The organism is Pseudomonas sp. MD330_10, from assembly GCF_042610415.1.
GTDB lineage: Bacteria > Pseudomonadota > Gammaproteobacteria > Pseudomonadales > Pseudomonadaceae > Aquipseudomonas > Aquipseudomonas rhodesiae.
In genome coordinates, this window is record NZ_JBHGZU010000005.1 from 1 (window position 1) to 114,148 (window position 114,148).

Here is a 114,148-nt window from a genome sequence, read left to right on the forward strand (position 1 = left end):
CGCTGCTGTCAACACCTCTTTTTCTCCGCTTTCGATCGAGAAGATCGAAACGTTAATAGAGCCAAACAACACTGCTCCACCAACTCCTTCTGGGCTTCGATGAACTGAAGCGATCCGCTGTCGAATCTTGCGTAACTCTTTGTTTACCAAGGAGTTTTCCGTTTCGACTGCGCCGGAAGTGGGGCGAATTATAGACTTCTGGAATCTGCCGTCAACCACTATTTTCATATTTCTGTCGTACTGGTCAAAAAACGCCCCAAAGCACGAAAGCCGGCCCTAATGGGCCGGCTTCCCGCCTAGCCAACGAGGGCTAAAGGCTGGGAAAAGCAAACTGTGACGCTTCATGACTGGCCCGCTGCGGCCAACGCTGGGTAATCGCCTTGCGCCGAGTGTAAAAGCGCACACCATCCGGCCCATACGCATGCAAGTCGCCAAACAGCGATCGCTTCCAGCCACCAGAGCTGTGATAAGCCACCGGCACCGGCAGCGGAACGTTCACACCCACCATGCCCACTTCGATTTCGTCACAGAACAGACGTGCCGCTTCACCATCACGGGTGAAGATACAAGTGCCGTTGCCATACTCGTGATCATTGATCAGTTGCATCGCAGCTTCCAGGCTGTCTACCCGAACCACGCACAACACCGGCCCAAAGATCTCTTCTTTATAGATACGCATCTCAGGGGTTACGCGATCAAACAGGCTACCGCCGAGGAAGAAGCCCTGCTCATGACCGGCAACACTCAACCCGCGACCATCGACCACCAGCTCAGCGCCGGCACCCACGCCGTCTTCTATATAGCCGCTGACCTTGTCCCGCGCCTGCCCAGTGACCAACGGCCCCATATCCAGGCCGCAAGAGGTGCCTGCGCCAATCTTCAATGCCTTGACCTGCGGCACCAACTTGGCAATCAAAGCATCGGCGACCTGGTCCCCCACGCACACCGCCACCGAGATCGCCATGCAACGCTCGCCGCATGATCCGTAGGCAGCCCCCATCAAGGCACTGACCGCGTTATCCAGATCGGCGTCCGGCATCAACACCGCATGGTTCTTCGCTCCGCCCAGCGCCTGTACACGCTTGCCGCGTTTGGTCGCTTCGGAATAGATGTACTCAGCAATCGGCGTCGATCCTACAAAGCTCAATGCTTTTACTTCAGGCGCTTCGATCAACGCATCCACCGCCCCTTTGTCTCCGTGCACCACACTGAGGACGCCTTTGGGCAGACCGGCTTCTTGCAACAGTTGTGCGATCAGCAGCGTCGAGCTTGGATCGCGCTCCGAAGGTTTGAGAATGAAGCAGTTGCCGCAGACGATCGCCAACGGGTACATCCACAAAGGCACCATCGCCGGGAAATTGAACGGCGTAATACCGGCCACTACACCCAGGGGCTGGAAGTCTGACCACGCATCAATGTTCGGCCCAACGTTACGGCTGTATTCGCCCTTGAGAATCTCCGGCGCCGAGCACGCATACTCGACGTTTTCGATCCCGCGCTTGAGCTCGCCGGCGGCATCTTCCAACGTTTTGCCATGCTCCTCGCTGATCAACTGCGAGATGCGGGCTTCGTTCTGCTCCAGCAATTGCTTGAAACGAAACATCACCTGAGCGCGCTTAGCCGCCGGCGTATTGCGCCAGGCCGGAAAGGCCGCCTTCGCTGAGTCGATTGCACGCTGGATAGTTTCACGGCTGGCCAACGGCACTTGGTGAATCACCTGGCCGGTGGACGGGTTATACACATCAGCGCTGCGACCGCTGTCATTGACCAACTCGCCATTGATCAAATGCTGGATAAGGCTCATGCAGGGCTCCTGAAAAGTTGTTCTATATAGAAGGAGAAATCAGTCGATTTTGTTCAGCACGTCGCCGACCGCGTCGAACAAGCGATCCAGGTCCTGCGGCTTGCTGTTGAAGGTTGGCCCGAACTGCAGCGTGTCGCCACCGAAGCGCACGTAGAACCCCGCCTTCCACAAAGCCATGCCGGCCTCGAATGGACGCACAATGGCGTCTCCGTCACGCGGGGCGATCTGGATCGCGCCGGCCAGGCCATAGTTGCGAATGTCGATTACGTTCTTGCTGCCCTTCAAACCGTGCAGCGCATTCTCAAAGTGCGGAGCGACTTCGGCTACGCTCTGCACCAGGTTTTCCTTCTGCAATAGGTCCAACGCCGCCAGGCCCGCCGCGCAAGCGACCGGGTGCGCCGAGTAGGTGTAGCCGTGGGGGAACTCCACTGCGTACTCCGGCGTCGCCTGGTTCATGAAGGTTTGATAGATCTCGCTGCTGGCAATCACTGCGCCCATGGGGATCGCGCCGTTGGTGACTTGTTTGGCGATGCACATCAAGTCCGGGGTCACACCAAAGCTGTCCGCACCGAACATCGAGCCGGTGCGGCCGAAACCGGTGATCACTTCATCGAATACCAGCAGGATATTGTGCTGATCGCAGATCTCGCGCAGGCGCTTGAGGTAACCCTGTGGCGGCACCAGCACGCCCGCCGAACCGGCCATCGGCTCGACGAACACCGCGGCGATGTTCGACGCGTCATGCAGCTCGATCAACTTGAGCAACTCATCTGCCAAGGCGATGCCGCCCTGCTCAGGCATGCCGCGGGAAAACGCATTGCTTGCCAGCAAGGTGTGCGGGAGATGGTCAACATCCATCAGCGCCTGGCCAAACATCTTACGGTTACCGTTCACACCGCCAAGGCTGGTGCCGGCGATGTTCACCCCGTGATAACCCCGTGCGCGGCCTATCATCTTGGTCTTGGTGGCCTGGCCTTTTAAGCGCCAGTAAGCCCGCACCATCTTCACCGCGGTGTCGGCGCACTCGGAGCCAGAATCGGTGAAAAACACATGATTGAGGTTTCCGGGGGTCAGATCGGTAATCTTTTCCGCCAGTTGAAAGGACAGCGGATGACCATATTGGAAGCCCGGCGAGTAGTCCAACGTGCCCAATTGCTTGGCCACCGCTTCCTGAATTTCTTTGCGGGTGTGCCCGGCGCCGCAGGTCCACAGGCCTGATAACGAATCGTAGACCTTGCGCCCCTTGTCATCCGTCAGCCAGCTACCCTCTGCGGCCACGATCAGGCGTGGATCGCGCTGGAAATTACGGTTAGCGGTATACGGCATCCAATGCGCATCCAACTTGAGTTGGCTGGCCAGGGACGAAGGGGCGTTTTCAGGCATATTCATCAGCAAAACCTCGCAGGGCAAAAGGCAGCGTCGGGATTGAAAGCGTTCTTGCAGCTAAATTGCCATGGCGATAAAGTCGGTGAAATCCAACTTTTCTAACCTTCAGTCAGGGCTTCACTAAACTATGAGCATCCGTCGTCCCGATCCCCTGGCTCAAGTCAGCGACTTTGATATCCGCTTATTGCGCATCTTTCGCAGCGTGGTGGAATGCGGCGGGTTCTCGGCGGCAGAAACCGTGCTCGGCATCGGGCGCTCGGCCATCAGCCAGCAAATGAGCGACCTTGAACAGCGGCTGGGATTGAGGCTCTGCCAGCGTGGCCGCGCGGGGTTTTCGCTCACGGAGGAAGGGCGCGAGGTGTACCAGTCGGCCCTGCAGTTGTTGAGCGCGCTGGAAAGTTTTCGCACCGAGGTCAACGGCCTGCACCAGCACTTACGCGGCGAATTAATCATCGGTCTCACCGACAACCTTGTCACCCTGCCTCACATGCGCATCACACACGCCTTGGCACAATTGAAGGAACGGGGCCCGGACGTGCAGATTCAGATCCGCATGATCGCACCCAACGAAGTGGAGCAAGGCGTACTCGACGGCCGCCTGCATGTGGGAGTTGTGCCCCAAGCCAGCGCGCTGTCCGGCCTGGAATACCAGCCGCTCTACAGCGAACGTTCGCTGCTTTACTGCGCAGTCGGTCATCCGCTGTTCTATGCCGACGACAAAGCGCTGGACGACACCCGCATCGATAGCCAGGACGCAATCGCCCCGACCTTTCGCCTGCCCGCAGACATCCAGGCTCACTACCAGGCGCTCAACTGCACCGCCAGCGCGTCGGACCGCGAAGGCATGGCGTTTCTGATCCTCACTGGTCGCTATATCGGCTATTTACCTGATCACTACGCCAACCTATGGGTACAACAAGGCCGACTGCGTGCGCTGAAACCGGCTACACGTTTTTACGATTTGAGCCTGGCATCGGTCACGCGCAAGGGCCGTCGCCCTCATTTGGTGCTGGAAAGCTTTCTCGACAGCTTGGCTGCAACACGCTAAATCGGGCCTCGGCGCAAAAGCTGAGCAACTGGACAGCTTTTTGCAAGGGCATCAGGACCTAGAACCGTCCGCCTTGAGTTTGCCCGCCATGCCACCAGAATCCTCCAGCCCCAGCGACCTGATCTACGGTCTCAACGACCGCCCAAAACCCGCCCCCGCCCTATTGGCCGCCTTGCAGCATGTGTTGGCCGCCTTCGTCGGTATCATCACTCCGCCGCTGATCATCGGCTCCACCCTCGGCCTTACCGCGCATTTGCCCTACCTGATCAGCATGGCGTTGATGGTTTCCGGTGTGGGCACCTTCATCCAAGCGCGTAGGCCGTTTGGTATCGGCGCCGGAATGATCTGCCTGCAAGGCACCAGCTTTGCGTTTCTCGGCGCGGTGCTGTCAGCCGGTTTTCTGGTCAAGCAACGCGGCGGCAGCCCGGAAGACATCATGGCGATGATCTTCGGCGTGTGCTTTTTCGGCGCGGCCGTGCAGATCGTCCTCAGCCGCTTTATCGGGCAGTTGCGCCGGGTAATTACGCCGCTGGTCACCGGCATCGTGATAACGCTGATCGGCATCAGCCTGATCAAGGTCGGCATTACCGACCTGGGCGGCGGTTTCAACGCCGCCGATTTCGGCGCTCCGACCAACCTGGCATTGGGGCTGTTCGTGGTGCTAACGATCATTCTGCTCAATCGCTCGAACACACCGTGGGTGCGGCTTTCGGCGATTATCATCGGCCTGGCCCTGGGCAGTCTGGCGGCCTGGTTCAGCGGCAAACTGGTGCCTCAGGCCTTGCCGGACTTGCCTCTGGTCAGCTTGCCGATACCGTTTCGGTTTGGTTTCAACTTCGACTGGAGCGCTTTCCTGCCGATTGCGCTGATCTATCTGATCAGCAGCATCGAAACTGTCGGCGACCTGACTGCCAATTGCATGATCGCCCGCCAACCCATCAGTGGCCCTTCCTATATAAGCCGGCTCAAAGGCGGCGTGCTGGGTGACGGGGTGAGCTGCATGATCGCCGCCACCTTCAGTGCGTTCCCCAACACTACCTTCGCGCAGAACAACGGGGTGATCCAACTCACCGGCGTCGCCAGCCGTTACGTCGGCTTATATATCGGCGTGGTGCTGTTCTGCCTCGGTTTGTTTCCGCTGATTGGGGCCGTGCTGCAGCAAATCCCCAAGCCGGTATTGGGCGGCGCGACCCTGGTGATGTTCGGCAGTGTCGCCGCCGCCGGGGTGCGCATCCTCGCGCAGGCGCCACTGGACCGGCGCAGCATGCTGATCATCGCAACTTCGTTCGGCGTCGGCCTGGGGATCGCTGCCCAGCCAAACCTGCTACACCTGATGCCCGCGCTGATACAGAATCTGTTCGATTCCGCCATCACCAGCGGCGGCCTGACCGCGATTGTGTTGTGCGTGCTATTGCCGGAGGCCAAAACCCCCGGCGCCGCCGTAAACCACGCAACCGAAAGCGACACGCTGGAGCCGCTTTGACGGTTTTATTGCATCGGGACTTGTCTGGGGCTTGAGGGTGGGTTATCTGTGCACACGTCGTCTCTATCGATCAGCACGGTAATCTCCATGAGCCTCGAAGTTCCTGCCCACAGCCACCACGCCGGTAAGCCCGCCAGCCGCATCCGGCAAAAGAACGAACAAGCGATTCTCCAGGCTGCTGAGGATGAGTTCGCGCGCCATGGCTACAAGGGCACCAGCATGAACACCATTGCTGCCAGCGCCGGGCTGCCCAAGGCCAACTTGCACTACTACTTCACCAATAAACTGGGCCTGTATATCGCGGTGCTCAGCAATATCCTTGAGCTATGGGACAGCACCTTCAACACGCTGACCGCCGAGGACGATCCCGCCGAGGCCCTGACCCGCTACATCCGCACCAAGATGGAGTTCTCACGGCGCCAGCCCCAGGCCTCGCGGATCTTCGCCATGGAAATCATCAGCGGCGGCGAATGCCTCACAGAATATTTCAGCCAGGACTACCGCGCCTGGTTCAGCGGGCGTGCGGCGGTGTTCCAGGCCTGGATCGACGCCGGCAAAATGGACCCCGTGGACCCCGTGCACCTGATCTTCCTGCTGTGGGGCAGCACCCAGCACTACGCCGATTTCGCTACCCAGATCTGCCGCGTCACCGGGCGTACGCGCCTGACCAAACAAGACATGGAAGACGCCGGCACCAACCTGATCCATATCATTCTCAAAGGCTGCGGCATCAAGCCGGCCCTCTAGACGAAGCAACTTATGCCTTTCACGCTCACCGGCCTTTGCGAGTTTCGTGAAGAGATACGCAAAAGCCGCTTTATCACCCTCGCTGTGCCGATCACCAGCCCACAGGACGCCCAGGCGTTTTTTCAGGAGCACAGCGTTCTCGATGCCACGCACAACTGCTGGGCCTGGAAATTGGGCGATCAATACCGCAGCAACGACGACGGCGAACCCGGCGGCACGGCCGGGCGACCGATCCTGGCCGCCATCGAGGCCCAAGGTTTTGACCAGGTCGCCGTGCTGGTCATCCGCTGGTACGGCGGTATCCAACTGGGCACCGGTGGGCTTGCCCGTGCCTATGGCGGTGGCGCGAATAAATGCTTACAAAACGCCGAGCGCATCGAGCTGATCAGCCGCGTGCCGTTGCGTTGTGCGTGCGGCTTCTCCGAATTGAACCTGGTCAAACTGCGCGTGGCCGAATTGGGCGGGCTGGTGGTGGAAGAAACCTTCACCGCCAATGGTGTCGAATTGCATCTGGCCCTGGGGGAAGCGCAGATCGAAACCCTGCAAACCCAGCTCGCAGACTTGAGCCGTGGCCGCATCCTCCTGCAACGCTGAAACTGCTACTGTTGTGCGCTGAATCTCCCTGAACCGCGATTTCAAAGGAAGCCTTTCATGTCTACGCCAAAAACCGCACTGATCATCGGCGCCTCCCGCGGGCTGGGTCTTGGCCTGGTCAAGCAACTGCTCCAGGACGGCTGGGACGTGACCGCCACCGTGCGCGATCCGAGCAAAGCCGATGCGCTGAAAGCCGTTGGCCCGGTGCAGATCGAGAAACTCGACATGGACGATCAACAAGCCGTGATCGCCCTGAACCAGCGCCTCAAAGAGCGCACCTTCGATCTGCTGTTCATCAATGCCGGCGTCAAAGGCCCGGACAATCAGGAACCCGGCCACGCCACCCTGGCCGAAGTCGGCCAGCTGTTCTTCACCAACGCCGTAGCGCCGATCAACCTGGCCCAGCGTTTTGTCGGGCAAATCCGCAAAGACAGCGGTGTGTTGGCGTTCATGAGTTCGGTGCTGGGCAGCGTCACCATTCCCGACGGCTCGGAGATGGCGCTGTACAAAGCCAGTAAGGCTGCGCTCAATTCCATGACCAACAGCTTTATCACCCAATTGGGCGACCACCGGCTAACGGTGCTGTCGATGCACCCGGGCTGGGTCAAAACCGACATGGGCGGCGAAAACGCCCATATTGATGTCGATACCAGCGTGCGTGGTCTGGTGGATCAAGTGAATGCCTTCGCCGGCAAAGGTGGCCATCATTTCGTGGACTACAAAGGCGACACAATCGCCTGGTAAGTACACACGAAAAAAATGTGGGAGGGGCTTATCCCTCCCACACAAATCAATCCGCTTTCCTACAAACCGAACTCCACGTACTCTAGCCCCTCGCCCCCACCGGCGACCCTGGATCAGCAGACAGGGCAACACTGAGCTGGCAAACCTGAACCCATCATTCAGAGGAGCCGGCCAATGCCTGCGACCCGTATCTGGTTAAAAAACCCCCTCGCGATTTTCACTGCCAATGGCCTCGATGCCCGTGGCGGCCTGGTGCTGCAAAACGGTGTGATCGCCGAAGTGCTATCGGCTGGCCAAGTCCCTGCGCAACCTTGCGAACAGGTCTTCGATGCCCGTGAACATGTGGTCCTGCCGGGCCTGATCAACACACACCATCACTTCTACCAGACCCTCACCCGTGCCTGGGCGCCGGTAGTCAATCAGCCGTTGTTTCCGTGGCTGAAAACCCTTTACCCGGTATGGGCGCGGCTGACCCCGGAAAAACTCGCCCTGGCCAGTAAAGTAGCATTGGCCGAGCTGTTGCTGTCCGGCTGCACCACTGCGGCCGACCATCACTACTTGTTCCCCGACGGCCTGGAACACGCCATCGATGTGCAAGTGGACAGCGTGCGCGAACTGGGCATGCGCGCCACGCTCACCCGCGGCTCCATGAGCTTGGGCGAAGCCGATGGCGGCCTGCCACCGCAGCAAACCGTGCAACAAGGCCAAGTGATCCTGGACGACAGCCAACGCCTGATCCGCGCCTACCACCAGCGCGGCGACGGCGCGCAGATCCAGATCGCCCTGGCACCCTGCTCGCCGTTTTCAGTCACGCCGGAAATCATGCGCGCCAGTGCCGAATTGGCCACTCAACTCGATGTGCGCCTGCACACCCATCTGGCCGAAACCCTCGACGAAGAAAACTTCTGCCTGCAGCGCTTCGGCCTGCGCACGGTGGACTACCTCGACAGCGTCGGCTGGCTCGGCCAGCGCACCTGGCTGGCCCACGGCATTCACTTCAACCCGGATGAAATCGCGCGCCTGGGCGAGGCCGGTACCGGTATCTGTCACTGCCCAAGCTCCAATATGCGCTTGGCTTCGGGCATCTGCCCGACCCTGGACCTGATCGCCGCCGGCGCGCCAATCGGCCTGGGTGTGGACGGCTCGGCCTCCAACGACGCGTCGAACATGATCCTCGAAGCGCGCCAGGCCCTGTATATCCAGCGCTTGCGTTATGGCGCGCAGCACATCACCCCCGAAGGCGTGCTCGGCTGGGCCACTAAAGGCTCGGCGCAGTTGTTGGGGCGTACGGATATAGGCGAGTTGGCCGTTGGCAAACAAGCCGACCTGGCGCTGTTCAAGCTGGATGAGCTGCGCTTTTCCGGCAGCCATGATCCGATCTCGGCGCTGCTGCTGTGCGGCGCGGACCGAGCGGATCGGGTGATGGTCGGCGGGCAGTGGCGAGTCATCGACGGGCAGGTGGAAGGCCTGGATCTGAAAGGCTTGATTGCCGATCACAGCCAGGCGGCGCGGGCGTTGATCGCCGGGAGCTGATCCCGGCGTCCTCACCCACCTTACGCTGCTGCGCTTACAGGCCCAGCAGCGACAACATGATAAACGTCGCAAACAGCACAAAGTGGGTCATCCCTTCGATGGCGTTTGTTTCGCCATCGTTGAGGTTGATCGCGCTGACGATCAGCGTGATAAACACCATCACGGTTTGCACGGGGGTCATTGCCATCTGGAACGGCTGGCCGGTGTAGAGCGCCATGGCCTCCATTACCGGCACGGTCAGGATCACTGTTGACAACGAAGCACCCAACGCGATGTTGACCACCGACTGCATACGGTTGGCCAACGCGGCGCGCAATGCCGTCAGAATTTCCGGCGCCGCCGAAATCGCCGCCACCACAATCGCCGTCACTACCGGCGGCGCGCCCGTGCCTTCCAGGCCAAGGTCGAGAGTCTTGGACATGACCTCTGCCAACGCACCAATCACCACCACACCGAACACCAAAGTGCCAATGGAAAACGCCAGGCTGACCGGCGGCGCTTCCGCGTCTGCCGGCAACTGCTTACGGCGTTTTTCCGGGTAGCTGTAACTGAAGAAGTAACTGTGCGGCCCCACCTGCATCCTCAGGAACAAGGTGTACAGCACCACCATCGCGCCGATGGTGAAGGCCGAGTAAATTTTCCAATCGCCTCTGGGGATAAATTCCGGCACCACCATCGACACGCCCATGGCGGTGAGGATCATCACGCTGTAGGTCCGCGCAGAATCGTCGTTGTAGGACTGTTCACCATGCTTGATCCCGCCCATCAGCGCAGCGAGGCCAAGGATGCCGTTGATGTCGAGCATCACCGCCGAGTAAATGGTGTCGCGCACCAGGGTCGGTGAAGGTTCGTTACTCATCATGATCGCCAGGATCACCACCTCCACCAGCACGGCCGCGAGGGTCAGGATCATAGTGCCGTAGGGGTCGCCGACTTTTTCCGCCAGTTGCTCGGCGTGGTGGGCTACACGCATCGAAGCCATCACGATAAACGCGATCAGCGCCAGCCCCGCGAGCAGCGCCACCATTTGCCCGCTGTGCAGCATCCAATGCTCCAACGGATAGGCGGCGATGGCGGCAATCAGCGCCAGCAGCATGAATTTTTCTTGCTTGAGGGATGTGAGCATTCCGGGCCTTTTAATGCGGCAAATCAGTCATTGATGGGGTACAGACTGCGCCACGCCGCTAACGTTTCGTTACACCTTAGTTCACGTCGCCCTTGCGCGAATAAAACGAATACTCTCCTGCTGGTCAGGTTTTGCCGATTATTTCAGCCATGGCCTGTAGAATGCGGCGATTGCACCTGATGAGAATTTAGACATGTACGATTGGCTCAACGCCCTGCCCAAGGCCGAACTGCACCTGCACCTGGAGGGTTCGCTGGAGCCTGAGCTGCTGTTTGCCCTGGCCGAGCGCAATAAAATCGCGCTGCCGTGGAACGACGTCGACACCCTGCGCAAGGCCTACGCCTTCAATAACCTGCAAGAATTTCTCGACCTGTACTACCAGGGCGCCGATGTGCTGCGCACCTCCCAGGATTTTTACGACCTTACCTGGGCCTACCTGCTGCGCTGCAAAGCCCAGAACGTGATCCACACCGAGCCGTTCTTCGATCCGCAAACCCACACCGATCGTGGCATCCCGTTCGAGGTGGTGCTGAACGGCATCGCCGCCGCGCTCAAAGATGGCGAGCAGCAATTGGGCATCACCAGCGGTTTGATCCTCAGTTTCCTGCGCCACCTGAGTGAAGCAGATGCCGAGAAAACCCTGGACCAGGCCCTGCCGTTCCGCGATGCGTTCGTGGCCGTTGGCCTGGACAGCTCGGAAATGGGCCACCCGCCAAGCAAGTTCCAGCGCGTGTTCGATCGCGCACGCCATGAAGGCTTCCTCACCGTGGCACACGCCGGCGAAGAAGGCCCACCGGAATACATCTGGGAAGCCCTCGACCTGCTGAAAATCCAGCGTATCGACCACGGCGTGCGCGCCATCGAAGACGAGCGCCTGATGCAGCGCATCATCGACGAGCAAATTCCGCTCACCGTGTGCCCGTTGTCCAACACCAAGCTCTGCGTGTTCGACGACATGGCCCAGCACAACATCCTCGACATGCTTGAGCGGGGCGTGAAGGTGACGGTGAATTCGGATGACCCGGCGTACTTCGGCGGTTATGTCACCGAAAACTTCTATGCACTGTATGAATCACTGGGCATGACCCAGGATCAGGCCAAACGCCTGGCCCAGAACAGCCTGGATGCGCGCTTGATCAAGCCGTAACGAAAGAAGGGAGGGTGCTTGCACCCTCCCTTCTTTTGCGCAGCGGTTTTCAGGCTTCGGCCAACTCTTCCAACGTTTTGCCCTTGGTTTCCATCCCAAATACCCACACCACCAGCGCCGCCACCGCAAAACATAGCGCGCCCAAGGCAAATACTCCGCCCTGCCCGGTCACCGGAAACACCAGCCCGGTCACCAACGGCCCCAGCAACGAACCGACCCGGCCAATCGCCGAGGCAAACCCGGACCCGGTCGCCCGCGCCGACGTGGGGTACAACTCCGGCGTGTAGGTGTAGAGCACCGCCCACATGCCAAACAAAAAGAACTGCATCAACAGCCCCGTGGTGATCAGCAAGCCGACATTGCCGCCAAACACTGCACTCTGCCCATACAGAAACGCCATCAAGCCGCCACCGAGCAATGTCACCACACACACCGGTTTACGCCCCCAGCGCTCGACCAACCAGGCCGCCATCAAAAAGCCGGGGATCCCGCCCAGGGAAATGATCACCGTGTAGTACACCGATTGGGTCACCGCGAAACCGGACTGCTGCAACAGCGCGCTCAGCCACGAGGTCAGCCCGTAGAAACCGAGCAGGGCAAAGAACCAGACGCTCCAGATCATCAGCGTGCGCTGGCGATACTGCGCGGACCACAATTGCTGGAATGCCGAAAAGAAATTCCCCGGCACGCTCTGCACCCGTGGCAGGCGAATCGGTTCCGGCAAGTCGGTGCGGCCCAGGGAGGTACGCACTTTGTTCTCGATCCCAATCAGCACCTTGTCCGCTGCGTCATGGCGGCCGGCCTGTTCCAACCAGCGCGGCGATTCGGGGATGAAAAAACGGATTGCCAACACAAACACCGCCGGCACCGCCAACACCAGGAAGATGTCACGCCAGCCGATCACCGGCAGCAGGAAATACGACAGCACCCCCGCCGCCACAAAGCCCAGCGGCCAGAAACCATCCATCAACGCGATATAGCGCCCGCGCGCCTTGGCCGGGATCAGCTCGGACAGCATCGATTGCGCAATCGGAAACTCCATGCCCATGCCGATCCCCAGCAGGATACGAAACAGCGTCAATGTCTCCACGGTCTGCGCCGTGGAACACAGATAGCTGGCCAAGCCCCACAGCACGATGCTCCACTGAAACACCGGCTTACGCCCGAAGCGATCGGCGAGCATCCCGGACAACGACGCCCCCACCACCATGCCGAAAAAACTCGAACTGGCGAGCAACCCCGCCTGGGCGGTGCTCAGCCCGAACTCGGTTTTGATCGAGCCCAACAGGAAGGTCATCATCGCAAGATCCATGGAGTCAAAAAAAAACGCCAAGGCAATGATGATAAAAATCACTCGGTGGTAACCGCTGATGGGTAACCGTTCGAGGCGTTCCGCTGCGCTAAAACCTTGCATACCCATGCCACCCCCCCAGTAAGAAAAGCCCGAGGACGAGTGTGCGGCATGCTTTTTCCAGATTTTTGCTGGATGCGACCTGATTAAAACTCTCAACGACGCCACGACTATTCAGGCGCAGCCAGGCGGTCGATTTCCTGCTGCCCGATCTCACTGACCTGTAGCGCCTGGGAATCATTGATCAGGCTGACCCAGTTCGATTGCAGAAACAATTGCAGCAACCCCGCCCCCAGCGCACCGCCCAAGTGCGGATGCTGCTGACTCCAGTCGAAACAATCGCAGGTCAGCGGCGAGCTTAGTGCCTGGGTGAAAATGCCCAAGTTCGCCAGTTGCTGGGCCCCCTTGACGGTGACATCGGTGCGTTGTTCATAACGCTCGATCCACCTCGCCTCCATCATGCGCTCGTACAACCCCGCCGCCAGCTCGCCGCCGAGATGGCCGTGACACAGTCGCGCCCGACGCAGTGACGGCGGCGCCAACAGCGTCGGTTCCGGCGAACAGGGCGCGGCACGGGCGGCACTGGCCAGGGTGGTACTGGCCAACGCATCGATGGCGAGGCTGACATCGGCGGCGGCCACCCGAAACAGACGCTTGCCACGCCGCGCCTCGGCCCGTAGCAAGCCACTGCCGGTGAGCCGCGCCAAATGCGCATTGGCCGACGCTGGCGAGAGCCCGGTCAACCTGGCGAGTTCTTCTGAAGTCTTAGCGGAGCCGTCCATCAAAACCCAGAGCATGGCGGCGCGTTTCGGCTCGGCGAGCAAGCCGGCGATCTGACTGATACAAGGTGCTGCTTCCATCGGTTCACTCCCTGTTAAATCACTTTTCTGCTGCGGTTGGCGCCAAAGTATAGGTGCGCCATGGGCCGGTTCCGCGGCGTCTGACAGCGCGAATAGGGACAGAACATGAGTGAAATTTCTGGCTGTGGTGGAGGCTATTGCCCAGCCCCTGCTGGCTCCGGCATTTGCGCGGTCAAGTTCGCACAACGGGTGACCAGCATGTCCCGCAGCAAGTTGACGGGTTTGCTCAATTGCGCCCGATGGGCACACAGCAGATTGAGCGGTGTGGGCTCGCCGCGCAGCTCTGGGAGGATCAAGCGCAGGCGCCCGGCGAGCACGTCGGTGCTCACATCCAGCCAGGATTTGTAGGCAATGCCCACCCCGGCCACCGCCCAGCGCCGCACCACATCGGCGTCGTCGCTGAAACGGTCGCCGCTGACCGTCAGACTGATGTCGCGCTTACCGTCGCGAAACGCCCAATGGTCATGCACGCGGCTACCGAGCATGTACAGCAGGCAATTGTGCTGAGCCAGTTGTTCCAGGTGACGGGGTTCGCCGTGACGCGCCAAATAACTGGGGGCGGCGCATAGCACACGCACGTTGCTCGGCGCCACGGGCAGCGCCACCAGGCTGGAGTCCTCGGGTTCGCCGTAGCGCAGGGCGATATCCACCGGTTGGCGAAACAGGTCGGCGATTCGATCACCCAACAACAGGCGCACGTTGAGCTGCGGATGTTCACGCTGGAACTCATCCAGCCAGGGCAGTAATTGGTTACGGCCAAAGTCCGACGGTGCCGAGAGTTGCAGCACGCCGCTGACATGGTCCTGACCGCTGGCCAGCAAGCGCCGGCCCTCATCCAAGGAACCCAACGCAGCTCGGGCATACTCCAGAAACCCTTCGCCCTCGGCGGTCAAGCGCAGGCTGCGGGTGGAGCGCGCCAGCAAACGCGCGCCCAACTGCTGCTCAATGCGCTTGAGCGCCGCACTGGCCACCGCCGGCGACAGGTCCATCACCCGCGCCGCTGCCGACAGGCTGCCCAAGTCCGCTGCTCGTACAAACAATTGCAAATCATCGAAGCGCAGCATTATCAAAATTCCGTTGAAACAGCCCTCTGTTTTAGCCGCTTTTATGATGGCGGGAAATAGCCAATCATCAGCCCACCCCGTGTTTAACGTGCCAGGAGTCGCTTATGTCCGCTGCCTTTAACGTGATCGCCACGCTGATCGCCAAACCTGGCCAACAGGCCGCCCTGGAAACCCTGCTGCGCAGTCTGCTTGAACCCACACGCCGTGAAGACGGCTGCGAGCAGTACGACCTGCATCAGGACCAGCAACACCCCGGGACCTTCTACATGCTCGAACGTTGGCGCGACGACGCAGCCCTGGCCGCCCACGACCAGAGTGCGCATATCCAGCACTTCCGCGCCGAGGCGGCGCAGGTACTCGAACATTTCGAACTCAAACGCCTGAATTTTCTCGCCTGATCACCGCTATTTTCCGGAGCCTCCATGAAAGCCATTGCCTACTACGCGTCACTGCCCATCAACGATCCCCTGTCCCTGCAAGACATCGAATTGCCGGCCCCCGTCGCCGGCCCCCGCGACCTGCTGGTAGAAGTCAAAGCCATCTCGGTCAACCCGGTGGACACCAAAGTGCGCCAGAACGTCGCCCCCGAACACGGCGCTGCCAAGGTGCTGGGCTGGGACGTCGCCGGGGTGGTCAAGGCGGTCGGCAGCGACGTGACCCTCTTCAAAGCTGGCGACAAGGTGTTCTACGCCGGCTCCCTGACCCGCCCGGGCGGCAACAGCGAACTGCACACGGTGGACGAACGCATCGTCGGGCATATGCCCAAGAGCCTGAACTTTGCCGAAGCCGCCGCGCTGCCGCTGACCGCTATCACGGCCTGGGAACTGCTGTTCGAGCGCCTGCAGATTCGCGAGGGCAAGGAAGATGAAGGCCAGAGCCTGCTGATCGTCGGCGCCGCCGGCGGTGTGGGTTCGATCCTCACCCAACTGGCCCGGCAACTGACGGCATTGAAGGTGATCGGCACCGCGTCGCGCCCGGAAACCCAGGCATGGGCCAAAGCACTGGGCGCCCATCGGGTGATCGACCACAGCCAGCCGCTGAGCCAAGCCTTGCAACAGGCCGGCGAAGCGCAAGTGACCCATGTCGCCAGCCTGACCCAGACCGAGCACCACCTGGATCAGTTGGTCGAAGCGCTGCAACCTCAGGGCAAGCTCGCGCTGATCGACGACCCCAAGGCACTGGACGTCAGCAAGCTCAAGCGCAAGAGCCTGTCGCTGCATTGGGAGTTTATGTACACCCGCTCGATGTTCGAGACGCCGGACATGATCGAACAACACCACCTGCTCAATCGCGTGGCTGAACTGATCGACGCCGGCACGCTGGAAACCACCGTGGGCGAGCACTTCGGTGCGATCAACGCGGCCAATCTGCGTCGGGCTCACGCGTTGCTGGAGAGCGGCAAGGCCAAAGGCAAGATCGTGTTGGAAGGTTTCTGAAACAGGTCTGTAGGCGTCGTCTGTTACTCGTGTGAGTGATGGACGACGCCGCTAGTCAGACAGTTGACCTTTGTCATATTTGCGAGCGCATTCGGGTTTATATTGGCCGCCTTTGCCACGATTCTTTTACGTGAGGAAGTCAGCAATGAAGATCCTGATAAAAGCGTTAGCAAAATCTCAATGGGAGGTCCGTCTGGACCAGAGAACCATTACCTTCCGCAGTGAAGCCGAGGCCCGCGCCTTTGCCGAGACCCTGCAAGCGCGCATTCAGGCGCCGCACAATTTCCGGGTCAACCAGCAGCGCGCCGCCGCTGGCTGACCCCCTCGGTCAGCCCTGCGCCTGCACGGCCCTGGCCCGTTGCAGGCGCAAGGTCGACATGGCCACTGTCACCGCCAATAGCCCGCACAAGCTGATGACCATCGCCATCGGCATCGCTGTGCCATCGTGCAACGCCCCCACCAACGACGCCGCCCCCGCCGCCACGCCGAACTGAATACAACCGAGCAATGCCGAAGCACTACCGGCCCGCGCACCCTGGCCTGCCATAGCACAGGCCGAGGTGTTAGGCAGTATGCAACCCAGGCTGGCGATACAGATAAACAGCGGTATCAGCAGAGGCCACAACGCTTGGGTGCGCAGCGCGGCCACTCCCAGCAGCGTCAGCGCCGCCGCCACGTACACCCACACTGTGCGCGACAGCAAAAATGCCGGGCCACGTTTGGCTAACAGTCGGGCATTGAGCTGAGCCACCAGGATAAAACCGGCGGCGTTGGAGCCGAACACCCAGCCGTAATGCTCGGCTGGCACGCCGTAGAGTTTGATAAATACGAAAGGTGAACCGGCTATGTAGGCAAACATTCCGGCAATCGACAGCGCACCGGTGAGGGCATAGCCGAGGTAGACCCGGTCCGACAGCAACCCGAGATAACGACGCAGCGAGCCGGACAATGGCTGGCGCGGTTGGTGGGCCGGGAAAGTTTCCGGCAACCCTACCGCCACGGCGACTGCCGCCATCACGCTAAAGATCGACAACGCCAGGAAGATCGACTGCCAGCCCCACAACCCCACCATCAAGCCACCGGCCAGCGGCGCGAGGATCGGCGCCAGGCCGGTCACCAGCATCAGTTGGGAGAACACTTTGGCCGAGCCCACGGCATCGCATTTGTCGCTGACCACCGCGCGGGAAATCACCATGCCCGCGCAGCCACCCAGGGCTTGCACAAAGCGCGCGCCGATCAGCCATTCCAGGGACGGCGCAAAGGCACAGGCGAAGGAGGCCAACGTAAACAGGGTCACGCCGCTGAGCAGCGGCCCGCGCCGACCGAAACGGTCTGCCAGGGGGCCGTAGATCAATTGGCCGATAGCCAGGCCGGCGAAATACACCGCCAAAGTCAGTTGGATATGTTTTTCATCGGTGGCAAACGCGGTGGCCATCGCCGGAAAACCCGGCAAGTAAAAATCGATCGCCAGTGGAGCGAAGGCGCTCAGGGCACCCAGGATCAGAATTATGCGAAGGTTCATCAGGCACCCAAGTGAGTCGGCAGCCCGACAGTCTAGCCGTGCTTGGGTGCCTTGAACATTACGATAGCTCGCTAACTATTAAATTTCAGACGACGCTGTAGCCTTCCTCCTTGATCAGCCCGGCAATCGCTTCACGGCTCAGCTGGCTCTGCACGCTGACCTGCTTCGCCGCCAGGTCCACCTTCACTTCGGCTGTCGGGTCCTGGCTCTGTACCGCTTGGGTCACCGCTTTGACGCAATGGCCGCAGGTCATTCCTTCCACAGTGAATACTTGCATGACATGACTCCTTTGATGAGGTTGGACCCAGTCTCGACCTTGCCACGATGGCAAGGTCAAGTTCCTGAGAAATCGGCCGGGCTGGTATTCGGCGGCCACGTCGGCCAAGCTTCAACTTTCTCAAGCTGTGAACCACGGAGTACTCGCCATGCGCTGGTCGTTTTTTGGCCTTGTGGGCCTGATGAGCTTGTCTGCCGCCGCGCCCCAGGCCCTGGCCGCAGAAGACTATGCGGTGCTGATCATTTCCCGGGAACGCCTGGAAGTGCCGACCAATTGCGAGATTGGCCTGTACCTCAACGACCAGTTGGCCGGCCGGCTGTTCCAAGAGCAGTCCACCTCGTTCAACTTGCCGGCGGGTAACCTGTCGTTGCGCCTCAAGTTGCTGCCGGGCCAGGCGCCGGGCTGCTTGCCGGGTCTGCTGGCACCGCCGGCGCAGAACATCACGTTGAAGGCCGGAGACGTACGCAAACTGCGGATCGCCCAAGGCCCGGACGGCATGTACCTCAAGCCTGCGGCATTGGAATACTGAAGGCGCTTGACCTTACCCACAGGACAAGGTTGATCCTAGGGGCCACTTCTCTTGGAGGATTGCCCCATGAATGGAACCACCACCTTTGACCTGCCCATCGGCGGTATGACCTGCGCCAGTTGCGCCGGGCGTGTCGAGCGCGCGCTGGGCAAGGTGCCGGGGGTGCAGAGCGTCAGCGTCAACCTGGCCAATGAACGTGCCCACGTCGAAGTCCTCGGCCAGATGGACCCCAGCGTGCTGATCGCCGCCGTCGACAAGGCCGGTTACAGCGCCAGCCTGCCGCAGACCGAAACCCGCACCGCCGCCGATCAAGCCCAGCGCCTGCACCGCGAGCGCTGGGCCTTGCTGTTGGCCATCGTGCTGGCGCTGCCCCTGGTGCTGCCGATGCTGGTGCAGCCGTTCGGCCTGCATTGGATGCTACCGGCCTGGGTGCAATTCGCCCTGGCCACCCCGGTGCAATTTATCCTCGGCGCACGCTTTTACGTGGCCGCCTGGAAAGCCGTGCGCGCCGGAGCGGGCAATATGGATTTGCTGGTGGCCATCGGCACCAGTGCCGGTTACGGCCTGAGCCTGTACGAATGGCTCAACGCCCCCGCTGGCAGCATGCCGCACCTGTATTTCGAAGCCTCCGCAGTGGTGATTGCCCTGATCCTGCTGGGCAAATACCTGGAAAGCCGCGCCAAGCGCCAGACCGCCAGCGCCATCCGCGCCCTGGAAGCCCTGCGCCCCGAGCGCGCCACCCGCGTGCGCGATGGCCATGAACAAGAGGTGGCGATCAACGCCCTGTCCCTCAACGACGTGGTCAGCGTCAAACCCGGCGAACGCTTCCCGGTGGACGGTGAAGTGATCGAAGGCCAGAGCCATGCCGACGAAGCCCTGATCAGCGGCGAGAGCTTGCCCGTGCCGAAACAACCGGGCGATAAGGTCACCGGCGGCGCCATCAACGGTGAAGGCCGCCTGTTGGTGCGCACCACCGCGCTGGGCGCCGAGAGCGTCCTGGCGCGGATCATCCGTTTGGTAGAAGACGCCCAGGCCGCCAAGGCGCCGATCCAGAAACTGGTGGATAAAGTCAGCCAGGTGTTTGTGCCGACCGTGCTGGTGCTGGCGCTGATCACGCTGGTGGGCTGGTGGCTGTACGGCGCGCCGCTGGAAACCGCCATCATCAATGCGGTCGCGGTGCTGGTGATCGCCTGCCCATGCGCCCTCGGCCTGGCCACGCCGACCGCGATCATGGCCGGCACCGGCGTCGCCGCGCGACACGGCATTCTGATCAAGGACGCCGAGGCCTTGGAACGTGCCCATGAAGTCAGCGCCGTAGTGTTCGACAAGACCGGCACCCTCACCTCCGGCACGCCAAAAATCGCGCATATGATCGCGGTGGATGGCGATCAAGCCCAACTGTTGCAACAAGCCGGCGCGCTGCAACGCGGCAGCGAGCACCCATTGGCCAACGCAGTGCTGGAAGCCTGCGCCGAACAGGGGCTGAACGTTGCCGATGTCAGCGCCAGCCAATCCCTGACCGGGCGCGGTATCGCCGGCACCCTCGATGGCCGGCCACTGGCCTTGGGCAATCGCCGCCTGCTGGAAGACAGCGGCCTGAACCCTGGCGATCTGACGCAAACCGCTCAGACCTGGGAGGCCGAAGGTCGCACGTTGTCCTGGTTGATCGAGCAAGGCGGGCAACCGCGGGTGCTGGGGCTGTTCGCATTTGGCGACACCCTCAAGCCCGGTGCGTTGCAGGCCGTGGGGCAGCTCACGGCTCAAGGCATCAGCAGCCATCTGCTCACCGGCGACAATCGCGGCAGTGCGCAGGTGGTGGCGCAGGCGCTGGGCATCGACGATGTGCATGCCGAAGTGCTGCCCGCCGACAAAGCCGCCACCGTCGCCGCGCTGAAAAAAACCGGCGTGGTGGCGATGGTCGGCGACGGCATCAATGACGCCCCGGCCCTGGCGGCCGCCGATATCGGCATCGCCATGGGCGGCGGCACCGATGTGGCCATGCATGCCGCCGGCATTACCCTAATGCGCGGCGATCCGCGCTTGGTGCCGGCCGCGCTGGAGATCAGCCGCAAGACCTACGCCAAGATCCGCCAGAACCTGTTCTGGGCCTTTGTGTATAACTTGATTGGCATTCCCCTGGCGGCCTTCGGCCTGCTCAACCCAGTGTTGGCGGGCGCGGCGATGGCGTTGTCCAGCGTCAGCGTAGTGAGCAATGCCTTGCTGTTGAAAACCTGGAAACCCAAGGATTTGGAGGATCGACACCCATGAACATCGGCCAAGCCGCCCGTCAGAGTGGGCTCAGCGCCAAGATGATTCGCTATTACGAATCCATAGGCCTGCTGAAAGCGGCTCACCGCACCGACAGCGGCTACCGCGTGTACGGCGCGGAGGACCTGCATACGTTGGCGTTTATCAAACGCTCGCGGGATCTGGGGTTTTCACTGGAAGAGGTCGGCAAACTGCTGGCCCTGTGGCAAGACCGCCACCGCGCCAGCGCCGACGTAAAAGCCTTGGCGCGCCAGCATATCGACGAGTTGAATCAGAAGATCCTGGAACTGGGCCAACTGCGCGACACCTTGCAGGACCTGGTGGAACACTGCCAAGGCGATGATCGGCCCGATTGCCCGATCCTCAAGGAGCTGGCGTCCGGCTCTTGCTGCTCCTAAGGCCATACGCAAAACCAATGTGGGAGAGAGCTTGCCCGACAGCGGTGGATCAGCCAGCCGTTGCGGTGAAACGCTGCCATTGGGGCATAGGTATCCTCAAGTCTTAAAGGCGGACACATAACGCTGTGGTGAGCAGGCTTGCCCTGCGCTGGGGCGCGGAGCGGCCCCCTCTCCGTACACTGTGGCGTATCAGGCAAAACCGGTTGTCAGGTTTCAGGGCCGCTTCGCAGCCCAGCGCAGGGCAAGCCTGCTCACCACAAAAAATCTCACTTTCTCAGGTTATGTTTTCTACCGAAGATGTGTAGATACCTGTGACGCCGGGGCAAGTCGAATCGTTGCACCGCCCCTCCCACCTGTTGATCTGCATGCAGCCGCAGAATATTGCATCCCAATGTGGGAGAGAGCTTGCCCCACAGCGGTGGGTCAGCCAGCCGTTGCGGTGACTGAAACGCTGCCATCGGGGCATAGATATCTTAAAGTTTTAAAGGCGAACACATAACGCTGTGGTGAGCAGGCTTGCCCTGCGCTGGGGCGCGGAGCGGCCCCCTCTCCGTACACTGTGGCGTATCAGGCAAAACCGGTTGTCAGGTTTCAGGGCCGCTTCGCAGCCCAGCGCAGGGCAAGCCTGCTCACCACAAAAAATCTCACTTTCTCAGGTTATGTTTTCTACCGAAGGTGTGTAGATACCTGTGCCGCCGGGGGCAAGTCGAATCGTCGCACCGCCCCTCCCACCTGTTGATCTGCATGCAGCCGCAGACTATTGCATCCAAGGCGGCGGTGGCGGTTCGTCGGGGACTTTGCTCGACGGCGCGTCATCCGCCGCCCGAATCGCCTGGCGACGCTCTTCATCGAGCCGCGCCGCTTCGATCTCGCGGATCACACCACCCACGTCCGCCAGTTCTTCCGGCTCGTCGAATTCACCGGTCAAGACGCTGCCAGGGTGCAAGGTGCCGGCTTCATACAACGCCCACATTTCCTTGGCGTACTTGGTTTTTTTCAACTCCGGGGCGAAGCGTCCGAAGTAGGAAGCCATGTTGCCCACATCCCGCTCCAGCATGCTGAATGCGTGGTTGTTGCCCGCCGCATCCACCGCCTGGGGCAGGTCGATGATTACCGGGCCGGTCGGCGTGAGCAGCACGTTGAACTCGGACAGGTCACCGTGCACCAGGCCGGTACACAGCATCAGCACGATCTGGGAAATCAGGAAAGCGTGATACTCGCGGGCTTGATCCGGCTCCAGCACCACGTCGTTCAGACGCGGGGCGGCATCGCCATACTCATCGGCCACCAGCTCCATCAGCAGCACGCCTTCGAGGAAGTCATACGGCTGCGGCACGCGCACACCGGCACCGGCCAAGCGGAACAACGCCGCGACTTCGGCGTTCTGCCAGGCGTCTTCGGTTTCCTTCTTGCCGAACTTTGAGCCCTTGGCCATAGCGCGGGCCTGGCGGCTGTTACGGACTTTACGGCCTTCCTGGTATTCGGATGCCTGACGAAAACTTCGTTTGTTCGCCTCCTTGTAAACCTTGGCGCAACGCAATTCGTTGCCGCAGCGCACCACATAAACAGCTGCTTCTTTCCCACTCATGAGTGGGCGCAGCACTTCGTCGACCAGACCGTCTTCGATCAGGGGTTCAATGCGTTTAGGAGTCTTCATCAGCTTTTATTGTGGGTCCTTTGTTACCAAATACGCGTATGGCACTCGTTATACGGCAATCGGCTCGCGGGTGGGAGAGGCGACTGATCTTTGCCCGTTTAAGAATGCAACCAATAGGCCAATTCCGGGGCGCCGTTAACGCTCAATGATCGCGCTCACCCCTTGCCCGCCGGCGGCGCAGATCGAGATCAGCCCACGGCCCTTGCCCGCCGTCTCCAACAACTTGGCCAAGTTGGCAACAATGCGCCCGCCGGTGGCGGCAAACGGATGCCCCGCCGCCAGGGAGCTGCCTTTGACATTGAGTCGGCTGCGGTCGATGGCGCCCAACGGCGCGTCGAGGCCCAGGCGGGTCTTGCAGTAATCGGCATCTTCCCAGGCCCTGAGTGTGCACAACACTTGGGCGGCGAAGGCTTCGTGGATCTCGTAGTAATCGAAGTCCTGCAGCGTCAGACCGTTCCTGGCCAGCAGGCGCGGAACCGCATACACCGGCGCCATCAGCAAGCCTTCGGCGCCGTTGACGAAATCCACCGCAGCCGCTTCGCCATCGCGCAGGTAAGCCAGGATCGGCAGGCCACGTTCCTGAGCCCACGCCTCACTACCCAGCAGCACCAGGGAGGCGCCATCGGTCAGTGGCGTGGAATTGCCGGCGGTGAGGGTGCCCTTCTCGCTGCGTTCAAAGGCCGGTTTGAGGGCGGCGAGTTTCTCCAGCGTCAGGTCGGGGCGTAGGTTGTTGTCGCGAGTCAGGCCCAAAAACGGCGTGATCAGATCGTCGTGCCAGCCTTCGGCGTAGGCGGCGGCCATTTTCTGATGGCTCTCAAGGGCAAGTTGGTCCTGTTCGGCCCTGGGGATCTGCCAGGTCTGGGCCATCAATTCGCAGTGCTGGCCCATGGACAGGCCAGTACGCGGTTCGCCATTGCGCGGCAGCTCAGGCTTGAGGTGATGGGGACGAAGTTGTAACAGGACTTTTAATTTATCCGCCATCGACTTACTGCGATTGGCCTGCAGCAGGATCTTGCGCAACCCCTCATTCACACCGATCGGCGCGTCGGAAGTGGTGTCCACGCCGCCGGCAATGCCGCATTCGATCTGGCCCAGAGCGATTTTGTTGGCCACCAGCAGCGCCGCCTCCAGCCCGGTGCCGCAGGCTTGTTGGATGTCGTAGGCTGGGGTTTGCGGCGACAGGCGCGAGCCCAGCACGCATTCGCGGGTCAGGTTGAAATCCCGCGAATGCTTGAGTACCGCACCGGCGGCCACTTCGCCCAGGCGCAAGCCGTGCAGGTTGTAGCGTTCGATCAGACCTTCCAGGGCGGCCGTCAGCATCGCCTGGTTGCTCGCAGTAGCGTAGGGGCCATTGGAGCGGGCGAAAGGAATGCGATTTGCGCCAATGATCGCTACACGCCGCAATTGAGTCATGGAAAGCTCCCTGTGTGTGATGGGCCGGCCGCCGTGGCCTGGAAGGATAAGCCTAGTCGAACGACTGCTACCCTGGGATGGTCAACCCTTTGAACCCCAGCCTTCGGAGAGCGTTCCATGTCTGACCGTTATATCGACTTCGCCAACTCCAGCCTCGGCCAGCGCCTGGTCGCCGCCATTGGCCTGCCGTCGCCGGGACGCCTGGAACGCTGGCAGGCCGGGCGCCTGCGGCCGGTCGAGGGCGCCTTGCTGCTCGGCGGCGGCGCACTGGCGGCCCAGGTGCTGCCGTTCGCCAACAAACTCACCGATGCCATTTACAGCTATGGCGCCGAACCGCTGGACGCCCCCACATGGATCCCCGGCCATGGCCCCAAGCTCAAAGCGGTGGTGTTCGACGCCAGCGGCCTGCAGCACACCGATTCGCTCAAGCAACTGCGCGAATTCTTTCAGCCGCTGCTGAAAAATCTCGACCATAGCGCCCACCTAGTGATTCTCGGCCGCGCCCCGGAAAGCCTCAGCGATCCGTTTGCCGCCAGTGCCCAGCGCGCCCTGGAAGGCTTCAGCCGCTCCCTGGCCAAAGAACTGCGCAATGGCGGCGTGTTGCAGTTGCTGTATGTCGGCGACGGCGCCGAGACGCAACTGGAAGGCGCGCTGCGCTTCTTCCTATCGCCGAAGAGTGCCTACATTTCAGGCCAGGTGATTCGCCTGCAAGCCTGCGCTACCCCAGTGGAGGACTGGACCCGCCCCCTGGCGCGGCGCAAGGCCCTGGTCACCGGCGCCGCCCGTGGCATCGGCGCGGCCATCGCCGAAACCCTGGCCCGCGACGGTGCCGAGGTGATCCTGCTCGACGTGCCCCAGGCCAAGGCCGATCTGGAAGCCCTGGCCGCACGCCTGGGGGCGCGCACCGTCATCCTGGATATCTGCGCCGAAGACGCTGCCACGCAGTTGATCGAACACCTGCCCGAGGGTCTCGACATTCTGGTGCATAACGCCGGCATCACCCGCGACAAGACCCTGGCCAATATGACCCCGGAATATTGGGATGCCGTGCTGGCGGTCAATCTGAATGCGCCGCAAGTACTGACCAAAGCCCTGCTAGACAGCGGCACACTGCGCGACAACGCCCGCGTGGTGCTGCTGGCCTCCATCAGCGGCATCGCCGGCAACCGCGGGCAAACCAATTACGCGGCGAGCAAGGCCGGTTTGATCGGCCTGGCCGAAGCCTGGGCGCCGTTGCTCAAGGCGCGAGGCATCAGTATCAATGCCGTCGCGCCCGGGTTCATCGAAACCCAGATGACCGCGCATATTCCCTTCGCCCTGCGCGAAGCCGGGCGGCGCATGAGTTCGTTGGGCCAGGGCGGGTTGCCTCAGGACGTCGCCGAGGCCGTGGCGTGGCTAGGCCAGCCGGGCTCCGGCGCGGTCAGCGGGCAAGCCCTGCGGGTGTGTGGGCAAAGTCTATTGGGAGCGTGAGCATGCAGTGGCAGACCTTAAGCAACCGACCTTTCCTGCCGCCGCTGTATTGGCGTGCAGCGCTCAAGCGCAAGATCAGCGGCACCAGCCTGCCCGACCAGGGGTTGCGCTGCCGGGTCAGCGTCGATCCCAAGGCGGTGGCGGCCTATCGCAAGGTGTGCGGCTTTGCCGACAGCCCGATGCTGCCGGCCACTTACCCGCATATCCTCGCCTTCGGCGTGCAGATGCAATTGCTCACCGACAAAGCGTTCCCGTTTCCCCTGCTCGGGCTGATCCACTTGAGTAACCGCATTCGCGTGCACCGCCCCTTGGGCGGCGTGGGCGAACTGTGGATTGGCGTGCACGCACAGAACCTCAAGCCACACGCCAAAGGCGCGACGTTCGACCTGATCACCACCGTCGAGGACGCCCTCGGCCTGCTGTGGGAAGGCGAGAGCCGCATGCTGTGCCGAGGCGTGAAGCTGTCAGGCCCGGCAGAGGATGAGCCTCTGCCCACGCCCGCCCAGGTCAGCGAACTGACGCGCTGGAACGCCCCCAGCGACATCGGCCGCCGCTACGCACGGGTGTCCGGCGACTACAACCCGATCCACCTCAGCGCCCTCACCGCCAGACTGTTCGGGTTTCCCCAGGCCATCGCCCATGGTTTATGGAACAAGGCGCGCAGCCTGGCGGCCCTGGGTGAGCATCTGCCTGCGGCCAATATCGAACTGTTTGTGGAGTTCAGAAAACCGGTGCGGCTGCCCAGCGAAGTGCACCTATCGGCCAGCGCCGCCGGTTCTAGTGGCGAGTGGGTGTTGAACGGTGCGGGCGGGATTGAGCATATGGTCGGCAGGTGGCAGCCCATCGGCTGAGCACCGTTGGCCGCTCAAGGCTTGAACCCTGTGACGTGTTTGGGAAGCAGGCTGTTCAACGTATCGACCAGCCGCGCCAGATAGATCGGTTTGCGAAACAGGTCCAGCACTTGCAAGCGCAGCAAGTCGCTGAGTTCATCCATCTCGGCATGACCGGACATAACGATCACCGGCAAGTGCGAGCGGTCCGCGTGTACTGTCCGTAGGTTCGGTGGAATGAAGACAAAGATACGGGGGCTGCCGCGCAGCCCCCGGTGATCGATCAGTGGGGCGGATAGCTGGAGAGGATGCGCGTGACTGTGGTGCGGATCGCGTTATTGCGGTCCTGTGGGTTCGGGGTGCTGCTCATCAGTTGTTCATCGCTGCCGCGCCACACCAGTTTGCCGTCCTTGCCGTCCAGCAGGTCGATCTGGATGGTCGCCACTTTATAGGTGACGCTGCGGGTTTCGTTGTACATCGGCGCGCCCCAATAGCCGTTCCATGGACCGCCCCAGGCGCCGCCGTAGTTGGTGGTGACTTGCTGCTGGCGGTCTTCGACGATCAGGTAAGCCTGTACGTTCACGTCTGCCTTGGCGCCGGCAGCCGCCGGGCGCAAACCGCGTTGGTCGAGTTGTTCGCCGACGGCTTGGCGGATGCGCTGCTCGGTGAGGTCGCTTTTGATGCGCGGATCATCGGGGCGGTATTGCAGGGCGGGGTCTTTCCAAGCCCAACTGCGGTAGGCACCGAAGTCCCGGCTGGCATCGAAGTCGTGGTTGACTTGGCTGGTCTGGCAACCGCTCAGCAGCACAGCGAACGCAAGCGTAGCGATACGACGAAACATGGTGGTTCTCCAAAAAGCGGCAGACACGTTAAATGAGAATAGCGGTTAACGCGGCGGATACGCGGCCATGGCCTTTTGTACCGCCTGGCGCAGCGCATCGGCCCGCTCGCTGAGGCTGCCCTGGCTGCTGGTTTCCGCGCTGGCGCTCCACACCGGCTGGCCGCTGCGGGCATCGAACAGGTTGATGCGAACCACCACCACTTGCACTTCATAGGTGCGCACCACCGGCACGCTGTTATAAATGCCGTAGCCTGGACCATAGCGGTTATAGCCGCCGTAACCATAGCCGTAATCATCCTGGACTTGGCGCAGGCGCTTCTCCTGGCGTACATCGGCGCTCACCAGCAGGTCCGCCGGGCGGTTGTCATGCAGCGGGCGCAGGCCGCGCTGGTCGAGGGCCCCGCTGACCGCTTCGGCGATCTGCGCCGAATCGGCCCACGCGGTGCCCGCCGGCAGTTGGCCATTGCGCCAAGCCCAATTGCGGTAAGCACCGTAGTCACGCACCGGCGCCGGGTAGGCGCTGGCATCGAACGTGGTGGCGGCCTGGGGCGGCGCCGGAGGGATCGGGGCCGAAGCGGCCACGTAAGGGTTGGGGCTGGAGCATGCTCCGAGCCCGAGGGACAGCAGGATCAAACACAGACGACGCATTTCGACCTCCGCAGACTGAACCGCTTAAACCGGACGGCAGATCCAGTGCAAATAACGCCCAAGTCCGGCAAAGCTTGGGTGACGACGATGAGCGAGCTCCATCTCGACAAGATCCTGCAAGGCGGCGCGGGCCTGGAACTCCACTGGCATATAGTCGTGGAACACCCGCACGCCACTTTGGCTTTCGACCTGCCACAACCCTTCGAGTTGCGCCGCCAGTTCTCGCGGGTCGAGTGGCTGTTGCGGAGTAAGGCTTTGCTTTTCGCCGGCCATGTCGTTCTTGCGCATTTTGCGGAAATGGCCTTTGAGCAGGTTGCGGTAGATCAGCGCATCGCGGTTGTAGAACGCCAGGGACAACCAGCCCCCCGGCGCGGTCAGCTGATGCAACACCGGCAGAATGGCGTGGGGCTCGGCCAGCCACTCCAGCACGGCGTGGCACAGCACCAGGTCATAGGGTTCGGTGAGCTGGCCGAGCAGTTCCTGCCACGGCGCGTGGATGAAGGTAGCGTGCTGCCCGGCTTCGGCGAAGCGTTGGCGAGCGCCTTCGAGCATCGGCGCGGCGGGTTCGGCCAGCGTCACCTGATGCCCACGCTCGGCCAGCCACAGGGACATATGCCCGAGCCCGGCGCCGATATCCAGCACGCGCAACGTGCGTTGCGGCAAGGCTTCAGCCAGGTCGGCCTGCAACACCGCCAGGCGGATCGCGCCTTTGGCGCCGCCATAGATTTTTTCGGCGAAGCGCGTGGCCAGTTGGTCGAAGTGACGGTCACTCATGGATAAACCGCCGTTCGCTATCGGCCAGTTTGGCGCGCACCACCTCGTTCATGTCCAGGCCCAGCTCACTGCACAGCAACAACAGATACAACACAATATCGCCGACTTCCTGGCCAGCATGGGCGAGCTTGTCGGCGGGCAATTGGCGGGATTGGTCTTCGGTGAGCCATTGGAAGATTTCCACCAACTCGGCCATTTCCACACTGGCGGCCATGGCCAGGTTTTTCGGGCTGTGAAACTGTTTCCAGTCGTTGGTATCGCGGATGCGATGCAGGCGTTCGGTGAGGTGTTCGAGGTTCATGGGGCGGGCTCCTGAAGGTGTATAGCTTCCGGGGGATGAGCGTTGAAGGCAAGTGAATCACCTGGGATGGCCTTCAGGCCGCCATCGGGGGCAAGCCCCCTCCCACATTTGAATGCATTCACCTATCAAAAAGTGGGAGGGGGCTTGCCCCCGATGAGGTCCTAATCCACCACGCTGAATTCAAGCCTGGCGGTTTGACCGGCTTCATCCAGCACACTGAGCTGATAGCGGCCCAAGCGCTCGAAACTGGCATTGATGCTGTTCTGGTTGGCACTGTCGCCCAGGGCCGATAGCTTCAACTGCAAGCCTGCTGGCTGCCGGCCGGCAGGCGCAGTGGGTCGCCTTCAGGCCGCCATCGGGGGCAAGCCCCCTCCCACATTTGAATGCATTCACCTATCAAAAAGTGGGAGGGGGCTTGCCCCCGATGAGGTCCTAATCCACCACGCTGAATTCAAGCCGGGCGGTTTGACCGGCCTCATCCAGCACACTGAGCTGGTAGCGGCCCAAGCGCTCGAAACTGGCATTGATGCTGCCCTGGTTGGCACTGTCGCCCAGGGCCGATAGCTTCAACTGCAAGCCTGCTGGCTGCCGGCAGGCGCAGTGGGTCGCCTTCAGGCCGCCATCGGGGGCAAGCTCCCTCCCACATTTGAATGCATTCACATATTAAAAAGTGGGAGGGGGCTTGCCCCCGATGAGGTACTAATCCACCACGCTGAATTCAAGCCGGGCGGTTTGACCGGCTTCATCCAGCACACTGAGCTGATAGCGGCCCAAGCGCTCGAAACTGGCATTGATGCTGTCCTGGTTGGCACTGTCGCCCAGTGGCGCGCCGTTGAGGAACCACCAGCGCCGGCCGCTGCCGCCCAGGGCGGATAGCTTCAGCTGCAAAGCCTGCTGGCTGCCGGCCGGCAGGCGCAGTTGGTCGCCTTCGCGCACGCCGACAATCGACAGCGGTGAAGAGGCCGCCAAGGCCGGTGGCGGGCAGTCCGGGTCGGCCGCAGGAATGCGCGCTTCACGGCGTTCGGCCCTGGGCAACCAGGGCTCCAGAGGTGCGGGCCATAGGGCGATATTCCTGGCCTGCGCGCCGGGGCAGTGGGCATCCACTCGCAAGCCTTTGGTGTTGACCCACACGTTTTCCATCAGCCCTACGCTGAGCGGTTGATCCAATGCCTGTAAGGTCGGCGGCGTGGTGTTGTCCAGAGTCCAAGCAAAGCGCTGGCGTCGGCAATTGGGGTCGGTGCGGCTCATGGGCTGGCCCAGTGGCCAACAGATCGCCGCCACGCCGACATTGGCCGGCACCGCTTTGACCGGCGCGCTGATACCGCGCTGGCTGTCGCGGTTGGTCAGCACATCGTGCACTTGCAGCATCAATGGCGCCGCCGACGCCAGACCGAACTGACCGGGCACGGGCGTGCCGTCCGGGCGGCCGATCCAGATGCCGATCAAGTAGCGCGGCCCCACACCAATCGCCCAGGCATCGCGAAAGCCGTAGCTGGTGCCGGTTTTCCAGGCCAGCACCGGGCGCTGGACCAACTCGGCGCGCGGGTCGCGGTCCGGCCGGGCCTGGCCGCTGAGGATGCGCCGCACAATCCAGGCGGCGCCTGGCGACAGTAACGGCCGTTCTCTGAGCGTATCGTCCGGTTGAAAGCGCAAAGTGGCGCTCTTGCCGTCGCGGGCGAAAGCGCTGTAGCCGCTCACCAGATCCTCCAGGCGGCTGCCGGCGCCGCCCAGGATCAGCGCCAGATTCGGCTCGGCCAGCGCCGGCAGCGCCAGGGGCACGCCACCGATGCGCATCTGCGCGGCAAAACGCTTGGGCCCGTAGGCTTCCAGCAACTGCACCGCCGGCAGGTTGAGGGAACTGGACAGCGCCGTGCTCGCCGGCACCGCACCGGTAAAGCCCATGGAAAAGTTGCCCGGGCGGTAATCGCCGTAGCGCCGAGGCACGTCCTGCAGCAGCGACTCGGAATGAATCAAGCCGTCGTCCAGCGCCATGCCGTACAGGAAGGGTTTCAAGGTAGAGCCTGGCGAGCGCAAGGCGCTGACCATGTCCACATGCCCGAAGCGCCTGGCATCGTTGATGTCCACCGAACCCAAGTAGGCGCGCACCGCCATGGTTTCTTCTTCTACCACCAGGATCGCAGCCGAGGTGTGCTCCGGCAGACGCGCGCGCCAACCCAGCAGCAGGTCTTCCAGACGGCGCTGCAAGGAGGCGTCCAGGGTGGTGCGGATCAACGGCGGGCTGTCGGGACGGTTCAGGCGTCGCGCAAGCAACGGCGCCAGGCTGGGCTCCTGGCGTGGAGCGAGCAGCAGCGGTTCTTCCAGGGCTTCATCGACCGCCGTTTGCGGCCATACCTGGAATTCGGCGAGGCGCCGCAGCACCTTATCGCGGGCCTGCTGCGCACGTTGCGGATGGCGGTCCGGGCGCAGGCGGCTGGGCGCCTGTGGTAATACCGCCAGCAACGCGGCCTCGGCGTGGGTCAACTGCGCCGGGGATTTGCCCAGGTACGCCCAACTGGCCGCCGCCACGCCCTGCAAGGTGCCACCGAAGGGCGCGCGGTTGAGGTACAGGTTGAGGATCTCGGCCTTGGACAGGTGCCACTCCAACTGGGCTGTGCGCCACAACTGACGCAACTTGCCGTGCAAGGTGCGCGAGTGCGGGTCCAGCAGGCGCGCCACCTGCATCGACAGGGTGCTGCCACCCGACACCACCCGTTCCCCGGCCAGGTTCTGCCAGGTCGCCCGCACCAACGCCAGCGGGTTCACCCCCGGATGCTGATAAAACCAGCGGTCTTCATAGGTGAGCAGCGCATCGAGGTAATACGGCGACACCTCACTGGTCTGCACCGGATAGCGCCACACGCCGTCGGCATCGGCAAACCGCCATAACGGCGTGCCATCCTCGGCCAGCACCACCCGCGCCAAATCATCCTGAGGCAGCGGCAAGGGCCAGATGCGGTCAGCCAGCCACAGCAGCGCAACCACTGACAGCACAGCACCCAAAAACCAGCGCAGCAACCGTGGGAGCCGAGTGAATCCAGCCATGAATAAACGAAACCTCAAACCGGCAAACCTCTATGCTTGTGGGGAACTAGCCCGCTGCAATAACAACCAAAGGCACACATCCGCCCACCTTCTGATCAGGACACATATATGCAGGTAGAAAGCTTCTTCGAATGGCTGGGCCAGGCGCTCGGTTCCGTCATCCGCTTTATCGTCGACGGCCTCAGCGGACTGTTCGGCGCCCTGACCCACGCCGGCAGCAACTTCGTCGAAGGCCTGTCCCGCACCTTGGGCATGGACACTTCGATCATCAGCATCATCACCCTGATCATCGGCCTGATGCTGCTCTACTCGGCCGTACGCGCCTTTATGCGGGCGTCGATCATCATGGGCATCATCTGGCTGATGCTCGGCCTGTGGCTGCTCAGTTGGGTCGTGCATTAACGTTAAGCACGCCACAGCCCCCTGTGGGAGGGGGCTTGCCCCGATAGCAGCGTTCCAGTCAACGCACCTGGCAACTGACCCACCGCCATCGGGAGCAAGCTCCCTCTCACATTAGCGCCGATTCCGAGTTGAGAAATCAGCGCCCCTTGATCACCAGATCCGCCGGGGTCTCACCCACCGCCTGCCAGTTCGGCCGATACATCGACTCCACCTGCGGCGGCGGCACGCGATAGGTGCCCGGCGTTACGGCACGCGCCAGGTACAGCAGGTGCGTGGTGACATCGCTGTCCAGATTCAAGGCCGCCACGTAGCGGTCATCGCGGAACTCCTGGTGCTTGAGCGATGCGTTCTGCATCGACTCACGCCACTCCTTCACTTGGCTGCTGGCGTTTTCCAGGCTGGCGGCGCTTTGTGCCAGGTTCTGGTTTTCCAGCTCCAGGCCTGCGGGGAGCAAATCCACCACCAGAGCGTCCGGCACCCGTTGCTTGGCTTTAACTGCCACATGCACCAGCACCAGGTCGCCGCTGTTGAGGTTGCGCAGGTTCAACGGCTGACCGTTCATGCCAAGGTACTCGCGGCGGATGCTCAGGTTGTCGCCCCCCGGTGCCGGTGGGACTTGTGGGTAACCGGAGATCGTCAGTTGCTGGTACACCGGCGTCTCCCCCTGATTGCTCAGGGCCAGGTCGGCGGACAGCAGCTTGCCGTCCAATGCCAGTGTCGACTGCTGATTATTCAACTCATGCACCCCGCCGCTGCCGGTAAGCGACACTTGCCAGTTGGCCTCCGGTTGCGCGAACCCCAGACGCCCGGCGAGGAACAGCGAATTGCGCTCCTGGGTCGACAGATACGGGCTGGCCGCCAATTGATCCGACAAGGTAAACAGCCGCTCCTCGCGCTTGCCCTTGGCTAGGTCGTTTTCTTCAAGCAGCGCCAGGATCATCGCCTGATCGCGCAATGGGCTGCCGTAATCGGCCAGCCAATCCTTGTTACTGCGCTGTGCGGCAAGGCCGGCGAGCAAGGCTTGATCGGCACGCGGTTGGTCGCCCATTTTCTGCAGGGCAATCGCCAACTGCACCAACGGCAACCCCGAGCGCGCATCGCTGCGCCGCTCGAACAGACTGCGCAACGCCCCCAACGGCGCCTGCTGGCTGCGCGCCAGGACCATGCCGGCATAAGCCTGCACGGCGAAGCGGGTGTGGTCGGCGTTGTCGCTGTAGTCGACGTCGATCAGGTTGCGCTCCTGCACATAACGCAGCAGGCGCTCGCTGGCTTTTTTCAGGGCCTCGGCCGGTACGGCAAAACCCTGGTCACGGGCGCGCAGCAGGAAATCGGTGACGTATGCGGTCAGCCAATATTCCTCTTCGCCATCGGCACCCCACAGGCCAAAGCTGCCGTTGTAGCGCTGCATGCCCAGCAGGCGTTCGATGCCCAGCTCGATCTTGCGCTTGCGCTCGGCGTCCGACTCACCCTTGATACCCAGGCGCTTGAGCAACGCGTCATCGGCATACAGCGAGGGATATAGGCCGCTGGCGGTCTGCTCCAGGCAACCATAGGGATAGGCCTTGAGCGCACTGATCTGCGCGCCCAGGTTCAACGGCGGCCGGCTCGACAGGCTCAGCAAGGCTTCACGCCCCGAGGCATCGAATTGATCCAGCGTGCCAACGGGCAAGTTCCACGGTTCGCTTTTGAGCACCGCGCGATAATGCTTGAGCAGCGCCGGGTAGGCTGGGCGCACGCCCAACGTCCATTCGCGGCTGAACGGCGGCAGCTGTTCGCCCGGCAGGTCCAGGCCATTGACGGTCACTTTGAGCTTACCCTGCCCCAGCCCGCCCCAGGCTTTCACCGGGATGCGCAGCGTGGTGCGCTGGCCTTGCTTGAGTTCGACCGATTGCGCGCCGGCATCGACCAGTTCCAACTGGCCTTCGGCACTCAGTTGCACATCGAGCTTCTGCGCCTTGCCCGACAGGTTGGACAGGTCCAACGCCAGGCTCGTCTGGTCGCCGCCGGCCAGGAAGCGCGGCGCCGACAGTTCGGCCACCAGCGGCGCGGCGACTACGGTCTTGGCTTCGGCCATGCCGTAGCGGTCATCGCTCCAAGCCTGGGCCATCAGGCGCAACTCGCCGTTGAAATCAGGAATATTGACGCTGACTTCACCCTCGCCCTTGTCATTCAACGTCACCGGCGCGCTTTGCAGCGCCACGATGGTCAGGCTGGTGTCAGGGCGTTTGCCACCTTTGGCCAACGCCGCGTCACCGCCGAACGCCAGGCTGGCCAGACGGCCCTGGCCGGCTTCGATCAACTGGCCGTAGATGTCGAACTGATCCACGCCATAAGCCTTACGGCCGAACAGGCTGGCGTACGGGTCGGGCGTCGGATATTCGGTGATATTGAGGATGCCCACGTCCACCGCTGCCACCAGCACATGTACTTGTTTAGGCACGCTGCCATCGGCATTCCGGGCGGCGACCTTCACCGTGAGCGGTTGCTTGGGACGCATTTTTTCCGGAGCGCTGAGGGTCACGCCGAGCTTGCGCTGGGTGCGATCCAGGGGCAAGTGCAGCAGGCCCACCGCGCGTTTCGGGGTGATATTGGCTTTGCGCTCGCCGGGACGAATCACCAGGGCGCTGACATACAGGTCATGGCGCGACCATTTCGGGTCAAGCTTCACGGCAAAACTCTTGCCTTCGGCCGGCACGTCGATTTCCTGCCACCACAGCGGCCCTTCGGCGGATTCCACCAGCAAGTAGCCCTTACCGGCGGCCGGCGGCGTGACCGTGATGTTAGCGGTATCGCCATCGCCATAGGCTGGCTTATCCAGCGCCAGCTTGACCTGATCGGGGCGCACGGCGCCGCCTTCGGTGTTGTCCTGGGCCTGATAACCGGCCCAGAAACGCAGGCTGCTGACTAGGCCGGTCTGCGGGTCTTCGACCTCCACGCGATACGGCCCCCACTCCACCTGGAAGCTGACCTTGGCGGTATCACCGGCCTTGATGTTGAGGGTCTGCTCGTCGAGGTTGAGGAATTTTTCGTTGTAGTGGTAGCTCCAGCCGTCGTTGTCGGAGTAGTTCCAGTAGTAGTCACGGCGCTCGCGCACCAGGCGCACTTTGAGGTTGGGCGCGGCAAGCTTCTGGCCGTCCTGGTTGGCCAGCAACACTTCGAACTCCGCCGGGCCGTCGCCATTGGTTTCCTTGCCGTCAAACAGCCCGCGCAGGCCCGGCAGTTGCTTGGCCGGCCAGATCGGCTGCACCAGGCGCCGTGTGATCGGCCGCCCGCCCGACTCATGCAGGCTGGCCTGCACGATCAGTTGCAGCGGCGACTTGGCCTCGGCCCACTTGCTCTCCAGGCTCAGGACCTCCTGGCCCTTGGCGTCGAGCACGTTCTCGTCGATCTCGAAATCCTGGCTCAGGTCCTCCTCGGTGACGGAACCGAACTCGTAGCCCGGCAGCAACTTGACCGCCTCGCGCAACGGCCGCACATAAACCTGGCCGCTCACCCGGTTACCCGAGGCAGGCGCGCCGTAGAGGTAGCGCCCCGTGAGCTGGATTTGCGGGCTGTCCGCCGGGCTCAACGGCGTGTCGCTGCCCTTGAGTTCCAGGGCCAAGCGTTCGGGCAGGAAGTCTTCAACGAGGAATTCGTACAACTGCGGCTTGCCGTCGCCCAGGTCGAACACCAGCTGCCAGCGCCCGGTCGGCGCCTCGCCGGCCAATTGCAGGGCGTATTGATAGAGGCCGGACGCGTCGGCATCCCACACGAATTTGCGGCTGACCTGTTCATCCGGACGACGCACTTCGACGCTCACCGGCTGCGGCTTGACCGTGTTGCCGTCCTTGTCTCGCAGCAAGGCGTTGAGCAGCACGGTTTCGCCTGGGCGATACAGGTCGCGCGGGCCGAACACAAAGAACTGCAAGGGGTGGGACGGCTGGCCGCCGATGTCGAATTCGGCCAGGTCCAACGCGGCGCTATCCAGGCGCAACAGGCTGGTCTGCTCACCCTGCTTGGCCAGCAACACCTGGGCTTTTTTCGGCAGCGGCAACTGCGCGTGGCCGCCCTTTTCGGTCTTGCCCTCGGCCAGCACGCGGCCATCGCCGTCCAGCACTTCCAGGTCCACGTCATCCAGGGCTTTGCCGCCTTCCAGGGCCTGGGTAAAGACGTCGAGGCGATTGCTGTAGCGGTGCACCGACAGGCCAATGTCGCTCAGGGTGAACAGCGTGGCCGGTTGGGAATAGTTATACGTGCCCGACGCACGCATCACCGCCAGGTATACGCCAGGCTGCTGCAATTGCTTGAGGCCAGCGATCGGCAGCAGCAGGGTTTCGCGGGTATTGCGCGCAGGGTTCAAATCGAAACGCCCGCCGTAGACCAGATCGGCCATGGGCAGCAACTCGCGGGATTCGTAACTTTGCAGGCTGGTATTGCGCCCCCACTGCGCCAGGAACGACGGCAGGGACTCGGGCTTGATGCGGAAGAATTCGACGTCGATTTTGTCGACGTTCAGCGCGATCACCGGCAGGCCCTCGGCCAGGCGCGTCGGCAGCAGGGTGCCGCGACTGGCGAAGCCGACGGTGGCTTGCAGGTCGCGGGTTTCCAGGCGGGCGATGTGCTCGGCGGCGAGTTTATTATCGTTGACGGCCTTGAGCCCGGCGTCGACGGTGAGCACCAGTTTGCGCTGCGGTTCGAGGTGACGCAGGCGCAATTCCATCAGGTTATCGGAGAGTTCCCAGGCGCCGTCGACCTTGCCGGACTTACTGTCGACCAGGTGCAGCTTGTCGGCAAACTTCTGCTCCGGGTCCAGGGGAATGGAGAAGCTCACCGATAGCGTGCTGGCACCGTCCAACTGCACCTCGGACACGTCTACCACGCTTAATTCACGCCCGGCATAGCGCTGCTTCAGCGCCGCCACATCCACCGCCGCTTTGATCGGCTTGGGGGCGGTGCTGGTGGTCGCCACGGGTGCGGTGGGCGCAGTGGGTTTATCGGAAGAATCGCAGGCGCTCAGCAGGGCCAGGGCGCAGGCGAGGAACAATCCTTTGTTAAGCATGGGGCACTCGTTGTCAGAGGGAACCGGGGGTGTGAACTATATATCAGCCCGAGCGGGGCCGATGTGGTGCTGGTCACATTGACCGACGGAGGGTGGGTTGGTTCGCAGCCGTTTGAACCCCCCAGCCAAATCCCACAGCCACCTCCCACATTGGCTCTGCTGCATGGCTAATGGATGGTTACAATGTCGTTCCCCCAAGGAGCCTGCATGTCCACCTTACTGACCGACTGGCGCGACCGCCCCACCCACCGCCGCGTATGGGCCCTGGCTGCGCCGATGATTCTGTCGAATATCTCGGTGCCGTTGGTTGCCCTGGTCGACAGCATGGTGATCGGCCATTTGCCGCATGCCCACCAATTGGGCGCGGTGGCCGTGGGTGCCAGCCTGTACACCTTTCTGGCCTGGGCCATGGGTTTTCTGCGTATGGGCTCAACCGGTTTCGCCGCTCAGGCCGCCGGGCGCAAGGATGGCGCGGCGCTGCGACAGATCCTGCTGCAAGGCTTGCTGCTGGCGCTTGGGCTGGCCATATTGCTGGGCACGGTGGGCATCCCCCTGAGCCATATGGCACTGGAATGGATGCAGCCGTCCGCGCAACTGAATCAACTGACCCGGGATTTTTTCCACACCCGCCTGTTCGGCCTGCCCGCTGCACTGGCCAGCTATGCGCTGGTTGGCTGGTTCCTCGGCACGCAGAACGCCCGCGCGCCGCTGGCGATTCTGCTGACCACCAACCTGGTCAATATCGCCCTGAACCTTTGGTTCGTGCTTGGCCTGGAGTGGGGCGTGGCGGGGTCGGCACGCGCCTCGGTCATCGCCGAGTGGACCGGTGCCTTGCTTGGCCTGGCCCTCACGCAAAAAGCCCTACGCGCCTACCCCGGGCATATCGCCTGGGCGGCCCTAAAGCGCTGGCAGAGCTGGCGCCCGTTGCTGGCGGTCAACCGCGACATTTTTATCCGCAGCCTGGCGTTGCAGTCGGTGTTTTTCATGATCACGGTGCAAGGCGCGCGCCTGGGCGACGCCACCGTGGCGGCCAATGCGCTGCTGCTCAACGGCCTACTGCTGACCGCCCACGCCCTGGACGGCCTGGCCCACGCGGTGGAGGCACTGTGCGGTCACGCCATCGGCGCGCGGGACCGGCAAACCCTGCGGCGTTCGCTGGTAGTGGCCGGTGGTTGGTCACTGATCGCCAGCCTTGGATTTGCATTGTTGTTCACCGTCGCCGGCCATCTGTTTATCGCCATGCAGACTGATATCCCCAGCGTGCGCGAAACCGCGGACATCTACCTGCCTTACCTAGCGGTACTGCCCTTGATTGCGGTGTGGAGTTATCTGCTGGATGGGCTGTTTATCGGTGCTACGCGGGCGCGGGAAATGCGCGATGGGATGTTGTTGACGGTATTGATCGTGCTGCCGTTCGCGTGGGTCTTGCAGGGGTTGGGCAATCACGGGTTGTGGATCAGCTTCCTGCTGTTTATGGCGCTGCGCAGTTTCACGTTGTGGGTTATCGCGTGGCGCTTGAGCAAAAAGAACCAATGGTTTGGCGATCCGACCTGTTAGTTTTCACAGGTTACAAACCGACCCGCCGGGCGTTGAATGGCCATGGGTAATCCCCATCCCATACATTCAAGGAGAGTCGGATATGAACATCACGAAAGCACTGTGGATGGCCGCCGCTTGCACACTCGCAACCACTGCTGGCTGCACTAATGGGCAAGGGCCGGCCAATGTTCAGGGCATGCTGGAGGTGGAAAACAGCACCCAGTTCAATCTGATAGTCACCCAAGAAGCCGATGTTCACCAACTTGCGCCAAAAGGTCGAGTTGAGCTGCCCATTGATGACCGAGTCGTCATGGTGCACCGTAGAAACGGTAACGTTGACAGAATTGACCGACTTAGCCTTGAGTTCAACACCGCTCAATGCGGGCACAGTGTGTGCCTGAAAGTGCACTGAAGCGCCCGCCGATACGACGCACGGAAAACACCGTGCGTCGCTCAAGACGGTATCAGGAAGACAAGTAGGACGAACGCGTCAGCCCCAGACGCAACGCGTCCAGGAACTGGGTGCGCTCCGACGCGCTGATCTTCGCGCTGGCGCACTTGTCACGGTAGTGCGTCATCAACTCCTCCGGCGACAAGTGCACGTAGCGCAGCATGTCTTCGATGGTGTCGTGGGTTTCGATCCCGGCGCTGTACACCGAGCCGTCTTCACGCTGGTAGATGTTCACCGAGTCGGTGTCGCCGAACAGGTTGTGCATGTCGCCGAGAATTTCCTGGTAGGCGCCGACCAGGAAGATACCCAGCAGGTAGTCCTCGCCTTCCTTCAGGGCGTGTACCGGCAGGCTGGTTTCGATGCTCTGCTCGTCGACGTATTGCTTGATCTTGCCGTCGGAGTCGCAGGTCAGGTCCTGCAGCACCGCACGGCGCAGCGGCTCTTCGTCGAGACGGTGCAGCGGCAGGATCGGCAGCACTTGGCCGATGGCCCAGGTGTCGGGCAGGCTCTGGAAGACCGAGAAGTTGCAGATGTACTTGTCGGCCAGTTTGTCGTTGAGTTCGTCCAGCACTTGGCGGTGCGAGCGCTGGCGGGCTTTCAGCGAGTTATGCAGGCGACGGCACACGGCGAAGTAGCACTGCTCGGCCAGGGCCTTTTCCGCCAGGGTCAGTTTGCCGTCGGCGTACTGGGTGGCCACATCACTCATGTAGTGGGTGGCGCGCCAGTAGGTTTCGGTGACCATCTCGATGTCGGTCGGGCCCAGCAGGTCCACCAGCCATTGCACGGTTTCCGGCAGGCTTTCCTTGTTTTCGATCAGCGGAATTTCGTCGTTGTGTTTCTCGACGTCGGTCACCTGCACCACCAGCATGGCGTGGTGGGCAGTCAGCGAACGGCCGCTTTCTGAGAAGATATGCGGATGCGGCAGGCTCTGCGCGTCGCAGAACTCCTTGAGCATGCCCACCACCACGCCGGCGTAGTCGTCCATGTCGTAGTTGATGGAGCTGGCATTGCGCGAGTGGGTACCGTCGTAGTCCACGCCCAGGCCACCGCCGACATCGATGTGATCCACCGGCAGGCCGAGGTTACGCAGTTCGCCGTAATAACGAATGGCCTCTTTGAAGCCGTGCTGGTAGTCCGCCAGGTTGGCGATCTGCGAGCCCATATGGAAGTGCAGCAGACGAATGCCCTGATCCAGGCCTGCGGCGCGGAAGCGCTCGACCACCGACAGCAACTGCGCGGCCGACAAACCGAACTTGGATTTCTCGCCACCGGTGTCCGCCCACTTGCTCGACGCCAAGGACGACAAGCGCACGCGCAAGCCCACCTGAGGCTTGACCTTGAGGCTCGCGGCCTCTTCGATCACCAGGCCGACTTCGGATTCTTTTTCGATCACGATAAACACGTTGTGGCCCAGCTTCTGGCCCATCAGCGCCAGACGGATGAACTCACGGTCCTTGTAACCGTTGCAAACGATAGTGCCGCCCTTCGGCGCCAACGCCAGCACGGCCAGCAGCTCGGGCTTGGAGCCGGCTTCGAGGCCAATGGAAACGTTCTGGGTGGCGATGATGTTCTCGATCACCGCTTCCTGCTGGTTCACCTTGATCGGGTACAGCGCGGTGTACTTGCTCTGGTACTCCAGGCGTTCGATGTTCGAATCGAAAGCACCGGTCAGTTGGCGCACACGGTCTTGCAGGATGTCGGGGAAGCGCACCAGCAGCGGCAGCGAAAGACCGCTTTTGCGCAGTTCGTCGACTTGCTCGTAAAGGTCGACGGGCGTGCTGTTCGGGCCGTTCGGACGAACTTCAACGCGACCGGCGTCATTGATCGCGAAATACCCGGCCCCCCAATGGCGGATCCCATAAACACTGCGGCTGTCCGCAACGGTCCATTGGCTGCCATCGTCTTTGCGTGTGCGTCGTACGGACATCGAAGTCCCCTATAAATGAAGTCGAAGGCACCGCCTCGGGTTCGAGGCCGGCGCAGTCTAAAGAATGAAAATGACGATTTGCCTGTAAGAGAGGTAGACCCCACTCGCAGGACAGAGTTTAGACACTGGCCGGTAAGAGGCTCAGCCGCCGGACTTTTTGGCCTTGTATCCCAGCTTGATCAGCTCGGCCAATAACAGCTCGACGTGGTCGCCCTGGATCTCGATGACGCCGTCTTTCAACGCACCACCGGTGCCACAGCGCTTTTTCAGCGTGGTGGCCAGTTCCTTGAGGGGCTCCGCGGCCAGGGGCACGCCGGTGATGGTGGTCACCGTCTTGCCGCCACGGCCCTTGCTCTCGCGTCGCACGCGGGCAATACCGTCGCCTTCGGGAATCAGGGTCTGTTTGCAGATGCAGGCGTCCACGGGCTGACGACAGTCCGGGCAGTGTCGACCTGCGTCGGTGGAAAATACCAGGCCACCAAGGGCGGCGAAGGATGCGGCTTTTTTGGCCACCGGCAATCCTCTTGGGAGGATGAAGACTGATCGGCCCCCAAAAGGGTCAGCCGACCGCGAAGCCCCACTCAGGCAGGGGCAGCGCTACCGCATCGCCAAAGCGACGCGGGTGAAAAGTCGCGCAGTGTAACGGCAAAAAGCACGCTTGCTAAGAGCCAAATGGCGCCAATTCATGCAACTTTAGCGACGCAAGGCCAGATAGCGACGCAAGCCCTCTTGGGCGTCAGGGCAGTAAGGTTTTTTCTTGGCGTCCTGCAAGACTTTGCTGATGGGTAAAAAGCGCGCCTCCATCACCTCTTCTGGCTGTAACCGCAGAGGGCCATCCCACACGGCTGAATAGGATTTACACCAGAGCCGACTGTCACCATCCTCGAAATAGAAATGGTCATGTTCTACCAGATCCACCCCGCCCACGCCCAACTCCTCTTCCAGCTCACGGGCCGCCGAGACCGCGTAAGACTCACCCGCCGCGACCATTCCACCCGCCGCCGTGTCCCAGAACCCTGGGTACAGGGCTTTGCTCAGGGTGCGCCGATGCACGCACAGCTCACCCTTGGAGTTGAAGAGGAAGATAAACGTGCAGCGGCCGATCAAGCCACGCGCGCGCAGATCGGACCTGACGAGGTGGCCGAGCAGGTTGTCCTGCTCGTCGACCCAACAGATCAGTTCGGCATCGGAGGCCGCGCGATGGGCCTCCTCCCGTTGACTGGCATCCATCATCAACCCTGGTTGAGCAGTTGACGCAGGTCGATCACCGCAGCGTTGGCTCGGGAAATGTAATTGGCCATGACCAGCGAGTGGTTGGCCAGCACGCCAAAACCGCTGCCATTGAGGATCATCGGGCTCCACACCGGCTCTTGCGAGGCTTCCAGTTCACGAATGATCTGGCGCACGCTGACGGTGGCGTTCTTCTTGGCCAGCACATCGGCAAAGTCGACTTCGATCGCACGCAGCAGGTGAGACAGTGCCCAGGCCTGGCCACGGGCTTCGTAGAACACGTTGTCGATCTGCATCCATGGGGTTTCCACCACTTCTTCGTCGACCTGCGGCACCTCACCCGGGGCGAGCGCCTCGGTTTTCAACGCGGTATTGAGTTTTACCCGACCGACACTGGCCGACAGGCGCTGGGACAACGAGCCCAGGCGCGTGGCGACATCGCCCAGCCAATTGTTCAGGTTGTCGGCGCGGGCGTAGAACAGCGCGCCTTTCTGGTTGGGATCGGAGAGGCGCGCTTCGTAGCGGCTCAGGGAGTTGATGCCTTCCTGGTACTCAGACTCACTGGACGGCAGCACCCAGCTCTTGTTGTCGAAGTTGAAGCGTGGCTCAGCCTTGGCCAAGTCAGCGTCTTCAGCCGATTGGGATTGGGAGCGGGCGAAGTCTTTACGCAGGGCGCGAGTCAGGTCGCGCACTTGCACCAGCACGCCGTATTCCCAGCTGGGCATGTTGTCCATCCACAGGCCCGGCGGGAAGCGGTCGTTGGAAATGTAGCCACCGGGCTTGTTCAACAGCGTGCCGACCACAGTCTTGAGGGTTTCAACGGTGGTGAAGCCCACGACCATCTGCTTGCCGTCTTTTTCGGCAGCGATCTGCGCGTTTTGCTGGACCGGAAACAGCGCCGGCTCTTCGCTCCAGTACCAGCCCAGAGCGCCGGTGACCAACAGATACAGGCCGAGTACGCTGAGTACGGCCCGACTCATCAGCAGCGTACGAAAATAGCCGCGGTTAGTCGATTTGGGTTCAGGCGCGGGGCCGGTGGCACTGCCTGCACGGTTTTTCCAGTCCAGCATGGCGATATCCTTTCAATCACTTGAGTTCATGCACTTGAATTGAGGGCGTGCGTTCAAAACACTCCGACCACAACCCTACCCCATCGTGCCCGCCGGTGCGGGGCTTTTATCCAAACTGGCGCAACCGGCACATTCAACTATATAAGGATGCACGTTTTTTTTGCCGCGCGACCATCGAGTCAGTAACTGAATGCCGAAGACGCACAGTTAATTGACGTATGACACTCATTGGCATGAAAAGAGGTGCTAGCATAGAGCCATCAGTCGACTTCAGCATGCCCCTTCACCAAGTAGTCAGGATATGACCGAGCCAGAAGACCCCAGCCGTGAGCGTCTCAAGCAGCATTTTGCCCAGCGGGTAATTCATCAGGCACGTCAAATTCTTGAGATCTGGCAGCGCCTGCAACGCAGCGAATGGTCGAGCGCCGACCTCTCCGAACTCAGCGAGGCCAATTTGCGCTTGCTGCGTTTTGCCGAGCGCTTTGAGCAGCCAGAGCACGGTCAACTGGCTCACCATATCGGCGAATCCCTTAAAGCGGTGGACGAGAACCGCGGCCGCCTGAGCAGCCATTTGATCACTGAACTCAACCGCTTGATGCAGCGCCTGTCCCGCACCGGCCTGCGTCAGGGCGACCAACTGGAACAAACCGTTCTGCCGCCGATGCGCAAGCCGATCTACGTGATGCTGGCCGACCACGACCGCGCCGAGCGACTGGCCAAGCAGTTGGAGTTCTTTGGGATGAGCGCCCAATCCTTGGACAGCGTAGCGGCGTTTCGCTCGTCCATGGCCGAGCGTCTGCCATCCGCCATCGTGATGGACGTGGATTTCTGCGGCACCGGGCTGGGCCTCAAGCTCGCCGCCGAAGCCCAAGAGGGCCTGGAGCAAAAACTGCCGCTGCTGTTTTTCAGCCTGCACGAAACCGACACCCCCACACGCCTGGCCGCCGTACGCGCCGGGGGCCAGGAATTCCTCACCGGCACGCTGGAAGCCTCCAGCCTGCTGGAAAAGATCGAAGTGCTGACCTGCGTCGCCCAGTACGAACCTTATAAAGTACTGATCATCGATGACTCGCGGGCCCAGGCCCTGCACACCGAGCGCCTGCTCAACAGCGCCGGCATCGTCACCCGCACCTTGATCGAGCCGATCCAGGCCATGGCCGAATTGGCGGATTTCCAGCCCGACCTGATCATCCTCGACATGTACATGCCCGCCTGCACCGGCACCGAGCTGGCCAAGGTGATCCGCCACAATGACCGTTATGTGAGCGTGCCGATCATCTACCTGTCGGCCGAGGACGATCTGGACAAGCAACTGGATGCCATGAGCGAGGGCGGCGACGACTTCCTCACCAAGCCGATCAAGCCGCGCCACCTGATCACCACCGTGCGCAACCGCGCGGCCCGCGCCCGTAACCTCAAGGCGCGGATGGTGCGCGACAGCCTGACCGGTCTGTACAACCACACCCATATCCTGCAACTGCTCGAAGACTGCAGCTTCCGCGCGCGCCGTGAAAACAAGCCGCTGAGCTTTGCCATGCTCGATATCGACCACTTCAAGCGCGTCAATGACAGCCACGGCCACCCGATGGGCGACCGCGTGATCAAGAGCCTGGCGCTGTTTCTCAAGCAGCGGTTGCGCAAGACCGACTTTATCGGGCGCTACGGCGGTGAGGAGTTCGCCATCGTCATGCCCGACACCGACCTGGAATCGGCCTGCAAGGTGCTGGATGAAATTCGCGAACGCTTCGCCGAAATCCACTACCCCGCCCAGCCCCATGATCTGTGGTGCACCTTCAGCGCCGGCCTGGTGGAGTTGTGCGACGGTTCCGACAGCCTGATGATGGCGGCCCAGGCCGACGAGGCGCTGTACCGCGCCAAAGGTGGAGGACGCAACCGCGTACAGGCGGCGCGCACGTCAAAGCAAAGTGCCATCTTTTCACCGGAATCCACTGACTCCGTCATAACGCTGTAATAGAAACGCAATAACTTCAGGCACTTATCTTTTGCTGCCGGCTGAAACCACGCATGCGCCTGAAGCTGCTGACCAATCTCAACACCCTCCTGTTAGTGGCCGTGTGCCTGGCGCTGGGGGCGACCTTATGGTGGTCGCAACGCGCCTTGGAGCGCCCTTATCTGCTGATGGAACGCTACCTGAGCCTGTCGCAGACCTTTCAGAACCAGGCGGCACGCAATATCGAGGACTATCTGGCCAGTGGCGATGCGCTGCGTTTGAGCGGCGCCAGCCAAAGCCTGGAAAGCCTGCTGCAACATCTGGATGAACTGCCCGCCGAGCTGACGCAGAGCCTGCGCCCCAGCCTGGTGGAGCTGGACACCTTCAGCAAGACCGACCTGCTCGCCGCCGGCAAGTTGGCCGGCGACCCGCAAGCCTTGTTGGTGCAGGCCGAGCGCGAGCTGGGCGCGAACCTGGAACAGCTGAGCCAGTACGCCACGGGGGTCAACTCCCCGGAAGCTGCACGCTACCTACCAGCGCTGCTGGCCGCGTCCCAGCACTTGGGCAAACTCTCACTGGCCCGCGACAAACTGGTCAGCAGCGGGCGCGCCGAGCTGGCCGATGACGTGGAGCGCGAACTGGGCCAGATCCGTGGCCAGGCCGACCTGCTGGAACAGTTGCCATTACTGGGTGTGAAAGCGAGCGCCGAATCCAATACCGATGACTTCTCCGCGTTGATGGGCCTGGAAAACACTGAAAAAGCCGAAGCCCAGGACAGCGGCGTCGACCTCAAGCGCGAACTCAACAGCCTGCTGACCCGTTACCCCGCCGAACTCAAACGCACCCGCGCGCAGATCCAGCAGCGCGCCGATCTGGCCGCCGCCACGCATCTGAAGATCAACGCGGTGCAACAGGCCATCGCCGGGCTGGAACCGGCGGTGCGCGCGCAGCATGGCAAAATCCAGGGCGAAGTGCGCCTGATGCAAGGCGTGATGATTGGCCTGATCCTGCTGATAGCACTGCTGATCGACACCCTGCAACGCCGCCTGGCCCGAGTGCTGACCAGCCTGGCGCCGGCCTTATCGACCTGGGCCGAGGGCGACTTCAGCCAACCGATTGCCCTGGGCAAGACCAACCGCGAACTGCACGACATCGAAGCCTCCCTGAACCGCTTGCGTGCCTATCTGGTGGACTTGGTAGGCACCATTCGTGGCAATGCCGAAGAAGTTGCCGGCAGCAGCCGCGCGCTGGCCGAGTTGAGCAGCGGCCTGCACGACGGCGCCGAACGCCAGGCCGGCGATACCGCGCAGATCCGCGACTCCCTGGGTGAGCTGGAAGCGACCATTCAGCAAGTGGCCGGCGACGCCAGCCAGGCCGCCGGCGCCAGCCGCAGCGCAGGCCAGGCGGTAGAACAGGGCCAGCGGGTGATCGGCCTGAGCCTGACCGGCCTGCATGCCCTGGTGGGCGAAGTACAGCAAAACGCGCAGATGATCGAAAAGCTCGCCGAAGAATCCGCCACCATCGGCGGCGTGCTGACGGTAATCCGCTCCATCGCCGACCAGACCAACCTGCTCGCACTCAACGCCGCCATCGAAGCCGCCCGCGCCGGGGAGGCCGGCCGCGGTTTTGCGGTGGTCGCCGACGAAGTCCGCTCCCTGGCCCAGCGCACCGCCGGCGCCACCGCCGAAATCCAAGAGTTGATCGCCGGCCTGCAAAGCGCCGCCCGCCAATCGGTGGAAGGCATGCGCGCCCAGGTGGAACACGCCGAAGCCACCGCCCAGCAAGCCCAGGCGGCCGATGGTGCGCTGGACGAAATCGTCGGCGCGATCCAGACCATTTCCGACACCGCTGTGCGCATCGCCGATGTCACCGCGCAGCAGAGTGGCGCGGTAAGTGAGATTCGCGATAACAGCGAGCGAATTCATCAACTGGGCGAAGATAATTTGCTGCGTATTGGCCAAGGTCGCAGCCAGGGTGAGCATTTGCTGGTGCTGGGTGGGCAGCTCAATACCGCCGTACAGGCATTCCGCGTCTAACCGGACCCAGCGTCATATGAACAACTAATGTGGGAGGGGGGCTTGCCCCCGATAGCGGTGGATCAGTTAGAGATACTGAGACTGTCACACTGCAATCGGGGGCAAGCCCCCTCCCACACTTGATCTCCATAGGGTTCAAGGACGTGTCGCCTATGACCGGATACCGGCCCACAGTCATAAATTTTGCGCAATCCTCGCTAATCGTGCTGCCTACTGCATAGAACTGGACAGTCACAAAGGCTTTGCGGCATAGTCGCCGGGTTCTGACGTACCCACCTCTATAACAAGGAACAGCCGATGGCGACCTTACTGGTTCTTCACGGACCCAACCTGAACCTGCTTGGCACCCGTGAACCGGGCGTCTACGGGGCAGTGACCCTCGATCAGATCAACCTCGATCTGGAACAGAGGGCCCGTGATGCCGGCCACCATCTGCAATACCTGCAAAGCAATGCCGAGTACGAGTTGATTGATCGCATCCATGCCGCGCGCGGCGAAGGTGTGGACTTTATCCTGATCAATCCCGCCGCTTTTACGCATACAAGTGTTGCATTACGTGACGCGCTGCTGGCGGTGAGCATCCCATTCATCGAAGTGCATTTGTCGAACGTGCACAAACGCGAACCTTTCCGCCATCACTCCTACTTCTCCGACGTAGCGGTAGGAGTGATCTGCGGCCTTGGCGCCAGCGGTTACCGACTGGCCCTGGAGGCCGCCCTGGAACAGCTTGAACAACCGGCCAAGCGCCCCTGACCGACCCTTGGGAGTTGATGATTCATGGATATCCGTAAAGTTAAGAAGTTGATCGAACTGCTGGAAGAATCCGGTATCGACGAGCTGGAAATCAAGGAAGGCGAAGAGTCCGTACGGATCAGCCGCCACAGCAAGACCCCGGCTCAACAATTCTATGCCCCGCAGATGCAAGCACCGGCTCCGGCTGCTGCTGCACCAGCCGCTGCACCGGCTGCCCCGGCTGCTCCTGCTTCACCGGCAGCTCCTGCGCTGAACGGTTTCGTGGTCAAGTCGCCAATGGTCGGTACTTTCTACCGCACCCCGGCACCGACCTCGCCAGCCTTCGTTGAAGTGGGCAAGACCGTGAAAGTGGGCGACACCATTTGCATCGTCGAAGCGATGAAAATGATGAACCACATCACCGCTGAAAAAGCCGGCGTGATCGAGTCCATCCTGGTAGAAAACGGTCAGCCGGTTGAGTACGACCAGCCGCTGTTCACCATCGTTTGAACCGCGGAGCACCTTCGATGTTGAAACCTGCGAAGAAACTGCAAAAAGTCCTGATCGCCAACCGCGGCGAGATCGCGCTGCGTATCCTGCGCGCCTGTAAGGAAGAGGGCATCAAGACCGTCGCTGTTTACTCGACGGCCGACACCGAATTGATGCACGTTAAGCTAGCGGACGAGAGCATCTGCATCGGCCCGCCACTGGCCTCGAACTCCTACCTGAATATCCCGAACATCATCGCCGCGGCAGAAGTGACCGGCGCTGATGGCATCCACCCAGGCTACGGCTTCCTAGCGGAAAACGCCGATTTCGCCGAGCAAGTGGAAAAATCCGGGTTCGCCTTCATCGGCCCGAAAGCCGAGACCATTCGCCTGATGGGCGACAAGGTGTCGGCCAAGGACGCCATGATTGCGGCCGGTGTGCCAACCGTTCCAGGTTCCGACGGCCCACTGCCTGAAGACGAGGAAACCGCCCTGCGCATTGGTCGCGAAGTCGGTTACCCGGTGATCATCAAGGCCGCCGGTGGCGGTGGTGGTCGCGGCATGCGCGTGGTGCACAAGGAAGAAGACCTGATCGAAGCGGCCAAGCAGACCCGTGCGGAAGCCGGCGCCTGGTTCGGCAACCCGATGGTCTATCTGGAGAAATACCTGACCAATCCACGTCACGTGGAAGTGCAGGTACTGTCCGACGGCCAGGGCCACGCCATCCACCTCGGCGACCGTGACTGCTCGCTGCAACGCCGTCACCAGAAGGTGTTGGAAGAAGCGCCGGCTCCGGGCCTGGACGAAACCGCTCGCCAGGAAGTTCTGGCGCGCTGCGTCAAGGCGTGCATCGACATCAACTACCGTGGCGCCGGTACCTTCGAGTTCCTCTACGAGAACGGTCGTTTCTACTTCATCGAGATGAACACTCGCGTGCAGGTGGAGCATCCGGTTTCGGAGATGGTCACCGGTATCGACATCGTCAAGGAGATGCTGAGCATCGCCGCCGGCAACGTGCTGTCGTTCACCCAGGCTGACGTGAAGATTCATGGCCACTCCCTAGAGTGCCGAATCAACGCCGAAGACCCTAAAACCTTTATGCCGAGCCCAGGCCTGGTCAAGCACTTCCATGCTCCGGGCGGCAACGGCGTTCGCGTCGATTCGCACCTGTACAGCGGCTACAAGGTTCCGTCCAACTACGACTCGCTGATCGGCAAGCTGATCACCTGGGGCGCCACCCGCGACGAGGCCATGGCCCGTATGCGCAACGCTCTGGACGAAATCGTGGTCGACGGCATCAAGACCAACGTTCCGCTGCACCGGGAACTGGTCCGCGATGAAGGCTTCTGCGAAGGTGGTGTGAACATTCACTACCTGGAACACAAACTGGCCGACCAGTAAGTGCTCCACCCAACAAAACCGCCTTCGGGCGGTTTTGTTGTTTGTGGGCCCTCTATTGTGAAAATGTACACAACCCAAATGCGGGAGGGGGCTTGCCCCCGACTGCAGTGTGTCAGTCTGAGTCTCTCTAACTGGTCCACCGCTATCGGGGGCAAGCCCCCTCCCACATTTGACCGGCGTGCAGTCAGTAGTGTCGTCTTCTGCCCGCCGCTCGCGTAAACTTGCGCGCTTTCGCGACCCCGTCGTCGCACACTCATTATTTTCAAAGGTGCCCGCCATGCCTTGGCTGCAAGTCCGTCTCGCCATCAGCCCAGAGCAAGCCGAAACCTACGAAGACGCGTTCCTCGAAGTGGGCGCCGTGTCGGTGACCTTTATGGACGCCGAAGACCAGCCGATCTTCGAACCCGAACTGAACACCACCCCACTGTGGTCCCACACCCACTTGCTGGCCCTGTTCGAGGGCGGCACCGAAGCCGCCAGCGTACTGGCCCACCTGGAACTGCTCACCGGCAGCCCGCTGCCGGAACATCACAGCGAAGTGATCGAAGACCAGGACTGGGAGCGCAGTTGGATGGACAACTTCCAGCCCATGCGTTTCGGCCAGCGCCTGTGGATCGTGCCGAGCTGGCACGCGGCACCGGAGCCGGACGCGGTGAACCTGCTGCTCGACCCGGGCCTGGCGTTCGGCACCGGCACCCACCCCACCACCGCCCTGTGCCTGGAATGGCTCGACGGTCAGGACCTGCGCGACAGCCACGTACTGGACTTCGGCTGCGGCTCGGGGATTCTGGCAATTGCCGCTCTGCTGCTGGGTGCCAAGGAAGCCGTCGGCACCGATATCGATGTACAGGCCTTGGACGCGTCGCGCGATAACGCCGGGCGCAACAACATTCCTGAAGGCAAATTCCCGCTTTACCTACCACAGGATTTGCCCCAGGTGCAGGCCGATGTGCTGGTGGCCAATATCCTCGCCGGGCCGCTGGTGTCCCTGGCGCCGCAGCTGTCGAGCCTGGTCAAGACCGGCGGGCGCCTGGCGCTGTCGGGGATCCTCGCCGAACAGGGCGATGAAGTCGCCGCCGCTTATGCCCAGGACTTCGACCTGGACCCGATCGCTAACCGCGATGGCTGGGTACGCATCAGCGGTCGTCGGCGCTAGAATGAGCGCTTGCCTGAATCGGATGGCCGCATGACCGACAGTTTCGTCACCCAGTGCCCACATTGCCAGACTCGTTTTCGCGTCAACCATGCTCAATTGAGCGTGGCCCGCGGCGTGGTTCGTTGCGGCTCGTGCCTGCAAGTGTTCAACGCGGCTCGCCAGTTACTGGAGCAACGCGCGGCCCATGCGCCTGCGCCTGCGCCGACGACCGAGCCGCCGACAGCCGCCGAGGCCTTGCCCGAGGCGCCGCGCGCGATCAGCCAGAAGCAATGGAGCGCCGAAGAGCTGGACCTGGACCACTTGGACCTGGACGAAGAACTGGCCAAGCTGGAACGCCGCCCCACTCAGCCCGCCGCATCGGTGAGCGCAGACCGTCGCCAACCCGGCGATCGTCGGCAGAAGGAAGAACCCCTCAGCGCCAGCCGCGACACGGTCAAGGCCGAAGAGGAAAAGTGGGCCGCCAGCCTGTTCAGCGAACCTGCTGAAGAACGTGTCCAAGCCGACGAAGACGAACCCGAAGCGACCCCAGGCGCTGCGACACGTCAGCGCACCGAACCGTCAATGTCGTTCCACACCGACGAGATCGAGGATGAGCCGCCGTTGCGGCCGATACGCGACACCGACGCATTCGATCCCCCGGTCACTCCAGTACACGATGAGGCCCCCACGCCGGAGCCCGAAGAACACCCTCAGCCGCGCCGCAAGCGTGCGCGCCCTGCGGCCAGCGTCCATGACGACGTGCTTCAGGACCTGGAAGACGACCCGCTGCACCTCTACGCACAAAAACGCCCTTCAGGGCTGGGCCGCCGCCTGATCTGGCTATTGCTGGTGCTTCTCGCCGCAGCCGGCCTGGCGGGCCAGTACATCGCCTATCAATTCGACGACCTGGCCCGCCAGGACGCCTACCGTCCGTGGTTCCAGCAGTTGTGCCCCACACTGGGCTGCACGGTACCGTCACGGGTCGATATCGCCCATATCAAGAGCAGCAACCTGGTGGTGCGCAGCCACCCTGAGTTCGCCGGGGCGCTGGTGGTGGACGCAATCATCTACAACCGTGCGACTTTCTCCCAGCCCTTCCCACTGCTGGAGCTGCGTTTCGCCGATCTCAACGGCGGCTTGATTGCCAGTCGTCGGTTCAAACCGAGCGAATACCTCAGCGGCGAGCTGGCCGGCGTTAGCGAAATGCCATCGCAGACCCCAATCCATATTTCCCTGGATATCCTCGATCCGGGTAACAGAGCCGTGAATTACAGCCTGAGCTTCCACTCCCCTGAGTGAAACGACTCAGCCACCGAAACCTGACGGTGGAATATTGACTGCGCGCCGCTCAACCAAACCGACGGCGATAAAGAAATAACTGTTCAGATTTTATCCAATTCAGCCTTTATCCAGTCATCGAGAGCGGGTATCATGCCAACCCTTTTTCGAACTCTAATGATCCGGCCCCACAACAGGGAAGTCCTATGTCGGCGGTACGCATCGGCCCATACACATTGCAGAACGGCTTGATTCTCGCCCCCATGGCGGGCGTCACCGACCAGCCCTTTCGTCAGCTGTGCAAACGATTGGGCGCCGGCCTAGTAGTCTCGGAAATGGTCACCAGCGACATGAGTTTGTGGAACACCCGCAAGTCGCGGATGCGCATGATTCACGAAGGTGATCCCGAGCCCCGCTCGGTGCAGATCGCCGGTGGAGATGCGCAGATGCTGGCGGATGCGGCCCGAGCCAACGTGGAGCTGGGTGCGCAGATTATCGATATCAACATGGGCTGCCCGGCCAAGAAGGTCTGCAACAAGGCCGCCGGTTCAGCGCTGTTGAAAGATGAGCAGTTGGTTGCCGAGATCCTGCAGGCCGTTGTCGCCGCAGTCGATGTGCCGGTAACCCTGAAGATTCGCACCGGCTGGGACCGGGACAACAAGAATGGTCTGACGGTGGCGAAGATCGCCGAACAGGCAGGTATTACAGCGCTGGCGGTGCATGGCCGCACCCGCGCCGACCTTTACACCGGTGAAGCCGAGTACGACACCATCGCCGCGATAAAGCAGGCGGTGTCGATGCCGGTCTTTGCCAATGGCGATATCGACTCCGCCGAGAAAGCCCGGCGCGTACTCCACGCGACCGGTGCCGATGGCCTGTTGATTGGCCGTGCTGCCCAGGGGCGGCCGTGGATTTTTCGTGAGATCGAGCACTTCCTGCGCACCGGCGAAACCTTGCCGGCGCCGGAGCTGGTCGAGGTGGAACGTATTCTGCTAGAGCATCTGGCCGCCCTGCACGCCTTCTATGGAGACGTCATGGGAGTACGCATTGCTCGTAAGCATGTGGGCTGGTATCTCGCAACCTTGCCGGGCGCCAAGGAGTTTCGCGCCCACTTCAATCGTTTGGATGATACGGAAGCACAGTGCGCCAACGTTCGTGAGTTCTTCGCCGGACGTTACAAGAGCCTGGTGACAGGGGACGGAGAGGGGGTGGCCGCATGACGATGATGACCGAGACTTTAGTGAGTGGAACAGCACCCGTGAGCGACAACGTCAATTTGAAACAGCACCTCAACACACCGAGCGAAGAAGGTCAGACCCTTCGCGGGAGTGTCGAGAAGGCGCTGCACAATTATTTCGCCCATCTTGAGGGCGCTTCCGTCACTGACGTGTACAACCTGGTGCTCTCCGAAGTCGAGGCGCCCTTGCTCGAAAGCGTGATGAACTACGTCAAGGGCAACCAGACCAAAGCCAGTGAGCTGCTGGGCCTCAACCGTGGGACCCTGCGCAAGAAGCTCAAGCAGTACGATTTGCTGTAAGCATTCAATCCAACCAGAAAGGCGCCCGCGTAAAACCGGTCGCCTTTTTTGCTGACTCCTTTGCTTTTGATGGAAATTGAAATGACCGACCAGACCACCCGCCTGCCGATCCGCCGCGCCTTGATCAGTGTCTCCGACAAGACCGGGATCCTCGAATTTGCCCGTGAGCTGGAAGCTCTGGGCGTGGAAATCCTCTCCACGGGCGGGACCTTCAAACTGCTGCAGGACAACGGCGTGGCCGCAGTAGAAGTCGCGGACTACACCGGTTTCGCAGAAATGATGGACGGTCGGGTCAAGACCCTGCACCCGAAAATCCACGGCGGCATCCTCGGCCGTCGCGGCACCGACGACGCGATCATGAACGAGCACGGCATCAAGCCGATCGACCTGGTGGCCGTCAACCTCTACCCATTCGAAGCCACCATCAACAAACCCGGCTGTGACCTGCCGACCGCCATCGAAAACATCGACATCGGCGGCCCGACCATGGTCCGCTCGGCGGCCAAGAACCACAAAGACGTGGCCATTGTGGTCAATGCCAGCGACTACGCCAGCGTGTTGGAAAACCTCAAGGCCGGTGGCCTGACCTACGCTCAGCGTTTCGACCTGATGCTCAAGGCGTTCGAACACACCGCCGCCTACGACGGCATGATCGCCAACTACATGGGCACCGTTAATCAAGCCGCCGAAACCCTCAGCACCGAAGGCCGCAGCCAGTTCCCGCGCACCTTCAACAGCCAGTTCATCAAGGCCCAGGAAATGCGCTACGGCGAGAACCCGCACCAGAGCGCGGCGTTCTACGTGGAAGCCAAGCCTGCCGAAGTGGGCATCGCCACCGCGACCCAGCTGCAAGGCAAAGAGCTGTCCTACAACAACGTGGCCGACACCGACGCTGCGCTGGAATGCGTCAAGAGCTTCGTCAAGCCGGCCTGCGTGATCGTCAAGCACGCCAACCCGTGCGGCGTGGCCGTCAGCCCGGACGCCGAAGGCGGCATTCGCCAGGCCTACGAACTGGCCTACGCCACCGACACCGAGTCGGCGTTCGGCGGCATCATCGCCTTCAACCGCGAACTGGACGCCGAGACCGCCAAGGCCATCGTCGATCGTCAATTCGTTGAAGTGATCATCGCCCCATCCGTGAGCGAAGAAGCCCGCGCCATCGTCGCAGCCAAGGCCAATGTGCGCCTGCTGGCCTGCGGCGAGTGGTCGGCCGACCGCGCCGCGGCCTGGGACTACAAGCGCGTCAACGGCGGCCTGCTGGTGCAGAGCCGCGATATCGGCATGATCAGCGCCGACGACCTGAAAGTGGTGACCCAGCGGGCGCCGACCGAACAGGAAATCCACGACCTGATCTTCGCCTGGAAAGTGGCCAAGTACGTTAAATCCAACGCCATCGTCTACGCCAAGAACCGCCAGACCATCGGCGTCGGCGCCGGCCAGATGAGCCGCGTGAACTCGGCGCGTATCGCCGCGATCAAGGCCGAGCACGCCGGGTTGCAGGTGGCCGGTTCGGTAATGGCGTCCGACGCGTTCTTCCCGTTCCGTGACGGCCTGGACAACGCCGCCAAGGCCGGTGTGACCGCCGTGATCCAGCCAGGCGGCTCGATGCGCGACGCCGAAGTGATTGCCGCGGCCGACGAAGCTGGCATTGCCATGGTCTTCACTGGCATGCGTCACTTCCGCCACTAAGCCGACTCGATCGGAATGTGGGAGGGGCTTGCCACCTTCCACATAAAGCGCTCCAGCGGCGCCTACAGAATTTGAGGTTTTGACATGAATGTTTTGATCATTGGCAGCGGCGGCCGTGAACACGCCCTGGCCTGGAAAGTTGCCCAGGACCCTCGCGTCCAGACAGTTTTCGTAGCACCCGGCAATGCCGGCACCGCCATTGAAGCCAAATGCCAGAACGTTGCCATCGACGTGCTGGCCCTTGAGCAACTGGCCGATTTCGCCGAGAAAAACGTTTCCCTGACCATCGTCGGCCCGGAAGTACCGCTGGTGGCCGGTGTGGTGGACCTGTTCCGCAGCCGTGGCCTGGATTGCTTCGGCCCCACCGCCGGTGCTGCGCAATTGGAAGGCTCGAAAGCCTTTACCAAGGATTTCCTCGCCCGCCACAAGATCCCGACCGCCGATTACCAGAACTTCACCGAGATCGAGCCGGCCCTGGCTTACCTGCGTGAAAAAGGCGCGCCAATCGTGATCAAGGCCGACGGCCTGGCCGCCGGTAAAGGCGTGATCGTAGCGATGACCCTGCCGGAAGCCGAAGACGCCGTACGCGACATGCTCGCCGGCAACGCCTTCGGCGATGCGGGCTCGCGTGTCGTCATCGAAGAATTCCTCGACGGCGAAGAAGCCAGCTTCATCGTGATGGTCGACGGCAAGAACGTGCTGCCAATGGCCACCAGCCAAGACCACAAGCGCGTCGGCGACGGCGACACTGGCCCGAACACTGGTGGCATGGGCGCCTACTCCCCGGCGCCTGTGGTGACCAGCGACGTGCACCAGCGTGTGATGGATCAGGTGATCTGGCCGACCGTGCGCGGCATGGCCGACGAAGGCAACGTGTACACCGGTTTCCTCTACGCCGGTCTGATGATCGACAAAGCCGGCAATCCGAAAGTCATCGAGTTCAACTGCCGCTTCGGCGATCCGGAAACCCAACCGGTGATGCTGCGCCTGCAATCGAGCCTGGTGCTGCTGGTGGAAGCCGCCCTGGCCCAGGCCTTGGACAAGGTTGAAGCACAGTGGGACCCACGTCCGAGCGTCGGCATTGTGCTGGCAGCCGGCGGCTACCCTGCCGACTACGCCAAGGGCGACGTGATTGAGGGCCTGGAAGCGGCGGCTAAGCTGGAAGGCAAGGTGTTCCATGCGGGCACTGCGCTCAAGGACGGCCAGGTCGTCACCGCCGGCGGCCGCGTGCTGTGCGCAACCGCCATGGGCGCCAGTGTCGACGCCGCGCAGCAGCAAGCGTACAAACTGGCCGCGGCAATCGACTGGAAGGGCTGTTTCTACCGTAAGGACATTGGCTATCGCGCCATTGCCCGCGAGCGTGGTGAGAGCCAGTAAATCTCGAACATCGCTAGCATTGTCAGTAGCTATCCGTTCGGTTAGGCAAGGGCTCAAGGCCCTTGCCGTATACCCGCCACCCCGCGCATAGTTAACCCGTGCATCAACCTACGAAGGGATTTCGCCGTGCGCTGGCTCAGGATCGCCATAGGTTTCACTGTCAGTCTGCTGACGCTGCTCTGCTTGCTCCCGGCCCAGGCCGCCGCGCAAGGCAGTGGCTGGGCAGTATTGCTTGATGAACAGGCTGACCTGCAACTGAGCGACATCCGCTCCTCGCGTTACACCAATCAATTCAGCCCCATCGAACTGGACCGTATTACCGCCGCGGAGCCGGACGGTGCGTTGTGGGTACGTTTCAAGTTGCAACCCGGCAAGCACGAGCAAGTGCTGCGCATCTTCGCCCCGGACCTGTCCCACCTGAACCTGTACGTGCTCGATGGTGACACCCTGGTAGAGCAACAAAGCACCGGCACCCGCCAGGCCCAGACGGAACGCCCGCTGCCCAGCAGCGACTTCATGCTACCGCTGCCGCAAAGTCAGAACGTCCTTGAGGTCTACGTGCGGCTGGTCTCGGAACACGAGCTGCGCCCCTATATCACTCTGGAACCGGCCGTACTTGCCGCCGCCAACCAGACGCAGACGCTGATCTACGGCCTGCTGTTCGGCTGCCTGCTGATGCTGATCCTGCATAACCTCACACGCTTCGCCTACCACCGCTCGCGCAGCAGCCTATGGCTGGCCGCCTGCGAGGCCCTGTTGATGCTCAGCCTGGCGCTGCTGCTTAACCTGGTCGGCCCGTGGCTGCCCAACTGGCACGCAGTGCAGACCCCCGGCGCGTACCTGGCCCTGCTGCTGACCGCACCGTGCGGGCTGATGTTTGCCTATCGCTTCTTTATGCCGCTCGGCCCCCATGTACTGAACAAGCTGCTGATGGCCGACATCCTGCTCATCGTGCTGTGCGGTCTGCTGTTGTTGTTCGTCAACACCCTGCCCCTGAACATCATCACCTACGCGCTGGTGGCGTTGGCAGGGCTGAGCATGTTGTTCGTTTCAGCGTATCACTGGCAGAAAGGCTACCGTCCAGCGCGACTGTTCGTGGCGGGGATGGTGGTCTTCAATATCGGCACTCTGATCATTCTGCCGGCGCTGCTGGGCCTGACGATGGTCTCGCCCCAGGGCCTGATCGTGACGCTGCTGGCATTCATTTGCCTGAGTGGCCTGTTGATGAGCCTGGCCCTGGGCGAGCGCCAGCGCGCGATTGTCGAGGCACGCTTCAGCCTCAGCCGCGACCTGGCCGCCAGCAATGCCGAGATCGCCGCCAAGGCCGAGTTCCTGGCAAAAATCAGCCACGAAATCCGCACCCCCATGAACGGCGTGCTGGGCATGACCGAACTGCTGCTGGGCACTCCGCTGTCGGTGAAGCAACGGGACTATGTGCAGACCATCCACAGCGCCGGTAACGAACTGCTCACGCTGATCAACGAGATTCTCGACATCTCCAAACTCGAATCCGGGCAGATCGAATTGGACGATGTGCAGTTCGACCTCAATGCGCTGATCGAGGACTGCCTGAGTATCTTCCGCGCCAAGGCCGAGCAGCAGAATGTCGAACTGATCAGCTTTATCCAGCCCCAGGTGCCGCGCGTTATCAGCGGCGACCCGACACGCCTGCGCCAGGCGCTGTTGAGCCTGTTGGAAAACGCCCTGCAGAAAACCGACGAAGGCGAAGTGCTGATCGTGGTGGCCTTGGACGATCGCAGCACCAAACCGCGCCTGCGCATCGCCGTGCAAGACAGCGGCATCCCGATGGAAGCCGCCGAGCGCGATGCCCTGCTGCATAGCGAACTGCACAGTAAGAATTTCCTGTCGGCCACCCGTTTGAGTGGCCACCTGGGGTTGGTAATCGCGCGCCAGCTGATCCTGTTGATGAACGGCGAATTCGGCATCAAGAGCGGCAGCCATCAGGGCAGCACCCTATGGCTGACCCTGCCGCTGGACCCGGAGCGCCTGGAACACCCGACGTCCGACCTCGACGGTCCGCTCAAAGGCGCCCGCGTGCTGGTGGTGGACGACAACGACACCTGCCGCAAAGTGCTGGTGCAGCAATGCTCGGCCTGGGGCCTGAACGTCAGTGCCGCGCCTTCTGGCAAGGAGGCCCTGGCACTGCTGCGTACCAAGGCGCACCTGCGCGACTACTTCGACGTGGTGCTGCTGGACCAGAACATGCCAGGCATGACGGGCATGCAGCTGGCGGCGAAGATCAAGGAAGACCCCAGCCTGAACCACGATATTCTGTTGATCATGCTCACCGGTATCAGCAACGCGCCGAGCAAGATCATCGCGCGTAACTGCGGGATCAAGCGCATCCTGGCCAAGCCGGTGGCCGGCTACACCCTCAAGACCACCCTGGCCGACGAACTGACCCAACGCAGCAAAGGCAGCGCCACGCCGCGCCCGGTCCTGACGACGCCGGAAGCTGTCACCGTGCCCAGCGATTTCCGCATTCTGGTGGCCGAAGACAACAGCATTTCCACCAAAGTCATCCGCGGCATGCTCGGAAAACTCAATCTCGATCCGGACACCGCCAGCAACGGCGAAGAAGCGCTGGAGGCCATGAAAGCCCAGCGTTATGACCTGGTGTTGATGGACTGCGAGATGCCAATCCTCGACGGTTTTTCGGCCACCCAACAACTGCGCGCCTGGGAAGTCAGCCACCAACGTATCCGCACGCCGGTGGTCGCGCTCACCGCGCACATTCTCTCGGAACATAAAGAACGCGCACGCCAAGCCGGCATGGACGGGCATATGGCCAAGCCGGTGGAATTGTCGCAGTTGCGCGAATTGGTTGAATTTTGGGTAGCACAGCGTCAGCAACGACCCGAACACGCCCCCTCTTGAGCTGTAATGCCCCTCCCACATTTGATCCCTGGCGCCTGATAGACTCTCCCCACTTCTCCTGCCGCGAGCCTCCTCCATGCTCCATGTGTTATTCAGCGTTTACCTGAAGATGCTGGTGCTCTACAGCCCGTTCTTCGTGCTGTCCTGCTTTATCAGCCTGACTCGCGGCTATTCCAGCAAAGAACGACGCCGCCTGGCCTGGAAAGTGGCCTTGGCAACGCTGGTTTCCAGTGTGTTGCTCTACCTGTTCGGCCGGTTGATTTTCAGTGTGTTCGGCATCACCGTGGACGCATTCCGCATCGGCGCCGGCAGTGTGCTGTTCATCTCTGCCCTGGGCATGGCTCAGGGTAAGTCGGCCGTGCAGACCGATAACGTGCAGCAGGACGTAACCATCGTGCCGCTGACCATCCCCCTCACCGTCGGCCCCGGCACCATCGGTGCGTTGCTGGTAATGGGGGTCAGCCAGCCGCACTGGGATGACAAAATCATGGCCATCCTCAGCATCGCCCTGGCCAGCTTCACGGTGGGTGTGGTGCTGTACTTGTCCAACCGCATCGAACGCATTTTGGGTGACCAGGGCTTGCAGATTGTCAGTCGGTTGATGGGCTTGTTTGTTTGCGCCCTTGCCGCGCAGATTATTTTTACGGGCGTGCGCGGCTATCTGGTGCCCTAAATCCGGTATTTCGCGATTGCCAGCTGTACTTTGTCTCCGGCGCTCTCGCGCATCAGCTGGATGGTTTTTTCGTTGACCACCGAGGTATTGAGCACCAGGCAGGTTTGCCCGCTGAAGGCCTCGAACGAGGAGCTATCCCACTCCAGGAATGGCAACCCCACCTGTTTACTCACGCCCTGGGTGCTGTAGGTCACCAGCACCATCGTCAATTCACCGTCGGATTCGGCGCAGGACGCCAGGCCGAAATCACCGCCCTGGTGCACGGCGCTGTTGCGTTTGAACAGTTCGAAAGACGTCGGCTGCTGCTTCAGCGCCTCCAGCGCATCCGCCGCCAGCTTGGGCAGCGTAGCCAGCAACGGCCCGCTCAATGACGTCGAGGCCAGCAACGTCGCAATCATATTCAACGCCGCCAGTTGCACCGTCAGGCCCTTGCCGACGCTGGAGACGCGCTCGAACCGACTGCGCACCGGTAGCCAGCCCAGACTGATCATTACCTTGATAAATTCGTCGTACCACGCCTCGCTGCCGCGTTGGACTTTCAACACATCGCTCACGTAACTGCTGGCCAGCAGATAGCTTTTACGGATGTATTCGCGGTTCAGCCCGGACAGGCCCTCGGCAAACGACATGACACTGTTGTTGACCACCGCGGCGTTGCTGTCTTCATCGGTGTCCAGCGGCAACGTGGCGTGCGCCCCGGGCGCTCCCGGCAGTTTGTAGGCGGCGATCAATTTGCGCCGTTTTACGTTGTTGATCCGTTTGTGATGTCGCTCCATTTTCCAGTTCTCCACAAGCACCCCAACATGGGGCTTGCCTTCACCCTAGTCCAGCGCCCAGCGGGGTTTCCACACGACAAACAACGCTCGCCGCCACGCCGTGCGAAACGCTGCCCAGCAATTGCGGGGCACATCGCCGGGCCTTCCAGTTTTCCTTGTGCAAAAAAGAAAAAAGCTCCGAAAACACCCGGTGATCGCCCAGGGTTTATCGGAGCTTTCGTGCAGCCTCAGGCGCCGGGTTTTTCGCCGTACCAACGCGGTGTATAGACCCATGTACCGCCATCGGCCCGCGGGAATGTGCAGGTGGTAGACGAGCCGATCAGCACCATGGTGCGCATGTCCACCTGGTCCGGGGTGAGTTGACCCAGGGTGGTTACGCGCAGCGTCTGGCCGGGGCGGCCAATGTCGCGGCCCAGCACCACCGGCGTTTGCGGCGTGCGATGCAGCGCGACGATTTCCAGGGCACGACCCAGTTGCCACGGGCGCGAACGCGAAATCGGGTTGTAGAACGCCAGGGCCAGGTCGGCCTGGGACGCGAGGTCCAGGCGTTTTTCGATGATCGACCAGGGCTTGAGGTTGTCCGACAGCGACATCACGCAGAAGTCATGCCCCAACGGCGCGCCGGCCTGAGCGGCAGTGGCCAGGGACGCCGAGACGCCTGGCAGGACTTCCAGCTCGACCTGATGCCACGCCGGGTCGTCGGACTCGTGCAACGCCTCGATCACCGCCGCCGCCATGGCGAACACACCCGGGTCGCCGGACGACACCACCACCACCGAACGACCCTGGGCGGCCAGTTCGAAAGCATGGCGCGCGCGCTGCATTTCTTCGCGGTTGTCGGTGCAATGCTGTACCTGATCGTCACGGAATGGGCCGGCCATGCGCACATAGGTTTCATAACCCAGTACATCGGTGCAGCGCGCCAGTTCGGCTTTCACCGCCGGCACCATCAACTCGGCGGCGCCGGGGCCCAGGCCAATCACAGCGAGGCGGCCACGGGCGCGGCCCAGCTGGGACACATCCAATGGTTGCTCGGCAACATCGATCAGCAACTGCGCGCCGGGCTGCACATCGGCAAACCGCAGCGGCACGCCCAGCGCCAGCGCGGCTTCGTGCAGCGAAGAGTCGGCCATCTGCGTGTGGCTGGCCAGCAGGCAGGCCAGGGATTGCACAGCAATACCGGCTTCTCCCAAAGCGCTGCGCACGCGTTCGGCCAAGTACGGGCCCGGAGCACAGGTCACACACACGGTTTTCGGATAGATCAGCAATTCATTGGCCGCAGGTTTGCGCTCGGCACTGCCCACATGAATCGCCAGGCGGGCCTGTTGATCCTGGGGCAGATTGGCCTGTTCCAGCCACGGCGCCGCGCCTTCGATGCGCACGCTTTCACCGGCCAGCAGGTCGGAGACAAAACGCTTGCCCAACTCCAGATCGGCCAACTCATAACCACTCGGAGGGTTGAGCAGGCAAGTGCCGAAACGCAGTTCACCACTGGTGGTGATTGCCGCCGCCACGTTCAACGCAGCCGCGATCTCGCGGGCCATGACGTTGACCCCACCCAGCCCCCCCAGCAACGGCACCACAGCGCTGCCGTCTTCGGCCACCGCGAGTACCGCAGGCTCTTCGCCTTTTTCCAGCAGCAACGGCGCCAGGGTGCGAATCACGATGCCGGCCGCGCACAACGCAATCAACGGCGTGCCCTGTTGATAGAGCTGGCGCAGGGTGGTGCCGAACTCGTTGTAGAGGGTGTCCGCACCCTCAATACGCCCCGCCAGGCCGTGGATCAGCGCGCCAGGGTAAACCTGCTGGATCTTGCGCGCCGTGGCCAAGCTGCCTTGGCCCAGGATGACAATCGCCGGGCGCATCATCCTTGCCACCGTTCACCGGGCACGATGATCAGTGAAAAATATGGCGACGACATCGGTTCCACTTGATCCAGCGGCACAATCTTCTGGTTGGCCATGGTCGCGCGTTCCACATACAGCGCGCGTTCGGCCAGGCCGAGTTCTTCGAGCACCTGGCGCACCTTGGGGAAATTGCGCCCCAGCTTCATGATCACCGCCGCGTCAGCGTCCGCCAGGCGGCGCTTGAGGTCGTCATGGGGCAATACACCCGAAAGCACCGACAGGCTCTGGTTGCGATACACCAGTGGCGCGCCGAGCACCGAGGCGCCGCCGAGCATTGAGCACACGCCAGGGATGACCTGCGCTTCGTAGCGCTCGGCCAGACGGTCGTGCAGGTACATATAGGAGCCGTAGAAGAACGGGTCGCCTTCGCAGATCACCGCCACGTCGCGGCCGGCATCCAGGTGCGCGGCCACATCGACGCTGGCGGTGTCGTAGAAATCGCTGATCACCTGCTCGTAGGACAGCGGTGCCGGCAGCGCTTCGGTGGTCACCGGGTACACCAGCGGCATCAGGGTCTGCTGTGGCACCAGATGGTCTTCGATGATGCCGAAGGCGTTACCCTTCTTGCCCTTGGCCACGAAGTACGCCACCACCGGCGACTCACGCAGCAGGCGCAGCGCCTTGACGGTAATCAGTTCAGGATCGCCGGGGCCCACGCCCAGGCCGATCAAGCGTCCGCGCGCCGACATTATTCAACCTCCGTGGCGAGCGCATTCACCGCTGCGGCGGCCATGGCGCTGCCGCCCAGGCGACCTTGCATGATAACGAATGGCACGCCACGGCTGTCGGCGGCCAGCATCGCCTTGGATTCGGCGGCACCGACAAACCCCACCGGAAAGCCCAGGATCAACGCCGGTTTCGGTGCGCCGGCATCGAGCATCTCCAGCAGATAGAACAGCGCCGTCGGCGCGTTGCCGATCACCACCACGCTGCCCTCCAAGTGTGGGCGCCACAGTTCCAGGGCGGCGGCGGAACGGGTGTTGCCCAACTCCCGCGCCAGTTCCGGCACGCTGTCGTCGCGCAGGGTGCAGATCACGGGGTTGTTGGCCGGCAGGCGCGCACGGGTCACGCCCTCGGAGACCATGCGCGCGTCGCACAGGATCGGCGCACCGGCGGCCAGTGCATCGCGCCCGGCCTTGCCTGCGCCGTCGGAAAACTGCAAGCCGTCGATGGCCTCGACCATGCCGCAGGCATGAATCACGCGCACCGCGAGTTTTTCCAAATCAGCCGGGATACGGGCCAAGTTGGCTTCCGCGCGAATAATGGCGAAGGAGTTGCGATAGATCTCCTGACCGTCGCGGATGTAATCAATCATCGGTGTTGCTCCGTGGGCGGGCACGCAGCAAGGTGCCCGTCGCTTCAATAGAAAGGATGCGCGCCTGCAGCCGGCCAAAACCGGGCTGGGCTGCATCGCGAAAATAGACGTCGTAGTGACCGGGGCTCACCGCCAGCAAGGTAACCGGCGCGGTGTGCGCCGCAGCGCAGGAGCGCGGGCAGCCGGACAGATGCACCTCTATGCCGGGTTGCAGCGCGGCCAGTTGCACAGCGTCAGCTTTGGTATCGGCCAGGGCTTTGCCGCAGCCGCTGGAACCGGTGCAGGCGATCATGCGCGCGAGGGGATCGTCGATTGCACACAGGAAGCCCAACTGCGCCAAGCGCTGGGTCACCGCGACCGGACGCTCGATATTGGGCAGCAACACGCCCTGCCAAGGGGTCAGGCGCAACGTCCCATCGCCGTACTCGCAGGCCAGTTGCGCGGCGCCCTTGAGCATCATCGAGTCCAGGCGGCCCAGCGGCGCACCTGCCGCGACATAGAACTGATTCTTTTGCTCTTGTGGATAACTTCCGATGTGCAGCAACGCGCCAGTGGCCGGGCGTTTGAAGCCCTCCACCGACAGCAGCGGCAGACTCAGGCGGCGCATGAGGTTATCCACATCCAGATGGCGCATGCGGGTTTGCTCGGGGGTCGCCAGGTCGAGAAAAGCTTCCAGCACTGCCACCACCAGCGTATGGCCCTGCTCCAGCGGCACCGCCGCCACGGGGGCATCCTGGCCTGGGCAGCCGGCCAGGCCGAACGCCAGCAATGTCTTGCCATCGCGCACAAACGCCGATAGCCACACGTCATGGTGATGGTCGAGCATCGCCAGGGCCTCGCCGCCATCCAACTGGATCGCGAACTTGGCCGACAGTTGGTGAAACCGCGAATGGTTTTGCAAGGTGGCGAGAATCTGCTCGGCCAGCGGGCGGGTGTCGAACAGCATCTGTGGGTCAATGCCGGCGCTGGGGCTGAGCATCAGGTTGCGCACGTCATCGCCGGCGGGGTTATTCGGCCCAAGATCGGCGGCGAGCAGCAGGGCAATCAACGCGTCCTGCTCGGCGCCGATGCCGCGAATCTGCAGATTGGCGCGATTGGTCGCCTCGATCACCCCACCGGCATAGGCTTGGGCGGCGTCCGCCACCGCGTGGGCCTGGGCGGCGGTGATGGAACCGCCGGCCAATTTGATCCGGCAGATGCCGCCATCCAGCGCTTGGACAATACGCAGCAACCCCGGACAAGCCGAGGGGCGCAAGGTATTCACAGCGGGCGTTGGCTTCACGGGGCTACCGGTTCATGGGCAAAGGCGCGGTATTATGCCTGCTTTGTCCGGCGGCATGAAAAGCCTGCCCGTCGGATGTCGTTCAAGGAATCCCTATGTCGCCCTGGCTGACGGTAGTAGGCATCGGTGAAGACGGCTTCAAGGGCCTGGGCAGGAACGCCCGGCACGCCCTGTTGCGCGCCTCACGGATTATCGGCGGGCAACGCCAGTTGGATCTGTTGCCGATGTGTATTCGGGGCGAGCGGCAATTATGGCCGAGCCCGTTTTCCCTGGAGCCGGTGTTGGCGCGGCGCGGTGAGCCTGTGTGCGTGCTGGCCAGCGGCGACCCGATGTTCTACGGCGTAGGGGCCAGCCTGGCGCGGCAAGTGGCCGCACAGGAGTTGCTGATCTTGCCGGCGCCGTCGTCGGTGTCGTTGGCGGCGGCGCGGTTGGGCTGGCCGTTGCAGGACGTAGTGACGCTCTCCGTGGTGGCGCGCCCGTTGGCGGCGCTTAACGCGCATCTGGCCAGCGGCGTGCGGTTGTTGGTGTTGAGCAATGACGGTCGCAGCCCTGCCTTGATCGCCTCGCTATTGGCTGAGTCAGGCTTTGGACCTAGCCGGTTTAGCGTGTTCGAACACCTGGGCGGGGCGCAGGAACAACGCATCGATGGGTTGGCGCAGGCCTGGCAACACACATGCGTGGCCGATTTGAACCTGGTTGCCATCGACTGTGTGGCGGATGCCACGGCGCCGCGCCTGTCGCGCCTGGCGGGGTTGCCCGATTCGGCGTTCCAGCACGACGGCCAACTGACCAAGCGCGACGTGCGCGCCATGACCCTCGCCCGCCTCGCCCCCATGCCCGGCGAACTGCTGTGGGATGTGGGCGCGGGCAGCGGCTCCATCGGCATCGAATGGATGCGCGCCCACCCCAGCTGCCGCGCGCTGGCGATCGAGGCCGATGAAGGCCGCCAAACCCTGATCGAACATAACCGCGACGCCCTTGGCGTACCCGGCCTGCAGCTGATACGCGGCAAAGCGCCGGATGCGTTGCAAGGCCTTGAAGCCCCGGACGCGATCTTCATCGGCGGCGGCGTCACCCGCGACGGCGTACTCGATACCTGCTGGCAACACCTACGCCCCGGCGGCCGGCTGGTCGCCAACGCCGTCACCCTGCAAAGCGAAATAACCCTGATGAACTGGCGCGCCCAGTACGGCGGCGAACTGACGCGCATCCATGTGGCCCAGGCCCAGCCGTTGGGCGACTTCGATACCTGGCGCCAGGCGCTGCCGATCACTTTGCTCGAAGTGATCAAGCCACTATGAACAGGATTCTGCTGCTGGGGGGTGTGACCGAGGCCCTCGCCATTGCCCGCACATTGGGCGCGCAGCACATCTACAGTTTGGCGGGGGTGGGGCGTGTGCCGACCGATCTCAGTTGCCAAGTGCGTGTCGGAGGTTATGGCGGCGCTGAGGGCCTGGCGCAGTTTGTCCGGGATGAAGGAATCAGCCTGATCCTCGACGCGACCCATCCCTATGCGGCGCAGATCAGCCGTAACGCCGCCGAAGCTGCGCGGTTGAGTGGCATCCCTTGCTGGGCCCTGCGCCGTCCGGTGTGGCAGCCGCAGGCCGGAGATGACTGGCGCGAAGTGAGTGACTGGGCCGAGCTGATCGAAGCCCTGAAACCCTTCAAGCGCCCGCTCTTCACCTTGGGCCGCGAACCGTTGCAGCACCTCGACGAAATCCCCGCCGAGCAATTCTGGACACTGCGCGCATTGGATGTGTACCCCGGCAATGATCGCTGTGAAGTGATTGGCGCACGCGGGCCGTTTCTGCTCGAAGATGAACGCGCGCTGTTTGAACGGCGTGGGATCGATGTACTGATCAGCAAGAACAGCGGCAGTACCGCCACCGAGCCGAAGCTGGAAGTGGCGCGGGAACGCGGGCTGCCAGTGCTGGTGTTGAAGCGGCCATTGTTGGCGGCGGTGGACCGAGAATTCACAGCAGTGTCAGCGCTGCTACAGGCAATACACACTCGTGGAGCACCACAAACCTAATAAACCTAATGTGGGAGGGGGCTGCCCCCTCCCACCTTGTTTGTTGTGGCGTTAGCGGCTTGTGGCTATCGCCTGCCCGGCAGCCGAGCAATCGCTACTCAGCGCATTGGCCGAGGCGAGTGCTTCGCTGAGGTTGTCTTGCAGGTCTTCGGTGCTGATGCCATCGGCTACGGTGAACAGACGCCGATACCACCCGAGCGGTCGCCGATTTTTACCCCGCCTTAAACGCAGAATCAACCTACAGACACTTCCGAGCCAGCTGGCTGGCTCAGCCAAAAGCCCCCGCCCTAACCTCCCGTTTCGCGGTTTTGCGTCAGCGCCCGCGAGGGGGATGCACTGCTTTTGCAGCGCGTCGCATCTTGCCACCTTGTATCCCAAGGAATACGATCCAAGATGATTCAATTTAAGAAGTCAAAACACTTTCAAGAATGGCTTGATTCGTTACGCAGTAAACCCGCGCGAGCACGCGTACTGGCGAGGTTGGATAACGCGCAATGGGGCAACTTTGGAGATTGCGAAGCGCTCGGAAATGGCGTTTTTGAAATGCGCATCCACTATGGCCCTGGCTACAGGGTTTATTTCACTCGCAGAGGCGAGGTGGTTTATCTGCTGTTGATCGGAGGCGACAAATCAACGCAGAAACGTGACATTCAGCGTGCTAAACAAATTGCAGAAGACTTTGAGAAAAAGGAGTAATTCATGAATGAATTCACTGACTTCGATGTGGCAGAGCACCTAAGAACGCCCGAAGATATGGCCGAATATCTTGAGGCATGCTTCGAAGAAGATGCGGGCGACGGCGTGCTGATTCGTTCGGCGCTCAATAACATCGCCCGCGCCCAAGGCATGACCCAAGTAGCCCGCGACGCCGGCCTCGGCAGAGAAAGTCTGTACAAAGCCCTCTCCAGCAGTGGCAATCCCGAGTTCGCGACTATCATGAAAGTCATGAAAGCGTTGGGCCTCAAGCTGCACGCCACAGTGATCTGATAGCACTGCGACACCAAACCACACCGCCGCTTTTTACTTATCCCCGCCGATCAGGCTAAATACCGGCCTGATCCTTTAACCCTACGGATTGTCCGCCATGGCCCGTCAACGCTTTGCAATCGTCTGGATCGCCTGCTTTGCAGTGCTGTTCAACGCGTTTGCCATGCCGCTGGCCGGGGCGATGCAGCAGTCCAAGGACCCTGTGCAGCAACTGCTGTGGGGTAGTTTCTGTTCATCCAATGGCGCCAGCCTCAAAACTATCGAACTGGGCAAACTGGAGATTCCGGCACCGCAGCCGGACGATCATTCCACCATGCAGCATTGCTGGTGTTGCTCGGGCTCACCGTCGTTGGTGGCATTGCCGGGGCATATGCCGCAGTTGTATGTGACGCGCTTCGAGCCGCTACAAAGCCTATCGCCGCCTTCATTGCAGAACCCCACCCCGCGCCAGCAATGGCCGAGCCTCAACCCCCGCGCCTCTCCATCGGTCTAGTCTTTTTCGCAAGTGAACTGCGTTTAGAACCGTTCTGGAGAACTGCCATGCTCAAATCTTCCCTGCTTCTGGCCGCGTTGCTGCTGCCGGTGTTCAGTGCTGCCAATGCTCAAGACTACAAGGCCGGCGACCTGCTGGTCAGCAATCCCTGGTCCCAGGAGTTGCCACCCAATGCGCCCACCGTCGCGGCGTATTTCGTGGTGCATAACACCGCAGAAACACCGGACCGCCTGCTCAGCGCCGAGACGCCAGTGGCGCAAGAGGCGCAGTTGCACGAGCACGTCATGCAAGGCGCCCTGATGAAAATGCAAGAGGTGCCCAACGTGGCCGTGCCGGCCAAAGGCGATCTGACGTTCGCGCCCATGGCCTACCATGTGATGTTGCTGGGCCTCAAAGACCGCAGCCTGCTGGCCGATGGCAAACAGTTCCCGCTGACCCTGACCTTCGAAAAGGCCGGCAAGGTCGAGGTGCAAGTGTCAGTGCAGAAAATGCCGCCCATGGCCGGTCACGAGCACCAGCACCCGCAATAGGCTGAAGCTCGATGGGCGCCCCTCGCGCCAGGTTGTCTCCCCGCCGCCGTGTAACGCGCGGCAGTTGGATCAGCCTGTTCGCCATGCTGATGATCTTTATCGGTCCGCTGATTTCCCAAGCGATGCCGATGGATCATCACGCCGGTATGTCCATGGCAATGCCCATGGAGATGCCGGCTGACCACGGCGACGCCCATCATCCCAAGGCCCCTAGCGAGCACCACGCGCTGTGGGCCAAGTGCGGCTACTGCGAGCTGCTGTTCAGTTGCCCGGCCCTGCCCGGCAACGCGTCCTTCGTGGCCGTCGGCGCCCCACCGCCGGCCAACGCCCTCACCCCCGCCACGCGCCTGGGCCATGCCCGGCAGAGCATCTTCCCCGGCGCCCGCAGCCGTGCGCCGCCCATCGCAACGTAAACACTCAAACCCGTTACTTCACCCCGGCCGACTTTAGACAGACAGCCGCAGGCTGCTGGCCGTGTTGTTTACGATTGATTGATGGAATTTGTCATGTCCAGGTTTTCTGCTGACTCCCGTTTGGGAAGCACCCCCGTGTTCGCCGTTCTGTGCGGCGCACTGCTGGTTCCGATGGCCCACGCCGACGAACATGAATTGAGCCCCACGGTGATCACCGCAATCGCCCCCAGCTCGCCGCTGACCGTGGTCACCAACCCCAAGGATCCCCGTCAACCGGTGCCCGCCAGTGATGGCGGCGACTACCTCAAGACCATCCCCGGCTTCGCCCTGGTACGCAACGGCGGCACCAATGGCGACCCGGTGCTGCGCGGCATGTTCGGTTCGCGCCTGAATATCCTTACCAACGGCAGCATGATGCTCGGTGCCTGCCCCGGCCGTATGGATGCGCCTACCTCGTACATCTCACCGGAAACCTACGACACCCTCACCGTGATCAAAGGCCCGCAAACCGTACTCTGGGGCCCGGGCGCCTCGGCCGGCACGATCCTGTTCGACCGGGAGCCTGAGCACTTCGGCGAACTCGGCACGCGTCTCAACGCCAGTGTGCTGGCCGGCTCCAACGGGCGCTTCGACAAGGTCATCGATGCCGCCGCCGGCGGGCCGCTGGGCTACGTGCGAGTGATCGGCAACCAGGCCCACGCCGATGACTACAAGGACGGCAATAACGACACGGTCGCCTCGCGCTATGACAAGTGGAACGGTGACGTTGCGGTGGGTTTCACCCCCGACGCCGACACCTTGCTGGAACTCACCGCTGGCCGTGGCGACGGCGAAGCGCGCTACGCCGGGCGCGGCATGGACGGCTCGCAGTTTCTGCGCGAGAGCCTGGGGCTGCGCTTCGAAAAGTCGAATATCGGCGAGGTGCTGGATAAGGTCGAAGCCCAGGTTTACTACAACTACGCCGACCATGTGATGGACAACTACAGCCTGCGCACGCCGTCGGGCACCGGGATGATGGCCGGGCCCATGGCCTCCAACGTCGACCGACGCACCCTCGGCGCCCGCATCAAGGCCACTTGGCGCTGGGCCGACGTGCAGTTGATCGGCGGCCTGGACGCCCAGACCAACGAACACCGCCAACGCAGCAGCATGGGCATCGACACCTACAAAAATCTGCCGCGCGACAAGGACGCCGACTTCCACAACTACGGCGTGTTTGGCGAACTCACCTGGTACGCCGCCGACCGTGATCGCCTGGTCAGCGGCGCGCGCCTGGACCGCGCCTCGGCCAAGGACTTTCGCCAGACCACCGGCTCGGGCATGAGCAAACGCGCCAACCCCACTGCCGATGAGACCCGTGCCGACACTTTGCCGTCGGGCTTTATGCGCTATGAGCACGACCTGGCGGACAGCCCCACGACTGTCTACGCCGGGCTCGGCCATTCGCAGCGTTTCCCGGATTACTGGGAGCTGTTTTCGCCCAACACCGGCGCGGTCGGTTCGGTGAATGCATTCGAAGGTGTGAAGCCGGAGAAAACCACCCAGCTCGACGTCGGCGCGCAGTACAAAACCGACACGCTCGAAGCCTGGGCGTCGGGCTACGTCGGCCAGGTGCGCGACTTTATCCTGTTCGATTACAAGCCCGGCATGATGGGCACCACCTCCCAGGCACGCAATGTGGACGCACGCATCATGGGCGGCGAACTGGGCGCAGCTTACAAATTGACCCAGCACTGGAAAGCCGATGCGACCCTGGCCTACGCCTGGGGCAAGAACAGCAGCGACGGCAAGGCCCTGCCGCAAATGCCGCCGCTGGATACCCGCCTGAGCCTGACGTACAGCGAGGATAACTGGAGCGCCGGAGCCCTGTGGCGGGTAGTCGCGGCGCAAAACCGCATCGACCAGAACAAAGGCAATGTGGTCGGCAAGGACTATGACAAGAGCGGCGGGTTTGGCGTGTTCTCGCTGAACGGGGCTTATCGCATCAATAAAAACTTCAAAGTCAGCACCGGCGTCGACAACCTGTTCGGCAAGGCCTACGCCGAGCACTTGAACCTGGCCGGCAACGCCGGGTTCGGCTACCCGGCGAGCGATCCGCAAGCCCTCAAGGAGCCGGGGCGCACGCTCTGGACCAAGGTGGACATGAGCTTCTAAAAGCATTGGGGGCAAGCCCCTCCCACATTTTGAAATGCGCACCCAATGTGGGAGGGGGCTTGCCCCCGATGGCGGTACATCTGAAACAAAAAAACCAAAGCCTTGCGGAGCCTCTGATGAGCACTCAAAAAGTTTCCTTCTACAACCTGGCCTGGCGCTGGCATTTCTACGCCGGCCTGTTTGTCGCCCCCTTTATGGTGCTGCTGGCCCTGACCGGCATCATCTACCTGTTCAAACCCCAGCTCGATCCGCTGATGTACGGCGACCTGCTCACGGTGCAAAGCGCCGAACACGCGCTGAGTGCCGACGAGCAACTGCAACGGGCCCAGGCGGCCTTTCCCCTGGGCAAGATCAGCAAATACCTACCGCCGGCCACCGCCACCAGCAGCGCACAGTTTGTGATGCACAACGATGGCCGCGAAGTGACGGTGTTTGTCGACCCCTATCGCGGCACCGTGCTCGGCGAGCAGGACGCCCAATACAATCTGCAAGCCATCGCCCGCGCGCTGCATGGTGAATTGATGATCGGCACCACCGGCGATCGCTTGGTAGAACTCGCCGCCGGTTGGGGCGTGATGCTGGTGGTGTCCGGCCTGTACCTGTGGTGGCCGCGCGGCAAGTCTTCAGCCGGGGTGCTGTGGCCACGTCTCGGCAGTCGCGGGCGGCTGTTCTGGCGCGATCTGCACGCGGTGGTGGGCTTCTGGGGCGCGGCGTTTCTGCTGGTGATGCTGCTCAGCGGCATGACGTGGACCGGCTTCTGGGGCAAGCAATACGCCGAGCTCTGGAACCGCTTCCCCGCAGCGATGTGGAACGACGTGCCGCAATCCGATCAGCAAGCGCGGGCACTCAACACCGCGACGCAACAGACCGTGCCCTGGGCCATGGAAAACACGCCGATGCCGATGTCCGGCGACCATGCCGAACACATGAATCACGGCGCCATGCATTCGGGCCCGGCTGCGCCGACCGTGCACCTGCAACAGGTGGTCGACCTGGCCACCGCGCGCAAGGTCGAGCCCGGCTACAGCATCACCTTCCCCACCACCGCCGACGGCGTATTCACCATCGCCGTGTTCGCCGACGACCCGCGCAACGACGCGACCCTGCATGTGGACCAGTACACCGGCAAGGTCCTGGCCGACGTGCGCTGGGCGCACTACAACCTGGTCGCGCGGGCCACCGAGACCGGCGTGATGCTGCACGAAGGCAAGATGTTCGGCTGGGTCAACCAACTGCTCGTGTTGCTGATCTGCCTGATGATCCTGCTCAGCGCGGTCAGCGGCGTGGTGATCTGGTGGAAGCGCCGGCCCCAGGGCGGGCTCGGGGTGCCGCCATTGCGCCATGACCTGCCGAAGTGGAAAACCGCGATGGCCATCATGCTGGCGCTGGCGATCATCTTCCCCTTGGTGGGCGCCTCGTTGATTGCGGTGTGGGTGCTGGATCGCCTGCTGCTGTCGCGGTGGTTCGGGCAAGGCCAATCGGCGCGCCCATGACACAAGCCGGGGCCAACGCACCAGTGCAGTGCCGGCCCCGCACCACGGCCAGGTTCAGGCGCCGATTCGGTGCAGAGCCTGGCCGCCAGCGCGGTGTGAGCGCCGTATTCACTCGTTAGGGCAAGCAGGCACAGCCCTTGCAATCACCGGAGTATCTGTCCAACAACAACACTTGGGTACTCGGAGATCGCACCATGAAGCGTCGCAGCTTGATCAAGGCTTTCACTCTTTCGGCATCCATTGCCGCCATGGGCATGACGTGGACCGTCCAGGCCGCTGAGACCATCAAGGTCGGCATCCTGCACTCGCTGTCCGGGACCATGGCTATCTCCGAAACGTCGCTTAAGGACATGGCGTTGATGACCATCGACGAGATCAACGCCAAGGGTGGTGTGAACGGAAAAATGTTGGAGCCTGTGGTGGTTGACCCGGCGTCGAACTGGCCGCTGTTCGCTGAAAAAGGTCGGCAGTTGCTGACCCAGGACAAAGTCGCCGTGGTGTTCGGCTGCTGGACTTCGGTGTCGCGCAAATCCGTATTGCCGGTGTTCGAAGAACTCAACGGTCTGCTGTTCTACCCGGTGCAGTACGAAGGCGAAGAGATGTCACCTAACGTGTTCTACACCGGTGCCGCGCCGAACCAGCAGGCGATCCCGGCCGTTGAATACCTGATGAGCGAGGAAGGCGGCAGCGCCAAGCGTTTCTTCCTGCTCGGCACCGACTACGTGTACCCGCGCACCACCAACAAAATCCTACGCTCGTTCCTGCATTCCAAAGGCGTAGCGGATAAAGACATCGAAGAGGTCTACACCCCGTTCGGCCATGCCGATTACCAGACCATTGTCGCCAACATCAAGAAGTTCTCGGCCGGCGGCAAGACTGCCGTGATCTCCACCGTCAACGGCGACTCCAACGTGCCGTTCTACAAAGAACTGGCCAACCAGGGCCTCAAAGCGACCGAAGTGCCGGTAGTGGCGTTCTCGGTGGGCGAAGAAGAACTGCGCGGCATCGACACCAAGCCGTTGGTGGGCAACCTCGCCGCCTGGAACTACTTCCAGTCGGTGGAGAACCCGGTGAACCAGAAATTCGTCGCCGACTGGAAAGCCTACGCGAAGAAACACAACCTGCCGGGCGCCGACAAAGCCGTGACCAACGATCCGATGGAAGCCACCTACGTGGGTATCCATATGTGGGCGCAGGCGGCGGAGAAAGCCAAGTCCACCGACGTCGACAAAGTGCGTGAAGCGCTGGGCGGCCAGACCTTCGCCGCGCCGTCGGGCTTTACCCTGACCATGGACAAGACCAACCACCACCTGCACAAGCCGGTGATGATCGGCGAGATCCAGGCCGACGGGCAGTTCTCGGTGGTATGGCAGACCCAGGAGCCGATCCGGGCGCAGCCGTGGAGCCCATACATCCCAGGCAATGACAAAAAGCCGGACTATGCGGTGAAGAGCAACTAAGCCCCACCACAGGCCAACTGTGGGAGCGGGCTTGCCCCCTCCCACACGATCAGGACATTTTGTATGCCCACTGCCCTGCACCGTTTCATCGTCACAGCCTTGCTGTTGCTGCCTTTGGTGGTACACGCCGGCGATGCCGAAGACTTCCTGGCCGCCAACCCGACGCAACAGGCCAAGCTGTTGCAGGACTGGGCCGCCAACCCCGACCCTGCGCGCATCGAGCTGGTGGACGCCCTGCAACAGGGCCAACTCACCGTCAATGGTGAAACCAAGACCGTGCGTTTGAACAATCGTCTACGCGGCTTGATCGATAACGTACAGGCCAGCCAACAACTGCTGGCCGCCGACCCCAAAGTGCGTCTGGCGGCTGCGCAAACCCTGCAAAAAAGCGCCCAACCGGCGCAATTGAAATTCCTCGACCAGCAGGTCGCCGCCGAGACCAATGAGGACGTTCACACCGCCCTCAGCCTGGCCCTGGCCAACCTGCAACTGGTCGACGCCGACCCGGCGATACGCCTGGCCGCCGTGCGCCTGCTAGGCAGCACCGGCGACCCGCTGGCGCGCACGCGCCTGGAAGCGCTGCTGGCGCCGGGCGTGGAAACCGACGCCGCCGTGCATACCGCCGCCGAAACCAGCCTGGCCCAAGTCAAACGCAAACTGATGCTGGGTGAAATCCTCGGTCAGGCGTTCAGCGGTATGTCCCTGGGCTCGATCCTGCTGCTGGCCGCCCTCGGCCTGGCGATCACCTTCGGCCTGCTCGGCGTGATCAATATGGCCCACGGCGAGATGCTGATGCTCGGCGCCTATTCCACCTATGTGGTGCAGTTGTTGATGCAGCGCTACGTGCCCGCGGCCATCGAGTTCTACCCCTTGATCGCGTTGCCGGTGGCCTTCTTTGTGACAGCCGCCATCGGCATGGCGCTGGAACGCACGGTGATTCGTCACCTGTACGGTCGACCGCTGGAAACCCTGCTGGCCACCTGGGGCATCAGCCTGATGCTGATCCAACTGGTGCGCCTGGTGTTCGGTGCGCAGAACGTCGAAGTGTCCAACCCGGCATGGCTGTCCGGTGGTATTCAAATACTGCCCAACCTGGTGTTGCCGTACAACCGCATCGTGATCATCGCCTTCGCGCTGTGCGTGGTGGTGTTGACCTGGCTGCTGTTGAACAAGACGCGCCTGGGGCTCAACGTGCGTGCCGTGACCCAGAACCGCAACATGGCCGCTTGCTGCGGCGTGCCCACCGGGCGTGTGGATATGCTCGCGTTCGGCCTGGGTTCCGGCATCGCCGGCCTGGGCGGTGTCGCACTCAGCCAGATCGGCAACGTCGGCCCGGACCTGGGCCAGAGCTACATCATCGACTCGTTCCTGGTGGTTGTACTCGGCGGCGTCGGCCAACTGGCCGGTAGCGTCATGGCCGCCTTCGGCCTGGGCATCGCCAACAAGATTCTGGAACCGCAGATCGGCGCGGTGCTGGGCAAGATCCTGATCCTCGCGCTGATCATTCTGTTTATCCAGAAACGCCCGCAAGGACTCTTCGCACTGAAAGGACGGGTGATCGACTGATGAACCAGCCATTGATGCTCACGGCCACGCAAAAGGCCGGCCCCAAGGTGACCATCGCCGTGGGCGCGGTGATCCTGGCGCTGCTGCTGGCGTTGCCATTGCTGTCGCTGTTGCCGGTGGACAACGCCTTGCACGTATCGGCCTACACCCTGACCCTGGTGGGCAAAATCCTGTGCTATGCCATCGTCGCCCTGGCCTTGGACTTGGTGTGGGGTTACGCCGGGATGCTGTCCCTCGGCCACGGTTTGTTCTTTGCCCTGGGCGGTTACGCGATGGGCATGTACCTGATGCGCCAGGCTGCCGGCAGTGAGCTGCCGGCGTTTATGACCTTTTTATCGTGGACCGAATTACCCTGGTATTGGGCCGGCACCGATCACTTCCTCTGGGCCTTGTGCCTGGTAGTGCTGGCGCCGGGGTTGCTGGCCCTGGTGTTCGGGTTCTTTGCCTTTCGCTCGCGAATCAAGGGCGTGTATTTCTCTATCATGACCCAGGCCCTGACCTTTGCCGGCATGCTGCTGTTCTTTCGCAACGAGACCGGCTTTGGCGGCAACAACGGCTTCACCAACTTTCGCAGCATCCTCGGCTTCGGCATCACCGAGCCGGGCACGCGGGCGGTGTTGTTCCTGGCCACGGTGCTGTTGCTGGTGGCGAGTCTGTTCATCGGCTGGCGCCTGGCGCGCAGCAAGTTCGGCCGGGTGCTGACCGCCCTGCGCGACGCCGAGAACCGCCTGATGTTCTGCGGCTACGACCCACGCGGTTTCAAGCTGTTCGTGTGGGTGTTGAGCGCGGTGCTGTGCGGCCTGGCCGGGGCGCTGTATGTGCCGCAGGTGGGCATCATCAACCCCAGCGAAATGTCGCCGACCAACTCTATCGAAGCCGCCGTGTGGGTGGCCCTGGGCGGGCGCGGCACGCTGATCGGCCCGCTGCTGGGTGCCGGGGTGGTCAATGGCATGAAGAGCTGGTTCACCGTGGCCTTCCCGGAATACTGGCTGTTCTTCCTCGGGGCGCTGTTCATCATCGTCACCCTGTACCTGCCCAAGGGCGTGATCGGGCTGCTGAAGAAATGAGGAATGTGATGCTTGAACCTATTCTCGATGCGGGCAGCGGCCGCGACGCCATCGGCCTGGGCCAGGTGGCCGGCAAGGGCCTGAACACCCGCCATGGCACCATCCTGACCCTGGAAGATATCAGCGTGAGCTTCGATGGTTTCAAGGCGCTCAACGACTTGAACCTGTACATCGGCGTCGGCGAACTGCGCTGCATCATCGGCCCCAACGGCGCGGGCAAAACCACGCTGATGGACGTGATTACCGGCAAAACCCGCCCCAGCCACGGCAATGCCTGGTTCGGCGAAACCCTGGACCTGACCAGCCTGAGCGAAGTGCAGATCGCCCAGGCCGGCATCGGTCGCAAGTTCCAGAAACCCACGGTGTTCGAAGCTCTCAGCGTGTTCGAAAACCTGGAGCTGGCGCGAAAGACCGACAAGTCGGTATGGGCCAGCCTGCGTGCGCGCCTGAGCGGCGAACAAAAGGATCGTATCGATGAAGTGCTCGACACCATCCGCCTCAGCGCTTCGGTGCATCGCCCGGCCGGGTTGCTGTCCCACGGCCAAAAGCAATTCCTGGAAATCGGCATGCTGTTGATGCAAGACCCGCAGTTGCTGTTGCTGGACGAACCGGTGGCCGGCATGACCGACGCCGAAACCGAATTCACCGCCGAACTGTTCAAGGGCCTGGCGGGCAAGCATTCGCTGATGGTGGTGGAACACGACATGGGCTTTGTCGGCGCGATTGCCGACCATGTGACGGTGTTGCACCAGGGCAGCGTGCTGGCCGAAGGATCGCTGGAGCAGGTGCAGGCCGATGAGCGGGTGATCGAGGTGTATTTGGGACGGTGATACATCGGCCAGCTTCGAGCCTAAAGCTTCAAGCGGCAAGTTAAAGCAAAGCAGGCATCCGTCCGCTCTAACTTGCAGCTTGAAGCTTGCCGCTTAACGCCAACTAACGGAGTTCGTTGATCATTCCCACGCGGAGCATGGGAACGATCATTGGGGAGAATTGAACATGCTGCAAGTCGACAAACTGCACCAGTATTACGGCGGTAGCCATATCCTGCGCGGGCTCTCATTCGACGTAAAAATCGGCGAAGTGACCTGCCTGCTCGGCCGTAACGGCGTGGGCAAGACCACCCTGCTCAAATGCCTGATGGGTTTGCTGCCGGCCAAAGAAGGCGCAGTGAATTGGGAGGGCAAGCCGATCACCGGGTTCAAGCCCCATCAGCGCGTACACGCCGGGATCGCCTATGTGCCTCAGGGCCGGGAGATTTTCGGGCGGCTGACGGTGGAAGAAAACCTGCTGATGGGCCTGTCGCGATTCCCCGGCGCCGAGGCCAAGGAAGTGCCCGCGTTTATCTATGAACTGTTCCCGGTGTTGCTGCAAATGAAGCATCGTCGTGGCGGTGACTTGTCCGGCGGTCAGCAGCAGCAATTGGCAATCGGCCGCGCCCTGGCCAGTCGCCCACGCCTGTTGATCCTCGATGAACCCACCGAGGGCATCCAGCCGTCGGTGATCAAGGAGATCGGCGCGGTGATCAAAAAACTCGCGGCCCGGGGCGATATGGCGATCCTGCTGGTGGAGCAGTTCTACGACTTTGCCGCCGAGCTGGCCGACCAGTACCTGGTGATGTCACGTGGGGAAATCGTCCAGCAAGGCCGTGGTGAAAATATGGAAAGCGAAGGTGTGCGCGGCCTGGTAACCATCTAATCTGTTGCGACCTCACGAAAAGCACGCCGTTATGAACCTGCCCGTTTCCCCTGCCCTGTTCACCCCCAGCTGGCACGCCGCGCTGGAGCTAGGCTACGCGCGCTTCGGCGACACCACGCGCCCGGTGATGCGCCGCCACGTCGGCCCGCTGCGCGTGCAAAAGCATCTGTATGCCGAAGGCCCCGAGGTGTGCCAGCACATCATTGTGCATCCACCGGGCGGTATTGCCGGCGGCGACCGCTTGGACATCAGCGCCCACGTCGCCGAGGGCGCCTGGGCACAACTGACCAGCCCCGGCGCGGCCAAGTGGTACCGCGCCAGCAGCCCGGCTTTTCAACAACTGGCGCTGACGGTGGAGGCCGGCGCCACGCTGGAGTGGCTGCCCCAGGAAACCATCGTGTTCAGTGCGGCCCAAGCCGAACTCACCACGCGCATCGACCTGCACGGCGATGCCCGGCTGTTCTATTGGGACGTGGTTGCGCTGGGCCGCCCGGCCAGTGACGAACGCTTCGACCTGGGACACTTTCAATCGCACCTGGATATCCGCCGCGACGGAAAGTCGCTCTGGCATGAACGCCAACGCATCGTCGGCGGCGACGGGCTGCTGGATTCGCCCATCGGCCTGGACGGGCAACCGGTGTTCGCCACGTTGCTGGTGACGGGCGATATCGACCCTGAGTTATTGGAACGTTGCCGCGCGCTGCCCCACACCGTGCGCGGCGACCTGACCCAATTACCCGGCTTGCTGGTGGCCCGCTGCCTGGCCAGCGAGGCGCTGCTGGCGCGGGGATGGTTGATTGATGTGTGGCGGCTGTTGCGCCCGGCCATATTGGGCCGAGAAGCGGTATCACCGAGAATCTGGAGCACATGAAGATCAAAAATGTGGGAGGGGGCTTGCTCCCGATAGTGACGTGTCAAGCAGAGCATTTTTCACTGATCCACTGCTATCGGGGGCAAGCCCCCTCCCACATTTAATCTTCACTGTATTTACGAATGTATTTCACGACGGACTGAACCATGGACCTGACCCCACGGGAAAAAGACAAACTGCTGATCTTCACTGCCGGCTTAGTTGCCGAGCGCCGCCTGGCGCGTGGGGTGAAGCTCAATTACCCGGAAACCATCGCCTACATCTCCGCCGCCTTGATGGAGGGCGCCCGCGATGGCCGCACGGTGGCCGACCTGATGCACTACGGCACCACCCTACTGAGCCGTGAACAAGTGATGGAAGGCATCCCGGAGATGATCCCGGATATCCAGGTGGAAGCCACTTTTCCGGACGGCACCAAGCTGGTCACCGTTCATCAACCGATTGCCTGAGGCACGCTCATGATTCGTGATGCAACTGAAAAGGACCTTCCCGCCATTCGCGATATCTACAACGATGCGGTGCGCAACACCACGGCGATCTGGAACGAACAACCGGTGGACCTGGCCAACCGCCTGGCGTGGTTCAACGCGCGCCAGGCCCAGGGTTACCCGATCCTGGTGGCGGTGGAAAACGACGAGGTGACGGGCTATTCCTCGTTCGGCGACTGGCGACCATTCGAAGGTTTTCGCTACAGCGTCGAGCACTCGGTGTACGTGCGCAACGACCAACGTGGCAAGGGCCTTGGCCCACGCTTGATGCAAGTGCTGATCGAACGAGCGCGCAGCGCCGGCAAGTACGTGATGGTCGCCGCCATCGAAAGTGGCAATCAGGCCTCGATCCGCCTGCACGAGCGCCTGGGCTTCGTCACCACCGGGCAAATGCCGCAAGTGGGCATCAAGTTCGGCCGCTGGCTGGACCTGACCTTTATGCAACTGGCCCTGAACCCCGGCGCCGAACCGCCCAAGGAGTGAGATCGATGAGTGCTGCGCAAATGCGTCGCGTCAATGCGGAAAGTTTCGCCCATTACCGCCAGGGCTTGAGTGAACTGCTGTTGGACGCGGTCAGTCACGGTGCGTCGGTGGGTTTCATGGCCGACTTCGATGACGCCCAGGCGCGCAGTTACCTCAACGGCGTGCAGGCGAGCCTGCAAGACGCCAGCCTGTTGCTGTGGGTGGTGGTGCGCGACGAGCAAGTGATCGCCAGCGTGCAGTTGGCGTTGTGCCAGAAAGCCAACGGCCGCAATCGCGCCGAAGTCCAGAAGCTACTGGTGCACAGCAGCGCCCGCCGCCACGGCCTCGGCCAGCAATTGATGAACGCCCTGGAACTCGCCGCCCGCCAGCACCGGCGTGGCCTGCTGTACCTCGACACCGAAGCCGGCTCGCCGGCCGAAGCCTTCTACCAGTCGCTGCGATACACCAAGATCGGTGAACTGCCCGACTACTGCCAAAGCCCGGACGGGCGCTACAGCCCGACCGCCATCTACTACAAGACCCTGGGGCAACCTGCATGATTCCTGGTGAATTTCAGATCCAGCTCGGCGAGATCGAACTCAACGTCGGCCGCCGTACCGTCACCCTGAGCGTGGCCAACAGCGGCGACCGGCCGATCCAGGTGGGCTCGCATTACCACTTTTTCGAAACCAACGACGCGCTGACCTTTGACCGCGCCGCCAGCCGTGGCATGCGTTTGAATATTCCGGCGGGTACGGCGGTGCGGTTCGAGCCGGGGCAGAGTCGTGAGGTCGAGCTGGTGGATTTGAGCGGCGGTCGGCGGGTGTTCGGGTTTGCCGGGCGGATCATGGGCGACCTTTAGGGCCTCATCGTGGGCAAGCCCCCTCCCACAGGGGAACGCATTCCAAAGGTGGGAGGGAGCTTGCCCCCGATAGCGATTTCACATTCAACACAAATATTTCAGGGCACACACATGAAAATCAGCCGCCAAGCCTACGCCGATATGTACGGCCCCACCGTCGGCGACAAGGTCCGCCTGGCCGACACCGAGCTGTTCGTCGAAGTGGAACAGGACTTCACCGTGTACGGCGAAGAGGTCAAATTCGGTGGCGGCAAGGTGATCCGCGATGGCCAGGGCCAGAGCCAGTTGCTCGCCGCCGAGGTGGTCGACACCTTGATCACCAATGCGTTGATCATCGACCACTGGGGCATCGTCAAGGCCGACGTGGGCCTCAAGAACGGGCGCATCCACGCCATCGGCAAAGCCGGTAACCCGGATATCCAGCCCGGCGTGACCATGGCCATCGGCGCCAGCACTGAAGTGATCGCCGGCGAAGGCATGATCCTCACCGCCGGCGGCATCGACTCCCATGTGCATTTCATTTGCCCGCAGCAGATCGAAGAAGCGCTGACCAGCGGCGTCACCACTATGATCGGCGGCGGTACCGGCCCGGCCACCGGCACCAACGCCACCACCTGCACCTCGGGGCCGTGGCACCTGGCGCGCATGCTGCAGGCCAGCGATTCGTTCCCGATGAACATCGGTTTTACCGGCAAGGGCAACGCCAGCCTGCCGGGCCCATTGATCGAACAGGTCAAGGCTGGCGCCATCGGTTTGAAGCTGCATGAAGACTGGGGCACCACCCCGGCGAGCATCGACAACTGCCTAACGGTGGCGGACGACTACGACGTGCAAGTGGCGATCCACAGCGACACCCTCAACGAGTCCGGTTTTGTCGAAACCACCCTCGCCGCGCTCAAGGGTCGCACCATCCATACCTACCACACCGAGGGCGCCGGCGGCGGCCACGCGCCGGACATCATCAAGGCGTGCGGCTTCCCCAACGTACTGCCCAGCTCCACCAATCCGACGCGGCCGTTCACCCGCAACACCATCGACGAGCACCTGGACATGTTGATGGTCTGCCATCACCTAGACCCCAGCATTGCCGAAGACGTGGCCTTCGCCGAAAGCCGCATCCGCCGCGAAACCATCGCCGCCGAAGACATCCTGCACGACCTCGGCGCGTTCTCGATGATCAGCTCCGACAGCCAGGCTATGGGCCGCGTCGGCGAAGTGATCACGCGCACCTGGCAAACCGCCGACAAAATGAAAAAGCAACGCGGCGCCCTGCCCGGCGACGGTCCGGGCAACGACAATTTCCGCGCCAAACGCTACATCGCCAAGTACACCATCAACCCGGCGATCACCCATGGCATCAGCCATGAGGTGGGCTCCATCGAAGTGGGCAAATGGGCCGACCTGGTGCTCTGGCGTCCAGCGTTCTTCGGGATCAAACCGACGCTGATCCTCAAGGGCGGCGCGATTGCCTCCAGCCTGATGGGCGATGCCAACGCTTCGATCCCGACCCCGCAACCGGTGCACTACCGCCCGATGTTCGCCAGCTTTGGCAGCTCATTGCACGCCACCAGCCTGACGTTTATCAGCCAGGCGGCGCTGGACGAGGGTCTGCCCGAAGCGCTGGGTTTGAAGAAACGCATCGGCGTGGTCAAGGGCTGCCGTGATGTGCAGAAAACCGACCTGGTCCACAACGATTACCTGCCGGAGATCGACGTGGACCCGCAGACCTATCAGGTCAAGGCGGACGGGCAATTGCTCTGGTGCGAACCAGCGGATGTGCTGCCGATGGCGCAGCGTTATTTCCTGTTCTGACCGTTCATCGGCACAGACCTGCGGGGCCAGTGAATGAAGCACGCGTATGGCGCTACGATGCGCCACGCGCTTTCATCGTTCTGGAAACCTGGCCATGCGTTTATCCGAATTCATCGTGTTACACGCCGAGCAGATCGTTGATGAATGGGAGCTGTTCGCCCAGACCCTGACACCCGCCGCCGACACCCTCAACCGCACACAATTGCGCGACCACGCCCATTCGATCCTGCTGGCCGCCGCCCGTGACATGAACACCCGCCAAAGCGCCAGCGAACAAGCCGCCAAGGCCAAGGGCGAAGGCCCGGAGAAAACCCCCAGCCTGGATCAAGCCGCCGCCAGCCATGGCGAGCTGCGCCATACCGTGGGCTTTGACCTGGTGCAGATGACCTCCGAGTTCCGCCATTTGCGCGCCTGCGTGATCCGCCTGTGGGTCGACAGTGTGCCGACCCCGCAACGGGCAGACCTGCAAGACATGATCCGCTTCAATGAAGCCATCGACGAAGCCCTGGCCGAGTCCACCGCGGCCTACGCCGAACAGGTGGCGCGCTCGCGGGACATCTTCCTGGCGATCCTCGGCCACGACCTGCGCGCGCCGTTGCAGGCAGTGAACATGTCGAGCGAGATGCTGTTGCGCAAGGCCCAGTTGGATAACCAGGGGTTGAGCCTGCTGGGCAATATCCGCAACGGCGCGCGCCACATGGGGGCGATGGTCAGCGACCTGCTGGAGTTCGTACGCAGCCGTTTGGGCAGCAGCCTGCCCATCGACCCCAAACCCATGAGCCTGGCGGACGCCGCGCGCGAGGCCATCGACGAGGCGTGCGCAGGTCGCCCGGAATGCAACCCGGCGCTGATCATCCACGGCGACACCCATGGCCAGTGGGACCGTGGCCGCGTCGACCAACTGCTGCAGAATCTGATCGGCAACGCCTTGCAGCACGGCACCCACAGCCAGGCGGTGACCTTGACGCTCAAAGGCACGGCGGACAGCGTGGAATTGCGCATGCACAACTACGGCCCGCCGATCCCCGAAGCCGCCCTGGGCACGGTGTTCGACCCATTGGTGCGCAGCGCCAACGAGGAACCGGGCAGCACGTCGACCAGCCTGGGGTTGGGTTTGTTTATCGTCAAGGAAGTGGTGCTGGCCCATCGGGGCAGCATTGAAGTGACGTCCAGCGAGGCGGACGGCACCACCTTTACCGTGGTGCTGCCGCGCTCGCTTTGACGGTCCCGCGCCGGGGCGGGTTTAGACGTTTTCGCGCGGGTTGAAGTTGGCCTTCTTGGCCAGCGCCTGCCACAGCGCGATGGTTTCGTCGTCGGCCTGCTTAGGCATCACTGCCTTGAGCTGCACGTAGAGGAACCCGCGCTGCCCAGCCTTGTTCATCAAGCCGTGACCCTTGACGCGCATGCGCTGACCGTTCTGGCTGCCGGCCGGCACTTTGAGGTTGATCCTGCCGGTCAAGGTCGGCACCGCGACTTCCGCGCCCAACGCCAATTCCCACGGTGCCAGCGGCAACTGGGTGATCAGGTTTTCGCCGTCCACTTCGAACTTGGGGTGCGGCGCGAACTTGATGATCAGGTACAGATCGCCATTGGGCCCTCCGGCCACGCCGGGCGCACCCTGCCCCTTGAGGCGGATACGCTCGCCGTCGGTGACGCCGGCGGGGATCTTCACGTTCAGGCTCTTGGTGGTGTTGCTGACATGCCGGCCCGAGGCGTCGTATTGCGGCACCTGGAAGCTGATCTGCTTGGACTCGGTGGACAGCGTCTCCTCAAGGAATACCGAGAGTTGCATCTCCACGTCCTGGCCCTTGCGCGCTGCGGAGCGGCGCTGGCCGCCGCCAAAGGCGTCGCCACGGGAGCCGAAGATCGAACTGAAGAAGTCCGAAAAATCGCCCGCGTCCTGGCCGCCACCAAAGCCGCCACGGCTCTGCCAGCCCGGTGGCCCCTGGAACGGCTGACCATGCTGGCCATACTTGCGCAGCTCGTCGTATTCGGCGCGCTTATCCGCGCTTTTGAGCGCTTCATAGGCTTCGGACGCGTCCTTGAACTTGGCTTCGGCGTCTTTTTCCTTGCTCACATCGGGGTGATATTTGCGAGCCAGCTTGCGATAGGCGGTCTTGATTTCCTTGTCATCGGCCGTCGGCTCGACACCCAGAATCTTGTAGTAGTCTTTGAAATCCATCGGCGGTTCACCATCCTCTCATCGGGATCGCACAGCCCAGGGCACAAGGTGCGATGCTTTGCACTTGTTGAGTCTTATGGCCTGGGGGTGCGTCAAAGTGTTATCGGCGCTAGCCGTATGCAACAGATGTGGGGGCAAATCGGCGACTTTCAAGCGTGATTTAACAGATAGTCGGCCTACGCATCGGCTCTGGACTGGCATACACTGCGCGGCCGTTTTTCGACCGGAACCCGATAGACATGAAAAACCCATCCCCAGCCCGTGCCTGCGGCATCGACTTCGGCACGTCCAACTCCACCGTCGGCTGGATCCGCCCCGGCGAGGAGACGCTTATTGCGCTGGAGGACGACAAAATCACCCTGCCGTCGGTGGTGTTCTTCAACTTCGAGGAGCGTCGCCCGGTCTACGGTCGCCTGGCCCTGCACGAATACCTGGAAAACTACGAAGGCCGGCTGATGCGCTCGCTCAAGAGCCTGCTGGGTTCCAAGCTGATCAAGCACGACACCAGCGTATTGGGCACAGCGATGCCGTTCACCGACCTGCTAGCGCTGTTTATCGGCCAGCTCAAAAGCCGCGCCGAAGCCAACGCCGGCCGCGAATTCGAAGAAGTGGTGCTGGGGCGCCCGGTGTTCTTTGTCGATGACGACCCGCTGGCCGACCAGGAAGCGGAAAACACACTGGTAGATGTGGCCCGCAAGATCGGTTTCAAAGACATCTCGTTCCAGTACGAACCGATTGCCGCAGCGTTCGACTACGAATCCACCATCGAAAAGGAAGAGCTGGTGCTGATCGTCGACATCGGCGGCGGTACGTCCGACTTCTCGCTGGTGCGCCTGTCACCGGAGCGTCGCCACAACGACAACCGCCACGATGACATCCTCGCCACCGGCGGCGTGCACATCGGCGGAACCGACTTCGACAAGCAACTCTCGTTGGCCGGCATGATGCCGCTGTTCGGCTACGGCAGCCGCATGAAGAGCGGCGCCTACATGCCCACCAGCCACCACATGAACCTGGCGACCTGGCACACCATCAACTCGGTGTACTCGCAAAAATCCCAGTTGGCCCTGGGCAGCATGCGCTACGACATCGAAGACACCGGCGGCATCGACCGCCTGTTCAAGCTGATCGAACAGCGCGCCGGGCACTGGCTGGCGATGGAAGTGGAAGAAACCAAGATCCAGCTGACCCACGACGACAATCGCCATGTGCCGCTCGACCGCATCGAGCGTGGCCTGAGCGTGGACCTGAGCCGCAGCTTGTTCGAGTCAGCCATCGACGGGCTGCTCGAACGTGTACGTGGCAGCGTGACTCAACTGCTCAACGATGCCTCGGTCAGCGTGGCGCAGGTAGACACCGTGTTCTTCACCGGCGGCTCCAGCGGCATCCCGGCACTGCGCCACAGCATCGCGGCGATGTTGCCGAATGCGCGGCATGTGGAAGGGAATATTTTCGGCAGTATCGGCAGCGGGTTGGCGATTGAGGCGAGTAAGCGCTACGGCTGCTGAATTTCACCTGGGATACCGAGGTGAGTTTATCGGGGGCAAGCCCCCCTCCCACATTTTGATTTGTGAACGCATTCAAAGGTGGGAGGGGGCTTGCCCCCGATGGCGTCAGCCCAGGCAAAACAAGCCTTAAACCATCCCCCCCAGCTTCAACTCACTCTTGAGGTACGCATAGTAAATCGGCCCCGCCACCACCCCCGGCAAACCGAATGCCGCTTCGAACACCAGCATCGCCAACAATAATTCCCACGACTTGGCACTGATCTGCCCGCCCACGATGCGGGCGTTGAGGAAGTACTCGACCTTGTGGATCACGATCAGATAGCCCAACGCAGCCACGGCGACCCAGATCGACAACGACAGCGCGACGATGGTGATCAGGGTGTTGGACATCAGGTTGCCAATCACCGGCAACAGGCCGAGCAGGAAGGTCAGCACGATCAGGGTCTTGGTCAGCGGCAGGTGGATGCCGCACAGCGGCAGCACCACGGCCAGGAACACGGCGGTGAAGGCGGTGTTGAGGGCGGCGATTTTGATTTGCGCGAAGACGATATTGCGAAACGCCTGGACCAGCAGGTGCAGGCGGTCGAACAGCGCCGCGGCCAGGGGCTTGCGCTTGGTCAGGTCGGGAATGCGTTGCAGGGCAATGATCGCGCCGAGCACCATGCCGATCAGCAGGGTGACGAACATGTGCGCCGCGTCTTTGCCCACCAGTTGCAGTTCGCTCAGGTGCTTGCTCAGCCAGTCGCCGATGGCCACGCGGAACTCGGCGGCGCTGGCGGGCAGGTAGGCGTCGAGGAAGGGCGGCAGTTGGCCGCGCGCACGGTCGACCACGCCCATGAACTTGTCGAGGGAAGCGCCAGGGTTTTCCGCTTCGTGGAGCAGGAAGCTAATAGCGCCGGCAAAGATCAGCGTCAGCACGCTGACGATCACGGTGCCCAGCAAGGCCACCGCCAGCCAGCGCGCGCGCCGGCCTTCGATCAGCCGTTGCAGTTGAGGGGTGAGCATGTTGACCAGCTCGTAGACCAACAGACCGGCCAGCAGGCTGGGTAGCAACTTGAGCGGCAATACCAGCAGCAATCCGCCAAAAATAATGATGTAGCTGGCCAGCAACAACATATGACGCTGAGAAAACGTTGGCATACAGCCTCAAAACGAACGGCGTTAAAGGATGGGCAGTCTGCCAGCCTTGAGAGAATCAAGCGAGTGCGATCAAGCGTGGGAAGGGGCTTGCCCCCGATTGCGGTGCATCAGTGGACGCAAGAGCTGACTGATACACCGTTATCGGGGGCAAGTCGATGAGTCGCCCTCACCCAAGAGGAGTCGCCTACTCAACTGCCCTTGAGGCAGCTACTCATAAAGGTCTTGCGCGCATCACCGGTCAGCGCCTTGGTTTTCGCCGACGCGTTGCAATCCTTCATTTTCTGCTGCTGCGGCGTCAGCGTCTTGGCATCGTTGGCGGCCGGGGCCGACAGGCAGGTTTTCATAAACGCCTTGCGCTCATCGCCCTTGAGCGTCTTGGTGGTGGCTTCGGCGTTGCAGGTGGTCATCTTGGTCTGCTGGGCGGTGGCGGCAAAGCCCTGGGCACACAGCAGCAGGCCCATCATCAACAACGGAATACGCAGCATCTTCATGGAGTTTTCTCCCGGTTACCATGCGGAGGGCACGGCCTGTGCAGAGTGTAGTCAATCCTTGTTACACCTTCCGGCGCTGAGAGAGGATAATCCCCGCTCATTCATCCATGCGGCGCTGTCATGCAATACGCTTATCCCCTGCTGGCCATCTTTATCTGGGCCGGCAACACCGTGGTCAACAAATTGGCCGTGGGTTCGATCTTCCCTGCCGAAATCGGTTTCTACCGCTGGCTGCTGGCGGCCCTGCTGTTTACCCCGTTCATGCTCAAACCGGTGATCGCTCATTGGCCGACCATCCGCCCCAACCTGGGCAAGGTCTGCATCCTCGGCGTACTAGGCATGGCGGTGTACCAGAGCCTGGCGTATTACGCCGCGTCGCTGACCAGCGCCACTAATATGGGCATCATTCTGTCGCTGATGCCGTTGATGGCATTGACCGCCGCCATTATCAGCCTCGGCCAGCGCCTGACCTTCGGCGCGCTCACGGGTGCGGTGCTGTCCTTTGCCGGGGTGGCGGTGGTGGTGTCGGCCGGCAGCCTCGGCGCCCTGCTGCAACATGGGGTCAACCTGGGCGACGCGATGATGCTGGTGGCCACCCTGGCCTACGCGGTCTACAGCACGCTGCTGAAAAAATGGCAGCTGCGCCTGCCGCCGTTGGTGTTGTTGTATTTGCAGATACTGGTGGCGGTGGTGGTGCTGTTGCCGCTGTACCTGTTCTCCGCAAAGGCCGGCCTGGGCTGGGAGAATATTCCGTTGGTGCTGTACGCCTGCGTGCTGGCGTCGATGCTCGCACCGCTGGCGTGGATGCATTCGGTCAAAACCCTCGGGCCGAGCCGCACCACGCTGTTTTTCAACCTGCTGCCGTTGATCACCGCACTCATTGCGGCGGCGGTGCTCAAGGAAGAACTGGCGTTGTATCACTTGGTGGGTGGGTTGCTGACCCTGGGCGGCGTGGTTCTGTCGGAACGCTGGACCACACCGGTGCGTCGATCCGCTTAAACCCCCTCCGCCTTCAAGCGTCGTGCGTGCTCGACAAACAGGCGGATCGGCTCGGCGCCCTTGCCCACCAGGCCCAGGGACTGATTGACGATGTCGAAGTGGTCCAGCGCATAGTCGTCGCCAATCACCACCCCCAGGTGCGAACTGCATCGCCCGACCATGCCATCGCACTGGCCTTTCTCCCGCACGAAACTGCGGGCGAACAGCCGGCAACTGCGGTGAGTGCCATCGAACAGGTTGCGTCCGCGGTCGGTCTTGCCTGGCTGCAAGGTGCCGGACCATGAGTAATAACGCACGCCGTTGACCTGCGCCGCGCCCTGGCCGCCCCAGGTGTCGGGCAGCCCCTGGGGGTATTGGCGATTGAACAGCGCCACACCGGCACTGGTCAGGGACTGGTGCGACGCCTGCAAGTCCGCCTTGAAGCGCGGGCCGCGATAGCCGGTTTCCAGCAGGCCCATTATCCAGGCCACCAGGTGCAACAACGCGCTCACCAGCCGCCCCTTGACGCTGTCGATGGGGTAATGGGTGTGGAAGTAGTCGGCCAGTTCCGAGCCGTGATTGGGCCCAGCCACCGACGTCACCGACGCCACCCACTCCGGCCGTTTGGCCGCTGCATAGCGTGCGGTGAGCGAGCCCTGGCTATGGCCGATCAGGTTGACCTTCTCTGCGCCGGTCTCGCGGCGGATGCGCTCGATCTGCACCAGCAATTGCTCGCCGCGCACCTCGTTGGAATCCAACGGCGCCACCTGCACCGCGAAGACTTGCGCCCCACCCGCGCGCAGGGCTGGGACGATGCCGTACCAATAGGGGAACAGCCCAATACGCACGAACCCCAGCATGCCGGGCACCAGTACCAACGGATAACGTGTGGCTAACGACTGCGGCATGAAGCGAACGTCCTCGAAAATACTTGGATGCCGTGCAGCCTAGCCCAACTGCAAGTCCGGCTGATGACGCCGGCGGCAAATCCGATAAAACTTTTTGCCTCGCCCAGCACTCACAACTTGGAGCGATCACGCCGACAGAGCGTGGCGTAACCCGGATTAGCCCCAGGAGATTGAGATGACTGAAGCAAACTTGACCGACGTTGCCACCCTGCGCAGCCGCGCCCGCCAGAACGTCGAAAACGGTGCCGTGACCGAGGGCTATGACGCTGACCGCGAAGAAATCATTCGCCTGCTCAACGCCTCCCTCGCCACTGAACTGGTGTGCGTGCTGCGCTACAAGCGCCACTACTTCATGGCCAGCGGCATCAAAGCCGCCGTCGCCGCGCAGGAATTCCTCGAACACGCCACCCAGGAAGCCGAACACGCCGACAAACTCGCCGAGCGCATCGTGCAATTGGGCGGTGAACCTGAGTTCAACCCCGACCTGCTGTCGAAGAACTCCCACGCGCAATACGTCGCGGGCAACACCCTCAAAGAAATGGTCTACGAAGACCTGGTGGCCGAGCGCATCGCCGTAGACAGCTATCGCGAGATCATCCAATACATCGGCGACAAAGACCCGACCACCCGCCGCATCTTCGAAGACATCCTGGCCCAGGAAGAAGAGCACGCGGACGACATGGCGGATATTCTCGAAAGCCTGTAAACCGCGACACAAACAAAAGGGGAGCTGATCAGTCAGCTCCCCTTTTGTTTGTGTGGGAGAGGGCCTGCCTGCTCCCACTTATTCAACGTGCGTCACGTCAACCCTTCACCGTCTTCGGCGCCTTGCCTTCCTTCATCTGCTGCAACAACGGCGCACACTGGTTCGGCGCGTCACCGCTCGGGGCCACTAGGGCGACCAGGCCGGCGGCGGGGCCGGCGATCACACCGAGGGCCACCATGCCTGCACCGCGCAGGGCCAGGGGAATGGCTTTAACGCCCGCGTTGGGCTTGATAAATGGGCCGTTGACGTACAGCGGCGAGCGCAGGGAGAACAGGCGAAAGCCTTTGGACTCAGGGGTGATGGTCAGGTCCAACTGCTCTGTGGCCATGTTGGCCGTGCCGTCGACATAGATGATCGCGTTCTCGGTGTCGAACACGAACAGCCGCGTGGTGGCCAGGCCGCTCTTGACGCCGAAGTCCGCCGCCGCGCAGTTGATCTTTACTTCCTTGTCGCCGAACAGGCGCCCCACCACGTAATTGCCCACGTTGAGGCCGGCGATTTCCATCAGGCCACGGCTGATGGCGCCGTCGTTGATCAGCATCTTTAGATCGCCGTTGGAGGTGCCCAGCAGCGCCGCGACGGAGTTGCCGCGCCCGGAAATATCCGCATCGCCGTTGAGTTCGCCGAAGCTGGTTTTCATCGGTTCGAAGCTGGGGAACAGTTGCTTGAGCTTGAAGTTGCGCGCGGTGAGCCGGGCGCGACCTTCCATGGGCGTGGTGCGGCCATTCAGGCGAATCTGCGCATCGAGCTTGCCGCCGGCCACGCCGAAACGCAGGGGTTCCAGGCTCAGTTCGCCATCGTTGAGCACCAGGTGCGTGTAGAGGTCGGTGAAAGGCAAGTCGGCGCTGTGCACGATGCGCTTACCGGTGAATTCCACATCGGCGTCCATGTCGCGCCAGCGCTCGGTGCGGAACTCTTCCACCGGCAGCACCTTGGTCGCCGGCTGCTTGCTGTCGCCGCCACGGGCCTTTTGCTTGGCATTGGAATCGGCGCCGATCAGGGGCGCGAGGTCGGTCATCAGCAACTGGTTGGACACCAGCGTACCGCTGAGTTTGGGCCTTGGCTGGCTGGCGACATAGGCCAGGTCGCCGTGGATATCACTGTTGCCGATCTTGCCGTTGAAGTTCTCGTAGCGAAACGACGCACCACTGGCGTCATGCAGCTTGGCGATCAGGTGACCGTCGGTGGCGTACGCCGGTGAATCGGGCAAGGTCACGCCGGTCAGCGGGTACAGGTTGCTCAAGCTGGTGCCGGCGAGCTTGAGGCGCAGGTCGAGGGCGCCAAGGTTAAGAGGGTCGGTCAGCGTGCCGGCCAGGGCGATGCTGGTGTCGGCGATCTTGACCTGAGCTTGCAGCGGAAACGGTTTGTTTGCGTCCTGCAGAGCCAACAGCCCGCCGATTTTGCCGGCACCGTCGAGCTTCTGGCCGTGGTACTGGCCTTTGACCTTGAGGGCGAACACGTAGTCCTGAGGAGCCGAGCCTTTTTCCAAGGCTTTTTTGGCATCGGCATCGCCGACGATTTCGCCGAAGGGAATGGGTTTGCCCAATAGGTCGATGATCACGTCGAGCTGGGTTTTGAGGGTTTGATCGTCAAGCGTCACATGGCCTTTGTCGAACCCGATGGCGCCAATGTCCACCGCCCAATTGGAGGGTTCGGCGTCGGGGTCTTTAGGGTCGAACGTGAAGGTCCAGTTGGCGCGGCCATCGGCCAGGCGCTGCAATTCGGCGCTCGGCTCAGTGAGGTCGATACGTGGGATAACCACCCGTTGCGCCAACAATGCCAGGGGCGAAATGCGCAGCTCCACTTTTTTGAGGGTGACCATCTGCGGCTTTTTCGACCAGTCGGGGTTGCCCAGGGTCAGGTCTTCGGCAATCACATGGGGCCACGGCACCCAGGCGCGCCAGCCGCCTTCGTCGGGCTCGCGCTGCCACTTCACGGCAAGGTTGCCATTGATGGCAAACGGGCGATGCAGCTCTTCGGACACTTTGGCATTGAGGGGCGGTTTGATGCGGTTCCAATCAAAAAACACTAGAAACAGCACTACCGCAGCGATTAACACGACGAAGCTGGCGCAGCTCCAAACCACGACTTTACGAGTGCGCGTCATTGCACAGAACTCCTGAATACGACCGGCTGGGTGACAGCCTTTAGAACAGCTTACAAGACTACGACTGGCAAACCGCCCACGGGTTTAACCCGATCGCGTTTTAAGGGCGAGAAGTCGCGCAAAAAACTGGTTTTCCTGACCGGATCGACAGTTTCCACCATCGATGGCGCACCAATGTTACCCGCCAGCGTGTCGAAAATACCCACCACGGTGCAAAACCGCGTGCTTGAGAGGTGCGATCTAGAGCCCTCGGCGAGAACAATCAATTCTGTTGATTATTACCATTGTGTTTATGAACTTTTATATCGACTTATCGAGAGTAGCATTAGCCACGTACCCACTTTATCGCCCTCCCAAGGAGCAACTGATCATGAAACGCCAAGTACTCGCTACCGTCCTGTTATCTGTCCTGGCTTCGAGCGCTTTCGCCCTGCCAGCTGCCGAACAAGCGATCCCACAAAATAAAGCCCAAGCCGTGCAGACCAGCCAAACCCTGGCACGCAGCGGTTCGCAAGAAGAAGAGAACCGCGACTACGCCAAAGGCGCTGTTGCTGAAAACGGCTTTAATCGCCTGCAAGAAAAAGGTTTGGTCGAAGGCGGCGCGGATCGTTTGATGGAGCGCAACGCAGTGGCCGAAGGTGGTTCCGACCGTGCCAACAAACGCACCTACACTGACGGTGTTGCCGAAGGTGGTGCTGATCGTCTGCTGGAACGCAATGCCGTTGCCGAAGGTGGTGCCGACCGCCTGGAAGAAATGCATCAAGCACAGAGCTGAGCCTGTGGTGGCCCAGAAAAAAGCCCGATCCGCCGATCGGGCTTTTGACTTTCTGCAGAACCTGTCTCGCCGCTGACCCCGCCAAGTTCGACGCCGATCAAGCGGTTTTGCTAGAGTGCGTCGCTGTACTTGTCCACAAAGCCCGCCCGCCCATGCTGCCCCGTGCCGAACAAAAGCAACAGACCCGCCTTGCCCTGATGGACGCTGCTCGTCATCTGATGGAGTGCGGCCGTGGGTTTGGCAGCTTGAGCCTGCGCGAAGTGGCCAAGACGGCCGGCATTGTTCCCACCGGTTTCTATCGACACTTTGCCGATATGGATCAACTGGGCCTGGTGCTGGTCAGCGAAGTCGGCCAGACCTTCCGCGCCACCATTCGCCTGGTGCGCCATAACGAATTCGTCATGGGCGGCATCATCGATGCCTCCGTACGCATCTTTCTCGATGTGGTGTCGGCCAATCGCTCGCAATTCCTGTTCCTGGCCCGCGAGCAATATGGCGGCTGCCTGGCCGTGCGTCAGGCCATCGCCGCACTGCGCGAAGACATTACCCGCGACCTGGCGGCCGACCTGACGCTAATGCCAAAGCTGCAACACCTGAATGCCGAAGGCTTGCATGTGATGGCCGACCTGATCGTCAAGAGCGTGTTCGCCACCCTGCCCGATATCATCGACCCTCCGGCCCAGGCTCTGCCGGCCCACCTCACGCCCCAGGCGAAGATCACTCAACAGCTGCGCTTTATCTTTATCGGCCTCAAGCACTGGCAAGGGCTGGGCAGCACCGAGTAGACCAATCAACCCGCCGCGTGGAAACGCTTGGCGGTGGTGTAGTGCTTGTTCCAATAACTGTTGCTCAACGAGTCGATGCGTACGTTCTTGCCGGTACGGGGCGAGTGAATGAATTTGCCCTCGCCAATGTAAAGCCCTACGTGACTGACTTGCCCGCGACCATTGCCCTTGAAAAACACCGCATCGCCGGGTTTGAGGGCGTTGCGCTGGATGGTGGCGGCCGTTGAACGGTGCATCGCCGCCGTGGTGCGCGGGATCTGGATATTGGCTTGGGTCTTGAACAGGTAGACCAGCAAGCTGCTGCAATCGAAGCCTTGCTCCACCGACATGCCGCCCCACTTATAAGGTGTGCCCAACAATTCATGGGCCCGGTCGATCACATTGGTAATCGAGGCAGACGGCAGGCTATGCAATGACGCGCCGAGGGTCGAACGCGGTTGATAGTTAGCTGAAGCCGAGGAAACGACAAACGACAATCCGATAAAAACCGAACATAAAAATGACTTAAACATGATGAACATCGCAGGGGATTAAACACGGCGCAAAGCCTAATCACCGGCCGTGTAGCGCGCTGAGCGCCGAATCCCGAGATGCCGTAGGAAAAATCCCAAAGCGCCCATGTCCGGGGCAAGCCCCTGGCATGCGCACCATCTTGAGGCACTTCCTGCGCGCAGCACTGCCCCATTCGGTGGCAGCCGCCTCCCCACCTACAGGTAATTCCTACGCTTTTGCGGGGTTGGCAAGGCCCTTGCTCTAGCTGGTTCATTGCCCCTAGCTGGAAGCTTTCTGATGCTGGTGATCCATCGCCGAATTGCCCCCCAAGCCCTCTGGGCCGCTGAGTTGCAGCTGAATTTCGAAGCCCGCAGCAAAAGCCGCCTGCGCTGTTTCAGTGCCGATGGTGAAGACGTCGGCCTGTTTCTGGAGCGCGGCCAGCCGCCGCTGCACGATGGCGAATGCCTACAAGCGGAAGACGGACGTGTCGTACGCGTCACTGCACGCCCTGAACAGCTGCTGCACGTCACCTGCAGCAGCGCTTATGAGCTGACCCGCGCCGCCTATCACCTGGGCAACCGCCATGTGGCGCTGCAGGTCGGGGATGGTTGGTTGCGCCTGCTCGACGATTACGTGCTCAAAGCCATGCTCGAACAACTGGGCGCCCACACCGAAACCATCGAGGCGCCCTTTCAACCGGAGCACGGTGCCTACGGCGGCGGCCATCACCACTCGCGCCATGGCGATGAAGACTTCAACTACCCGCCCAAGCTGCATCAGTTCGGCGTGCGTCTATGAACCCAGCTTGGGCGTTGCTGCGTCTGGCCAGCCCGCAATTGCCGATTGGCGGCTACAGCTATTCCCAGGGCCTGGAGATGGCCGTGGAGAACGGCCGCGTCTGCGATGCGGCCAGCGCCAGGCGCTGGATCGGCGACCAGTTGCTGCTCAACCTGGCGCGCTTCGAAGCGCCTTTGCTGCTCGCGCACTGCCGGGCGGCTGCCGCTCAGGACTGGGCGCGGCTGACGCAATTGTGCGAAGAACACCGCGCCAGCCGTGAGACTCGCGAGCTGTATCAAGAAAGTCGGCAGATGGGCTATTCCCTGCAACAACTGCTCAACGGATTGCCCGAATTGGACGCCGCCGCACGTCACTTTCTCGACCACCTCAGCGAACCGCACCTGGCCCTCGGCTGGGCGTTGGCCGCGCGCGCCTGGAGCATCAGCGCCGAAGACGCCCTCGCCGCGTGGCTGTGGAGCTGGCTGGAAAACCAATTGGCCGTGCTGATGAAAACCCTGCCCCTGGGCCAGCAAGCTGCCCAGCGCCTGACCAGCGAACTGCTGCCGCTGTTGCAACAAGCCCAGCAGGACGCCAGTCGCATCGACCCCGACCATTGCGGCAGCGCCGCGTTTGGCCTGTCCCTGGCGTGCATGGCCCACGAGCGCCAGTACAGCCGCCTGTTTCGTTCATAGGTTCTTTAGATTTTGGCGCCCTTTACTTCGGAGAAGCACATGCACACACAACCCTTGCGCGTCGGCATTGGCGGCCCGGTAGGCTCCGGCAAGACCGCTCTGACCCTGGCCCTATGCCTCGCCCTGCGCGATCGCTACAACCTGGCGGTGGTCACCAACGACATCTACACCCGCGAAGACGCCGATTTTCTGGTGCGCAACCAGGCTTTGGCGCCCGAGCGCATCATCGGCGTGGAAACCGGCGGCTGCCCGCACACAGCGATTCGTGAAGACGCCTCCATCAACCTCGAAGCGGTGGATCAACTCAACCGCCGCTTCCCCGGACTGGACCTGATCCTGGTGGAATCCGGTGGGGATAACTTGTCGGCGACCTTCAGCCCGGAACTGTCGGACCTGACCATCTACGTGATCGATGTGTCCGCCGGCGACAAGCTGCCGCGCAAAGGCGGCCCGGGCATCTGCAAATCCGACCTGTTGGTGATCAACAAGATCGACCTCGCCCCCTTGGTCGGCGCCTCGCTGGAACTGATGAACAGCGACACCCAGCGCATGCGCAACGGTAAACCCTTTGTGTTCAGCAACCAAAAAACCGGGGTCGGCCTGGACGACATCGTGGCCTTTATCGAACGCCAGGGTCTGCTGACCGCCGCCTGATCTCTCTTCAAGGAAGCTAGTTATGAGCCTCAACAAACTCTTTGCCACCGCTGCCCTGCTCCTCGTTCCGGCGCTGGCCTTCGCCCACCCCGGCCACGGCGATAACGGCCTGGTGGCCGGTATGAGCCACCCCTTGGGCGGCCTCGATCATTTGCTGGCCATGCTGGCGGTGGGCCTCTGGGCCGCCCAGCAGAAAGGCGCCGCGCGCTGGGCACTGCCGTGCACGTTTGTGGGCACGATGCTGATCGGCGGCCTGCTGGGTTTCGAAGGCCTGGCACTGCCGGCGCTGGAAAACGGGATTGCCGCCTCGGTGCTGGCCCTGGGCCTGGCCGTGGCGCTGGCGGTGCGGCCGCCGCTGTTGATGGCGATGGCCGCCACGGCGTTGTTTGCGCTGTTTCACGGTGTGGCCCATGGCCTGGAACTGCCGGAGATGTCCAGCCCTTGGGCATACGCCGCCGGTTTTGTCGGCGCGACGGCAGCACTGCACGCAGCCGGTTATGCACTGGTGCGCTTCCTGCCGGCGGCGGCGGCGCCATTGGTGCGAGTGGCCGGGGCGGCTTCGGCGGCGACTGGGGTCTGGTTGCTGGCGGGCTGATTTGCAGCGAGGCTAAAGGCCTCATCGGGGGCAAGCCCCCTCCCACATTTGGCTGCATTGCTATCACAAGGTGGGAGGGTTCTGGTTGCTGGCGGGCTGATTGGCAGCGCGGCTGAAGGCCTCATCGGGGGCAAGCCCCTTCCTACATTTGGCCGCTATCACAAGGTGGGAGGGGTCTGGTGGCTGGCGGGCTGATTGGCAGTGCGGCTAAAGGCCTCATCGGGGGCAAGCCCCCTCCCACATTTGGCTGCAGCGCTCTCAAACGGTGGGAGGGGTCTGGTGGCTGGCGGGCTGATTGGCCGCACGGCTGAAGGCCTCATCGGGGGCGAGCCCCTGCCCACATTTGACTGCAGCGCTATCAAAAGGTGGGAGGGGGCTTGCCCCCGATAGCTGTGCCACAGACACCACAGAACCCAAGCCTGCTACCATGCGCGCCTACACCTCTGCCGTGACGACGCCAGCCAATGCCCAGCGCTTCCCAACCCTCTTTGAACACCGTGCTCACCCACTTCCATGACCTGATCGTGCCGCTGTGGCAGGGCCCAGGCTGGAATGCCGAGCTGGCGTTGCCTTACGAGGCGCTGGACGCCGATCACCATCCTTTGCCGCCGCAACGCTACCGCGCCATGGCCTGCGCCCGGCAGTTGTATCTGTTCGCCAGCCTGATCGGCCAACCCGATGCCGAGTTTGCCCCAGCGCGGGCAGCGGCGTTGTTCCGCTCCTTGCAGCGGCACTTCCACGACGCCGAACACGGCGGCTGGTTCTACAGCATCGACCCCGCCGGCCAGCCGCTGGACATGCGCAAAGACCTCTACACCCACGCATTCATCATCTTCGCCTGTGCCCATTACTGGGCCAAGGTGCGCGAACCGTTGGTGGAATCGGTACTCAATGCGGCCCTGGAAGTCGTCGCGCAACGCTTCGCCACAAATGACGGCCTGTACGAAGCCGTACTGGAGCGCAACTGGTCGTCGCTCGATTCCGGCCCATTGCAGAACCCGTTGATGCATTTGGCCGAAGGCTTTCTGGCCACCCTCGCGGTGCGTGAGGACGCCACCGTGCAAGCCGCTCTGCTCAGCCTGGCAACCGCTATGCAACAGCGCTTCATCGACCGCCAGCACGGCGTGATGATGGAAAAACCGCTGGGTGCTGTGGATAACTGGTTTGAGCCCGGGCACCAGTTCGAATGGTTCTTTTTGCTGGAATCGTCGGATGTGCTGCGCGGTACGCCGTTGCACGCCTCACTGACGCGGGCGTTTGCCTATGCCGAACTCAAGGGTGTGGATAACGTGACCGGCGCGGTCAGCGGCATGCTTGCCCTCGATGGCAGCGTGCGCGACGGCACCCAACGCATTTGGGCCCAGGCCGAATACCTGCGCGCGCTGACCCTGCGCCCCAACAGCCAAGCGGTGTTGCAACGCCAATTGCTGGCGCTGCAGCAGCACTTCCTGCACGACAAAGGCTGGCACGAATGCCTGGATGCCAATGGCGCCGTGAGCCGAAGGGACATGCCGTCGACCACGCCGTATCACTTGGCCACCTGCTACCAGGGCCTTACGCAATCCACTTACGATCTGCGGTAAAGCTGATCGTCAACCAGCGCGCCGCATCCGGCGTGCCGAGCCCTGTGGATATATCTTCGCGCAATCCGTCGAGGGTCGCAACGTTATCCACCGGGTAATCCGCTGGCAACACCACATGGATTTCGATAAACCGAGCGCGTCCATGCTTCTGCACGTACGACACGTACTCTTCGAAACCATGTCTCGCCGTCGCGGCGTCCATAACCTCGCGCACCTTGTCGTCCAGATGATCCGGGGCAATCCCCAGCACGTCGCGCAACGCCGGGCGCAGGATCTTGAACGCCGGCGCCAGCATGCTCAGGGCCAGCAGGATCAGGATCATGGGGTCGACATACACCGCCCATTCGCCATAGCCCTGGGACTTGAGCAACAGCGCTGCCAGGAAGCTGATCAGCAGCCCCACCGACAGCATCGCGTCCACCAGCCAACTGATGTTATCGAACTGGATCAACGACGATTTCAGTGCGCGGTTGCGATAACGCACATAGAAGAAATAGCCGAACTCGACGACGGTAAACACCGCCGCGTAGATGATCACCAGGCCCAATTCGACCTCGCGCCCGCCATTGATAATGCCGAACACGCCGTTGAGGAATGCATAGATGGCGATCAGCAGCAGGAAACTGCCTTCGATCAACAGCACCATGGGTTCCAGGTGCCAGTAGCCAAATTGGAAACGCTCGTTGCTTTTCTTGGCGATCAGCTTGGCCGTGATCAGCATCAGCACCTTGATGGCGGTGGCGATCAGCGAGAAAAAGCCGTCGAACAGAATGGATTGGGCGCCGGATATCACACCCGTGACAATCCCGGCGATCGCGACTGCGAACATCAGAATCGTCGATTGTTTGAGCAGTGCCTGCTCACCTCGGTTACTCACATTGCCTCCCGTCAAAACCCTAAACCCGCACGATGCGGAGGGGTTTTCAGACAGAGAGTGTACCTTATGTCGTGTTTTGGCCGATTTGACGCCATCGGGGGCAAGCCCCCTCCCACAGTTGACCAGTGCACATCTTAGGTTTGTGAACACGGTCAAGTGTGGGAGGGGGCTTGCCCCCGATAGCAGCGACTAGGTCTAACGCCTTACTTGGCCCCCCGCTCAATCGCAAACCCAGCCCAGCTCTGGCTCACCGGCATCAACTCCAGGCGGTTGATATTGACGTGGGCCGGGGTGTTAAGCACCCAGAAAATAGTGTCGGCGATATCCTGCGGCTGAATCGGCTCGGCGCCGGCGTAGGTGGCGTCGTATCGCGCCTGGTCACCGCCAAAACGTACCAGGGAGAACTCGCTTTCGCACAGGCCCGGCTCGATGTTGGTCACGCGCACGCCGGTGCCTTGCAGGTCGCAGCGCAGGTTCAGGGAGAACTGTTTGACGAACGCCTTGGAGCCGCCGTACACATGGCTGCCCGGGTATGGGTAGCTGCCGGCGATGGAGCCCAGGTTGATGATGCCCGCGCCCCGGCCATGGGCGATCAAACGTGGCAGCAGCAGATGAGTGGTGGTCAGCAGGCCTTTGATATTGGTATCGACCATGGTTTCCCAGTCGTCCAGGTTGCACTTGGGCGCGGGGTCGGTGCCCACCGCCAGGCCGGCGTTGTTGATCAAGCCGCGCAGGGTGGCAAACGACGGCGGCAGGTTAGCGATCGCGTCTTCCATGCCCTTGCGGTCACGCACGTCCACTACCAGGCCGTGCACTTCGGTCTGCTTGGAAAGTTCTTCCACCAGCGCATTCAAACGCTCGGCACGCCGGCCGGTGAGCACCAGTTTCCAGCCAGCCTGGGCGAAGCGACGAGCGCAGGCTTCGCCGAAACCTGAAGTGGCGCCAGTAATAAACAGCGTGTCGGACATGGTGTTCTCCTTGCGAGCGACGGGAAAAAATCAGCCAGCAGAATGCCCGTCCACCGCCGTTGCGGCAACCGCTAAGCGCAAGCACTGCGGCATGACTGGTTATTTTATGATCACTCGGCTCAAACCCTTGTACTGCGTAGCCTGTAGCCATATGCACGCAGGTTATCCACAGCTGCGCCCACAGTCTTTGGGGGCAAGTTCAAACCGGCCAAACCCGCTGTATACAAGGGCTGCGGGCTGTTTCGGAAAGTATTTTGCTTGACCTTCAGCGAGGCCTATGTAGGCCCGACACACGCTGAAAAATCCGCGCGATGGCTCCAGGCCAGTTATTTCGGCCTCTGCGGAGGTCTTTCCAGAGTTTAATCACAGACTTATCCACAGGCTTAACGGACATAATTCGGTCATATACCTGTGTCTTTAAACAGGTTGACAAACCCCTCGAACGCTCACGAAAAAACCACTGCTCAAAAAACAACCGCCAGGCTACAGGCCGCGGAAACAGAGGCTTTCAGCCAGCTACTCCCACGTTACCCACAGCCGGTTCCACAGTGGATGGGGACAAGTCAAAACTGTGACAAAACAGCGATTTGCGGCGGCTATATGTCGCGCTTTGGAGGGAGGCTGGATTTGTTTTCCACAATTTGGATCAGCCTTGTGGATCACTCAAAACAAATGCGGGGAGGAGCTTGCCCCCTCCCCCACGTCCTCAGTGCCCGCCGAGATAGGCGTTGCGCACTTCCTCGTTCACCAACAGCTCCTTGCCGGTGCCGGTCAGGCGAATCTCACCGTTGACCATCACATAGGCGCGGTCCGACAGACGCAACGCGTGGTTGGCATTCTGTTCCACCAGGAAGATTGTCATCCCGGTCGCCGCCAATTCGCGCAGGGTGGAAAAGATCTGCTTCACCACAATCGGCGCCAGCCCCAGGCTCGGTTCATCCAGCAGCAACAACTTGGGCCGGCTCATCAACGCACGGGCGATGGCGAGCATTTGCTGCTCGCCGCCGGACATGGTCATGGCGCGCTGGTTACGCCGCTCCTTGAGGCGCGGGAACAGCTCGAACATGCGCTGCATGTCTTCGCTGGCGAACTTGTCACCGATCGGGATGGTGCCCATCAGCAGGTTTTCCTCGACGGTCATGTCGGGGAACACCCGCCGCCCTTCCGGCGACTGCGCGATGCCGTTGGAGGCGATGTAGTGGGACGACTTGTGGGTAATGTCGACGCCGTTGTAGAGGATCTGCCCGGACTCGGCCCGAGGCTGGCCGAAGATCGACATCAACAGTGTGGACTTACCCGCACCGTTGGAGCCGATCAGGCTGACGGTTTCGCCTTCGTTGATGTGCAGCGAGACTTTTTTCAGGGCCTGGATCGGGCCGTAGAACACGTCCAATTCCTTCATTTCGAGGATAGGTGCACTCATACCAGCTCCTCTTCGTCAGCGCCCAGGTAAGCAGCGATCACTTTCGGGTCGTTGCGGATCGCATCCGGCCCGCCTTCGGCGATCACGTTGCCGTGGTCCAGCACCACGATGTGGTCGGAAATATTCATCACCATGCCCATGTCGTGTTCGATCAGCACCACCGTCAGGTCGTGTTCGTCGCGTAACAGGCGAATCATCGCGCTCAGAGCTTCGGTTTCCTGAGGGTTGAGGCCCGCCGCCGGCTCGTCCAGGCAGATGATCTGCGGCCGGGTGCACATGGCCCGGGCGATTTCCAGGCGCCGCTGCTGGCCGTAGGAAAGCTCGCCGGCCAGACGGTTGGCGCAGTCCACCAGGTCCACCACTTCCAACCAGTAGAACGCATGGTCGAGGGCATCGCTCTCGGCCTTACGGTAGCCCTTGGTGTTAAGGATGCCCGCCAACATATTGCGGTTGACCCACATGTGCTGGGCCACCAGCAGGTTTTCCACCACGGACATTTCCTTGAACAGGCGAATGTTCTGGAACGTACGCGCCAGCCCCGCCCGGTTCACCAGGTGGGTGCCGCCGAACATCTTGTAGTAGACGCGGCTGAGGAAGCTTTTCGGCGATACAAAATCGGTGGCCTGGAAGCGCTCGCCCAGCAGTTGGATCACATTGGTCTGCTTGCCCCGCACGTTGAGCTCGATCTTGCCGCCACTGGCTTTGTAGAAACCGGTGAGGCAGTTGAACACCGTGGTCTTGCCGGCGCCATTCGGGCCGATCAGGGCGAAGATCGAGTTGCGTTCGACCTTGAGGCTCACATCGCTCAAGGCCTTGATGCCACCGAAGTGCATCATCAGGTGTTCCACGCAAAGCACAACTTCCTTGCTCATGGCGCCACTCCTTTACGTGGTGTCACGCCGGTACGGCTGATGCGGATCAAACCGCGCGGTCGCCAGATCATCATCACCACCATCAACACCCCGAACAGCAATACACGGTACTCGGAGAAACTGCGCAGCAGTTCCGGCGCCACGGTCAACACGAACGCCGCGATCACCACGCCCACCGTCGAGCCCATACCGCCCAACACCACAATGGCCAGGATCAGTGCCGACTCGAAGAAGGTGAACGACGACGGGTTGACGAACCCCTGATAGCTGGCAAAGAACACCCCGGCCAAACCTGCCGTCGAGGCGCCAATGGTGAACGCCGAGAGCTTGACCAGTACGTGGTTCAGGCCCATGGAGCGGCAAGCAATCTCATCTTCGCGCAGGGCTTCCCAGGCGCGGCCCACCGGCATGCGCGTGAGGCGGTGCTTGATGTACAGCACAGCCAGCACCACCAAAAACAGCACGATGTAGATGAACATGAACTTGATGTTGGGGTTGTAATCGATGCCGAAGAACTCGTGGAACGGTACCCCGCCCTCCTTCGCTCTGCGCCCGAACTCCAGACCCAGAAAGGTCGGCGAAGGCACGGGCATGCCGTTCGGGCCGCCGGTGAACGACAGCCAGTTATTGAGCACCAGCCGGATGATTTCACCGAAGCCCAGGGTCACGATGGCCAGGTAGTCGCCGTGCATGCGCAACACCGGGAAGCCGAGGATACACCCCGCCAACGCCGCAGCGACGGCCGCCAATGGCAGCACCGACCAGAAGCCCAGGCCCAGGTATTGGTAACCCAGCGCCAGACCGTAGGCCCCGATGGCGTAGAACGCCACATAACCCAGATCGAGCAGCCCGGCCAGGCCAACCACGATGTTCAGGCCCAAGCCCAGTAACACGTAGATCAGCCCGAGGATCACCACGGTCAACAAGTACTTGTTGGCAAAGATCGGGAACACGATGGCGATCACGATCAACGCCGGAATGATCCAGCGCAGCCGCGATTTGTAGTCCGGTGCCAGCACATGCACGCCGGAGCCACTGCTTTCGAAGCCCTGCAGGATCTTCACGCCCTTGGGGGTTTGCAGGAACAGGCTCATGGCAAAGCGGCCGACCATCACAATGGCGACCAGCAAGCCCACACGGGCGGGTTCCAGGTTGAAGCTGTAGCCGTCGAGGACCACGCCGACGATCGGACCGAACACGATCAGCGAAATCAGCCCGGCAAGGACCGTATCGACGACACTTTTCTTGATATCGATGGGTTTGGCAGCAGACATGTTTTACACCTTAGCCACGAGCGGACGACCCAGCAGGCCCTGAGGACGGAAAATCAGAATCACCACCAGCAGGGAGAAACTGAACACGTCTTTGTAGTCAGAGTTGATCAACCCCGAGAACAGCGATTCGGAGATCCCGAGGATGATCCCGCCGAGCATCGCCCCAGGTAGGGAGCCGATGCCGCCGAGTACCGCTGCGGTAAACGCCTTGATGCCGATGATGAAGCCGGCATAGAAGTCGAACGTGCCGTAGTTGAGGGTGATCAATACGCCGGCCAGGGCCGCCATGGCGGCACCGATCACAAACACGTAGGAGATCACGCGGTCGGTGTTGATCCCCAGGATCGAGGCCATTTTGCGGTCTTGCTGAGTGGCGCGGCACATGCGGCCGAGCTTGGTGTACTTGATGACGTAGGTGAGCAATGCCATGCCGGCGAAGGCCGCCAGCAGGATGAACACCTTGGTGTAGGTGAGCTGCACGAAGCCGGTGCCGATATCCACACGCCATGCGCCGGCGAGCAGCGTCGGCACGCCTTGCTGCTTGGCGCCCTGGGCGATCTGTGCGTAGTTCTGCAGGATCAATGAGATGCCGATGGCACTGATCAGCGGCGCCAGTCGGGTGGAGTTGCGCAGCGGTTTATAGGCGACACGTTCGATGACCCACCCGTAAACGCCAGTGACGACCACGGTAAAGATCAAGGTGCCGAGAATGAGCAGCGGGAAGGATTCGATGCCGAAGTAAGCCAGCAGTGCCAGACTGATCGCCGCGAGGTAAGCGGAAATCATATAAACCTCGCCGTGGGCGAAGTTGATCATGCCAATGATGCCATAGACCATTGTGTAGCCGATGGCGATCAGGCCATAGACCGACCCGAGGGTCAGGCCGTTGACCAGTTGCTGCAGGAAAATACCATCCATAACGCAATCTCACGCGGTGAGCACCTGCACACCCGGAGGTGCGCGGCGCTTCTGGAGGAAAAGTCAGATCTCAATCACAACGCAGTCCCAATGTTGGAGGGGGCTTGCCCCCGATGTGGTGGGTCAGCTAGACAACCGTTGACTGACACACCGCTATCGGGGGCAAGCCCCCTCTCACATGGATTACTTCTGCTTTTCCAACTGATGGTATTTGCCGTCTTTATCCCACTGGTAAACCACGTAGTCGGAGACTTTCAGGTCGCCTTTGGCATCCCAGTTCTTCTCGCCCATCACGGTTTTGACCGGGTGGGCCTTGAGCCACTTGGCCGCGTCTTCGCCTTTGTTGGATTTGGCGCCATTGAAGCCGGCGGCCAGGGCCTGGAGCGAGGCATAGGCATACAGGGTGTAGCCTTCCGGCTCGTAGCCCGCTTTGCGGAACTCTTCCACCACGGCCTTGCTGTCCGGCAGCAGACGCGGGTCGGCACCGAAGGTCATGTACACGCCGTCGACGTATTGCGCGCCACCGGCAGTGGCCACCAGCTCGTCGGTGACGATACCGTCATCGGACATGAACTTGACGTCCTTGAGACCCTGCTCACGCAACTGGCGCACCAGCGGGCCGGCTTCCGGGTGCAGGCCGCCGAAGTACACGACGTCGGCACCGGTGGAACGGATCTTGGTGACCAGGGCGCTGAAGTCTTTCTCGCCGCGGGTCAGGCCTTCTTCCAGCACCGGCTTGACGCCACGCTTGGTCAACTGCGCCGAGGTGGCGTCGGCCAGACCTTTACCGTAGGTGTCCTTGTCGTTGATCACCGCGACTTTCTTGCCCTTGAGCACATCAACGATGTAGTCGCCGGCCACGATGCCTTGCTGGTCGTCACGCCCGCACATACGGAACATGGCGCCCAAGCCGCGCTCGGTCACTTGGGGGTTGGTGGAGCCTGGGGTGATTGCGATCACGCCGGCCTCGTCGTACACCTCGGACGCGGGGATGGTGTTCGACGAGCAGAAGTGCCCGACCACGCCAATCACTTTGTCCTGGTCCACCAGGCGGTTGGCCACGGCCACGGCTTGCTTGGGTTCGCATGCGTCGTCACCGGCTACCAGCACGATTTTCTCGCCGTTGATACCGCCAGTCTTGTTCAGGGCGTCGGCCGCTGCCTGGGCACCCTTCATATACTGCTCACCGAACGACGCGTTGGCGCCGGTCATCGGCCCCGCTACGCCGATCTTCACATCAGCTTGAACAAACGTAGAAACACCCAGCGCCGCTGCAACGGCGAGAGCAAGAAAGCCTTTCTTGTAAAACGTCTGGGACATGAGTGGTGCTCCGATATTTTTGATTATTGGCACGACAACTTGCATTCAAACCTTTCACCGAAAGCTCAGAGCAAGCCTCGTGCCATTACGTTTTTATTCTTCAAAAAGACACGGTGTCATTGTTATTACAGGCGTTTCGGCTCCGCTCGCCAGGACGTGCAACCCCCTGGCGCGCGCAGGCGCAACCGCAAGCCCGAAAAGGTACAACCTCTACCGGTGCCACCTGCAACCAGAACCACAAACGACAGTTCCTACAGCGGTAACCCAAGGCGTAACGGAACTGCACATTTACAGTGCGTGATTGCTACGACTTGCACCAATACAGATTAGTAGCCTGCTAAGAAAACCCAGGGATTTGAAGGGTATTTCGCTGATCAGATGACAATCCTCAAGCATTGCCCCGCGTGATACAGCGAGAATCCTGCCTCATAGAGGCAGCTGCGCAGGCCCACCGCCGCCAACGGCTGCATCGGCGCAAACGGAATCGGCAATGCCTGGGGATTCTGGTGACAGAGGTAGTCGGCAAACGCCTTGCCCACCACACTGCCGGTGGTCACGCCGCGGCCGTTGTAGCCAGTGACCGCCACCAGCCCCGGGGCCGGTTCGAACAGGCGCATCAAATGGTCGGGGGTGAAGGCAATGCAGCCGGTCCAGGTGTACTCCCACTGCACCGATTTGAGGTAAGGAAAATAGTGCTGCTGCACCCGATCGGCCCACGCCTTGAGAAACCATGCCGGTTTCTGGTTGCCGTTGCCCAGGCTACCCAGCAACAACCGGCCATCGGCATCGCGGCGGATGCTGCTCAAGACCTGGCGGGTGTCCCAGGAGCCCTGACCGCCAGGCAGGATTTGCCGCGCAGCATCGTCACTCAAAGGCGCCGACGCGACCTGATAGTAGTAACCGGGGAAAAAGTTGCGGCGCAGCTCGGTCCATTCGCCTTCGGTGTAGGCGTTGGAAGCGATCACCACCTGTGCCGCCCGCACCGCACCGTGCTCGGTTTGCACCGACCAGTTCGAGCCCTGGCGTTCCAGTTGGGTCACCGGGGAATGGTCGAACAACTGACCGCCGAGCCCCATGGCGGCGTTGGCCAAACCACTGGTGTAGGCCATCGGGTTCAAGGTCCCCGCGCGCCGATCCAGCAACGCAGCAGCGATCTTTTTGGTGCCCGTGGCTTGCTCGCACGCCTGGCCGGTGAGTAATTCCACCGGCGCGCCACGGCGCTTCCATTGTTCTTCACGACTGCGCAGATCCGCTTCGCCACGGGCGTTATGCGCCATGTGCAACGTGCCCTCGCGACGCAGCTGGCAATCGATGTTGTACTTGTCGATCAGGCTGAACACCAGCGCCGGCGCCGCACCCAACATGCGGTTGAGCTGGCTGCCCACCGCTTCGCCGAAGCCGGCTTCGATATCGTCAGGGGGAATCCACAAGCCGGCGTTGACCAGCCCGACATTGCGCCCCGAACCACCGTGCCCGGTGCGATGAGCCTCCAGCACGGCGACGCTCTTTCCCTGTTCCAGCAAGTGAATGGCCGCCGACAGGCCGGTGATTCCGGCGCCGATTACGCACACATCCACGTTGACCTCGCCCTTGAGCGCGGCGCGATCCGGCCGGCTGGGGGTGAGGTGTTCCCACAAACATGTTTCGCGTAATGCCATTGCCAGACTCCGATGAGACCCAACAAACAACCATCTTGATGTGCTAGTGCGATCAAATGTGGGAGGGGGCAAGCCCTCTCCCCAGATTCAGTCCAACGTGCAGTAATTAGTCGAAAGTAATGCCCTGCGCCAACGGCAACTCCAGCGAATAGTTCACGGTGTTGGTCTGGCGCCGCATATAGCCGCGCCAGGCATCCGAACCCGATTCACGCCCGCCGCCGGTCTCTTTCTCACCGCCAAACGCGCCGCCAATCTCCGCACCGCTGGGGCCGATGTTGACGTTGGCGATGCCGCAGTCACTGCCCACCGCCGACATGAACTGCTCGGCTTCACGCACGTCGGTGGTGAAAATGCACGAGGACAGGCCCTGCGGCACGGCGTTGTTCAAGCGCAGGGCTTCGGCGAAATCGGTATAGCCGACTACGTAGAGGATCGGCGCAAAGGTCTCAGTGCACACCACATCGCTTTGCTCGGGCATTTCCACAATGGCCGGCGACACGTAGTAAGCGTTGGGGTACTTGTCTTCCAGCTGGCGCTTGCCGCCGAATACCTTGCCGCCTTCGCTCAAGGCTTGCTCCAGGGCATCCTGCATAGCGTCGAAGCCGTGTTTGTCGATCAGCGGGCCGATCAGGTTGCCCTCCAGCGGATGGCCGATGCGCACTTTTGCATAGGCGGCCTTGAGGCGGGTGACGATTTCTTCTTTGACCGACTCATGGGCGATCAAGCGACGCAGGGTGGTGCAACGCTGGCCGGCGGTGCCGACGGCGCTGAACAAAATAGCGCGCACCGCCATGTCCAGGTCGGCGCTCGGGCCAAGGATCATGGCATTGTTGCCGCCCAGCTCGAGAATGCTGCGGGCAAAGCGCGCGGCGACCTTAGGCGCCACTTCGCGGCCCATGCGGGTGCTGCCGGTGGCGCTGATCAGGGCCACGCGCGGGTCATCCACCAGCGCGGCGCCGGCGTCGCGGCCGCCGATGATCACCTGGCTCAGGTACTCGGGGGCATCGCTGAAGTTTTTCACCACGCGCTCGAACAGCGCCTGGCAGGCCAGGGCGGTGAGCGGGGTCTTTTCCGACGGTTTCCAAATCACAGCGTTGCCGCACACCAGTGCCAGCGCGGTGTTCCACGCCCACACCGCGACCGGAAAGTTGAACGCGCTGATCACGCCGACCACCCCCAGTGGGTGCCAGGTTTCACGCATATGGTGGCCAGGGCGCTCAGAGGCGATGGTCAAACCGTACAACTGACGCGACAGGCCAACGGCGAAGTCGCAGATGTCGATCATTTCCTGCACTTCACCCAAACCTTCCTGAGTGATCTTGCCGGCTTCCCAGGACACCAGCTCACCCAGGTCGGCCTTGTATTGGCGCAGTGCATCACCGAACTGGCGCACCAGCTCACCACGACGTGGTGCGGGCACCTTGCGCCAGGCCTCGAATGCATGCTCGGCGCGACTGACCTGTTGCTCCACCTCGGCGGCACCCTCCCAGTGCACGCTGCCGATACGGCTGCCATCGATCGGCGAATGCACGGGCTGTTTCCCCGACTGGTACAACGCCGGGTTCACCCCGAGACGATCAAGCAATGCGGCAACCATGGGTCACTCCTTCAATCTGCGTACAAAAAAGTGCCGCGGCCGGCGCGGCGATCCAAAGCTTATTTGTAGCTGGCCCAAGACTTGCCAACAAACGACGATTAGGCGAGATATCATTCCGTTTATTCATGCCAAGAATTAAAAGAGGCACCCCGTGCTGAACAAACGACATTTGCCTTCGATCACCGCCTTGCAGTGCTTCGAAGCCGCCACTCGCCACCTGAGCTTCACCCGCGCCGCCGAGGAGCTGAACCTCACCCAGAGCGCGGTGAGCAAACAGGTGGCGCAATTGGAAGAGTTGCTGCAACACCTGCTGTTCCGCCGCGTGCGCCGGCGCTTGCAGATGACCCCGGCGGGCGAACTGTATTTGGTGGAAGTGCGCAAGATCCTCACGCAGGTGGAGATGTCCACCCATTACCTGCGCTCTTACGGCGGCGAGACCGAAGTGCTGCGGGTGTCCACGCCCTACACCTTCGGCGCGCGCTGGCTGGTGCCACGCCTCAAGGGCTGGCGCTTGCGGCACCCACAGATCCATTTGGACCTGTGCAACGAACAGGAGCCGGACGAACTGCTGCAAGGCAAGGCCGACATGGCCTTCTACTTCGGCCCGGGTTCACGCCCCGGCACCGAGAGCCTGAAGCTGTTCAGCGAAGAACTGGTACCGGTGTGCGCCCCGGAAAGCCTGCCCGCGCAGCCCTTTACCGACCCGACCCAATTGAGCGAACTGGTACTGCTGCAAAACGCTTCGCGGCCTCAAGGCTGGCACGACTGGTTCGCCAGCCAGGGCTACCACACCGAGCACAGCTACCACGGCCCGCGTTTCGACACTTTCTATATGTGCATCCGCGCGGCGCAGGTGGGATGCGGCGTGGCGTTGTTACCGCGTTTTCTGGTGGAAGAAGAACTGGCCGACGGCAAGCTCGTGATCCCCTGGCAGCATGCGATGCCCAGCCAGGATGCGTATTACCTGGCTTACCCGGAGCACGCGGCCGAAGTGCCCAAGGTGCGCGAATTTGTGAAGTGGATGATGGAGCAGGTGATTTAGTGCCTGGAGTGGAATGCATTTCAAATGTGGGAGGGGGCTTGCCCCCGATGAGGCCAGTGGCCTCACCGAAAAAATGTCTGGCAAAACCCCTCAGGTCTATGCGCCACTAGCCCCCTTCCTTAATTGTGCGTAAAGGTCGGCCCCCTCGCCGACCCATCTGGAGATTCCCGTTATGAGCGAGAGTGTGTTTGCCGATCGCATCGTGCAGAACCTGCTCGACACCGACTTCTACAAACTGACCATGATGCAGGCGGTGCTGCACAACTACCCCAACGTGGAAGTTGAATGGGAATTCCGTTGCCGTAACAGCGAAGACTTGCGCCCCTACCTGGCGGAGATCCGCTACCAGATCGAGCGCCTCGCCGAGCTGAGCCTAAGCCCGGATCAGTTGGGTTTTCTGGAGCGCATCAGCTTTATGAAGCCGGACTTTCTGCGCTTCCTGGGGCTGTTCCGCTTCAACCTGCGCTATGTGCAGACCGGCATCGAGAACGACGAGCTGTTTATCCGCCTGCGCGGGCCATGGCTGCATGTGATCCTGTTCGAAGTGCCGTTGCTTGCCATTGTCAGCGAAGTGCGCAACCGCTACCGCTACCAGACGGTGATCCTCGAACAAGCGCGCGAGCAGTTGTACCGCAAGTTCGACTGGCTGACGGCCAACGCCAGCAGCGACGAGCTGTCGGAGCTGCAAGTGGCCGACTTCGGTACCCGTCGGCGCTTCTCGTACCGGGTGCAGGAAGAAGTGGTCAGTGTGCTCAAACATGACTTCCCCGGCCGATTCGTCGGCACCAGCAACGTGCACCTGGCCCGCGAGTTCGACATGAAACCCCTGGGCACCATGGCCCATGAATGGATCATGGCCCATCAGCAGCTCGGCCCGCGCCTGATCGACAGCCAGATCGCCGCGCTCGATTGCTGGGTTCGCGAATACCGTGGCCTGCTGGGTATCGCCCTGACCG

106 protein-coding genes and 2 pseudogenes (1 of these 108 cut by a window edge) are annotated in these 114,148 nt (G+C 61.9%); 64 read left to right on the forward strand and 44 right to left on the reverse strand.

Annotation, left to right across the window (positions count from 1 at the left end; all coding sequences use genetic code 11):
- From ACFZPT_RS09390 to ACFZPT_RS09400, 3 genes are all read right to left on the reverse strand, one after another.
- On the reverse strand, window positions 1–228 hold a 228-nt coding region (locus ACFZPT_RS09390; RefSeq protein WP_379555274.1), incomplete at its 3' end, for a hypothetical protein.
- An 82-nt stretch (window positions 229–310) separates the two neighbouring features.
- Window positions 311–1,804 carry a CoA-acylating methylmalonate-semialdehyde dehydrogenase gene (locus ACFZPT_RS09395; RefSeq protein ID WP_379555273.1) on the reverse strand — a complete coding sequence of 498 codons (1,494 nt, stop codon included), beginning with the start codon at window positions 1,802–1,804 and terminating at the stop codon, window positions 311–313.
- Window positions 1,805–1,843: 39 nt separating this feature from the next.
- Entirely contained in the window at window positions 1,844–3,193 is a 1,350-nt protein-coding gene (locus tag ACFZPT_RS09400) for an aspartate aminotransferase family protein (protein ID WP_040265109.1), read from the reverse strand.
- A gap of 124 nt (window positions 3,194–3,317) precedes the next feature.
- Between ACFZPT_RS09400 and ACFZPT_RS09405 the strand changes: the two genes are divergently transcribed.
- From ACFZPT_RS09405 to ACFZPT_RS09430, 6 genes are all read left to right on the forward strand, one after another.
- A complete protein-coding gene (locus ACFZPT_RS09405; RefSeq protein WP_034095736.1) occupies window positions 3,318–4,238 on the forward strand; it encodes a LysR family transcriptional regulator in 921 nt (306 codons plus the stop codon).
- 88 nt (window positions 4,239–4,326) lie between these two features.
- A complete protein-coding gene (locus tag ACFZPT_RS09410; RefSeq protein WP_034111625.1) occupies window positions 4,327–5,721 on the forward strand; it encodes a uracil-xanthine permease family protein in 1,395 nt (464 codons plus the stop codon).
- Window positions 5,722–5,808: 87 nt separating this feature from the next.
- Window positions 5,809–6,468 (forward strand): TetR/AcrR family transcriptional regulator, encoded by a 660-nt coding sequence (locus tag ACFZPT_RS09415; protein WP_034095734.1) that lies wholly within the window; start codon window positions 5,809–5,811, stop codon window positions 6,466–6,468.
- Window positions 6,469–6,480: 12 nt separating this feature from the next.
- The gene (locus tag ACFZPT_RS09420) at window positions 6,481–7,062 is read left to right on the forward strand and encodes a YigZ family protein (RefSeq protein WP_047881369.1); all 582 of its coding nucleotides are present in this window, start codon (window positions 6,481–6,483) and stop codon (window positions 7,060–7,062) included.
- A gap of 57 nt (window positions 7,063–7,119) precedes the next feature.
- Window positions 7,120–7,806 (forward strand): SDR family oxidoreductase, encoded by a 687-nt coding sequence (locus tag ACFZPT_RS09425; protein WP_034111622.1) that lies wholly within the window; start codon window positions 7,120–7,122, stop codon window positions 7,804–7,806.
- Between the two features lie 174 nt (window positions 7,807–7,980).
- Window positions 7,981–9,339 carry an 8-oxoguanine deaminase gene (locus ACFZPT_RS09430; RefSeq protein ID WP_099312887.1) on the forward strand — a complete coding sequence of 453 codons (1,359 nt, stop codon included), beginning with the start codon at window positions 7,981–7,983 and terminating at the stop codon, window positions 9,337–9,339.
- Between the two features lie 34 nt (window positions 9,340–9,373).
- Here ACFZPT_RS09430 and ACFZPT_RS09435 read toward each other — a convergent pair whose 3' ends face one another.
- On the reverse strand, window positions 9,374–10,465 hold the full coding sequence (locus tag ACFZPT_RS09435) for a calcium:proton antiporter (RefSeq protein WP_034111618.1): 1,092 nt from the start codon (window positions 10,463–10,465) through the stop codon (window positions 9,374–9,376).
- 193 nt (window positions 10,466–10,658) lie between these two features.
- Between ACFZPT_RS09435 and ACFZPT_RS09440 the strand changes: the two genes are divergently transcribed.
- Window positions 10,659–11,612 carry an adenosine deaminase gene (locus tag ACFZPT_RS09440; RefSeq protein WP_034095729.1) on the forward strand — a complete coding sequence of 318 codons (954 nt, stop codon included), beginning with the start codon at window positions 10,659–10,661 and terminating at the stop codon, window positions 11,610–11,612.
- A gap of 49 nt (window positions 11,613–11,661) precedes the next feature.
- On the opposite strand, the gene ACFZPT_RS09445 is transcribed toward ACFZPT_RS09440, so the two are convergent.
- The 3 genes from ACFZPT_RS09445 to ACFZPT_RS09455 all read right to left on the reverse strand — a co-directional run bounded on the left by ACFZPT_RS09445 (window position 11,662) and on the right by ACFZPT_RS09455 (window position 14,887).
- Window positions 11,662–13,032 carry an MFS transporter gene (locus ACFZPT_RS09445; RefSeq protein WP_034095728.1) on the reverse strand — a complete coding sequence of 457 codons (1,371 nt, stop codon included), beginning with the start codon at window positions 13,030–13,032 and terminating at the stop codon, window positions 11,662–11,664.
- A gap of 101 nt (window positions 13,033–13,133) precedes the next feature.
- Window positions 13,134–13,823 (reverse strand): helix-turn-helix transcriptional regulator, encoded by a 690-nt coding sequence (locus tag ACFZPT_RS09450; RefSeq protein ID WP_034095727.1) that lies wholly within the window; start codon window positions 13,821–13,823, stop codon window positions 13,134–13,136.
- 134 nt (window positions 13,824–13,957) lie between these two features.
- Window positions 13,958–14,887 carry a LysR family transcriptional regulator gene (locus tag ACFZPT_RS09455; protein WP_034095726.1) on the reverse strand — a complete coding sequence of 310 codons (930 nt, stop codon included), beginning with the start codon at window positions 14,885–14,887 and terminating at the stop codon, window positions 13,958–13,960.
- A gap of 104 nt (window positions 14,888–14,991) precedes the next feature.
- Here ACFZPT_RS09455 and ACFZPT_RS09460 point away from each other — a divergent pair, with 104 nt between their 5' ends.
- The 3 genes from ACFZPT_RS09460 (at window position 14,992) to ACFZPT_RS09470 (ending at window position 16,642) form a co-directional block, all read left to right on the forward strand.
- Window positions 14,992–15,285, forward strand: coding sequence for a putative quinol monooxygenase (locus tag ACFZPT_RS09460; protein ID WP_099312888.1), 294 nt, complete (start codon window positions 14,992–14,994; stop codon window positions 15,283–15,285).
- A 24-nt stretch (window positions 15,286–15,309) separates the two neighbouring features.
- A complete protein-coding gene (locus tag ACFZPT_RS09465; protein ID WP_034095724.1) occupies window positions 15,310–16,323 on the forward strand; it encodes a zinc-binding alcohol dehydrogenase family protein in 1,014 nt (337 codons plus the stop codon).
- 145 nt (window positions 16,324–16,468) lie between these two features.
- Entirely contained in the window at window positions 16,469–16,642 is a 174-nt protein-coding gene (locus tag ACFZPT_RS09470; protein WP_167389858.1) for a hypothetical protein, read from the forward strand.
- A gap of 9 nt (window positions 16,643–16,651) precedes the next feature.
- On the opposite strand, the gene ACFZPT_RS09475 is transcribed toward ACFZPT_RS09470, so the two are convergent.
- Both ACFZPT_RS09475 and ACFZPT_RS09480 read right to left on the reverse strand, forming a co-directional pair.
- On the reverse strand, window positions 16,652–17,845 hold the full coding sequence (locus tag ACFZPT_RS09475; protein ID WP_034111610.1) for a multidrug effflux MFS transporter: 1,194 nt from the start codon (window positions 17,843–17,845) through the stop codon (window positions 16,652–16,654).
- Window positions 17,846–17,930: 85 nt separating this feature from the next.
- Entirely contained in the window at window positions 17,931–18,122 is a 192-nt protein-coding gene (locus ACFZPT_RS09480; RefSeq protein ID WP_034095722.1) for a heavy-metal-associated domain-containing protein, read from the reverse strand.
- Window positions 18,123–18,270: 148 nt separating this feature from the next.
- Here ACFZPT_RS09480 and ACFZPT_RS09485 point away from each other — a divergent pair, with 148 nt between their 5' ends.
- The 3 genes from ACFZPT_RS09485 to cueR all read left to right on the forward strand — a co-directional run bounded on the left by ACFZPT_RS09485 (window position 18,271) and on the right by cueR (window position 21,317).
- The gene (locus ACFZPT_RS09485) at window positions 18,271–18,651 is read left to right on the forward strand and encodes a hypothetical protein (protein WP_034095721.1); all 381 of its coding nucleotides are present in this window, start codon (window positions 18,271–18,273) and stop codon (window positions 18,649–18,651) included.
- A 66-nt stretch (window positions 18,652–18,717) separates the two neighbouring features.
- Window positions 18,718–20,919, forward strand: coding sequence for a cation-translocating P-type ATPase (locus tag ACFZPT_RS09490; protein ID WP_047881374.1), 2,202 nt, complete (start codon window positions 18,718–18,720; stop codon window positions 20,917–20,919).
- Window positions 20,916–21,317 (forward strand): Cu(I)-responsive transcriptional regulator, encoded by a 402-nt coding sequence (gene cueR, locus ACFZPT_RS09495; RefSeq protein ID WP_034095719.1) that lies wholly within the window; start codon window positions 20,916–20,918, stop codon window positions 21,315–21,317. The genes ACFZPT_RS09490 and cueR overlap by 4 nt, the downstream gene beginning before the upstream one ends.
- A 757-nt stretch (window positions 21,318–22,074) precedes the next feature.
- On the opposite strand, the gene ACFZPT_RS09500 is transcribed toward cueR, so the two are convergent.
- The gene (locus ACFZPT_RS09500; protein WP_034095704.1) at window positions 22,075–22,974 is read right to left on the reverse strand and encodes a PA4780 family RIO1-like protein kinase; all 900 of its coding nucleotides are present in this window, start codon (window positions 22,972–22,974) and stop codon (window positions 22,075–22,077) included.
- A 135-nt stretch (window positions 22,975–23,109) separates the two neighbouring features.
- Window positions 23,110–24,387: an acetyl-CoA C-acetyltransferase gene (locus ACFZPT_RS09505; RefSeq protein ID WP_034111606.1), complete on the reverse strand. Its 1,278-nt coding sequence runs from the start codon at window positions 24,385–24,387 to the stop codon at window positions 23,110–23,112.
- 117 nt (window positions 24,388–24,504) lie between these two features.
- On the opposite strand from ACFZPT_RS09505, the gene ACFZPT_RS09510 reads away from it, so the two are divergent.
- Window positions 24,505–25,857, forward strand: a complete 1,353-nt coding sequence (locus ACFZPT_RS09510; protein WP_099312997.1) for a 3-oxoacyl-ACP reductase — start codon at window positions 24,505–24,507, stop codon at window positions 25,855–25,857.
- Between the two features lie 2 nt (window positions 25,858–25,859).
- A complete protein-coding gene (locus ACFZPT_RS09515; RefSeq protein WP_099312998.1) occupies window positions 25,860–26,708 on the forward strand; it encodes a MaoC/PaaZ C-terminal domain-containing protein in 849 nt (282 codons plus the stop codon).
- Between the two features lie 14 nt (window positions 26,709–26,722).
- Here the strand turns inward: ACFZPT_RS09515 and ACFZPT_RS09520 are convergent.
- The 8 genes and pseudogenes from ACFZPT_RS09520 to pbpC form a co-directional block, all read right to left on the reverse strand.
- Window positions 26,723–26,902, reverse strand: a pseudogene (locus ACFZPT_RS09520) (response regulator); the annotation flags it as partial.
- Window positions 26,903–26,970: 68 nt separating this feature from the next.
- Window positions 26,971–27,528, reverse strand: coding sequence for a DUF4136 domain-containing protein (locus tag ACFZPT_RS09525; RefSeq protein WP_040266017.1), 558 nt, complete (start codon window positions 27,526–27,528; stop codon window positions 26,971–26,973).
- Between the two features lie 45 nt (window positions 27,529–27,573).
- A complete protein-coding gene (locus ACFZPT_RS09530) occupies window positions 27,574–28,176 on the reverse strand; it encodes a DUF4136 domain-containing protein (RefSeq protein WP_099312999.1) in 603 nt (200 codons plus the stop codon).
- 24 nt (window positions 28,177–28,200) lie between these two features.
- Entirely contained in the window at window positions 28,201–28,950 is a 750-nt protein-coding gene (locus tag ACFZPT_RS09535) for a methyltransferase (RefSeq protein ID WP_040266015.1), read from the reverse strand.
- Complete coding sequence (locus ACFZPT_RS09540; protein ID WP_034095697.1) at window positions 28,943–29,251, reverse strand: MazG-like family protein; 309 nt, start codon at window positions 29,249–29,251, stop codon at window positions 28,943–28,945. The genes ACFZPT_RS09535 and ACFZPT_RS09540 overlap by 8 nt, the downstream gene beginning before the upstream one ends.
- A gap of 161 nt (window positions 29,252–29,412) precedes the next feature.
- Window positions 29,413–29,597, reverse strand: a pseudogene (locus tag ACFZPT_RS09545) (hypothetical protein); the annotation flags it as partial.
- Between the two features lie 86 nt (window positions 29,598–29,683).
- Window positions 29,684–29,821, reverse strand: coding sequence for a hypothetical protein (locus ACFZPT_RS09550; RefSeq protein WP_158231145.1), 138 nt, complete (start codon window positions 29,819–29,821; stop codon window positions 29,684–29,686).
- 129 nt (window positions 29,822–29,950) lie between these two features.
- Complete coding sequence (gene pbpC / locus ACFZPT_RS09555) at window positions 29,951–32,293, reverse strand: peptidoglycan glycosyltransferase PbpC (protein WP_099313085.1); 2,343 nt, start codon at window positions 32,291–32,293, stop codon at window positions 29,951–29,953.
- 108 nt (window positions 32,294–32,401) lie between these two features.
- On the opposite strand from pbpC, the gene ACFZPT_RS09560 reads away from it, so the two are divergent.
- The gene (locus ACFZPT_RS09560) at window positions 32,402–32,695 is read left to right on the forward strand and encodes a hypothetical protein (RefSeq protein ID WP_034095695.1); all 294 of its coding nucleotides are present in this window, start codon (window positions 32,402–32,404) and stop codon (window positions 32,693–32,695) included.
- A 136-nt stretch (window positions 32,696–32,831) separates the two neighbouring features.
- Here ACFZPT_RS09560 and ACFZPT_RS09565 read toward each other — a convergent pair whose 3' ends face one another.
- A complete protein-coding gene (locus ACFZPT_RS09565) occupies window positions 32,832–37,733 on the reverse strand; it encodes an alpha-2-macroglobulin (protein WP_099313084.1) in 4,902 nt (1,633 codons plus the stop codon).
- Window positions 37,734–37,940: 207 nt separating this feature from the next.
- On the opposite strand from ACFZPT_RS09565, the gene ACFZPT_RS09570 reads away from it, so the two are divergent.
- Both ACFZPT_RS09570 and ACFZPT_RS09575 read left to right on the forward strand, forming a co-directional pair.
- Window positions 37,941–39,290, forward strand: coding sequence for an MATE family efflux transporter (locus ACFZPT_RS09570; protein WP_099313083.1), 1,350 nt, complete (start codon window positions 37,941–37,943; stop codon window positions 39,288–39,290).
- A gap of 82 nt (window positions 39,291–39,372) precedes the next feature.
- Window positions 39,373–39,684 carry a hypothetical protein gene (locus tag ACFZPT_RS09575; RefSeq protein ID WP_034111594.1) on the forward strand — a complete coding sequence of 104 codons (312 nt, stop codon included), beginning with the start codon at window positions 39,373–39,375 and terminating at the stop codon, window positions 39,682–39,684.
- A gap of 52 nt (window positions 39,685–39,736) precedes the next feature.
- Here ACFZPT_RS09575 and speA read toward each other — a convergent pair whose 3' ends face one another.
- The 4 genes from speA to ACFZPT_RS09595 all read right to left on the reverse strand — a co-directional run bounded on the left by speA (window position 39,737) and on the right by ACFZPT_RS09595 (window position 43,950).
- On the reverse strand, window positions 39,737–41,650 hold the full coding sequence (gene speA, locus ACFZPT_RS09580; protein ID WP_034095691.1) for an arginine decarboxylase: 1,914 nt from the start codon (window positions 41,648–41,650) through the stop codon (window positions 39,737–39,739).
- A gap of 141 nt (window positions 41,651–41,791) precedes the next feature.
- Window positions 41,792–42,163: a translation initiation factor Sui1 gene (locus tag ACFZPT_RS09585; RefSeq protein WP_034095690.1), complete on the reverse strand. Its 372-nt coding sequence runs from the start codon at window positions 42,161–42,163 to the stop codon at window positions 41,792–41,794.
- 180 nt (window positions 42,164–42,343) lie between these two features.
- Window positions 42,344–42,880, reverse strand: coding sequence for an NUDIX hydrolase (locus ACFZPT_RS09590; protein ID WP_047881384.1), 537 nt, complete (start codon window positions 42,878–42,880; stop codon window positions 42,344–42,346).
- 2 nt (window positions 42,881–42,882) lie between these two features.
- Entirely contained in the window at window positions 42,883–43,950 is a 1,068-nt protein-coding gene (locus ACFZPT_RS09595) for a DUF2333 family protein (protein WP_034095688.1), read from the reverse strand.
- 301 nt (window positions 43,951–44,251) lie between these two features.
- Between ACFZPT_RS09595 and ACFZPT_RS09600 the strand changes: the two genes are divergently transcribed.
- The 13 genes from ACFZPT_RS09600 (at window position 44,252) to ACFZPT_RS09660 (ending at window position 61,145) form a co-directional block, all read left to right on the forward strand.
- Entirely contained in the window at window positions 44,252–45,922 is a 1,671-nt protein-coding gene (locus ACFZPT_RS09600; RefSeq protein WP_034095687.1) for a PleD family two-component system response regulator, read from the forward strand.
- A gap of 971 nt (window positions 45,923–46,893) precedes the next feature.
- Window positions 46,894–47,937, forward strand: coding sequence for a methyl-accepting chemotaxis protein (locus tag ACFZPT_RS09605; protein ID WP_371263974.1), 1,044 nt, complete (start codon window positions 46,894–46,896; stop codon window positions 47,935–47,937).
- A gap of 297 nt (window positions 47,938–48,234) precedes the next feature.
- Window positions 48,235–48,690 (forward strand): type II 3-dehydroquinate dehydratase, encoded by a 456-nt coding sequence (aroQ, locus tag ACFZPT_RS09610; RefSeq protein ID WP_034095685.1) that lies wholly within the window; start codon window positions 48,235–48,237, stop codon window positions 48,688–48,690.
- 24 nt (window positions 48,691–48,714) lie between these two features.
- Complete coding sequence (gene accB, locus ACFZPT_RS09615; protein ID WP_034095684.1) at window positions 48,715–49,179, forward strand: acetyl-CoA carboxylase biotin carboxyl carrier protein; 465 nt, start codon at window positions 48,715–48,717, stop codon at window positions 49,177–49,179.
- Window positions 49,180–49,196: 17 nt separating this feature from the next.
- A complete protein-coding gene (gene accC, locus ACFZPT_RS09620) occupies window positions 49,197–50,558 on the forward strand; it encodes an acetyl-CoA carboxylase biotin carboxylase subunit (RefSeq protein WP_034095683.1) in 1,362 nt (453 codons plus the stop codon).
- A 277-nt stretch (window positions 50,559–50,835) separates the two neighbouring features.
- The gene (prmA, locus tag ACFZPT_RS09625; RefSeq protein WP_034095682.1) at window positions 50,836–51,714 is read left to right on the forward strand and encodes a 50S ribosomal protein L11 methyltransferase; all 879 of its coding nucleotides are present in this window, start codon (window positions 50,836–50,838) and stop codon (window positions 51,712–51,714) included.
- Window positions 51,715–51,744: 30 nt separating this feature from the next.
- On the forward strand, window positions 51,745–52,992 hold the full coding sequence (locus ACFZPT_RS09630; RefSeq protein WP_034095681.1) for a DUF3426 domain-containing protein: 1,248 nt from the start codon (window positions 51,745–51,747) through the stop codon (window positions 52,990–52,992).
- Between the two features lie 185 nt (window positions 52,993–53,177).
- Window positions 53,178–54,191, forward strand: a complete 1,014-nt coding sequence (dusB, locus tag ACFZPT_RS09635) for a tRNA dihydrouridine synthase DusB (protein WP_034095680.1) — start codon at window positions 53,178–53,180, stop codon at window positions 54,189–54,191.
- On the forward strand, window positions 54,188–54,508 hold the full coding sequence (gene fis, locus ACFZPT_RS09640) for a DNA-binding transcriptional regulator Fis (protein WP_003221275.1): 321 nt from the start codon (window positions 54,188–54,190) through the stop codon (window positions 54,506–54,508). The genes dusB and fis overlap by 4 nt, the downstream gene beginning before the upstream one ends.
- An 81-nt stretch (window positions 54,509–54,589) precedes the next feature.
- Window positions 54,590–56,197 carry a bifunctional phosphoribosylaminoimidazolecarboxamide formyltransferase/IMP cyclohydrolase gene (purH, locus tag ACFZPT_RS09645; RefSeq protein WP_034095679.1) on the forward strand — a complete coding sequence of 536 codons (1,608 nt, stop codon included), beginning with the start codon at window positions 54,590–54,592 and terminating at the stop codon, window positions 56,195–56,197.
- 84 nt (window positions 56,198–56,281) lie between these two features.
- On the forward strand, window positions 56,282–57,574 hold the full coding sequence (gene purD / locus ACFZPT_RS09650) for a phosphoribosylamine--glycine ligase (RefSeq protein WP_034111583.1): 1,293 nt from the start codon (window positions 56,282–56,284) through the stop codon (window positions 57,572–57,574).
- 126 nt (window positions 57,575–57,700) lie between these two features.
- Entirely contained in the window at window positions 57,701–60,472 is a 2,772-nt protein-coding gene (locus tag ACFZPT_RS09655) for a hybrid sensor histidine kinase/response regulator (protein WP_034095677.1), read from the forward strand.
- 76 nt (window positions 60,473–60,548) lie between these two features.
- Entirely contained in the window at window positions 60,549–61,145 is a 597-nt protein-coding gene (locus ACFZPT_RS09660) for a MarC family protein (RefSeq protein ID WP_034095676.1), read from the forward strand.
- Here the strand turns inward: ACFZPT_RS09660 and ACFZPT_RS09665 are convergent.
- The 5 genes from ACFZPT_RS09665 to cobG all read right to left on the reverse strand — a co-directional run bounded on the left by ACFZPT_RS09665 (window position 61,142) and on the right by cobG (window position 66,425).
- On the reverse strand, window positions 61,142–61,921 hold the full coding sequence (locus ACFZPT_RS09665; RefSeq protein WP_034095675.1) for a hypothetical protein: 780 nt from the start codon (window positions 61,919–61,921) through the stop codon (window positions 61,142–61,144). The genes ACFZPT_RS09660 and ACFZPT_RS09665 overlap by 4 nt on opposite strands.
- A gap of 227 nt (window positions 61,922–62,148) precedes the next feature.
- On the reverse strand, window positions 62,149–63,786 hold the full coding sequence (cobJ, locus tag ACFZPT_RS09670; RefSeq protein WP_099313081.1) for a precorrin-3B C(17)-methyltransferase: 1,638 nt from the start codon (window positions 63,784–63,786) through the stop codon (window positions 62,149–62,151).
- Complete coding sequence (locus ACFZPT_RS09675; protein ID WP_169902991.1) at window positions 63,786–64,520, reverse strand: precorrin-2 C(20)-methyltransferase; 735 nt, start codon at window positions 64,518–64,520, stop codon at window positions 63,786–63,788. Before ACFZPT_RS09675 ends, cobJ begins: the two co-directional genes overlap by 1 nt.
- A complete protein-coding gene (locus ACFZPT_RS09680; RefSeq protein ID WP_034095672.1) occupies window positions 64,517–65,143 on the reverse strand; it encodes a precorrin-8X methylmutase in 627 nt (208 codons plus the stop codon). The genes ACFZPT_RS09675 and ACFZPT_RS09680 overlap by 4 nt, the downstream gene beginning before the upstream one ends.
- Window positions 65,136–66,425 (reverse strand): precorrin-3B synthase, encoded by a 1,290-nt coding sequence (gene cobG / locus ACFZPT_RS09685; protein ID WP_256593267.1) that lies wholly within the window; start codon window positions 66,423–66,425, stop codon window positions 65,136–65,138. Before cobG ends, ACFZPT_RS09680 begins: the two co-directional genes overlap by 8 nt.
- Window positions 66,426–66,520: 95 nt before the next feature.
- Between cobG and cbiE the strand changes: the two genes are divergently transcribed.
- From cbiE to ACFZPT_RS09790, 21 genes are all read left to right on the forward strand, one after another.
- On the forward strand, window positions 66,521–67,726 hold the full coding sequence (gene cbiE, locus ACFZPT_RS09690; RefSeq protein WP_099313080.1) for a precorrin-6y C5,15-methyltransferase (decarboxylating) subunit CbiE: 1,206 nt from the start codon (window positions 66,521–66,523) through the stop codon (window positions 67,724–67,726).
- Window positions 67,723–68,457: a cobalt-precorrin-6A reductase gene (locus ACFZPT_RS09695; protein ID WP_379555264.1), complete on the forward strand. Its 735-nt coding sequence runs from the start codon at window positions 67,723–67,725 to the stop codon at window positions 68,455–68,457. Before cbiE ends, ACFZPT_RS09695 begins: the two co-directional genes overlap by 4 nt.
- A 393-nt stretch (window positions 68,458–68,850) precedes the next feature.
- A complete protein-coding gene (locus ACFZPT_RS09700) occupies window positions 68,851–69,153 on the forward strand; it encodes a type II toxin-antitoxin system RelE/ParE family toxin (RefSeq protein WP_040265967.1) in 303 nt (100 codons plus the stop codon).
- Between the two features lie 3 nt (window positions 69,154–69,156).
- Window positions 69,157–69,444 carry an addiction module antidote protein gene (locus ACFZPT_RS09705; RefSeq protein ID WP_040265965.1) on the forward strand — a complete coding sequence of 96 codons (288 nt, stop codon included), beginning with the start codon at window positions 69,157–69,159 and terminating at the stop codon, window positions 69,442–69,444.
- Between the two features lie 97 nt (window positions 69,445–69,541).
- Window positions 69,542–69,937, forward strand: a complete 396-nt coding sequence (locus ACFZPT_RS09710) for a DUF2946 domain-containing protein (RefSeq protein ID WP_099313077.1) — start codon at window positions 69,542–69,544, stop codon at window positions 69,935–69,937.
- 47 nt (window positions 69,938–69,984) lie between these two features.
- Window positions 69,985–70,467 carry a copper chaperone PCu(A)C gene (locus ACFZPT_RS09715; protein ID WP_099313076.1) on the forward strand — a complete coding sequence of 161 codons (483 nt, stop codon included), beginning with the start codon at window positions 69,985–69,987 and terminating at the stop codon, window positions 70,465–70,467.
- An 11-nt stretch (window positions 70,468–70,478) separates the two neighbouring features.
- The gene (locus tag ACFZPT_RS09720; protein WP_034111571.1) at window positions 70,479–70,880 is read left to right on the forward strand and encodes a DUF2946 domain-containing protein; all 402 of its coding nucleotides are present in this window, start codon (window positions 70,479–70,481) and stop codon (window positions 70,878–70,880) included.
- Between the two features lie 93 nt (window positions 70,881–70,973).
- A complete protein-coding gene (locus tag ACFZPT_RS09725; RefSeq protein WP_047881391.1) occupies window positions 70,974–73,034 on the forward strand; it encodes a TonB-dependent copper receptor in 2,061 nt (686 codons plus the stop codon).
- A 116-nt stretch (window positions 73,035–73,150) separates the two neighbouring features.
- On the forward strand, window positions 73,151–74,527 hold the full coding sequence (locus tag ACFZPT_RS09730) for a PepSY domain-containing protein (protein WP_099313094.1): 1,377 nt from the start codon (window positions 73,151–73,153) through the stop codon (window positions 74,525–74,527).
- Between the two features lie 194 nt (window positions 74,528–74,721).
- Entirely contained in the window at window positions 74,722–75,987 is a 1,266-nt protein-coding gene (gene urtA / locus ACFZPT_RS09735; RefSeq protein ID WP_034095662.1) for an urea ABC transporter substrate-binding protein, read from the forward strand.
- Window positions 75,988–76,050: 63 nt separating this feature from the next.
- A complete protein-coding gene (urtB, locus tag ACFZPT_RS09740) occupies window positions 76,051–77,553 on the forward strand; it encodes an urea ABC transporter permease subunit UrtB (RefSeq protein WP_099313074.1) in 1,503 nt (500 codons plus the stop codon).
- Entirely contained in the window at window positions 77,553–78,620 is a 1,068-nt protein-coding gene (gene urtC, locus ACFZPT_RS09745) for an urea ABC transporter permease subunit UrtC (RefSeq protein ID WP_034095660.1), read from the forward strand. Before urtB ends, urtC begins: the two co-directional genes overlap by 1 nt.
- Window positions 78,617–79,450, forward strand: a complete 834-nt coding sequence (urtD, locus tag ACFZPT_RS09750) for an urea ABC transporter ATP-binding protein UrtD (RefSeq protein WP_099313073.1) — start codon at window positions 78,617–78,619, stop codon at window positions 79,448–79,450. Before urtC ends, urtD begins: the two co-directional genes overlap by 4 nt.
- A gap of 166 nt (window positions 79,451–79,616) precedes the next feature.
- Window positions 79,617–80,315: an urea ABC transporter ATP-binding subunit UrtE gene (urtE, locus tag ACFZPT_RS09755; RefSeq protein WP_040265954.1), complete on the forward strand. Its 699-nt coding sequence runs from the start codon at window positions 79,617–79,619 to the stop codon at window positions 80,313–80,315.
- Window positions 80,316–80,346: 31 nt separating this feature from the next.
- Window positions 80,347–81,186 (forward strand): urease accessory protein UreD, encoded by an 840-nt coding sequence (locus tag ACFZPT_RS09760; RefSeq protein WP_099313072.1) that lies wholly within the window; start codon window positions 80,347–80,349, stop codon window positions 81,184–81,186.
- Window positions 81,187–81,332: 146 nt separating this feature from the next.
- Window positions 81,333–81,635, forward strand: coding sequence for an urease subunit gamma (gene ureA / locus ACFZPT_RS09765; RefSeq protein ID WP_003171437.1), 303 nt, complete (start codon window positions 81,333–81,335; stop codon window positions 81,633–81,635).
- 9 nt (window positions 81,636–81,644) lie between these two features.
- Entirely contained in the window at window positions 81,645–82,157 is a 513-nt protein-coding gene (locus ACFZPT_RS09770) for a GNAT family N-acetyltransferase (protein ID WP_034095656.1), read from the forward strand.
- A gap of 5 nt (window positions 82,158–82,162) precedes the next feature.
- Complete coding sequence (locus tag ACFZPT_RS09775; RefSeq protein WP_034095655.1) at window positions 82,163–82,696, forward strand: GNAT family N-acetyltransferase; 534 nt, start codon at window positions 82,163–82,165, stop codon at window positions 82,694–82,696.
- Window positions 82,693–82,998: an urease subunit beta gene (locus ACFZPT_RS09780; RefSeq protein WP_312830663.1), complete on the forward strand. Its 306-nt coding sequence runs from the start codon at window positions 82,693–82,695 to the stop codon at window positions 82,996–82,998. Before ACFZPT_RS09775 ends, ACFZPT_RS09780 begins: the two co-directional genes overlap by 4 nt.
- 111 nt (window positions 82,999–83,109) lie before the next feature.
- Window positions 83,110–84,810 (forward strand): urease subunit alpha, encoded by a 1,701-nt coding sequence (gene ureC, locus ACFZPT_RS09785; RefSeq protein ID WP_099313071.1) that lies wholly within the window; start codon window positions 83,110–83,112, stop codon window positions 84,808–84,810.
- A gap of 94 nt (window positions 84,811–84,904) precedes the next feature.
- Window positions 84,905–86,032, forward strand: coding sequence for a sensor histidine kinase KdpD (locus ACFZPT_RS09790; RefSeq protein ID WP_034095652.1), 1,128 nt, complete (start codon window positions 84,905–84,907; stop codon window positions 86,030–86,032).
- 21 nt (window positions 86,033–86,053) lie between these two features.
- Here the strand turns inward: ACFZPT_RS09790 and ACFZPT_RS09795 are convergent, their stop codons facing one another.
- Entirely contained in the window at window positions 86,054–86,992 is a 939-nt protein-coding gene (locus ACFZPT_RS09795; protein ID WP_034095651.1) for a DnaJ C-terminal domain-containing protein, read from the reverse strand.
- A 239-nt stretch (window positions 86,993–87,231) separates the two neighbouring features.
- Here ACFZPT_RS09795 and ACFZPT_RS09800 point away from each other — a divergent pair, with 239 nt between their 5' ends.
- Entirely contained in the window at window positions 87,232–88,500 is a 1,269-nt protein-coding gene (locus ACFZPT_RS09800) for an Hsp70 family protein (protein ID WP_034095650.1), read from the forward strand.
- 126 nt (window positions 88,501–88,626) lie between these two features.
- On the opposite strand, the gene ACFZPT_RS09805 is transcribed toward ACFZPT_RS09800, so the two are convergent.
- Both ACFZPT_RS09805 and ACFZPT_RS09810 read right to left on the reverse strand, forming a co-directional pair.
- The gene (locus ACFZPT_RS09805; RefSeq protein WP_034095649.1) at window positions 88,627–89,640 is read right to left on the reverse strand and encodes an AI-2E family transporter; all 1,014 of its coding nucleotides are present in this window, start codon (window positions 89,638–89,640) and stop codon (window positions 88,627–88,629) included.
- Window positions 89,641–89,828: 188 nt separating this feature from the next.
- A complete protein-coding gene (locus ACFZPT_RS09810; RefSeq protein WP_034095648.1) occupies window positions 89,829–90,131 on the reverse strand; it encodes a PsiF family protein in 303 nt (100 codons plus the stop codon).
- Between the two features lie 120 nt (window positions 90,132–90,251).
- Between ACFZPT_RS09810 and ACFZPT_RS09815 the strand changes: the two genes are divergently transcribed.
- A complete protein-coding gene (locus tag ACFZPT_RS09815) occupies window positions 90,252–91,130 on the forward strand; it encodes a DMT family transporter (RefSeq protein ID WP_099313070.1) in 879 nt (292 codons plus the stop codon).
- Here ACFZPT_RS09815 and ACFZPT_RS09820 read toward each other — a convergent pair.
- Window positions 91,127–92,017, reverse strand: a complete 891-nt coding sequence (locus ACFZPT_RS09820; RefSeq protein WP_099313069.1) for a triacylglycerol lipase — start codon at window positions 92,015–92,017, stop codon at window positions 91,127–91,129. The two genes, ACFZPT_RS09815 and ACFZPT_RS09820, sit on opposite strands and share 4 nt — an antisense overlap.
- Window positions 92,018–92,192: 175 nt before the next feature.
- On the opposite strand from ACFZPT_RS09820, the gene ACFZPT_RS09825 reads away from it, so the two are divergent.
- Window positions 92,193–92,723 (forward strand): bacterioferritin, encoded by a 531-nt coding sequence (locus ACFZPT_RS09825; RefSeq protein ID WP_034095645.1) that lies wholly within the window; start codon window positions 92,193–92,195, stop codon window positions 92,721–92,723.
- A gap of 97 nt (window positions 92,724–92,820) precedes the next feature.
- Here ACFZPT_RS09825 and ACFZPT_RS09830 read toward each other — a convergent pair whose 3' ends face one another.
- Entirely contained in the window at window positions 92,821–94,890 is a 2,070-nt protein-coding gene (locus ACFZPT_RS09830) for an AsmA family protein (RefSeq protein ID WP_379555253.1), read from the reverse strand.
- Between the two features lie 370 nt (window positions 94,891–95,260).
- Here ACFZPT_RS09830 and ACFZPT_RS09835 point away from each other — a divergent pair, with 370 nt between their 5' ends.
- Together ACFZPT_RS09835 and ACFZPT_RS09840 are read left to right on the forward strand one after the other, a co-directional pair.
- The gene (locus ACFZPT_RS09835; RefSeq protein WP_099313068.1) at window positions 95,261–95,665 is read left to right on the forward strand and encodes a hypothetical protein; all 405 of its coding nucleotides are present in this window, start codon (window positions 95,261–95,263) and stop codon (window positions 95,663–95,665) included.
- Window positions 95,666–95,817: 152 nt separating this feature from the next.
- On the forward strand, window positions 95,818–96,450 hold the full coding sequence (locus tag ACFZPT_RS09840) for a TetR family transcriptional regulator (RefSeq protein WP_034095642.1): 633 nt from the start codon (window positions 95,818–95,820) through the stop codon (window positions 96,448–96,450).
- Between the two features lie 5 nt (window positions 96,451–96,455).
- Here ACFZPT_RS09840 and ACFZPT_RS09845 read toward each other — a convergent pair whose 3' ends face one another.
- Window positions 96,456–96,962: a C40 family peptidase gene (locus ACFZPT_RS09845; protein ID WP_099313093.1), complete on the reverse strand. Its 507-nt coding sequence runs from the start codon at window positions 96,960–96,962 to the stop codon at window positions 96,456–96,458.
- A 277-nt stretch (window positions 96,963–97,239) separates the two neighbouring features.
- On the opposite strand from ACFZPT_RS09845, the gene ureE reads away from it, so the two are divergent.
- The 5 genes from ureE (at window position 97,240) to ACFZPT_RS09870 (ending at window position 101,243) form a co-directional block, all read left to right on the forward strand.
- The gene (gene ureE, locus ACFZPT_RS09850) at window positions 97,240–97,740 is read left to right on the forward strand and encodes an urease accessory protein UreE (protein WP_034111550.1); all 501 of its coding nucleotides are present in this window, start codon (window positions 97,240–97,242) and stop codon (window positions 97,738–97,740) included.
- Complete coding sequence (locus ACFZPT_RS09855) at window positions 97,737–98,411, forward strand: urease accessory protein UreF (RefSeq protein WP_034111548.1); 675 nt, start codon at window positions 97,737–97,739, stop codon at window positions 98,409–98,411. Before ureE ends, ACFZPT_RS09855 begins: the two co-directional genes overlap by 4 nt.
- 39 nt (window positions 98,412–98,450) lie before the next feature.
- Window positions 98,451–99,065, forward strand: a complete 615-nt coding sequence (gene ureG / locus ACFZPT_RS09860) for an urease accessory protein UreG (RefSeq protein WP_034095639.1) — start codon at window positions 98,451–98,453, stop codon at window positions 99,063–99,065.
- Between the two features lie 22 nt (window positions 99,066–99,087).
- Window positions 99,088–99,660 carry a HupE/UreJ family protein gene (locus tag ACFZPT_RS09865; protein WP_034095638.1) on the forward strand — a complete coding sequence of 191 codons (573 nt, stop codon included), beginning with the start codon at window positions 99,088–99,090 and terminating at the stop codon, window positions 99,658–99,660.
- Window positions 99,661–100,124: 464 nt separating this feature from the next.
- Window positions 100,125–101,243 carry an AGE family epimerase/isomerase gene (locus ACFZPT_RS09870; RefSeq protein ID WP_099313067.1) on the forward strand — a complete coding sequence of 373 codons (1,119 nt, stop codon included), beginning with the start codon at window positions 100,125–100,127 and terminating at the stop codon, window positions 101,241–101,243.
- Here ACFZPT_RS09870 and ACFZPT_RS09875 read toward each other — a convergent pair.
- The 9 genes from ACFZPT_RS09875 to ACFZPT_RS09915 form a co-directional block, all read right to left on the reverse strand.
- A complete protein-coding gene (locus tag ACFZPT_RS09875) occupies window positions 101,215–102,120 on the reverse strand; it encodes a cation diffusion facilitator family transporter (protein WP_099313066.1) in 906 nt (301 codons plus the stop codon). The genes ACFZPT_RS09870 and ACFZPT_RS09875 overlap by 29 nt on opposite strands.
- Before the next feature lie 203 nt (window positions 102,121–102,323).
- The gene (locus ACFZPT_RS09880) at window positions 102,324–103,088 is read right to left on the reverse strand and encodes an SDR family oxidoreductase (protein WP_034095635.1); all 765 of its coding nucleotides are present in this window, start codon (window positions 103,086–103,088) and stop codon (window positions 102,324–102,326) included.
- A gap of 706 nt (window positions 103,089–103,794) precedes the next feature.
- Window positions 103,795–104,511, reverse strand: a complete 717-nt coding sequence (locus ACFZPT_RS09885) for an ABC transporter ATP-binding protein (protein ID WP_034095634.1) — start codon at window positions 104,509–104,511, stop codon at window positions 103,795–103,797.
- Window positions 104,508–105,383, reverse strand: coding sequence for an ABC transporter ATP-binding protein (locus ACFZPT_RS09890; RefSeq protein WP_034095633.1), 876 nt, complete (start codon window positions 105,381–105,383; stop codon window positions 104,508–104,510). The genes ACFZPT_RS09885 and ACFZPT_RS09890 overlap by 4 nt, the downstream gene beginning before the upstream one ends.
- Window positions 105,380–106,657 carry a high-affinity branched-chain amino acid ABC transporter permease LivM gene (livM, locus tag ACFZPT_RS09895; RefSeq protein ID WP_034095632.1) on the reverse strand — a complete coding sequence of 426 codons (1,278 nt, stop codon included), beginning with the start codon at window positions 106,655–106,657 and terminating at the stop codon, window positions 105,380–105,382. The genes ACFZPT_RS09890 and livM overlap by 4 nt, the downstream gene beginning before the upstream one ends.
- Window positions 106,658–106,660: 3 nt before the next feature.
- Window positions 106,661–107,575, reverse strand: a complete 915-nt coding sequence (locus ACFZPT_RS09900) for a branched-chain amino acid ABC transporter permease (protein WP_034095631.1) — start codon at window positions 107,573–107,575, stop codon at window positions 106,661–106,663.
- A gap of 183 nt (window positions 107,576–107,758) precedes the next feature.
- On the reverse strand, window positions 107,759–108,895 hold the full coding sequence (locus ACFZPT_RS09905; protein WP_034095630.1) for a branched-chain amino acid ABC transporter substrate-binding protein: 1,137 nt from the start codon (window positions 108,893–108,895) through the stop codon (window positions 107,759–107,761).
- A 374-nt stretch (window positions 108,896–109,269) separates the two neighbouring features.
- Window positions 109,270–110,553, reverse strand: coding sequence for an FAD-binding oxidoreductase (locus ACFZPT_RS09910; RefSeq protein ID WP_034095629.1), 1,284 nt, complete (start codon window positions 110,551–110,553; stop codon window positions 109,270–109,272).
- A gap of 106 nt (window positions 110,554–110,659) precedes the next feature.
- Window positions 110,660–112,150 (reverse strand): aldehyde dehydrogenase family protein, encoded by a 1,491-nt coding sequence (locus ACFZPT_RS09915; RefSeq protein WP_034095628.1) that lies wholly within the window; start codon window positions 112,148–112,150, stop codon window positions 110,660–110,662.
- A 151-nt stretch (window positions 112,151–112,301) separates the two neighbouring features.
- Here ACFZPT_RS09915 and ACFZPT_RS09920 point away from each other — a divergent pair, with 151 nt between their 5' ends.
- The gene (locus tag ACFZPT_RS09920) at window positions 112,302–113,192 is read left to right on the forward strand and encodes a LysR family transcriptional regulator (protein WP_034111537.1); all 891 of its coding nucleotides are present in this window, start codon (window positions 112,302–112,304) and stop codon (window positions 113,190–113,192) included.
- Between the two features lie 172 nt (window positions 113,193–113,364).
- On the forward strand, window positions 113,365–114,148 hold the 5' portion of the coding sequence (gene pncB / locus ACFZPT_RS09925; RefSeq protein WP_099313065.1) for a nicotinate phosphoribosyltransferase. Its footprint extends 431 nt past the window's final position; only the first 784 of its 1,215 coding nucleotides appear in the window; its start codon is at window positions 113,365–113,367; its stop codon lies beyond the right edge, outside the window.

Coding starts and splice junctions, on each gene's coding strand:
- ACFZPT_RS09395 (WP_379555273.1), bottom strand. CDS start 1,804: ATGAGCCTTATCCAGCATTTGATCAATGGCGAGTTGGTCAATGACAGC.
- ACFZPT_RS09400 (WP_040265109.1), bottom strand. CDS start 3,193: ATGAATATGCCTGAAAACGCCCCTTCGTCCCTGGCCAGCCAACTCAAG.
- ACFZPT_RS09405 (WP_034095736.1), top strand. CDS start 3,318: ATGAGCATCCGTCGTCCCGATCCCCTGGCTCAAGTCAGCGACTTTGAT.
- ACFZPT_RS09410 (WP_034111625.1), top strand. CDS start 4,327: ATGCCACCAGAATCCTCCAGCCCCAGCGACCTGATCTACGGTCTCAAC.
- ACFZPT_RS09415 (WP_034095734.1), top strand. CDS start 5,809: ATGAGCCTCGAAGTTCCTGCCCACAGCCACCACGCCGGTAAGCCCGCC.
- ACFZPT_RS09420 (WP_047881369.1), top strand. CDS start 6,481: ATGCCTTTCACGCTCACCGGCCTTTGCGAGTTTCGTGAAGAGATACGC.
- ACFZPT_RS09425 (WP_034111622.1), top strand. CDS start 7,120: ATGTCTACGCCAAAAACCGCACTGATCATCGGCGCCTCCCGCGGGCTG.
- ACFZPT_RS09430 (WP_099312887.1), top strand. CDS start 7,981: ATGCCTGCGACCCGTATCTGGTTAAAAAACCCCCTCGCGATTTTCACT.
- ACFZPT_RS09435 (WP_034111618.1), bottom strand. CDS start 10,465: ATGCTCACATCCCTCAAGCAAGAAAAATTCATGCTGCTGGCGCTGATT.
- ACFZPT_RS09440 (WP_034095729.1), top strand. CDS start 10,659: ATGTACGATTGGCTCAACGCCCTGCCCAAGGCCGAACTGCACCTGCAC.
- ACFZPT_RS09445 (WP_034095728.1), bottom strand. CDS start 13,032: ATGGGTATGCAAGGTTTTAGCGCAGCGGAACGCCTCGAACGGTTACCC.
- ACFZPT_RS09450 (WP_034095727.1), bottom strand. CDS start 13,823: ATGGAAGCAGCACCTTGTATCAGTCAGATCGCCGGCTTGCTCGCCGAG.
- ACFZPT_RS09455 (WP_034095726.1), bottom strand. CDS start 14,887: ATGCTGCGCTTCGATGATTTGCAATTGTTTGTACGAGCAGCGGACTTG.
- ACFZPT_RS09460 (WP_099312888.1), top strand. CDS start 14,992: ATGTCCGCTGCCTTTAACGTGATCGCCACGCTGATCGCCAAACCTGGC.
- ACFZPT_RS09465 (WP_034095724.1), top strand. CDS start 15,310: ATGAAAGCCATTGCCTACTACGCGTCACTGCCCATCAACGATCCCCTG.
- ACFZPT_RS09470 (WP_167389858.1), top strand. CDS start 16,469: ATGAAGATCCTGATAAAAGCGTTAGCAAAATCTCAATGGGAGGTCCGT.
- ACFZPT_RS09475 (WP_034111610.1), bottom strand. CDS start 17,845: ATGAACCTTCGCATAATTCTGATCCTGGGTGCCCTGAGCGCCTTCGCT.
- ACFZPT_RS09480 (WP_034095722.1), bottom strand. CDS start 18,122: ATGCAAGTATTCACTGTGGAAGGAATGACCTGCGGCCATTGCGTCAAA.
- ACFZPT_RS09485 (WP_034095721.1), top strand. CDS start 18,271: ATGCGCTGGTCGTTTTTTGGCCTTGTGGGCCTGATGAGCTTGTCTGCC.
- ACFZPT_RS09490 (WP_047881374.1), top strand. CDS start 18,718: ATGAATGGAACCACCACCTTTGACCTGCCCATCGGCGGTATGACCTGC.
- cueR (WP_034095719.1), top strand. CDS start 20,916: ATGAACATCGGCCAAGCCGCCCGTCAGAGTGGGCTCAGCGCCAAGATG.
- ACFZPT_RS09500 (WP_034095704.1), bottom strand. CDS start 22,974: ATGAAGACTCCTAAACGCATTGAACCCCTGATCGAAGACGGTCTGGTC.
- ACFZPT_RS09505 (WP_034111606.1), bottom strand. CDS start 24,387: ATGACTCAATTGCGGCGTGTAGCGATCATTGGCGCAAATCGCATTCCT.
- ACFZPT_RS09510 (WP_099312997.1), top strand. CDS start 24,505: ATGTCTGACCGTTATATCGACTTCGCCAACTCCAGCCTCGGCCAGCGC.
- ACFZPT_RS09515 (WP_099312998.1), top strand. CDS start 25,860: ATGCAGTGGCAGACCTTAAGCAACCGACCTTTCCTGCCGCCGCTGTAT.
- ACFZPT_RS09525 (WP_040266017.1), bottom strand. CDS start 27,528: ATGTTTCGTCGTATCGCTACGCTTGCGTTCGCTGTGCTGCTGAGCGGT.
- ACFZPT_RS09530 (WP_099312999.1), bottom strand. CDS start 28,176: ATGCGTCGTCTGTGTTTGATCCTGCTGTCCCTCGGGCTCGGAGCATGC.
- ACFZPT_RS09535 (WP_040266015.1), bottom strand. CDS start 28,950: ATGAGTGACCGTCACTTCGACCAACTGGCCACGCGCTTCGCCGAAAAA.
- ACFZPT_RS09540 (WP_034095697.1), bottom strand. CDS start 29,251: ATGAACCTCGAACACCTCACCGAACGCCTGCATCGCATCCGCGATACC.
- pbpC (WP_099313085.1), bottom strand. CDS start 32,293: ATGGCTGGATTCACTCGGCTCCCACGGTTGCTGCGCTGGTTTTTGGGT.
- ACFZPT_RS09560 (WP_034095695.1), top strand. CDS start 32,402: ATGCAGGTAGAAAGCTTCTTCGAATGGCTGGGCCAGGCGCTCGGTTCC.
- ACFZPT_RS09565 (WP_099313084.1), bottom strand. CDS start 37,733: ATGCTTAACAAAGGATTGTTCCTCGCCTGCGCCCTGGCCCTGCTGAGC.
- ACFZPT_RS09570 (WP_099313083.1), top strand. CDS start 37,941: ATGTCCACCTTACTGACCGACTGGCGCGACCGCCCCACCCACCGCCGC.
- ACFZPT_RS09575 (WP_034111594.1), top strand. CDS start 39,373: ATGAACATCACGAAAGCACTGTGGATGGCCGCCGCTTGCACACTCGCA.
- speA (WP_034095691.1), bottom strand. CDS start 41,650: ATGTCCGTACGACGCACACGCAAAGACGATGGCAGCCAATGGACCGTT.
- ACFZPT_RS09590 (WP_047881384.1), bottom strand. CDS start 42,880: ATGGATGCCAGTCAACGGGAGGAGGCCCATCGCGCGGCCTCCGATGCC.
- ACFZPT_RS09595 (WP_034095688.1), bottom strand. CDS start 43,950: ATGCTGGACTGGAAAAACCGTGCAGGCAGTGCCACCGGCCCCGCGCCT.
- ACFZPT_RS09600 (WP_034095687.1), top strand. CDS start 44,252: ATGACCGAGCCAGAAGACCCCAGCCGTGAGCGTCTCAAGCAGCATTTT.
- ACFZPT_RS09605 (WP_371263974.1), top strand. CDS start 46,894: ATGATTGGCCTGATCCTGCTGATAGCACTGCTGATCGACACCCTGCAA.
- aroQ (WP_034095685.1), top strand. CDS start 48,235: ATGGCGACCTTACTGGTTCTTCACGGACCCAACCTGAACCTGCTTGGC.
- accB (WP_034095684.1), top strand. CDS start 48,715: ATGGATATCCGTAAAGTTAAGAAGTTGATCGAACTGCTGGAAGAATCC.
- accC (WP_034095683.1), top strand. CDS start 49,197: ATGTTGAAACCTGCGAAGAAACTGCAAAAAGTCCTGATCGCCAACCGC.
- prmA (WP_034095682.1), top strand. CDS start 50,836: ATGCCTTGGCTGCAAGTCCGTCTCGCCATCAGCCCAGAGCAAGCCGAA.
- ACFZPT_RS09630 (WP_034095681.1), top strand. CDS start 51,745: ATGACCGACAGTTTCGTCACCCAGTGCCCACATTGCCAGACTCGTTTT.
- dusB (WP_034095680.1), top strand. CDS start 53,178: ATGTCGGCGGTACGCATCGGCCCATACACATTGCAGAACGGCTTGATT.
- fis (WP_003221275.1), top strand. CDS start 54,188: ATGACGATGATGACCGAGACTTTAGTGAGTGGAACAGCACCCGTGAGC.
- purH (WP_034095679.1), top strand. CDS start 54,590: ATGACCGACCAGACCACCCGCCTGCCGATCCGCCGCGCCTTGATCAGT.
- purD (WP_034111583.1), top strand. CDS start 56,282: ATGAATGTTTTGATCATTGGCAGCGGCGGCCGTGAACACGCCCTGGCC.
- ACFZPT_RS09660 (WP_034095676.1), top strand. CDS start 60,549: ATGCTCCATGTGTTATTCAGCGTTTACCTGAAGATGCTGGTGCTCTAC.
- ACFZPT_RS09665 (WP_034095675.1), bottom strand. CDS start 61,921: ATGGAGCGACATCACAAACGGATCAACAACGTAAAACGGCGCAAATTG.
- cobJ (WP_099313081.1), bottom strand. CDS start 63,786: ATGCGCCCGGCGATTGTCATCCTGGGCCAAGGCAGCTTGGCCACGGCG.
- ACFZPT_RS09680 (WP_034095672.1), bottom strand. CDS start 65,143: ATGATTGATTACATCCGCGACGGTCAGGAGATCTATCGCAACTCCTTC.
- cbiE (WP_099313080.1), top strand. CDS start 66,521: ATGTCGCCCTGGCTGACGGTAGTAGGCATCGGTGAAGACGGCTTCAAG.
- ACFZPT_RS09695 (WP_379555264.1), top strand. CDS start 67,723: ATGAACAGGATTCTGCTGCTGGGGGGTGTGACCGAGGCCCTCGCCATT.
- ACFZPT_RS09700 (WP_040265967.1), top strand. CDS start 68,851: ATGATTCAATTTAAGAAGTCAAAACACTTTCAAGAATGGCTTGATTCG.
- ACFZPT_RS09705 (WP_040265965.1), top strand. CDS start 69,157: ATGAATGAATTCACTGACTTCGATGTGGCAGAGCACCTAAGAACGCCC.
- ACFZPT_RS09710 (WP_099313077.1), top strand. CDS start 69,542: ATGGCCCGTCAACGCTTTGCAATCGTCTGGATCGCCTGCTTTGCAGTG.
- ACFZPT_RS09715 (WP_099313076.1), top strand. CDS start 69,985: ATGCTCAAATCTTCCCTGCTTCTGGCCGCGTTGCTGCTGCCGGTGTTC.
- ACFZPT_RS09720 (WP_034111571.1), top strand. CDS start 70,479: ATGGGCGCCCCTCGCGCCAGGTTGTCTCCCCGCCGCCGTGTAACGCGC.
- ACFZPT_RS09725 (WP_047881391.1), top strand. CDS start 70,974: ATGTCCAGGTTTTCTGCTGACTCCCGTTTGGGAAGCACCCCCGTGTTC.
- ACFZPT_RS09730 (WP_099313094.1), top strand. CDS start 73,151: ATGAGCACTCAAAAAGTTTCCTTCTACAACCTGGCCTGGCGCTGGCAT.
- urtA (WP_034095662.1), top strand. CDS start 74,722: ATGAAGCGTCGCAGCTTGATCAAGGCTTTCACTCTTTCGGCATCCATT.
- urtB (WP_099313074.1), top strand. CDS start 76,051: ATGCCCACTGCCCTGCACCGTTTCATCGTCACAGCCTTGCTGTTGCTG.
- urtC (WP_034095660.1), top strand. CDS start 77,553: ATGAACCAGCCATTGATGCTCACGGCCACGCAAAAGGCCGGCCCCAAG.
- urtD (WP_099313073.1), top strand. CDS start 78,617: ATGAGGAATGTGATGCTTGAACCTATTCTCGATGCGGGCAGCGGCCGC.
- urtE (WP_040265954.1), top strand. CDS start 79,617: ATGCTGCAAGTCGACAAACTGCACCAGTATTACGGCGGTAGCCATATC.
- ACFZPT_RS09760 (WP_099313072.1), top strand. CDS start 80,347: ATGAACCTGCCCGTTTCCCCTGCCCTGTTCACCCCCAGCTGGCACGCC.
- ureA (WP_003171437.1), top strand. CDS start 81,333: ATGGACCTGACCCCACGGGAAAAAGACAAACTGCTGATCTTCACTGCC.
- ACFZPT_RS09770 (WP_034095656.1), top strand. CDS start 81,645: ATGATTCGTGATGCAACTGAAAAGGACCTTCCCGCCATTCGCGATATC.
- ACFZPT_RS09775 (WP_034095655.1), top strand. CDS start 82,163: ATGAGTGCTGCGCAAATGCGTCGCGTCAATGCGGAAAGTTTCGCCCAT.
- ACFZPT_RS09780 (WP_312830663.1), top strand. CDS start 82,693: ATGATTCCTGGTGAATTTCAGATCCAGCTCGGCGAGATCGAACTCAAC.
- ureC (WP_099313071.1), top strand. CDS start 83,110: ATGAAAATCAGCCGCCAAGCCTACGCCGATATGTACGGCCCCACCGTC.
- ACFZPT_RS09790 (WP_034095652.1), top strand. CDS start 84,905: ATGCGTTTATCCGAATTCATCGTGTTACACGCCGAGCAGATCGTTGAT.
- ACFZPT_RS09795 (WP_034095651.1), bottom strand. CDS start 86,992: ATGGATTTCAAAGACTACTACAAGATTCTGGGTGTCGAGCCGACGGCC.
- ACFZPT_RS09800 (WP_034095650.1), top strand. CDS start 87,232: ATGAAAAACCCATCCCCAGCCCGTGCCTGCGGCATCGACTTCGGCACG.
- ACFZPT_RS09805 (WP_034095649.1), bottom strand. CDS start 89,640: ATGCCAACGTTTTCTCAGCGTCATATGTTGTTGCTGGCCAGCTACATC.
- ACFZPT_RS09810 (WP_034095648.1), bottom strand. CDS start 90,131: ATGAAGATGCTGCGTATTCCGTTGTTGATGATGGGCCTGCTGCTGTGT.
- ACFZPT_RS09815 (WP_099313070.1), top strand. CDS start 90,252: ATGCAATACGCTTATCCCCTGCTGGCCATCTTTATCTGGGCCGGCAAC.
- ACFZPT_RS09820 (WP_099313069.1), bottom strand. CDS start 92,017: ATGCCGCAGTCGTTAGCCACACGTTATCCGTTGGTACTGGTGCCCGGC.
- ACFZPT_RS09825 (WP_034095645.1), top strand. CDS start 92,193: ATGACTGAAGCAAACTTGACCGACGTTGCCACCCTGCGCAGCCGCGCC.
- ACFZPT_RS09830 (WP_379555253.1), bottom strand. CDS start 94,890: ATGACGCGCACTCGTAAAGTCGTGGTTTGGAGCTGCGCCAGCTTCGTC.
- ACFZPT_RS09835 (WP_099313068.1), top strand. CDS start 95,261: ATGAAACGCCAAGTACTCGCTACCGTCCTGTTATCTGTCCTGGCTTCG.
- ACFZPT_RS09840 (WP_034095642.1), top strand. CDS start 95,818: ATGCTGCCCCGTGCCGAACAAAAGCAACAGACCCGCCTTGCCCTGATG.
- ACFZPT_RS09845 (WP_099313093.1), bottom strand. CDS start 96,962: ATGTTTAAGTCATTTTTATGTTCGGTTTTTATCGGATTGTCGTTTGTC.
- ureE (WP_034111550.1), top strand. CDS start 97,240: ATGCTGGTGATCCATCGCCGAATTGCCCCCCAAGCCCTCTGGGCCGCT.
- ACFZPT_RS09855 (WP_034111548.1), top strand. CDS start 97,737: ATGAACCCAGCTTGGGCGTTGCTGCGTCTGGCCAGCCCGCAATTGCCG.
- ureG (WP_034095639.1), top strand. CDS start 98,451: ATGCACACACAACCCTTGCGCGTCGGCATTGGCGGCCCGGTAGGCTCC.
- ACFZPT_RS09865 (WP_034095638.1), top strand. CDS start 99,088: ATGAGCCTCAACAAACTCTTTGCCACCGCTGCCCTGCTCCTCGTTCCG.
- ACFZPT_RS09870 (WP_099313067.1), top strand. CDS start 100,125: ATGCCCAGCGCTTCCCAACCCTCTTTGAACACCGTGCTCACCCACTTC.
- ACFZPT_RS09880 (WP_034095635.1), bottom strand. CDS start 103,088: ATGTCCGACACGCTGTTTATTACTGGCGCCACTTCAGGTTTCGGCGAA.
- ACFZPT_RS09885 (WP_034095634.1), bottom strand. CDS start 104,511: ATGAGTGCACCTATCCTCGAAATGAAGGAATTGGACGTGTTCTACGGC.
- ACFZPT_RS09890 (WP_034095633.1), bottom strand. CDS start 105,383: ATGAGCAAGGAAGTTGTGCTTTGCGTGGAACACCTGATGATGCACTTC.
- livM (WP_034095632.1), bottom strand. CDS start 106,657: ATGTCTGCTGCCAAACCCATCGATATCAAGAAAAGTGTCGTCGATACG.
- ACFZPT_RS09900 (WP_034095631.1), bottom strand. CDS start 107,575: ATGGATGGTATTTTCCTGCAGCAACTGGTCAACGGCCTGACCCTCGGG.
- ACFZPT_RS09905 (WP_034095630.1), bottom strand. CDS start 108,895: ATGTCCCAGACGTTTTACAAGAAAGGCTTTCTTGCTCTCGCCGTTGCA.
- ACFZPT_RS09910 (WP_034095629.1), bottom strand. CDS start 110,553: ATGGCATTACGCGAAACATGTTTGTGGGAACACCTCACCCCCAGCCGG.
- ACFZPT_RS09915 (WP_034095628.1), bottom strand. CDS start 112,150: ATGGTTGCCGCATTGCTTGATCGTCTCGGGGTGAACCCGGCGTTGTAC.